General features: G+C 71.4%; 94 protein-coding genes and 10 pseudogenes (2 of these 104 cut by a window edge). 50 read left to right on the top strand and 54 right to left on the bottom strand.

Features of this window, described 5'->3' with window-relative positions:
- The 3 genes and pseudogenes from AC6F7H_RS32800 to AC6F7H_RS32790 form a co-directional block, all read left to right on the top strand.
- Positions 1-868 carry the end of an ABC transporter ATP-binding protein gene (locus AC6F7H_RS32800; protein ID WP_500761566.1) on the top strand. 980 nt of this gene lie to the left of the window's left edge, so only the last 868 of its 1,848 coding nucleotides appear in the window; the start codon falls outside the window, past its left edge; its stop codon occupies positions 866-868.
- The gene (locus AC6F7H_RS32795) at positions 865-1,782 is read left to right on the top strand and encodes a serine/threonine-protein kinase (protein ID WP_500761564.1); all 918 of its coding nucleotides are present in this window, start codon (positions 865-867) and stop codon (positions 1,780-1,782) included. The genes AC6F7H_RS32800 and AC6F7H_RS32795 overlap by 4 nt, the downstream gene beginning before the upstream one ends.
- Before the next feature lie 1,353 nt (positions 1,783-3,135).
- Positions 3,136-3,267: pseudogene (locus AC6F7H_RS32790) on the top strand (hypothetical protein); the annotation flags it as partial.
- A gap of 159 nt (positions 3,268-3,426) precedes the next feature.
- Here the strand turns inward: AC6F7H_RS32790 and AC6F7H_RS32785 are convergent.
- The 7 genes from AC6F7H_RS32785 to AC6F7H_RS32755 form a co-directional block, all read right to left on the bottom strand.
- The gene (locus tag AC6F7H_RS32785; protein WP_500762181.1) at positions 3,427-3,867 is read right to left on the bottom strand and encodes a DDE-type integrase/transposase/recombinase; all 441 of its coding nucleotides are present in this window, start codon (positions 3,865-3,867) and stop codon (positions 3,427-3,429) included.
- An 841-nt stretch (positions 3,868-4,708) separates the two neighbouring features.
- Complete coding sequence (locus tag AC6F7H_RS32780) at positions 4,709-5,362, bottom strand: hypothetical protein (protein ID WP_500761562.1); 654 nt, start codon at positions 5,360-5,362, stop codon at positions 4,709-4,711.
- 3,564 nt (positions 5,363-8,926) lie between these two features.
- On the bottom strand, positions 8,927-9,499 hold the full coding sequence (locus AC6F7H_RS32775) for a hypothetical protein (protein WP_500761560.1): 573 nt from the start codon (positions 9,497-9,499) through the stop codon (positions 8,927-8,929).
- Between the two features lie 494 nt (positions 9,500-9,993).
- Positions 9,994-10,494: a hypothetical protein gene (locus AC6F7H_RS32770; RefSeq protein ID WP_500761558.1), complete on the bottom strand. Its 501-nt coding sequence runs from the start codon at positions 10,492-10,494 to the stop codon at positions 9,994-9,996.
- 1,329 nt (positions 10,495-11,823) lie between these two features.
- The gene (locus AC6F7H_RS32765; RefSeq protein WP_500761556.1) at positions 11,824-12,171 is read right to left on the bottom strand and encodes a zf-HC2 domain-containing protein; all 348 of its coding nucleotides are present in this window, start codon (positions 12,169-12,171) and stop codon (positions 11,824-11,826) included.
- A gap of 217 nt (positions 12,172-12,388) precedes the next feature.
- Complete coding sequence (locus tag AC6F7H_RS32760) at positions 12,389-13,084, bottom strand: response regulator transcription factor (protein ID WP_500761554.1); 696 nt, start codon at positions 13,082-13,084, stop codon at positions 12,389-12,391.
- Positions 13,081-14,304, bottom strand: a complete 1,224-nt coding sequence (locus AC6F7H_RS32755; protein ID WP_500761552.1) for a sensor histidine kinase — start codon at positions 14,302-14,304, stop codon at positions 13,081-13,083. The genes AC6F7H_RS32760 and AC6F7H_RS32755 overlap by 4 nt, the downstream gene beginning before the upstream one ends.
- Positions 14,305-14,659: 355 nt before the next feature.
- Between AC6F7H_RS32755 and proP the strand changes: the two genes are divergently transcribed.
- The 3 genes and pseudogenes from proP to AC6F7H_RS32740 all read left to right on the top strand — a co-directional run.
- A complete protein-coding gene (gene proP, locus AC6F7H_RS32750; protein WP_500761550.1) occupies positions 14,660-16,099 on the top strand; it encodes a glycine betaine/L-proline transporter ProP in 1,440 nt (479 codons plus the stop codon).
- A gap of 24 nt (positions 16,100-16,123) precedes the next feature.
- Positions 16,124-16,549, top strand: a pseudogene (locus AC6F7H_RS32745) (hypothetical protein); the annotation flags it as partial.
- Between the two features lie 17 nt (positions 16,550-16,566).
- A pseudogene (locus AC6F7H_RS32740) lies at positions 16,567-16,766 on the top strand (IS5/IS1182 family transposase); the annotation flags it as partial.
- Between the two features lie 53 nt (positions 16,767-16,819).
- Here AC6F7H_RS32740 and AC6F7H_RS32735 read toward each other — a convergent pair.
- The 6 genes and pseudogenes from AC6F7H_RS32735 to tpg (AC6F7H_RS32710) all read right to left on the bottom strand — a co-directional run bounded on the left by AC6F7H_RS32735 (position 16,820) and on the right by tpg (AC6F7H_RS32710) (position 23,510).
- Positions 16,820-16,993, bottom strand: a complete 174-nt coding sequence (locus AC6F7H_RS32735) for a hypothetical protein (RefSeq protein WP_500761548.1) — start codon at positions 16,991-16,993, stop codon at positions 16,820-16,822.
- Between the two features lie 22 nt (positions 16,994-17,015).
- Positions 17,016-17,573 (bottom strand): telomere-protecting terminal protein Tpg, encoded by a 558-nt coding sequence (tpg, locus tag AC6F7H_RS32730; protein WP_500761547.1) that lies wholly within the window; start codon positions 17,571-17,573, stop codon positions 17,016-17,018.
- Between the two features lie 6 nt (positions 17,574-17,579).
- On the bottom strand, positions 17,580-19,817 hold the full coding sequence (gene tap, locus AC6F7H_RS32725; protein WP_500761545.1) for a telomere-associated protein Tap: 2,238 nt from the start codon (positions 19,815-19,817) through the stop codon (positions 17,580-17,582).
- A gap of 335 nt (positions 19,818-20,152) precedes the next feature.
- Positions 20,153-21,529, bottom strand: coding sequence for an IS1380 family transposase (locus tag AC6F7H_RS32720; protein ID WP_500761543.1), 1,377 nt, complete (start codon positions 21,527-21,529; stop codon positions 20,153-20,155).
- Between the two features lie 150 nt (positions 21,530-21,679).
- The gene (locus tag AC6F7H_RS32715; RefSeq protein WP_500761541.1) at positions 21,680-22,684 is read right to left on the bottom strand and encodes an AraC-like ligand-binding domain-containing protein; all 1,005 of its coding nucleotides are present in this window, start codon (positions 22,682-22,684) and stop codon (positions 21,680-21,682) included.
- Between the two features lie 282 nt (positions 22,685-22,966).
- Positions 22,967-23,510 (bottom strand): annotated as a pseudogene (gene tpg / locus AC6F7H_RS32710) (telomere-protecting terminal protein Tpg).
- Between the two features lie 365 nt (positions 23,511-23,875).
- Here tpg (AC6F7H_RS32710) and AC6F7H_RS32705 point away from each other — a divergent pair.
- A complete protein-coding gene (locus AC6F7H_RS32705) occupies positions 23,876-24,439 on the top strand; it encodes a dihydrofolate reductase family protein (RefSeq protein WP_189317091.1) in 564 nt (187 codons plus the stop codon).
- 24 nt (positions 24,440-24,463) lie between these two features.
- On the opposite strand, the pseudogene AC6F7H_RS32700 reads toward AC6F7H_RS32705, so the two are convergent.
- The 3 genes and pseudogenes from AC6F7H_RS32700 to AC6F7H_RS32690 form a co-directional block, all read right to left on the bottom strand.
- Positions 24,464-24,883: pseudogene (locus AC6F7H_RS32700) on the bottom strand (TnsA-like heteromeric transposase endonuclease subunit); the annotation flags it as partial.
- Between the two features lie 187 nt (positions 24,884-25,070).
- Entirely contained in the window at positions 25,071-25,211 is a 141-nt protein-coding gene (locus AC6F7H_RS32695; protein ID WP_500762212.1) for a hypothetical protein, read from the bottom strand.
- A 143-nt stretch (positions 25,212-25,354) separates the two neighbouring features.
- Positions 25,355-25,966 (bottom strand): hypothetical protein, encoded by a 612-nt coding sequence (locus tag AC6F7H_RS32690; RefSeq protein ID WP_500761539.1) that lies wholly within the window; start codon positions 25,964-25,966, stop codon positions 25,355-25,357.
- A 406-nt stretch (positions 25,967-26,372) separates the two neighbouring features.
- On the opposite strand from AC6F7H_RS32690, the gene AC6F7H_RS32685 reads away from it, so the two are divergent.
- Positions 26,373-27,782: a VCBS repeat-containing protein gene (locus AC6F7H_RS32685; protein WP_500761537.1), complete on the top strand. Its 1,410-nt coding sequence runs from the start codon at positions 26,373-26,375 to the stop codon at positions 27,780-27,782.
- Positions 27,783-27,830: 48 nt separating this feature from the next.
- A pseudogene (locus AC6F7H_RS32680) lies at positions 27,831-27,977 on the top strand (IS21-like element helper ATPase IstB); the annotation flags it as partial.
- A 688-nt stretch (positions 27,978-28,665) separates the two neighbouring features.
- Here the strand turns inward: AC6F7H_RS32680 and AC6F7H_RS32675 are convergent.
- Positions 28,666-29,379 carry an IS6 family transposase gene (locus AC6F7H_RS32675; protein WP_500761535.1) on the bottom strand — a complete coding sequence of 238 codons (714 nt, stop codon included), beginning with the start codon at positions 29,377-29,379 and terminating at the stop codon, positions 28,666-28,668.
- A 508-nt stretch (positions 29,380-29,887) separates the two neighbouring features.
- On the bottom strand, positions 29,888-30,694 hold the full coding sequence (locus tag AC6F7H_RS32670) for a ribonuclease BN (protein ID WP_500761533.1): 807 nt from the start codon (positions 30,692-30,694) through the stop codon (positions 29,888-29,890).
- A gap of 262 nt (positions 30,695-30,956) precedes the next feature.
- Here AC6F7H_RS32670 and AC6F7H_RS32665 point away from each other — a divergent pair, with 262 nt between their 5' ends.
- Both AC6F7H_RS32665 and AC6F7H_RS32660 read left to right on the top strand, forming a co-directional pair.
- The gene (locus AC6F7H_RS32665; RefSeq protein ID WP_500761531.1) at positions 30,957-31,946 is read left to right on the top strand and encodes an aldo/keto reductase; all 990 of its coding nucleotides are present in this window, start codon (positions 30,957-30,959) and stop codon (positions 31,944-31,946) included.
- A gap of 69 nt (positions 31,947-32,015) precedes the next feature.
- Positions 32,016-33,320 (top strand): IS630 family transposase, encoded by a 1,305-nt coding sequence (locus AC6F7H_RS32660; protein ID WP_500755205.1) that lies wholly within the window; start codon positions 32,016-32,018, stop codon positions 33,318-33,320.
- Between the two features lie 619 nt (positions 33,321-33,939).
- On the opposite strand, the pseudogene AC6F7H_RS32655 reads toward AC6F7H_RS32660, so the two are convergent.
- Positions 33,940-34,283 (bottom strand): annotated as a pseudogene (locus AC6F7H_RS32655) (DDE-type integrase/transposase/recombinase); the annotation flags it as partial.
- A gap of 177 nt (positions 34,284-34,460) precedes the next feature.
- Between AC6F7H_RS32655 and AC6F7H_RS32650 the strand changes: the two are divergent.
- The 5 genes and pseudogenes from AC6F7H_RS32650 (at position 34,461) to AC6F7H_RS32630 (ending at position 38,742) form a co-directional block, all read left to right on the top strand.
- A complete protein-coding gene (locus AC6F7H_RS32650; RefSeq protein ID WP_500761529.1) occupies positions 34,461-35,513 on the top strand; it encodes a hypothetical protein in 1,053 nt (350 codons plus the stop codon).
- Between the two features lie 866 nt (positions 35,514-36,379).
- Entirely contained in the window at positions 36,380-37,231 is an 852-nt protein-coding gene (locus tag AC6F7H_RS32645) for an AfsR/SARP family transcriptional regulator (RefSeq protein ID WP_500761527.1), read from the top strand.
- 5 nt (positions 37,232-37,236) lie between these two features.
- Positions 37,237-37,440, top strand: a complete 204-nt coding sequence (locus AC6F7H_RS32640; protein ID WP_500761525.1) for a hypothetical protein — start codon at positions 37,237-37,239, stop codon at positions 37,438-37,440.
- A gap of 160 nt (positions 37,441-37,600) precedes the next feature.
- A pseudogene (locus AC6F7H_RS32635) lies at positions 37,601-38,218 on the top strand (N-acetylmuramoyl-L-alanine amidase); the annotation flags it as partial.
- Between the two features lie 248 nt (positions 38,219-38,466).
- Entirely contained in the window at positions 38,467-38,742 is a 276-nt protein-coding gene (locus AC6F7H_RS32630; RefSeq protein ID WP_500761523.1) for a PIN domain-containing protein, read from the top strand.
- Positions 38,743-39,077: 335 nt separating this feature from the next.
- Here AC6F7H_RS32630 and AC6F7H_RS32625 read toward each other — a convergent pair whose 3' ends face one another.
- Positions 39,078-40,496, bottom strand: coding sequence for an MFS transporter (locus tag AC6F7H_RS32625; protein ID WP_500761521.1), 1,419 nt, complete (start codon positions 40,494-40,496; stop codon positions 39,078-39,080).
- A gap of 208 nt (positions 40,497-40,704) precedes the next feature.
- Positions 40,705-41,436 (bottom strand): FAD-binding oxidoreductase, encoded by a 732-nt coding sequence (locus AC6F7H_RS32620; RefSeq protein WP_500761519.1) that lies wholly within the window; start codon positions 41,434-41,436, stop codon positions 40,705-40,707.
- 366 nt (positions 41,437-41,802) lie between these two features.
- Here AC6F7H_RS32620 and AC6F7H_RS32615 point away from each other — a divergent pair, with 366 nt between their 5' ends.
- The 4 genes from AC6F7H_RS32615 to AC6F7H_RS32600 are packed head-to-tail and all read left to right on the top strand — an operon-like array spanning position 41,803 to position 46,504.
- Complete coding sequence (locus AC6F7H_RS32615; RefSeq protein ID WP_500761517.1) at positions 41,803-42,945, top strand: polyprenyl synthetase family protein; 1,143 nt, start codon at positions 41,803-41,805, stop codon at positions 42,943-42,945.
- Positions 42,942-44,522, top strand: coding sequence for a phytoene desaturase family protein (gene crtI / locus AC6F7H_RS32610; RefSeq protein WP_500761515.1), 1,581 nt, complete (start codon positions 42,942-42,944; stop codon positions 44,520-44,522). The genes AC6F7H_RS32615 and crtI overlap by 4 nt, the downstream gene beginning before the upstream one ends.
- Positions 44,509-45,507: a phytoene/squalene synthase family protein gene (locus tag AC6F7H_RS32605; protein ID WP_500761513.1), complete on the top strand. Its 999-nt coding sequence runs from the start codon at positions 44,509-44,511 to the stop codon at positions 45,505-45,507. The genes crtI and AC6F7H_RS32605 overlap by 14 nt, the downstream gene beginning before the upstream one ends.
- On the top strand, positions 45,500-46,504 hold the full coding sequence (locus AC6F7H_RS32600; RefSeq protein ID WP_500761511.1) for a DUF5914 domain-containing protein: 1,005 nt from the start codon (positions 45,500-45,502) through the stop codon (positions 46,502-46,504). The genes AC6F7H_RS32605 and AC6F7H_RS32600 overlap by 8 nt, the downstream gene beginning before the upstream one ends.
- A 9-nt stretch (positions 46,505-46,513) precedes the next feature.
- Here the strand turns inward: AC6F7H_RS32600 and AC6F7H_RS32595 are convergent, their stop codons facing one another.
- The 6 genes from AC6F7H_RS32595 to AC6F7H_RS32570 all read right to left on the bottom strand — a co-directional run bounded on the left by AC6F7H_RS32595 (position 46,514) and on the right by AC6F7H_RS32570 (position 53,491).
- Positions 46,514-48,022: an FAD-dependent oxidoreductase gene (locus tag AC6F7H_RS32595; RefSeq protein WP_500762179.1), complete on the bottom strand. Its 1,509-nt coding sequence runs from the start codon at positions 48,020-48,022 to the stop codon at positions 46,514-46,516.
- A gap of 56 nt (positions 48,023-48,078) precedes the next feature.
- The gene (locus AC6F7H_RS32590; protein WP_500761509.1) at positions 48,079-48,810 is read right to left on the bottom strand and encodes a methyltransferase domain-containing protein; all 732 of its coding nucleotides are present in this window, start codon (positions 48,808-48,810) and stop codon (positions 48,079-48,081) included.
- Positions 48,807-50,033, bottom strand: a complete 1,227-nt coding sequence (locus AC6F7H_RS32585; protein WP_500761507.1) for a lycopene cyclase family protein — start codon at positions 50,031-50,033, stop codon at positions 48,807-48,809. Before AC6F7H_RS32585 ends, AC6F7H_RS32590 begins: the two co-directional genes overlap by 4 nt.
- Positions 50,030-50,740, bottom strand: a complete 711-nt coding sequence (locus AC6F7H_RS32580; protein WP_500761505.1) for an SDR family NAD(P)-dependent oxidoreductase — start codon at positions 50,738-50,740, stop codon at positions 50,030-50,032. Before AC6F7H_RS32580 ends, AC6F7H_RS32585 begins: the two co-directional genes overlap by 4 nt.
- 97 nt (positions 50,741-50,837) lie before the next feature.
- Positions 50,838-52,085 (bottom strand): NAD(P)/FAD-dependent oxidoreductase, encoded by a 1,248-nt coding sequence (locus AC6F7H_RS32575; protein ID WP_500761503.1) that lies wholly within the window; start codon positions 52,083-52,085, stop codon positions 50,838-50,840.
- 311 nt (positions 52,086-52,396) lie between these two features.
- A complete protein-coding gene (locus AC6F7H_RS32570) occupies positions 52,397-53,491 on the bottom strand; it encodes a carboxylate-amine ligase (RefSeq protein ID WP_500762177.1) in 1,095 nt (364 codons plus the stop codon).
- 282 nt (positions 53,492-53,773) lie between these two features.
- Here AC6F7H_RS32570 and AC6F7H_RS32565 point away from each other — a divergent pair, with 282 nt between their 5' ends.
- Positions 53,774-54,250, top strand: a complete 477-nt coding sequence (locus AC6F7H_RS32565) for an Asp23/Gls24 family envelope stress response protein (RefSeq protein WP_500761501.1) — start codon at positions 53,774-53,776, stop codon at positions 54,248-54,250.
- 349 nt (positions 54,251-54,599) lie between these two features.
- Here AC6F7H_RS32565 and AC6F7H_RS32560 read toward each other — a convergent pair whose 3' ends face one another.
- Positions 54,600-54,848 (bottom strand): STAS domain-containing protein, encoded by a 249-nt coding sequence (locus AC6F7H_RS32560; RefSeq protein ID WP_500761499.1) that lies wholly within the window; start codon positions 54,846-54,848, stop codon positions 54,600-54,602.
- 276 nt (positions 54,849-55,124) lie between these two features.
- Between AC6F7H_RS32560 and AC6F7H_RS32555 the strand changes: the two genes are divergently transcribed.
- Positions 55,125-56,996: a SpoIIE family protein phosphatase gene (locus AC6F7H_RS32555; RefSeq protein WP_500761497.1), complete on the top strand. Its 1,872-nt coding sequence runs from the start codon at positions 55,125-55,127 to the stop codon at positions 56,994-56,996.
- Between the two features lie 53 nt (positions 56,997-57,049).
- Here the strand turns inward: AC6F7H_RS32555 and AC6F7H_RS32550 are convergent, their stop codons facing one another.
- Positions 57,050-58,174: an ISAs1 family transposase gene (locus tag AC6F7H_RS32550; protein ID WP_500754596.1), complete on the bottom strand. Its 1,125-nt coding sequence runs from the start codon at positions 58,172-58,174 to the stop codon at positions 57,050-57,052.
- A 164-nt stretch (positions 58,175-58,338) separates the two neighbouring features.
- Between AC6F7H_RS32550 and AC6F7H_RS32545 the strand changes: the two genes are divergently transcribed.
- From AC6F7H_RS32545 to AC6F7H_RS32535, 3 genes are all read left to right on the top strand, one after another.
- The gene (locus AC6F7H_RS32545; protein WP_500761495.1) at positions 58,339-58,548 is read left to right on the top strand and encodes a hypervirulence associated TUDOR domain-containing protein; all 210 of its coding nucleotides are present in this window, start codon (positions 58,339-58,341) and stop codon (positions 58,546-58,548) included.
- Between the two features lie 80 nt (positions 58,549-58,628).
- On the top strand, positions 58,629-59,159 hold the full coding sequence (locus AC6F7H_RS32540; protein WP_500761493.1) for a DUF488 domain-containing protein: 531 nt from the start codon (positions 58,629-58,631) through the stop codon (positions 59,157-59,159).
- Positions 59,160-59,166: 7 nt separating this feature from the next.
- The gene (locus tag AC6F7H_RS32535; protein WP_500761491.1) at positions 59,167-59,451 is read left to right on the top strand and encodes an MGMT family protein; all 285 of its coding nucleotides are present in this window, start codon (positions 59,167-59,169) and stop codon (positions 59,449-59,451) included.
- A 73-nt stretch (positions 59,452-59,524) separates the two neighbouring features.
- Here AC6F7H_RS32535 and AC6F7H_RS32530 read toward each other — a convergent pair whose 3' ends face one another.
- The 10 genes and pseudogenes from AC6F7H_RS32530 to AC6F7H_RS32485 form a co-directional block, all read right to left on the bottom strand.
- Positions 59,525-60,601, bottom strand: coding sequence for a P1 family peptidase (locus tag AC6F7H_RS32530; protein ID WP_500761489.1), 1,077 nt, complete (start codon positions 60,599-60,601; stop codon positions 59,525-59,527).
- Between the two features lie 11 nt (positions 60,602-60,612).
- Entirely contained in the window at positions 60,613-62,100 is a 1,488-nt protein-coding gene (locus AC6F7H_RS32525) for an MFS transporter (protein ID WP_500761487.1), read from the bottom strand.
- Positions 62,101-62,232: 132 nt separating this feature from the next.
- Entirely contained in the window at positions 62,233-63,309 is a 1,077-nt protein-coding gene (locus AC6F7H_RS32520) for a branched-chain amino acid ABC transporter permease (protein ID WP_500761485.1), read from the bottom strand.
- The gene (locus AC6F7H_RS32515; RefSeq protein ID WP_500761483.1) at positions 63,306-64,172 is read right to left on the bottom strand and encodes a branched-chain amino acid ABC transporter permease; all 867 of its coding nucleotides are present in this window, start codon (positions 64,170-64,172) and stop codon (positions 63,306-63,308) included. Before AC6F7H_RS32515 ends, AC6F7H_RS32520 begins: the two co-directional genes overlap by 4 nt.
- Positions 64,173-64,249: 77 nt before the next feature.
- A complete protein-coding gene (locus tag AC6F7H_RS32510) occupies positions 64,250-65,497 on the bottom strand; it encodes an ABC transporter substrate-binding protein (RefSeq protein ID WP_500761481.1) in 1,248 nt (415 codons plus the stop codon).
- A 113-nt stretch (positions 65,498-65,610) separates the two neighbouring features.
- On the bottom strand, positions 65,611-66,294 hold the full coding sequence (locus AC6F7H_RS32505; RefSeq protein ID WP_500761479.1) for an ABC transporter ATP-binding protein: 684 nt from the start codon (positions 66,292-66,294) through the stop codon (positions 65,611-65,613).
- A 1-nt stretch (position 66,295) separates the two neighbouring features.
- Positions 66,296-67,054, bottom strand: coding sequence for an ABC transporter ATP-binding protein (locus AC6F7H_RS32500; RefSeq protein WP_500761477.1), 759 nt, complete (start codon positions 67,052-67,054; stop codon positions 66,296-66,298).
- A gap of 345 nt (positions 67,055-67,399) precedes the next feature.
- A complete protein-coding gene (locus AC6F7H_RS32495; RefSeq protein WP_500761475.1) occupies positions 67,400-68,401 on the bottom strand; it encodes a zinc-binding dehydrogenase in 1,002 nt (333 codons plus the stop codon).
- Between the two features lie 139 nt (positions 68,402-68,540).
- Positions 68,541-69,101 carry a DUF6939 family protein gene (locus AC6F7H_RS32490; protein ID WP_500761473.1) on the bottom strand — a complete coding sequence of 187 codons (561 nt, stop codon included), beginning with the start codon at positions 69,099-69,101 and terminating at the stop codon, positions 68,541-68,543.
- Between the two features lie 122 nt (positions 69,102-69,223).
- Positions 69,224-69,496, bottom strand: a pseudogene (locus AC6F7H_RS32485) (MBL fold metallo-hydrolase); the annotation flags it as partial.
- A gap of 106 nt (positions 69,497-69,602) precedes the next feature.
- Here AC6F7H_RS32485 and AC6F7H_RS32480 point away from each other — a divergent pair.
- Positions 69,603-70,849 (top strand): annotated as a pseudogene (locus AC6F7H_RS32480) (RNA-guided endonuclease InsQ/TnpB family protein).
- Here AC6F7H_RS32480 and AC6F7H_RS32475 read toward each other — a convergent pair.
- Together AC6F7H_RS32475 and AC6F7H_RS32470 are read right to left on the bottom strand one after the other, a co-directional pair.
- On the bottom strand, positions 70,777-71,997 hold the full coding sequence (locus tag AC6F7H_RS32475) for a cysteine desulfurase-like protein (RefSeq protein ID WP_500761472.1): 1,221 nt from the start codon (positions 71,995-71,997) through the stop codon (positions 70,777-70,779). The pseudogene AC6F7H_RS32480 and the gene AC6F7H_RS32475 overlap by 73 nt on opposite strands.
- Positions 71,998-72,131: 134 nt before the next feature.
- Entirely contained in the window at positions 72,132-73,091 is a 960-nt protein-coding gene (locus AC6F7H_RS32470; protein ID WP_500761470.1) for a nitrilase-related carbon-nitrogen hydrolase, read from the bottom strand.
- Positions 73,092-73,140: 49 nt separating this feature from the next.
- Between AC6F7H_RS32470 and AC6F7H_RS32465 the strand changes: the two genes are divergently transcribed.
- A complete protein-coding gene (locus AC6F7H_RS32465) occupies positions 73,141-74,067 on the top strand; it encodes a LysR family transcriptional regulator (protein WP_500761468.1) in 927 nt (308 codons plus the stop codon).
- 60 nt (positions 74,068-74,127) lie between these two features.
- On the opposite strand, the gene AC6F7H_RS32460 is transcribed toward AC6F7H_RS32465, so the two are convergent.
- The gene (locus AC6F7H_RS32460; protein ID WP_500761466.1) at positions 74,128-75,252 is read right to left on the bottom strand and encodes an NADH:flavin oxidoreductase; all 1,125 of its coding nucleotides are present in this window, start codon (positions 75,250-75,252) and stop codon (positions 74,128-74,130) included.
- 187 nt (positions 75,253-75,439) lie between these two features.
- Here AC6F7H_RS32460 and AC6F7H_RS32455 point away from each other — a divergent pair, with 187 nt between their 5' ends.
- A complete protein-coding gene (locus tag AC6F7H_RS32455) occupies positions 75,440-75,835 on the top strand; it encodes an ArsR/SmtB family transcription factor (RefSeq protein WP_500761464.1) in 396 nt (131 codons plus the stop codon).
- Positions 75,836-75,876: 41 nt separating this feature from the next.
- Here AC6F7H_RS32455 and AC6F7H_RS32450 read toward each other — a convergent pair whose 3' ends face one another.
- The 5 genes from AC6F7H_RS32450 to AC6F7H_RS32430 form a co-directional block, all read right to left on the bottom strand.
- Entirely contained in the window at positions 75,877-77,259 is a 1,383-nt protein-coding gene (locus tag AC6F7H_RS32450; protein WP_500761462.1) for an MFS transporter, read from the bottom strand.
- A gap of 53 nt (positions 77,260-77,312) precedes the next feature.
- Positions 77,313-78,236 carry an amidohydrolase family protein gene (locus AC6F7H_RS32445; protein ID WP_500761460.1) on the bottom strand — a complete coding sequence of 308 codons (924 nt, stop codon included), beginning with the start codon at positions 78,234-78,236 and terminating at the stop codon, positions 77,313-77,315.
- A 20-nt stretch (positions 78,237-78,256) separates the two neighbouring features.
- On the bottom strand, positions 78,257-78,940 hold the full coding sequence (gene ligK, locus AC6F7H_RS32440; protein ID WP_500761458.1) for a 4-carboxy-4-hydroxy-2-oxoadipate aldolase/oxaloacetate decarboxylase: 684 nt from the start codon (positions 78,938-78,940) through the stop codon (positions 78,257-78,259).
- A gap of 71 nt (positions 78,941-79,011) precedes the next feature.
- Positions 79,012-80,037 (bottom strand): amidohydrolase family protein, encoded by a 1,026-nt coding sequence (locus AC6F7H_RS32435; RefSeq protein WP_500761456.1) that lies wholly within the window; start codon positions 80,035-80,037, stop codon positions 79,012-79,014.
- On the bottom strand, positions 80,034-81,221 hold the full coding sequence (locus tag AC6F7H_RS32430; protein ID WP_500761454.1) for a 4-oxalomesaconate tautomerase: 1,188 nt from the start codon (positions 81,219-81,221) through the stop codon (positions 80,034-80,036). The genes AC6F7H_RS32435 and AC6F7H_RS32430 overlap by 4 nt, the downstream gene beginning before the upstream one ends.
- Positions 81,222-81,390: 169 nt before the next feature.
- On the opposite strand from AC6F7H_RS32430, the gene AC6F7H_RS32425 reads away from it, so the two are divergent.
- The 9 genes from AC6F7H_RS32425 (at position 81,391) to AC6F7H_RS32385 (ending at position 88,988) form a co-directional block, all read left to right on the top strand.
- Positions 81,391-82,071 carry a GntR family transcriptional regulator gene (locus AC6F7H_RS32425; RefSeq protein WP_500761452.1) on the top strand — a complete coding sequence of 227 codons (681 nt, stop codon included), beginning with the start codon at positions 81,391-81,393 and terminating at the stop codon, positions 82,069-82,071.
- A gap of 137 nt (positions 82,072-82,208) precedes the next feature.
- Positions 82,209-82,955 (top strand): DUF1684 domain-containing protein, encoded by a 747-nt coding sequence (locus AC6F7H_RS32420; RefSeq protein ID WP_500761450.1) that lies wholly within the window; start codon positions 82,209-82,211, stop codon positions 82,953-82,955.
- Between the two features lie 52 nt (positions 82,956-83,007).
- Positions 83,008-84,528, top strand: a complete 1,521-nt coding sequence (locus AC6F7H_RS32415) for an ABC transporter substrate-binding protein (RefSeq protein ID WP_500761448.1) — start codon at positions 83,008-83,010, stop codon at positions 84,526-84,528.
- Positions 84,528-85,493 carry an ABC transporter permease gene (locus AC6F7H_RS32410; RefSeq protein WP_500761446.1) on the top strand — a complete coding sequence of 322 codons (966 nt, stop codon included), beginning with the start codon at positions 84,528-84,530 and terminating at the stop codon, positions 85,491-85,493. Before AC6F7H_RS32415 ends, AC6F7H_RS32410 begins: the two co-directional genes overlap by 1 nt.
- On the top strand, positions 85,490-86,335 hold the full coding sequence (locus tag AC6F7H_RS32405) for an ABC transporter permease (RefSeq protein ID WP_500761444.1): 846 nt from the start codon (positions 85,490-85,492) through the stop codon (positions 86,333-86,335). Before AC6F7H_RS32410 ends, AC6F7H_RS32405 begins: the two co-directional genes overlap by 4 nt.
- Positions 86,332-87,132 (top strand): ABC transporter ATP-binding protein, encoded by an 801-nt coding sequence (locus tag AC6F7H_RS32400; protein WP_500761442.1) that lies wholly within the window; start codon positions 86,332-86,334, stop codon positions 87,130-87,132. Before AC6F7H_RS32405 ends, AC6F7H_RS32400 begins: the two co-directional genes overlap by 4 nt.
- Positions 87,129-87,920 carry an ABC transporter ATP-binding protein gene (locus AC6F7H_RS32395; protein ID WP_500761440.1) on the top strand — a complete coding sequence of 264 codons (792 nt, stop codon included), beginning with the start codon at positions 87,129-87,131 and terminating at the stop codon, positions 87,918-87,920. The genes AC6F7H_RS32400 and AC6F7H_RS32395 overlap by 4 nt, the downstream gene beginning before the upstream one ends.
- A 179-nt stretch (positions 87,921-88,099) precedes the next feature.
- A complete protein-coding gene (locus tag AC6F7H_RS32390; protein ID WP_384200763.1) occupies positions 88,100-88,465 on the top strand; it encodes a hypothetical protein in 366 nt (121 codons plus the stop codon).
- 115 nt (positions 88,466-88,580) lie between these two features.
- Positions 88,581-88,988 (top strand): ASCH domain-containing protein, encoded by a 408-nt coding sequence (locus AC6F7H_RS32385; RefSeq protein WP_500761438.1) that lies wholly within the window; start codon positions 88,581-88,583, stop codon positions 88,986-88,988.
- Between the two features lie 114 nt (positions 88,989-89,102).
- On the opposite strand, the gene AC6F7H_RS32380 is transcribed toward AC6F7H_RS32385, so the two are convergent.
- The 7 genes from AC6F7H_RS32380 to AC6F7H_RS32350 form a co-directional block, all read right to left on the bottom strand.
- Positions 89,103-89,687 (bottom strand): TerD family protein, encoded by a 585-nt coding sequence (locus AC6F7H_RS32380; protein ID WP_202280112.1) that lies wholly within the window; start codon positions 89,685-89,687, stop codon positions 89,103-89,105.
- A 145-nt stretch (positions 89,688-89,832) separates the two neighbouring features.
- Entirely contained in the window at positions 89,833-90,405 is a 573-nt protein-coding gene (locus AC6F7H_RS32375; RefSeq protein WP_500761436.1) for a hypothetical protein, read from the bottom strand.
- A gap of 80 nt (positions 90,406-90,485) precedes the next feature.
- Entirely contained in the window at positions 90,486-91,235 is a 750-nt protein-coding gene (locus tag AC6F7H_RS32370; RefSeq protein ID WP_500761434.1) for an SDR family NAD(P)-dependent oxidoreductase, read from the bottom strand.
- A gap of 89 nt (positions 91,236-91,324) precedes the next feature.
- A complete protein-coding gene (locus AC6F7H_RS32365; protein WP_500761432.1) occupies positions 91,325-92,128 on the bottom strand; it encodes an SDR family NAD(P)-dependent oxidoreductase in 804 nt (267 codons plus the stop codon).
- Positions 92,129-92,207: 79 nt separating this feature from the next.
- Complete coding sequence (locus tag AC6F7H_RS32360) at positions 92,208-93,599, bottom strand: MFS transporter (RefSeq protein WP_500761430.1); 1,392 nt, start codon at positions 93,597-93,599, stop codon at positions 92,208-92,210.
- Positions 93,596-94,489 carry a polysaccharide deacetylase family protein gene (locus AC6F7H_RS32355; RefSeq protein WP_500761428.1) on the bottom strand — a complete coding sequence of 298 codons (894 nt, stop codon included), beginning with the start codon at positions 94,487-94,489 and terminating at the stop codon, positions 93,596-93,598. Before AC6F7H_RS32355 ends, AC6F7H_RS32360 begins: the two co-directional genes overlap by 4 nt.
- A gap of 101 nt (positions 94,490-94,590) precedes the next feature.
- Positions 94,591-95,586, bottom strand: coding sequence for an asparaginase (locus AC6F7H_RS32350; RefSeq protein ID WP_500761426.1), 996 nt, complete (start codon positions 95,584-95,586; stop codon positions 94,591-94,593).
- Positions 95,587-95,831: 245 nt separating this feature from the next.
- Here AC6F7H_RS32350 and AC6F7H_RS32345 point away from each other — a divergent pair, with 245 nt between their 5' ends.
- The 13 genes from AC6F7H_RS32345 to AC6F7H_RS32285 all read left to right on the top strand — a co-directional run.
- On the top strand, positions 95,832-96,893 hold the full coding sequence (locus AC6F7H_RS32345; protein ID WP_500761424.1) for a LacI family DNA-binding transcriptional regulator: 1,062 nt from the start codon (positions 95,832-95,834) through the stop codon (positions 96,891-96,893).
- Positions 96,894-97,073: 180 nt separating this feature from the next.
- Complete coding sequence (locus tag AC6F7H_RS32340) at positions 97,074-97,244, top strand: thiazolylpeptide-type bacteriocin (RefSeq protein ID WP_031128743.1); 171 nt, start codon at positions 97,074-97,076, stop codon at positions 97,242-97,244.
- Between the two features lie 509 nt (positions 97,245-97,753).
- On the top strand, positions 97,754-99,667 hold the full coding sequence (locus AC6F7H_RS32335) for an AfsR/SARP family transcriptional regulator (protein ID WP_500762175.1): 1,914 nt from the start codon (positions 97,754-97,756) through the stop codon (positions 99,665-99,667).
- A 121-nt stretch (positions 99,668-99,788) separates the two neighbouring features.
- On the top strand, positions 99,789-102,050 hold the full coding sequence (locus tag AC6F7H_RS32330; protein WP_500761421.1) for a TOMM precursor leader peptide-binding protein: 2,262 nt from the start codon (positions 99,789-99,791) through the stop codon (positions 102,048-102,050).
- Positions 102,040-103,995 carry a TOMM precursor leader peptide-binding protein gene (locus AC6F7H_RS32325; protein WP_500761419.1) on the top strand — a complete coding sequence of 652 codons (1,956 nt, stop codon included), beginning with the start codon at positions 102,040-102,042 and terminating at the stop codon, positions 103,993-103,995. Before AC6F7H_RS32330 ends, AC6F7H_RS32325 begins: the two co-directional genes overlap by 11 nt.
- Positions 103,996-104,085: 90 nt before the next feature.
- Positions 104,086-105,738, top strand: coding sequence for a nitroreductase family protein (locus tag AC6F7H_RS32320; RefSeq protein WP_500761417.1), 1,653 nt, complete (start codon positions 104,086-104,088; stop codon positions 105,736-105,738).
- A gap of 19 nt (positions 105,739-105,757) precedes the next feature.
- On the top strand, positions 105,758-108,640 hold the full coding sequence (locus AC6F7H_RS32315) for a lantibiotic dehydratase (protein WP_500761415.1): 2,883 nt from the start codon (positions 105,758-105,760) through the stop codon (positions 108,638-108,640).
- Positions 108,628-109,761, top strand: a complete 1,134-nt coding sequence (locus tag AC6F7H_RS32310; RefSeq protein WP_500761413.1) for a lantibiotic dehydratase C-terminal domain-containing protein — start codon at positions 108,628-108,630, stop codon at positions 109,759-109,761. The genes AC6F7H_RS32315 and AC6F7H_RS32310 overlap by 13 nt, the downstream gene beginning before the upstream one ends.
- A complete protein-coding gene (locus AC6F7H_RS32305; protein WP_500761411.1) occupies positions 109,758-110,981 on the top strand; it encodes a peptidase M50 in 1,224 nt (407 codons plus the stop codon). The genes AC6F7H_RS32310 and AC6F7H_RS32305 overlap by 4 nt, the downstream gene beginning before the upstream one ends.
- 46 nt (positions 110,982-111,027) lie before the next feature.
- On the top strand, positions 111,028-111,999 hold the full coding sequence (locus AC6F7H_RS32300) for an ABC transporter ATP-binding protein (protein WP_500761409.1): 972 nt from the start codon (positions 111,028-111,030) through the stop codon (positions 111,997-111,999).
- Entirely contained in the window at positions 111,996-112,751 is a 756-nt protein-coding gene (locus tag AC6F7H_RS32295; protein WP_500761407.1) for an ABC transporter permease, read from the top strand. Before AC6F7H_RS32300 ends, AC6F7H_RS32295 begins: the two co-directional genes overlap by 4 nt.
- Positions 112,748-114,706 (top strand): TOMM precursor leader peptide-binding protein, encoded by a 1,959-nt coding sequence (locus tag AC6F7H_RS32290; protein WP_500761405.1) that lies wholly within the window; start codon positions 112,748-112,750, stop codon positions 114,704-114,706. Before AC6F7H_RS32295 ends, AC6F7H_RS32290 begins: the two co-directional genes overlap by 4 nt.
- Positions 114,707-114,767: 61 nt before the next feature.
- Positions 114,768-115,343, top strand: the 5' portion of a protein-coding gene (locus AC6F7H_RS32285; RefSeq protein WP_500761403.1) for an amidohydrolase. Its footprint extends 765 nt past the window's final position; the window shows 576 of its 1,341 coding nt (coding positions 1-576); the start codon lies at positions 114,768-114,770; its stop codon lies off the right edge, out of view.

Below are 115,343 nucleotides of genomic sequence, written 5' to 3'. Positions count from 1 at the left end.
GGCGTCCGCCTCGGCCGAACGGATCATCGAGTTGCTGGAGCAGCGGCCGCAGGTCGTCGAGGCCGCCGGCGCCCGCCGGACCGGCCGTGCGCGGGGTGACGTGGAGTTCGACGGCGTCTCCTTCCGCTATCCCGGTACGCCGTCCTGGGCGCTGTCGGACGTGTCGTTCCACGTGGCAGCCGGAGAGACGCTGGCGCTGGTCGGGGCCAGCGGGGCCGGCAAGTCGACGGTCGCGAAGCTGCAGCTGCGCTTCTACGACCCCGACCGGGGCGCGGTCCGCCTCGACGGGACGGACCTGCGGGACCTGCGCCTGTCCGACCTGCGGGAGAGCGTCGCGGTGGTCCTGCAGGAGACGCTCGTCTTCCACGGCACCGTGCGGGACAACATCGCCTACGGCCGGCCGGAGGCGACGGAGGCGGACATCCTCGCGGCGGCGCGCGCCGCGGACGCGCACGAGTTCATCGAGCTGCTCCCGGAGGGCTACGACACGATGGTCGGCCAGCGCGGCCAGACGCTCTCCGGCGGGCAGCGCCAGCGCCTGGCGATCGCCCGCGCGATGATCAGGGACGCGTCCGTGCTCCTCCTCGACGAACCGACCACCGGCCTCGATGCGCGGTCCGGTCGGCGGATCATGGACCCGCTGCGCCGGCTCATGGCCGGGCGGACGACCGTCGTCATCTCCCACAACCTGCTGACCGTCCAAGACGCCACGCGCATCGTGGTTCTCGACCGGGGCAGGATCGTCGAGTGCGGCGCCCACGACGACCTGCTCGAGCGCGGCGGGACGTATGCCCGGCTGCACCGGCTGAACGCCCTGGCCGGTGCCGCCCCGGCCGGGTCCCCGGCCCCCGGGACGGTGCTGTTGTGAGTGTCCCGGCGGTGCGGGCCGCCCCGCCCCTGGCACCCGGCACGCGACCGGTCCCGGGCTACGAGGTCCTGGCGCATCTGGCGCGCACCGGCTGGCTCGACGTCTACGACGTCTGGAGCAAGGAACGGGACTGCCGCTGTGTGCTCAAGGCCGTGCGCCCCGACCGCCGGGACCAGGAGCAGCTGCGCGACCGGCTGCTGCGTGAGGGGCGGTGGCTGGCGGCCTTCACCCATCCGCACCTGGTCCGTGCGTACGAGACGTTCGAGTCGCCGGTGCCGCTCGTCGTGCTGGAGACGCTGACCGGCGAAACGCTGTCCCACCTCGTCCACCGGTTGCGGCGCCGGCCGTCCGCCGCCGACGTGGCGCTTCTCGGGGTACAGCTGTGTTCCGCGATCCACTACCTCCACGGTCAGGGTCTGCTGCACCTGGACCTCAAGCCGTCGAACGTGGTGGTGGACTGCGGTCACGCCAAGGTGCTGGACCTGAGCATCGCGCGGCCGCCCGGGCCCGCGCCCGCGGGGGTGGGCACGTTCTGCTACCTCGCGCCCGAGCAGGCCCGCGGCGGGCCGCTGTCGGCAGCCGCGGACGTGTGGGGCATCGGCATCACGTTGTACGAGACCGCCGCCGGGGACGTGCCGTTCGGCCGCGGGGATTTCCGCGAGGTTTCTTTCCGCGGGGGGAAAGGGGACGAGCCCTGCGACGGCAGCGTCACCGGCGGCCGGGACGAGTGGTCTCCGCAGCTGGAGAAGACCGCCCCGCCGATCGGCTCGCGGCGGCGTCTGCCCGGGGGGCTCGCGGCGGCCATCGACGGCTGCCTGCGGACCGATCCGCCGTCCCGGCCCTCGGTCGCCGAACTGGCCGCCGCACTCGAGGCGACGCTGCCCGGCCCGGGGCGCCGCACCGTCCTTTCCTGAGGCCGTGACGGGGCGCACAGACCACGCGCGACGGCGAGAGGGAGCCGGTGGCCGTCAAGCCGGGTGTACGGGGATCGGACACGGCACCGAGGCGGAGCGAACTCGCCCAGGAGCAGCGCGTCGCGCTGCGGAAGCCGGGCGTGCAGTGGGCGTGGAGCCGGACGTGGAGGGGCCGGCCAGGACAGCACGCGGTTGGTCTCTTCGTCGCGTCCGGATCGGCACGACCGGTTGCCGGCCGCGCTGCAGCGGCCACGCGTAGGTGGCGGGGTTGTCCTTTCGGCCCGCCGTGGCGAGCAAACGCCCCGGGCTTTCACCGGGTCCGTGCGGCCGGTTCGGGTCCCGGCCTGTGCCAAGCGTCAGGACGGCTTGTTGACCGCCGTGCTCGTCGTCTCCTTGGAGTCGCCGCCGACCGGGGGCGTCGTCGAAGGCGCCCGGCTGCCCCCGGCTCACGATGGTCACCGTCCGGCCGTCCCGTCCCACGGACAGCAGGCAAACGTCCCGGCGCCGGAGGGCGCCTTGGTGCAGACCGTGCACCAAGGCGCCCTCCCCGACCGGCAGCGAGCCGTGGCCTCGGCCCTTTGCCCCGGTCTGCGGATGCTCCTGCCCGATCCGGTCCGCACAAAAACGGATCTCCTCGTTCGGCAGGGCGGCCGGCGCCCCGCCCCTGGCATCACAGCCCGCGACGAGGGTGGCCTGCACGGCGCCGGCGTCCGGGCCGGTGCAAAACACCCGGTGCCGGTAGTCGCAGGCCGGCACGTCCTCGCCCGGGCGGCAGGCGAGCTCCGCCGAAAAGCCGCCGGTGACCGGCCCGGCCCTCCAGCCGGACGACGCCTGCGGCGGCGGCTCGGACGCCGCGGGGAACACGGGCGGGGCGGCCTTCGCCGGGGCGCCGGCCTCGTCCGGCGCCCCGGCCTTGTGCGATGCCACAGCCTTGTGCGATGCCACAGCCTTGTGCGATGCGACGGCCTCCTCCGTCTCGAGCGGTGCCGCGCAGACGGCAGGAGCGGCGGCGAAGAGCGCGGCGGCCCGGGTGGGCCTGGGCGTGGATGTCCCTCGTGAGGAGTGCGGGGTGGGGTGCAGCGGTTGCGACGCGACGTACTCCGGCCGGCCGGCCGTCGCACGCCGAGGCCGCTGCACCGGTCGCCGCGACGGTCCAGACGGGTCCCTCCGGCGGCGACCGGGGCGGCACCAAGCGCATCAGCGGCCGCGGCAGGCCGGCGCAAGCCGCGCCGCCAAATCGGCCGGGGTGGAACCCGTCCAGCCCCCTGGCCTGCAGATACACGGGTGCCTGGGACACGGCCCCGGGGCGCCTGCTGTCGACCGGGGCGGGCCTGACGACTACGGGGGGCGACGGTGCCGGCACAGGACTGCGTGGCACAACGCGCGGCGCTGCTGCGGGAACTGAGGGAGCGTACGGGCCGCAGTCACGACTCGCCGGGCCGCCGTCTCAACAGGAACACGTCCCCGCTGCACCGCTGCTGCACCGGTGAGGCGGTCCCTGTCGGCTTCGCGCCCGTGGAGCGCTTCGCCGCGGGCGCACAGGCCGAGAGCGACGGGATGCCCGCTCCGGCCCCCGGTCGAGGAGCCAGGGACCACGGCGCACTCGCGGGATGTCGCGCCCTTCTCAAAACGCCGTCTTGCCAGTCACCGGCGGGCGGGGCCTCGTTCCTCTCCCGGCGCCCTGCCTTCGCCCGGTCCGGCACTCTGTTCTCCATCCACTGGCCAAAGGGGGGCATGTGGCGCCCGCAGTCCCGGCAGGAGGCCGGTGCCGCAGAGAGCGCCGTGCCGCCGCGGCAGGGCGCGTCCCGGCGCCGTGGGGCAATCGTCGGCGGGGCGGGAAGGTACGCAAAGTCGTCCTCGGGCTCGTGATCGCCCTTGCCGGTGGCCGGCCGAGGGCGTCATCCCCCGGTGGGCGACGCCGCAGGAGCACAGCCTGCCGGTGACCGGCGCCCGGGGCGCCCGGCACCGCTTCTTCACCGGCTTGGCCAGGAACCGCCTCGCGGCCGCCGCGTCGCGCCGGGACCGCACCAGGACGTCCAGCACGTTGCCGTCCTGGCCGGCAGCGCGCCACGGGCCGTACCGCACCCCGGCCGGCCTTCACGAAGACCTCGTCCGGGTGCCACGTGCCGCCGGCCCGCGGCCGGCGGCGCAGCCCGGCGGCGTACGGGGCCCGAACCGGGCGCGCCACTGCCGGACCGTCCCGTGGGAGACGAGCACGCCGCGGATGAGCAGCGGCTGCCCGGCCTTCCAAAAGGAGAGCGGGAAGCGGCGGTACCGCCCCACCGCGTGCGCGATGCTCTCCGCCGGGTGCTGAAAAGCCCTGGTACGGCGGTGTCGCGGCCTGCCTGCCGCCCCTCCCCCGACCCGGCAGGCCGCCGGCCCGAAGACCACCGTAGCGGCAGGCCCGCAGCCGGCCTGGCCATGCCCGCAGGGCCGCCCGTCGCCCCTGCGGGTGGCCGCCGGCCCTCCCCGGTCTCAGCCGGCCTGCACCGATTCATGCTCAGGGGACTTTGCCATCACCCTGCCGGCGCACCGCCACCCATGCCGGAACAGCGCTGCACCACGATTCCGCCTGCGCAGCCGCACGGACCACCCAGCAGCAAAAGCCAGCCACGCGGGGGCGCACAAAGCACTTGAAGGCATCGTGGACCGCGGGCGCCGGTCGGCAGGGGCACTGCGCACCACCGGGGAGACGCGGCCTTCACCAAGGACGGCCCCGGCGAACGTCCGGCGTCATGCCGGCAACCGGTCGACGCCGCCCGCCGGCGTGGTGGGGCTGGGCTGGCAGGGCGTCGTTGTCCGGTTTTATGATGGGGTGCCCGGTGGGTGTGTGAAAGCGGGTGTTCGGGGTGGGATGCTGCAGGGGGGACCCCGGCCCGATTCCAGCGGGCCGGGGTCTGTGTGCTGCGCCGGGGCGGCGGTCCGGTCAGCGTCCGCCGTTCCCGCCGTGTCCGCCGAATCCACCGCGTCCGCCGTTGCCGCCGAATCCGCCGTTGCCGCCGTATCCGCCGAAGTGGTGGACGACCCGGAAGCTGCCCACCACTCCGTTCTTGACGAAGACGCCGTCCTCGACGGGGCAGGGGAGCACGCCGTCGCTGGAGCTGTGCGGTCCGACGGTGGCGATGGGGGCGCCGTTGTCGCAGGTGACCCCGCGGAAGACCTCGACGGTCCGCCAGCTGTCGTTGCGGATGTTCAGGCTGCGGGAGCCCAGACCGCTCACGACGGTGATGCAGTCGCCCGGGGCGGCCGAGTAGGAACGCTCGTTGATGTGGATCCGGCCCTCGAAGTCCCGGTCTTCGAAACCCCGGCCCTCAAAGCCCCGGTCTTCAAAACCCCGGCCCTCAAAGCCCCGGTCTTCAAAACCCCGGCCCTCAAAACCCCGGCCCTCGAAGCCCCGGCCTTCGTTGCCCTTGCCGGATTCGCCGCCCAGGGGGGCCGCGGCCGGGGCGGCCGCCTGCTGGATTGCGGGGACGGCCTGCGCCGGCCCGTAGGCGGACGCCGAGGCATAGGTGATACCGGTGACGGCCAGGGACGCGGCGGCCGCGACGGCCGCGGTAACAACGTTGGGACGGGTCTTCATCACGCGCTTCTCCTGTCTCGGGAAATCGGCCGGCAGCCGACTCGTGATGAACGTACTGACCGATTCCCATATCTGCCATATCGAGAGATAAGGGGAAGTCAGCAGATTGACTCCAATCAGGTCATAGCGGGAGCCTTCATGGCGTGTCATAGTGCGCTGACGGGGAATCAGGTGGCTTTTCCTGTAGTGGATTTGATGCCCCGATACGCCGTCCGGGGGACTTTTCGCGTGTCTGCTCACCCGCGGCCGCGGCGTGTCGCTCGTTGACACATCGGGTGAAACCGTTCTTCGCGTGGTGCTGCCGGGCGGCGGGCGGGGCGCCCGGGCGCGCGGGCAGGCCGGTGACGTGCCGCCGTTCGCACCGAAACGTTCCCCTGGTCATGGGCACCGGGTGGTTACGGTGCCGGGGCGAGGTCCCGCGTCGTCAGTGCCCCGGCCCGAGCGGGGTGGCGTACCCGTGGACGGGGTGCCTGCGCAGACGGGGCGGCTGTACTCGGCCCCGGTGAAGCGGAAGACGCCGGCTCGGGCAGCCTCATGGGAATTCCGGACGATGGTCCCGATTTCCGCTTTCGGCTGCGGCGTTATCGTAACAGGAGCCTGTTCTGCCCATGCTCGCCGCGTTTTCGGCTTCCCCGGCCGGCTGCGGTATTCGCGTGGGGTGTACTCGGACCCGCGGTCCGGGTGCGCAATGCAGCCCTCCTTGAACAGCCCGCGGCCGGCGGCCGTCTTCAGCTCGTCGGCGACCGGGGCGGCGCGGTGGCGGCCGGCCGTCGCACAGCCGATCACCTCCCGGGCCGTCAGGTCGATGACGACCAGCGGGGTACCACCAGCGGGCACGGGCGGGCGGACAGGTGCTCTCCGGGACCGGCTCGGTGCCGGGACCGACGGAGGTGACGTCACGTCCGGCCGGGTCAGGCGCGTTCGCCGCCCGCGGCGGGCTGTGTTCACGGTGATGCGGACGGCTCGCCGGGCGCACCGGAACCCGGGGCGTCGTGTGCCGTTCGACAACGCGTCGCTGCAGCTCGCAGAGGATCTGGCGGTGCCGAAGGGCTCGCTGGGAGCGTGCCTTGGGTGATTGCCTCGCCGGTGTACCGGGTGCCCCGGAAGCTGCTGTCGGTTCCGGCGGTGCTGCCGCGCCGGCAGGCGGCCGAGAACGCCGGGCTCCCTGTCCTGCGGCACGCGAACGCGGTGCTGCGCAGACGGCTCGCGCGCCCGGTGCGCCACGCACCGGTGGACCGCTGGTGGTTCACCGGTGCTGTCCTTGCCGACACCCCGGCAGCGGTGGGCGGACATGTTCCCGGTGACACCGGGGACTTCACTCGCGTGGCACCGAAGGCCCGGGGCGCGCAGGGGGACTCCAGCAGGCGCCCGAGCAGGCCCGGCCGGGGCACCCCCCGGCCGGGGACCGGCGCAGGATCCACCGCGAGCTCGCGCGGCTCGGGCACCGGGCCGGCGCCTTTCCGGCAGGAAAGACCGTGACCGCGCCGGCGCAGGCCCCGCACCCCGCGGAGGCGGGCCCCCCGTGGCAAGAGTCCCTCACGGCGCAGGCCGACGGCGTCATCGCCTGCGATGTCCCGCTCATCGCCCTGGCGGGTCTTTGCCGGGTCTGCGGCCGGTCCTCCTCGAGCACGGCACACGCCGCCTGCACATCGCCGGCCTCCCCGCTCCCCCACCGCGCAGTGGACGGTGCAGCAGGCCCGCGGCCTCGCCGTCGAGCCGGGCGTGCGCCTTTGAGTTTTTGCGCTTGTCGGTCCGGGACCGGGACGGGGCGGTACGCCGGCTTTTTCGCGGCAGTCCTCGAGTCCCGAACCATCGAGGCCGTGGGGAGCGCGCCGCAATCCCCACGGAGGAACGCGCACGGTGAACGGGTCGTCAAGCCCCTGCGGCGCGAGGCCCGCGACCAGGTGCTGATCCGGCAGGAGACCCGGGCCCGGCGAGTGCTCGGGGAGTACGCCCGGCACCACCGCGGGCATCGCCCGCATCGGTGCCGCGGACAGCCGCCACCGCTCGCCGAACGGCAGCTGCCACCGGCCGGCGACCCGCGGCCACCACGCGGCTGTTGTGCAGCCGCGTTCCCGGCGGCCCGGTCAGCGCATACCGAGACATGGCCCGACCGGCGGAGACGAGTATCCGAACGGCACAGGACCAGTGACCGCTCGCAGGCGCGCCGGGCGGTCTCGCGCAGTCCTCTGGCCGCGGTGCCGGTGCGGCCGGCGGTGCGGAGCCGATCACTGGCGAAGCCGCGCAGGGTGGCCGTCTTCTTCGGGCCGTGGCCGGTGCGGCACCTGGAGGCGTCCTCGCACAGGGCGGTGTCCCGGCCGAGGCGGAGCCGGTTTTCGATCCCCCGGTGCGCCCTCACCGTGTTCGCGATCCGCTCGGGGGATGCCTGGCGGCTGGTCAGGCCGGTGCGGGCGCGGACCGTCTCGCGCCTGCGCCTGCCCACCGTGGCCGAGGCGCGGTACCGCACGGCCTGGGCGGCCCGGACAGCGTGGGGGAAGCCGGCGCGCGCAACCGGTGACGGCCAGGGCCCGCACCGCCCGCGTTCCAGTGGGCCGCGGCCGGCAAAACGGCCGCACAACTCTGCCGTCGCCTCGCCCCGGGGGCAGGGTCCGCGGCTGCTCGTAGAGGTCCTTCTGGTTCCGCTTCACCGTGAACACGCCGTGCGCCCCCTTCCCGCCGGCGAAAAGGCGGGCGTGGTCGCGCCGGGTGTGCAGGGCCTCGCCGGTCACGGTGATCCGGTGCGGGCCGCAGGGGTAAGGCGGGGCGGCGCAGCAGGTGATCTCGTCCGTCTTGCCCGGGACCCGCAGCCGGGTGACCACCGGCCCGGTGCCGGTCAGCGCGGCCGGCAGGCGTGCGGCGGGGCGGCGCCGCGGCACGAGCCGCAAGCACTCCTGCCGTCCGGCGCGCGGGTACCGGTCCCGGCCGGGCCGTATCCGAAAAGGCCGGCCAAGGCGCCGGCGCAGGCGTCCTTGACGACCCGGCAAAAAACCGCGCTGCCGGGCGCGATACACACCGGCCGGGGCCGCCGTGGTGCGGGCGCCGAGTCGGGCCAGGACGTCCCGCGGGGCCTTTGCCGCCCCTGCACCGACCGCCGTGAACGTCTTCGCTCCGGTGACGACAGCGGAGCACGCGATCAGCAGTACTGCCACGACCGGGTGACGCTTTTCGCGCCGGCGCCGCAAACCGGTCGCGCGGTGCCGATGAGCGGGCGACTCGACCAGGCAGACGGCACAAGACCGACGGCGCACCGAAGCGAAGCTCCGTTGCGCGAAGGGGACCGGGGAAGGCCGCCTCCGCAACGGAGCTTCGGTGCCTGCGGCCGCGTCCCCACCCGCCCTCGTCACACCGCCGTGACCTGCACACCTGCCTGACCGCTGCGACGTTGAAGCCGCCCTGAGCGCGCCGGCGCGGCGGGGCCGGACCGACAGGGCACCGTGGTCAAGATTCGTGACGGGGTGCCCGGCGGGTGCGTGAAAGCGGGTGTTCGGGGTGGGATGCTGCAGGGGACCCCGGCCCGATTCCAGCGGGCCGGGGTCTGTGTGCTGCGCCGGGGCGGCGGTCCGGTCAGCGTCCGCCGCGTCCGCCGAATCCTTCGTTCCCGCCGTGCTTGCCGAAGTGGTGGACGACCCGGAAGCTGCCCACCACTCCGTTCTTGACGAAGACGCCGCCCTTGACGTGTCCGGGGTGCACGCCGTCGCTGGAGCTGTGCGGTCCGACGGTGGCGATGGGGGCGCCGTTGTCGCAGGTGGCCCCGCGGAAGACCTCGACGGTCCGCCAGCTGTCGTTGCGGATGTTCAGGCTGCGGGAGCCCAGACCGCTCACGATGGTGACGCAGCCGCCCGGGGCGGCCGAGTAGGAACGCTCGTTGATGTGGATCCGGCCTTCGAACTCCCGGTCTTCGAAGCCCCGGCCTTCGAACTCCCGCTCTTCGTGGTCCTTTCCTTCGAAGCCTCGGCCTTCGTTCTCCTTGCCGGATTCGCCGCCCAGGGGGGCCGCGGCCGGGGCGGCCGCCTGCTGGACCGCGGGGGCGGCCTGCGCCGGCTCGTAGGCGGACGCCGAGGCATAGGTGATACCGGTGGCGGCCAGGGCCGCGGCGGCCGCGACGGCCGCGGTAACAACGGTGGGACGGGTCTTCATCACGCGTTTCTCCTGTCTCGGGAAATCGGCCGGCAGCCGACTCGTGATGAACGTACTGACCGATTCCCATATCTGTCATATCGAGAGATAAGGGGAAGTCAGCAGATTGACTCCAATCAGGTCATAGCGGAAGCCTTCATGGCGTGTCATGGCGTGCTGACGGAGAATCAGGTAGCCTTTCCTGTAGTGGATTTGATGCCCCGATACGCCGTCCGGGGGACTTTTCGCGTGTCTGCTCACCCGCGGCCGCGGCGTGTCGCTCGTTGACACATCGGGTGAAACCGTTCTTCCCGCGGTGCTGCCGGGCGGCGGGCGGGGCGCGCGGGCAGGCCGGTGACGTGCCGCCGTTCGCACCGGGGCGTTCCTGCAGAACGTCCCCGTGCAGGCGACGACCTGACGCCGGCCCCAGGTCCCCGGCACCGGGCACCCGCGGCCGGCCGGCGGGCCCACGCGAGCACCCCGGGGGCGCGTTCACCGCCCGCGGCGGGCTGTGTTCACGGTGATGCGGGCGGCTCGCCGGGCAAGCCGGAACCCGGCTCACCGGGCCGCAGGCCGGGTGTCACCGACCTCGCCTCCTGGACGAGGTGGCCCGGCCGCAGCGGGGCGGGCCCGCTCAGCGCCACGGCGGCCATGACGACGACGATGCCCTGGATGACCAACGAGCAGACGCCCAGGGGTTCCAGCCAGTTGCCGTAGTCGTCCTCGTCGGTGGGAACGGGCGTGGCACGGGTGACGATGCAGCCGATGGTGGTCAGCAACGCGGTGAGCCCTCCCACGACCCAGCCCAGCCGCGGTGCGCGGGTCAAAAGAAGAAGGGCGCCCGCAGCGGCACCGACCGCGGTGGCGGTGAAACCGCCGATGAGGAAGGGCACGTGTGCGCCGGTGACCTCGTAGGCGTGGATCCCGGCATCGGCCAGGAGAAGAACCCCGGCCACCACGCGCGCCCCGCCGTGCTCCGCACGGCCTCGCGGGGTGGAGGCGGGGCTGTCCAGCATGATCCATCCCGTGCTCGAGTCCTGGGCCGACAAGTCCCCGCGCGCCACCGCGCGCGCAGGCCAGGGACATGATGCCCCCGCCGCCGGCCCGGCACCGGACACCCAAGGCGGCGTGTCCGGTGCCGGGCCCCCTTCACGCCTGCCCGCTCACCCATCCGCCCCCCCCTTCGCCGTCCACGCACCGGCCGGCGCGCGGACGGCGCGGGCAGGCTGCCGGCGGCGGGCAGCATGCTGCCGCAGACCCGGGCGGGCACAGAAGCCGCCCGCCGGCCCCCGCGCCCAGGCCCGGAGCACCCGCCCCGGCCCGAGCCGGAACCGGCCCCGGACGCCGGCACCGGCGAGTGCCCTGCCGACGCCCGAAGCCTCACCGCGCCCCCGCCCCGACCGCCGATCCGGCCGGCACCACCACCGCGGCGACAGCACCGGCGCACACGCCCCCGGCCGACGACCGGGCGGCAGGGCCGCGCGAGGCCCACGCACACCACCGGCCGCCTGCCGTCACCTTTCGCCGGGATCCACCAGGCGAGTGACCACCGACCGCCCCCACCACCCACCGGCCCTCGCTGTGCCCGGAGAGGAACAAAGCCACCCGGCCACCCCGCCACCGGACGACAGCCCCCACCACCGCACCGAGACGACCATCCGCCCCGCCCTTCCGACACCAGGCCACCGGCGCCGCCGGCCGGCCCGCCACGGCCTGAGCACCGGCCCGAAACCCAACCCCCACCCCGACGCGCCGGCAAAGACCCACGCACCCCACCACACGACAGCGCCGCCGCACACCCCCGGCACGTTCGCCCCGACCGCGCATCCGCACCCGGGCCGCCTCTGCGCGGGGCCCGGGTGCGGCGGCGCAGGCCACGTTCACCGCCCGGTGCAGGATCCACCGGTGGCAGGAGAGGAGCCACAACGCCCGCTTTCCAAGACCGCCGAACTCCTCGTCGACGGACAGCCGGCTCAGACGCACGCCGCGCCTGCCGCAGACAAAGACCGGTTCCCCGCCGCTCTGTGTCACCGCGCGGCCGCCGGCCCCGGCCGGGCTGCCACGGCCTCGTCCACCATCACCGGCACCACCCCCTCGGCCACCCGCGCGACAGGCCGGCCACGGCCCGCCGCAGCAGCCCCCAAGAGGCGGCGGTGCCCGGTGAGAAATGCCCGGCAGCGGGCACACCCACGACTCCCCCTGGCCTGCACACCACCAGAAACCGTCAGCGGCGTCCGCCGCGGTCCGCGGCGGACCCCCCACCGGCGCGCCCGGCGCGCACTTCCAGCACCCCGCCCGGGCGGACCAGCACACCACCCGGGCGGACCAGCACACCCCCCGGTCGCTCACCTGTCGCAGGCAAGCCGGCTCACCCACTGGGACAGCGTGAGCGAGGTGGCCAGGGCCCCCCGGGCCCCACGGTGCCGGCGGCGCCGGTGCCGCGAGCCATGACGGCACCCGGCCGCCCCGGACAGGTACGCCGACTGCTGCCGGCCGACGTCGCACGCCAGGGCCTTGCGCAGCAAGGACAGGTGCGCGGCCACGGCCGCCAGGCAGTGATGCTCGTCCCGGCAGTCAGCGCAGGTCACCAGGTGGGCGCGGACCACGCTCGCCTCACCGGGGTCCAGGACGTTGAGCGCGTGTCCTTCGAGCAGGTCACCGATGGTGCGGCAATCCTGGGAGGCAGTGAACATGACAGGTCCCTTCGTGCAGGGGTGAGAATCACGCCGTCAACGGGGCCGGCAGACGGCCGGTGCACCGCTCCACAGCTCCGTTCCATGCCCTCACCATCGCCCAAAAACAGCCCCTCGCGCGTCGTCCCCGTGCAGCAATTCCCCGCTACCACGACCGCGGTATCCGGCAGGCCGGCCTACGACAGGGCCACCCCACCCCACGCGGCCACACCGGCCCTCACCCGGCCGCCGAGGAACCACCCGCCGCCGTCGCCGGGCTGACCACACCGCACTGGTAGGCGATGACCACCAGCTGGGCCCGGTCACGGGCGGCCAGCTTGGTCATGGCCCGGTTGACATGGGTCTTGGCCGTCAGCGGACTGACGAACAGACGCCCGGCGATCTCCTCGTTCGACAGTCCCAGCGCGACCAGCCCCAGCACATCGCGTTCCCGCCGCGTCAGGCACTCCAGCCGCTCGTGCACAGCCCCCGTGCACGGTTCCGGCTGCGCCAAAAACCGCCTGATCAGCCCCCGGGTCGCCGCAGGAGACAACAACGCGTCCCCCGCCGCGACCGTGCGGACGGCCTCCAGCAGCTCCTCGGGCCGGGCACCCTTGCCGAGAAAGCCGCTCGCCCCCGCCCGCAGAGCCTCCGCGACGTACTCGTCGTCCTCGAAAGTGGTCAGGATCAAAACCTTCACCGCCGAGAAGTCCTCGGCCCCGCCGATCAGCCGCGTGGCGACCAGACCGTCCATCTCCGGCATCCGGATGTCCATCAGGACCACATCCGGCTGCCGCGCCCTCGCCAGCTCCACCGCCTCGCGGCCGTTGGACGCCTCCCCCACCACCTCCATGTCCTCGGCCGAATCGAACAGCATCCGAAAGGTGCCCCGCAGCAGAGCCTGGTCATCGGCGAGCAGCACACGCACCGTCACACCCATCCCTCCTCGGCCTCCCGCCCGACCGGCGCCACCACGGCCGCACCCGGCCGCAACGGCAGCTCAGCAGTCACGGTGAAACCCCCGCCGGAGCGCGCCGCAGCCTCCAGCCTCCCCCCGACACTGGCCGCACGCTCACGCATCCCGATCAGCCCGTGACCAATCCCGGGACGCAACCCCGGCAACCGGGCACGCCCGTCGTCCTCCACCGTGATCGTCAGCCACCGGAGCCGGTAGTGCAAAAAGAGACGGGCACGATCGACCCCGGCATGCTTGCGCACATTCGTCAGGGCCTCCTGCACGATGCGGTACGCGGCCAGGTCCACCGCCGGCGCCAGCGGCACGACCACCCCCTGCCGCACCTGCCGGACCACCAGACCGACCCGCCCGAAAGACGCCAAAAGCTCCGGCACCTGCGCCAGACCCGGCATCGGATCCCGCGGCGCCTTCGGATCATCGGACTGCCGCAGAAGCCCCACCGTCACCCGCAGTTCCTCCAACGCAGACCGACTGGCCTCCCGGATCCCCTCCAACGCGGTCACCAACTGCTCCGGCCGCCGCTCCACCAGATGAACAGCAACACCCGCCTGCGCATTGATCAAAGCAATATGATGCGCCACCACATCATGCAACTCACGCGCGATCCGGATCCGCTCGGCCGCCACCCGCTGCCGCGCCTCCTGCTCCCGGGTCCGCTCCGCGTACTCCGCCCGCTCCTCCACCGCCGCCACATACGCACGACGCGAACGCACCCCGTCCCCCACCGCAGCCGGCAGAGCCGTCCAGGCCAGCGTCGCCACATTGTCCCCGAACCACGAACCGGAACCGAACACCACAGCCGCCCCCACCAGCAAAGCAGCCGAAGCCGACGCCGCCATCCAGGTCGTCCGCCGATCGGTGCGCACCGCCACGGTATAAACCGACACAATCACCGGACTCGTCACCAACGGACTCTCCCGCACCCCGAGCACCTGGAAAACCACCCCACAGACCAACGCGGTCACCAGGACACCGAACGGGTGACGCCGACGCCACACCAACGCACCACAGCAGACCGCCGCCACCACCACAGCAGACGGACGAACCAAAATCCGGTGCTCCTGCGGAACCACCGAGGCCGCCGCGACCGACAGCACGAACAGCACCACCGGCCCCAGCACATCCAGCACACCGACCCGGGCACCCGCCCCCCGCCGCCCACCACCGACCACCACCATCCCCCCACCGTAGGGCCGACACCCCAACACCACCCACCCACCACCACCAGCCACACCCCCGTCTCACCTGACGTCCGTCCTGCTTTTGGCCACTCTTTGGTGCGGCAGACGACGTGCGGCGAGGGGTCGGGGTTGCAGCGGGTGGACGCGAGATGGCTCACAGAGGACATCTGGCCGGGCGACTGTGGGGAGAGGCTGCGTGCCTGCCCACCCGGCATTTGGATGCATTCTGCAACTGAACGCATACCGCCCGTATAGGTGCCAAGTGCACCTATCGTCGCTTCTCCGGACCGCCCGACAGCGCCGCCGCGCGGATCCCGTCCCTGTCCCCGTCGAAAGGTAGGCGAGCGACGTTTTGTCGACTGCCCCAGTCGCCGCTCCCACAGCCGGCACTTCCACAGCCGCCATGTCCAAGTCCTCTCCCATGCCGCAGGAGACCGGAACCGCACAGGCGCCAACCGTCACCGACCCCACGCTCGTCCGGCGTGCCGTGAAGGCTGCCGCCCTGGGCAACGCGATGGAATGGTTCGACTTCGGTGTCTACAGCTACCTCGCGGTCACGTTGGGCAAGGTCTTCTTCCCCTCGGGCAACCCCACCGCCCAGCTGCTCGCCACGTTCGGTGCCTTCGCCGCGGCCTTCCTGATCCGCCCGCTGGGTGGCATGGTCTTCGGTCCGCTCGGTGACCGCGTGGGGCGGCAGAAGGTCCTCGCCTTCACCATGATCATGATGGCGGTGGGCACCTTCGCGATCGGCCTGATCCCCTCCTACGCCACGATCGGCGTCGGCGCCCCGATCCTGCTGCTGGCGGCGCGTCTGGTGCAGGGCTTCTCCACCGGCGGCGAGTACGCCGGCGCCTCGACCTTCATCGCCGAGTACGCACCGGACCGACGCCGGGGCTTCCTGGGCAGCTGGCTGGAGTTCGGCACGCTGGCCGGGTACATCGGCGGTGCCGGCCTGGTCACGCTGATGACCGCGCTGCTCTCCTCCGAGGACCTGCTCTCCTGGGGCTGGCGCCTGCCGTTCCTCATCGCGGGCCCGATGGGCATCATCGGCCTCTACCTGCGCATGCGCCTGGAGGAGACCCCGGCGTTCGCGGCCGAGGTCGAGAAGGCGGAGACCGACCGCCCGAAGGTGCCGCTGCGCGAGATGGTCACCGGCCAGTGGCGGGCGCTGCTGCTGTGCGTGGGCCTGGTGCTGGTCTTCAACGTCACCGACTACATGCTGCTGTCGTACATGCCGACCTACCTCACCGGTGAACTCGGTTACGACGCGACGCACGGTCTGCTCGTCGTGCTCGGCGTGATGGTGCTGATGATGATCGTCCAGCCCTTCGCCGGTGCGCTGACCGACCGGATCGGCCGCCGCCCGGTGATCGCAGCCGGCTGTGCGGGTTTCCTGCTGCTGTCCATACCGGCCCTGCTGCTGATCCGCGAGGGCAGCCTGCTCGCGGTGGCGGTCGGGATGGGCGCCCTGGGGCTGCTGCTGGTCTGCTTCACCGCCACGATGCCCGCCGCCCTCCCGGCGCTGTTCCCGACGCGGGTGCGCTACGGCTCCCTGTCCATCGGCTTCAACGTCTCGGTGTCGGTGTTCGGCGGGACCACCCCGCTGGTGGTCACGGCGCTGATCGGCGCGACCGGCAATGTGATGATGCCCGCCTACTACATGATGGCGGCGGCCGTGATCGGCGGGTTCGCAGTGTGGCGCATGGCCGAGTCGGCGGGGCGCCCGCTGCCGGGTTCGCCGCCTTCCCTGGAGGCCGGGGAGCAGCAGTCCCCACAGGCCTCGGCGCGTTGAGGAGCGCCCTGAGCGGGGAGCCGAGTGGTCCTGTTGTGGTCAGCGGTACTGGTCCACCAGGAAAACGGGTCAACCAGTACCGCTGACGAAAGGCAGGGGCGCAAGAGCGAGTCCCAGCTCTGGCGCACGGTGGACGACTACTTCGTCGCCCGTCTGCTGCCCGATGCCCTGGGCGACGATGTGCTGGCGGCCGCCCTGCGGGACAGCGAGGCCGCCGGCCTTCCGTCCATCACCGTGTCCCCCGCCCAGGACAAGCTGCTCCGGCTCCTCGCCCAGGTGCAAGGCACTCGCCACATCCTTGAGATCGGCACGCTCGGCGGCTACAGCACCACCTGGCTGGGCCGCTCCCCCCCGGCCGACGGGGCGGCTGGTCTCCCCTCGAGGACGACCCCAAACACGCCGAGATCGCCGTTCGCAACCTCGCCCGCGGGCCTCGGCCAGCAGGTCGAGGTGCGGGCTGGCCCGGGTGGGCCAGCCCGCACCGGCTGGTCCTGGACAAGCTCGGGTCCCGCGGCGAGCTGGACTGGTCTCGGTGCGCGATCGACTAGGTGAACATGCGAGCCCTGAAAAGGGGGCCCGGACCGGCCCGGCTCCTGTCGACCGGGGCAAGTACGGCTCGCGTTCCGCTCGGTCGGCGCCCCGTTCCGCGGTCGGCCTCGCATCCGCCGGTAACGCGCGCCGGCCCGCCCAGCACTCCACCGTCACGCGTTTCATTCGACGTCACTCGCTTCGCGGGTTCGAGACCTCACCGCAGCGCAGGCCGATGGTGCGGGGGCAAGTGGGCACTTCGATCGAAGCAACCGCCTCGGTGACGACAAGCGTGCCTTCATGCCAGCTATTGCGCTTCGGCTCAGCATCGCTGTGGTCGGGTTGCCGGATCACCATCACGAGCACCGGCGATGTTCCGGTGCGGCCTCTACAGGTCGAACTCCAGGTGCTCGATGTCCGTGAAGCGGACCTCCTCCAGCCGGCCGGCGCGGCGCCCGCCGTCCTGGAAGTAGACCTCCTTGAGGGCTTCGGCGGCGATCTCCTTGAGCTGCTGGTCGCCGACGCCGGCCTGCTGGGCATCGAAGAGGCGGGCGGCGTACTGCGGCGGCAGGGCCACGGTCAGGTGCCGGATGCGGTCCTGGTCCGTCGACCCGATCGGCGCGGTGTAACCGAGCCGGGCGCGGGTGTCGATGACGATGCCTCCGGTGGTCGCCGCCTTCTCGCGGGCCTTCGCACGGATCTGCGGCTGCCACCGCTTCTTGACCTCGCGCTCCATCCGGGCGGCGAGAGCGGCACGGGGCTTTTTGATCTGGTCCTTCACGTACCGCTCCACGGTGCGCTGGGAGATCCGCAGCATCTGGGCGACCGGCTTGGTGCCCTTGAGCTGCTTGACCAGGTACCGCATCTGCGCGCCCGCGCTCTTGGGTGCCGGGCGGGTGAAGGTTTTCTGTACCGCGGCGTCCAGGCCGTCCCCGAACATGCTCATCGCCTGCTACTCCCCGTGGTCCTGGCCGGTGACGGTGCCGTCCTTGATGTACCGGGCGAGGTTGAGCTCCGGGGCCGTGAACTGCTCCCGCACGCCCTCGCCCCACAGCACGCTCTGGGTGCCCTCGTGCTTCACCAGGCCGGGGTTCACCCCGAGCTTGAAGCCGCCCGGCAACGGCTTGCCCTCCCGGTAGGGCAGGAAGTCCAGCGGGGTCGTGCCATCCGCCGCGTACACGACGCAGTCGGACAGGATCGCGACCGGGTAGTCGCCGGTGAACGCCCCATGCTTGACGATCTTGCGGTGCAGGTTGATGCGCGTGCGGGAGATGACCGCCGCGCGGATGTCCGGCCGCCACGTCGGGCGGGACAGCGCGCGCCACGGCTCGCCGGGCCGCCAGCCCTCCCCGCGCGGGCGTTCGCGCAGCTTGCCCAGGCCGCCCTTCACCGTCGCCTTGATCGCCGAGACGACGATCGCCAGCTGAGGGTCGCGCTCCTTGTAGCCGTCCATGGCCGCCAGGAAGTCGGCCGGCGGCAGGTCCGCATCCACGCCGAGGTCGGCCATGGTGGCGAGGTAGGCGTCACGCAGCCGGTTGTACCAGCCGTCCAGGTAGCGGCCGTTCTCGTAGCGCACCCAGGCCTCGATCGGGCGCACTTCGTAGCCCAGCTCCACTGCGTAGGCGACAGTGGGTGTCGCGTACCAGGCCGGGCCCTCGGGACGCGTGCCCGTCGGCGTGAACGGGCTGGGCAGCAGAGAGGCGTCCAGCTCCGCCCACCTGCCCTTGCCGACCTTCACGCGGGACAGGTCGACGTGGGACAGGTCCACCAGCCACGAGCCGGGCAGCTTCGGATCGAACACCGGCGCCTTGACCTGCGTGGGTGCACCGAGGCCGACGACCAGGCCGTTGGCGCCGGCGGCGAAGGCCATGTTCACGTCGATGCCGACCAGGTTGCGGCGCATGCATTCGGCGTCGGTCATCGGGCGTGCCCAGTCGTACGCCTCCTCGAACAACTTCTCCGCCGGGCCGCGGACGTGGAAGCGCGGCAGGTTCGCCAGGAGCGGGTGCCCGTCCGGGGCCTCGCACGGTGCACAGTCCACCGGGTCCTTGCCCAGGCTGCCGGGGTTGTGCTCGGAGTGCCTCTTGCCGTCGGTGTCGGGCTCGGAGGCCCGGGTCGGCGGGTGCAGCGCGGTCATCAGCTCCAGGCCGGTGACGGCGGTGGAGCCGCGCGGCGTCATCACCCGGGACGCATAAACGCCCAGCACCCGGGCGAGGTCCGCCGGCGGCAGCTGGGCGGCCCCGCCCCAGTGGCGGGAGTCGAGCGCGTGCCAGGACGGGATGCACAACTGGACGCAGGCCCGTTCCGAACCGGTGGCGGGGCGGTAGATCCGCGCCCACGGGCCGAACCCACGCTTGGTCAGCTTCCAGTCGGCGCGGACCAGTTGCTTGATGACCTTGTGGCCCTCGGGGATCCGCCCGGCGAGCCGCTCCTCATCGGTGAGGGTGACCGGCAGGCCGTAGCGCTCCAGCGCGGCCTCGGTGAGCACGAGCAGCGGGTCGGCGTTTTTGCCCGGCCCGGACAGCTTCGGCTGCCCGAGCTTCGCCTCCGTGAGCGTCCAGTCGACCAGGGACGGGAGGGACTTGGCGGGCACGTCCAGGACCAGGCCGCCAACGCAGTACGCCAGTGCCTGACCGTCTTCGACGTCGACAACGGCGAGCGGCCCGTTCTCGAAGCGCGCGTCGGTGCCGCCCGCGGGAGCGCCGGCCGGGGCCGCCTGCTTCGCACCCGGACGCCGCGACATCGACGTCGGCCTGGCGGTGCGCGCCGGTCGCGGCGCGGCCTGCGGAGCTGTGGCGGCGGAAGTGGGGGTGGTCCGGGTGTTCTCGTGTGCGGTCATGGCCGCAGCCTCGGACGCCTTGTCTGCGGGCAGGATCTCCGCGTCGGCCAAGGCGGGCGAGCCGGTGAACGTGGTCGGCACCACCGGGGCCGTCATCTCCGCCACCGGTGCAGCGGGGTAAAGCTCCGCGAGCTGCTTGAGCAGCCGCGCGTACGCCTCACGCTCCGGCGGGCGGGGCTCGGTCTTGCCGGACTCCCAGGCGCTCACCGTGGCACGGCGCACCTTCAGCGCGGCGGCCACCTCGTCCAGTGTCAAGCCGTGCGCGGTACGCAGTCGCTTGCGCTCCTCCGCCGACGGCAGCGGAGAGCGGGAAGCGACCAGCGCGTCGACCGCGTCGAACAACTCGGACATGGAACACCTCCTGACCGACACCCTATCCCGTGAACCGCACGAATCACGCACCTTCTCCGTACGAATTGCGTACGAAATGCGGTCGAACGGTGAATGGGCGTTTCAAGTGGTGCGTCCTGGGCTGACCTCTCGCAGCGAGGACAAGCGTTGCCACCGAGGGTTGAGTGATCGTTTAGCCTCGATGTTTCGTGACGGGTCGTCGGTTGTCCGGCGGCCCGTTTCTGCTTGTCGGGTCGCTCGTGGCCATGGTGAGGGCCCGGCTGTCGCGTCGGGTGGGCGCCGGTTCCACGGTTCCGGCAGGTTGATCAGGTCGTCGGGACGGGTGAGTCGGCGGGTCAGCCGGGGTTCGGCAGGATGTCGAGCCGGCGAATCGCGCCTGTGATCATGTCCGTCCAGGGCCAGCTGTCGTTGAAGCGGAGCCAGTGGCGGCGGCCGGTTGTGACGAGCCGGGCGGCGGCGGAGAACAGTCTGAGGCGAAGTTTCTTGGGTTCCCAGCGGCGGGCCTCACCTCGCAGGGCGAGCATCGGCATCCAGGCCAGCAGGGCGAGTGCGAGTGAGATGATCTTCAGCCAGAGCTGGTTCTGGCTGGTGTCGTGCAGGGGCAGGTTGCGCAGGCCGGTGTCACGGGCATTGCGGATGCGGTCCTCGGCCCGTGCCCGGCGGCGGTGCCGCAGTTCAGGTTCGGCGATCGGGACGTTTCTGGTGTTGGTGGCGAAGCAGGTGATCCTGTTGCCGTCGACGTCGGTGATCCGCAACTGGGCTCCGGGGTGCGGCCGTTCCTTGCGGACGATCAGCCGCAGACCGGTCGGCCAGCCGGTCAGCGGACGCCCGCCGATCTCCGCGACCCAGGCGCCGTCACGTATCTGGCCGTCGCCGTCGACGGCCGGCGTCCACGCGGAGGCGGGAATCCTCAGCACGGCCTGGTGGATATCGGCGGTGATGGTCATCCCGACCGAGTAGGACAGCCACCGCCCCCGCTTGGTCAGCCAGTTGACGAACTCGTGGGTGCCGCCGCCGGAATCGGTACGGATCAGTGTCCGGCGCCCCCGCCGCAGTGGCTTCGGCAGCTGTGCCAGGGCGATCCGGGCTGCCTCGATGTGATCGCTTGCGGTGTTGGAGCCCGCGTTCCCGGGTCGCAGCAGCGCGGCCACCGGCTCCCCGGATCCGCCCGGGCCGTGGTCGACGAACGCCATCAACGGGTGGTGCCCGGAGGACTTCTTCCAGGTCGGCGCCGCGTCCTGTTTCTCCGAGTGCGCGATGACGAGCACGCCGTCGATGTCCACGACCACGTGTCCGTCGGCGTCCGGGCGGTTCTCCGCGGCCAGTGCCCAGACACGCTCACGCACTCGCGAACGGACGGACCGGATCGCGGTCAGAGCCTTCGGCCCGGATGCGGCAAGCGTGGTGATCAGACGGGAGACTGTCGGGTCGGAGGCCACCGGCCCGAACACATCCGGCTCGGCCCGCAGCATGGCGACATCGGACAGGCAGTCCCCGCCCATGGCGGCCGCCAGCGCGACATCCAGCAGGACCTTGCCCGGGTCGTGCACCGCCCGGTCCTTGCGCCACGGCGCCAGCGCCGCCGACATCGCCATATCCAGACCGGACTTGCGGACCGTCTCGGCCAGCAGCACCGCACCGGCCTGGGACACTACCCCGCGACCGCCACCCTCGACGCGGACGGATGGGTACGACCCGATACGCTTCTTCACCTGAGGAGTGCAGCTTTCATGACGACGACCAGGACCCTAGACAAGTCCCATCGTCCCAGGTCAGCGACACTCCTCACTCATTTGATCAAGCCTCGGACAGGTTACCTCGTGCAAGCGCGAGGCTAATAGTTGTGGGTGAGGGCGGGCCGGTCATTGACGAGGAGTGCCAGGTGCTTGACGATGCGTGCCACGTGGGGCCCGGTCGGCTTGGTGCTGCCGGCGGTAGTCCTGGGGGCCGAGTCCGTAGGCGGCGCGGAAGGCGCGGGAGAAGTGCGCGGGGTCCGCGAAGCCCCAGCGCGCTGCGAGGGCGTGGATCGGCTGGTTACTCAGGAGGGGGTCGGCCAGGTCGCGGCGGCAGCGTTCCAGCCGGCGGGCGCGGATCCATCCGGCGACGGTGGTGTCCTGGGCTTGGAAGAGCCGGTGCAGGGAGATGTGGTGGGCCGCGGCGACCGCGCCCGGGGACAGGTCCGGATCGCCCAGGTGCTGCTGGATGAAGGCGTGGATCTTCATCAGCAGGGCCCGGTGGCGGATCTGGGGCGGCATCGACGCGGTGGCGTCGAGGTGGTGGGCGAGGAACGCGGTGAACAGGTCGAGGGTGCAGGTGGCCAGGCGGGCGCCGTCCGCCGCGGTGCAGGCGGTGGCGCCGGCGGTCAGCTGGGTGAGGTAGCCGGACAGCACAGCGCCCATCCCCTCGCGTCCGGGCAACCGCACGGCGGTGAGCCGGTCGACCTTGTTCGCCGGGAGCGGCAGCAGCGCCCGGGGGACTCGCACCATCACCCCCTTCACCGTGTCCTGGTCAGCGGATGCCCAGCCCTGCCAGGGGCGTGAGGTGTCGAAGAACATCACCTCCCCGGGGCCGCTGGTGGTGTCCCGGCCGCCTTGGAGGATCCGGTGGCTACCGCGCAGGTTCAGCATCAACTGGTAGGACTCGGGATCGGAGCTCCGGATCAGCTTCGTCGTCCGGCGGGTCTCCAGCGACGGGTAGGCCAGCGCGGACACCTCCACCGGGCCCAGGTCCAGCACGCGCGCGCTCGCCCGGAAGTCCGCCTCGTGATCGCTGCGGACCACGCTGGGTATCAACGTGCTGGCCGTCATGTCGTGCCAGGAGCCGAACCGCTCGGCCACCGGCAGATCCTTCGTCCTGAACTCCGTCACCAGCACCATTCATCCCCCAGTACGTTGCCGCATCCAAGACGGTCTTGTCAGCGGTGAACTCAACCCGAACGACCATGCTCTGCCCCTGGATCTGACGCTGTCACGTTGTTGAGTGCCTGACCGCGCGTCGGGTGTGGTGGAGCCGGGTTCCGGCTTTCATGCTCACGCCGCGGCGGGCAGGCCGGTGACCTGATCCCGGATCGCAAAGCACGTGGTCATCTCGGCGCGGTAGCCGAACGTTCAGTCACAGCCGGACGCCAGCGCCAGCCCCGCCCTGGCCGGCTACAGGTCGAATGCGAGGCGTTCGACGTCGGTGAACTGCACCGCCAGGCCGTGGGCGCGGCGGCCATCGTCGCGGAAGTAGACCTCGCCGAGCGCCTGGGCGGCGAGGTCGCGCAGCTGCTGTTCGCCGGCGCCGGCGTCCTGGGCGTCGAAGACACGGACCGCGTGCTGCGGGGGCAGGGCGAGGGTGAAGTGGCGGAGGCGGGCGTCGTCGGTGGTGCCGGGCGCGGCGGTGAAGCCGAACCGGGCGCGGGTGTCGACGACCAGGCCGGTACTGGTGGCGGCCCGGCGCCGGGCACGCTCGCGGACGCGGGGCTGCCAGCGGGCGCGGACCGCGTCCTCCAGACGCCGCGCGGGGCCGGCGGATCCGGTCCTTCACGTACCGCTCCACGGTGCGCTGCGAGACGCCGAGCACGTCGGCCACCGCGCGGGTGCCCTTGAGCTGCCTGACCAGGTACCGTACCTGCGCACCGGCCGACTTCGGTAGGGGGCGGGTGAACGCCCGCTACACGGCCCGCTCGAGGCCGTCTCCCACGATGCCCATGCGGGCTCTTCATTCATGATCGGCTGTGTGGGTCGCTGTGCGGCGTTCCCAGCCGGGCCGGGGGGAGAGTTTGCCCGGCGGCGGGCGGAACGGGCCGCACAGCGGCGTCCAGGGCTCTCAGGGGGCGGTGTAGGGTCTCGTCGCCTATGACATGTCGTTCTTCTGTGACCTGCTGGTTCTCTGTTGTCTCACGCGATGTCACCCAAGATCAGTCTCAGATCGATGCCATTTCCTCGGCGGAACGATGAGTCTGCGGCTGAGCCACCAAGCACGAGGACTACATGCGAGCTCAGATCGCGCACCGATGAGTTTCCCGCGCCGCGCCGGTCTGTACGCGTGAGACCGACTCACGGAAGGCTGGCGCCATGCGGAAACTGATCTACGGCATGAACCTGACCCTGGACGGCTACATCGCCGCGCCCGGCGACGACATCGGCTGGAGCGTGCCGAGCGACGAGCTGTTCCAGTTCTGGTCCGACCAGTTGCAGGCGACCGACCTGTCGCTGTACGGGTGCAAGCTGTGGCAGACGATGAGCTCCTACTGGCCGACCGCCGACCAGCAGCCCAACGCCACCCCGGCGGAGATCGAGTTCGCGCGCCGCTGGCGGGACATGTCGAAGGTGGTGTTCTCGTCGACGATCGACAAGGTCGACTGGAACACCCGCCTGGTCACCGGCGACGCGGTCGCCGAGATCACCCGGCTCAAGGCCGAGGACGGCGGCCCGATGGACATCGGCGGCGCGACGCTCGCCGGGGCGGCCATGCGGGCCGGGCTGATTGACGAGTACGTGCTGGCCACCGCGCCGGTCCTGGTGGGCGGCGGCACGCCGTTCTTCACCGCGCTGGACAGCTGGGTGAACCTGAACCTGGTGGAGACGCGGACGCTTCCCTGCGGCGTGATCCTGACCAGGTACGAGACGAGGCGCTGAGCGCCCGTCACGCGACTCGGCCGCCTGCCGGGTCCACGCGAACGTGAACGCCACCACTGGGGTGGACAGCCGGCAGTGCGGCTTCACATCCACCGCTACCGGACCCTGCTCAGTGGTCAAGATGTAATCCGGGATGTGCCGCCGCATCTTGCCCTCCAGCACTGTCTTCAGCAGGAAAGGCTGGGCCACGATGCCGCGTACGGACGGATCGAAGTCGGCAAAGAGCAACCGCGACAGTTCCAAGCGCGACTCGTAGATCACGTGGTCGCGCATCGTCGCTGACCAGTAGATATCCGAGTAGTGCTTCTGGCCCTTGTACCAACGGAACGTCCGCCACGGACAAGCCGACTGCAGAAGGTCGACAGGTGCCGTGCCCCAGTCCCGGTCCTCCACAAGAGCACCACGCTGCTGACGGTTACTCACCGTCGCCGTGACACTGTCCATCGCGTACCCCCGACCCACGGGCAACGACCCGTACAGCCAAGGGTGTCAGCCAGACACTGACGGGCGGAGCGGGCCGGAACCCCGCCACCCGAAGGGGTGAGAACCCCGACCAGCGAGTCTCACGAAGACGGCATAAGTGCCGCCAATGTGCCATCGGAGATGAGACTGTGCCACGAAATTTGAGGCCCTACAGGAAGGGTTCTTCGGCGGCGGACATGTCGCGCAGGCGGCTGTAGTGGAACTGGCGGGCCACCGTGACCGTACCCGTGGCCCCGTTGCGGTGCTTGGCCACGATCAGGTCGGTCCCCCGAAAAGCTCGGACTCGCATCTACGGGCCGTGGCCGGCCGAACTCGGACTCGCGGAGGCGATCGAGCGGGACATCCTCGCCGGATTCGAGACGAGCAGCGCTACAGGGTTTTGAGGCCGAGCAGGCCCGGCCGAACGACGCCTCGCCGGGGCCTGCTGGACTGTCAGCGGATGCAGGACTGACGCGCCGCCTCGTGCAGTCGGTCACGCGCGGCCCTCAGCACGCCCTGCGACCACTCCGCACGGGTAACTCCCCCGGGCAGTCGCGTCAACTCGGCGTGGCCGACGCCCAGCCCGCGGGCGATCGCCTCCACCGCAAGACCCTGCATGAGATCGTCGTTGTACTCACCGCGGCCCTCCTCGGCGAGCTTCAGCAGGGCGCGGAGGATGTCGGCGTCGAACCCGTCGTGCAGGATCGCCCCCGCCCCCGAGACCGCGGCCATGAACGCATCATCGCTTGTATCCCACTCGGGGGAGCCCAGCAACTCGAGGATCTGCTCCCGGTACTTCATCCCCACTCTCCAGTGCGCCGTGAGCACCTGCACGGCGAGCGCCGAGACCTCGGGATCCTCGGGACAGATCAGATACGTGGCGATCAGCGGCTCGTATGCCGGGCCGCCCGCACGGGCCACCGCGTACAGCCGCCGGTAGAGGTCCCGGCCGGCCCGGCCCTCGGTGACGGCTTGGGCGATCTGCCTCACCTCCTGCGGCGGGATGGTGCCGTCCTTCGCCCGCGCGATCAGCTGCCGCAGGTACTGGTCATGCGCCACTGTCATGCTCCACTCATCGCCTGGGGACGAACTGCTCGGAGAAGTCCAGCATCCTGCTGACCCGCCCCAGGTCGGCGACGAGAAGGTCCCGCTCGGCACCACTCGGCCTGGGATGCCCCGGCTTCCTGTTGATGCTCCCGATAATTGCGATCTCTCACCGCCGTGTCAGTACGCCACCTGCGCGTAGACCGCCCGGCGACCGTACCGACACCCCTGATCTCTCCTCTCCTGACAGGGGCAACACCCGCGGCAAGCCCGCCCCTGGGCGGCATCGGCGGCGAACCGCCTGCGCGCCGGCTCCGGCACCGTCGCCCCATGTCCGGGCGGACGTGCCTCTACACTTCCCGTGTGATGTCGGCGTACAGGGGGTGCGCCTGGGGTGAAGGGGACACGCATGAGCTTGAGATCACGCATGAGCTCGAGATGGGGTGCGGCCGCGATCGTCACCGTCGGCCTCGTGGGAGGCCTGCTGCCGGCCGGCCCCGCAGCCGCCGTACACGGTGCCGTACCGGGCGACTTCAACGGCGACGGATACCGCGACGCGGTCCTGCCCGCACCCGGCGCCAACGTGTCGGGCAAGCAGGCGGCCGGAGCCGTCGTCGTGCTGTACGGATCCTCCTCGGGACTGTCGGCCTCCCGGCGTAAAACGATCACGCAGAACACGTCCGGGGTGCCCGGCACGGCCGAGGCATACGACCGCTTCGGCGCGTCCACCGCGACGGCCGACCTGAACCGGGACGGGTACGCCGACCTGGTGGTCTCCTCACCGTACGAGGACACCACCAAGGGCACCGACTCCGGTACGGTCACGATCCTTTGGGGCAGCCGAAGCGGACTGACCAGCGGTACGAACCTGCCGACGCCGTCCGGCCGCCCCGGCTTCTACGGCCTCGACGTCGCCGCGCTCAGCACCGGCGCGGGCACCAAGACCCGGGTCGCCGTCGCGGGTTGGGACGCGTCTGTGCACTTCACCGGGCCCTTCAGCCGCAACGGCACCTTCGGCTCGGCCACCCTCAACGAGAACACCCCCTCCCTGGAGTCCGTCGCCCTCGGCGACTTCGACAAGGACGCGGTGCCCGACCCGGTCGTCGTCACCAGCCCCCTGGCCGGCCTCAGCGGCGGCCAGATCCACATCAAGCCCGCCCACGGCAGCGAACTGAAGCACGGCAATGGACTCATCGCCGCCACCGGCGACCTCAACGGCGACGGCTACACCGACCTCGTGGCCGGTGACCCCGACGATCCGGAAGTCGCGGGCGTGGACGGCGCAACGGGCGGCCGTGTCCTGGTCTGGTACGGCTCGGCACACGGCATCACGAACGACACCAGGCCCGTGCAGATCACCCAGAACACCACCGGAGTCCCCGGCGCGAGCGAAAAGGGAGACGCCTTCGGCGGCTCCCTCGCCGTGGCCGACCTCAACCGGGACGGCCTCGCGGACATCGTGATCGGCTCCCCGTACGAGGATCTCGCCAAATCCCGCGCCGGCCAGGTGACCATCGTCCCGGGCCGCCGCACGGGCGCCCTTGGCACCGGCGCCTACTCCTTCTCCCAGGACACCGCCGGCGTCCCCGGCGCCTCCGAAACGGACGACTTCTTCGGCACCACGGTCTCCGTCGGCGACATCGACAAGGACGGCAGACCCGAACTGTTCGTCGGCGCCGCAAACGAGAACAACTCCACCGGAGCGGTATGGGTGTTCCCCGGCGGCACCTCCCGCCCGACCGCCACCGGCAGCCGTCTGTTCACGGCATCCTCCGTCGGACTCACCCAGGACCACAGCACCCTCCTGGGCGGCAACGGACTGCTCTGGGTCATCTGAAACACCACACCCCAGGACACCACGGGCTCTGTGAAGGTCCCCAGGGGCGGCTGGACCAAGACGTTCACCGACCCGCGTCTCTGCGCGACCATCGTCGACCGCCTCACCTCCAACGGCACCATCATCGAGACCGGCACCGACTCCGACCGCCTTGCCGGCATTTGGGCACGAGCCGAACAGCAAGCAGCCAGCTGACAAACGCGCTGAGCAACACCGCACCAGGACGGTCAGCCCGCAAACGTCCGCCGCACCTCTGCAAGACGCGCACGCTGATCAGAGACCTGCGCGCACTCGGCGAGCGGACCACCGCCGAATTGAGGAAACGCCGGCGCGCGCTCAAGCACGTCACGCTCGGCCCGAGCCGGATCGGCGCCGTCGCCCGCGCCGCCCTCGTCCTCGACGGCCAGCGGAAGCCGCGTGCGCCGAACGTCGCCGTCATTGCCTGTGCGGCGGCCTGGACAGCAAGTGGCTTGGCACTGATGCCGGGAAAGTGGCCTTGCGAGGCGTCCGTCGCCGTGCGCAGGCCGAACAGGTCGGGGTGGTTGAGCAGGTCGTGGTGAGCTTTGACGGTGAACGGCACGGTGGATACGTGGAGCGCGGGTTCGCCGTCGGCACTGGGGACGCGAGTCACGGACAGCCCGGGGCCTGGAGTGCCGTAAGGGAGGTGATCGCCGGGGACCATTGCCCGGCGGTTGTGGAGTGCGCCCACGGCGGCAGTCAGTACCTGGCCTGCGGTTGCTTCAGGTGTTCCGAGGTACAGGTGGACGTCGATGCCATGGGTGGCGATGATTTGAAGTTCGGTGAGGGTGGTGTCAAGTTGCTTTTGTGGTAGGCGAGTTGAGGTGTGCTGGAGGCGCGTTTGGCGGGGTCGGGGGCATCCTGGTCAGGCGGTCGTGAGGGCTCCGGTGACGGTCTTCCAGATGCGGAACCGTTCGGTCATCTCGGTGCGGTAGTCACTCACTGTGATCAAAAGGCGTCGGGGGCGGAAGTGGGGTGAGATGCCGCTGAACGCGGACAGGAACCGCTGCGCCCCACCGGTGCTTCGAAAGCCCTTCATCGCACGTTCACGCTGCCTCGTGGGCTGATGACTGTTCTCGGCTCTGTTGTTCAAGTACTTCGAACTGCGGTGCTCGACCGACGGCATGACCTCGCGGTGGGCGGCACCGTAGCTGCGGAGCTTGTCCGTGACGATCACGCGGGGTACGTACTCGAGGCCCTTGAGAAGCTTGCGGAAGAAGCGCCTGACTGCGGCCGTATCGCGGCGGTCCTGGACGAGAATTTCGAGGACGTTGCCGTCCTGGTCGACCGCGCGCCACAGGTACCGCATCTTCCCGTTGACCTTGATGAACACCTCATCCAGATGCCATTTGTCGTCGGGGCGCGGCTGCCGGCGGCGCAACTGCGTGGCGTAGGCGGGGCCGAACGCGGCGCACCAGGCCCGGACCGTCTCGTAGGAGACCATGATGCCGCGTTCCAGGAGGAGCTCCTCGACCTCCCGGCAGGAGAGCGGGAAACGGTGGTACAGCCACACAGCGTGACCGATTACCTCGGGCGGAAACCGGTAACCCCGGTGCGACGGTGCCGTCCCGTTCTCCACCCGCAGCCTCTCCTCGCGACGATCTACACCAAGATCACCCCACGGCCCGAGCCGAACCTGACAACGCCCCGGGACGGAGAGGAAGGGATCACGCAGATGTACCTCGCGTACGACTGCCCCCTGCTGAACGCCTTCTGGACCAGGCTGTGGTTCTTCCTGCTCTCCAAGAGCGTCTTCGACATTCTCCGGGACGACTCAATGTCGGTTTCTGGTGGCACCAAGGCTCCGCGACGCCAGCCGGACGGCCGTAACCCGATTTCCTCCCCCTGGGGGCGCCGTCAGGAGATTCGGATCACTCAATGGGCGAGTCGACGCCGTCGAGCGCGATCAGTGGCCGAAGAGGTGAAGGACCGGGTCTTTGACCTGGGGCCGTGCCCTCGATCAACGCTGCGACCGGCGACTCAGCTGCCGTTGGTCGTCGTTAAGCGCCCTCCTACGGCCCCAGGACGGCCCGGATGGGCGTCTCGTGATGCCGCTCCGTGTGAGAGGGCAAATCGTGCGGTGGGGCTCAACGCAGCATGCGGCCCACGACGGCCCCCAGGTGGATGACCACGCCGACGGCCACCAGCCATGACAGGAGGACCATGACGACGCCGACAGGGCCGAACTTTTGTTCGTTCGCCACGATCGTCGCCGAGAAGTAGCGGGCGGAGAACACCCCGAGGCCGGTCCAGCAGACGCTGGTGACCAGGGCTGGGAGGAACAGGGCGCGCCATGCCACCGTACCGGCGAGCAAGATGTACAAGCTTCCCCACCAGAAGACGACCGCCCAGAGGAAGCCGGTCAGACTGGTCAAGAGCCACCCGTCGAACGCCCTGCCGAGCGCGGCCTGCGCGGCGGAGTAGGCGAGGAGCCCTGCAAGCCAGGCGAGCTGGGCCGCGGTGTTCCGCCACCCGCCTCCAAGGACGTTGAACAGCATCCGGTACCAGCTCTGGAGGGTGCCGGCCACGGCCACGGCTCCGAGCAGCAGCAGGACGGCGCTCGTCACGGTGAGGGGGTACGACGTCGTTGCAGGGACAAACAGGGATGCCACGGCCTGTGCCGCCTGCTGATTCAGCCCCAGCCAGCTGACGACGACCATGGCGGCCTCGCGGCCTGCCGCCGCGGTGATGATGATCAGGAACGGAAAGAAGCACAAGAACGCGAGCGAGGCCAGTTGGAAGGAGTGCCCGAAGAAGTCGACCGCCGAGAGCCGGCCCCACAGCCGGCCCGCCCCGCTCTCCTCGAAACGGTGGCCGGCGGCCCGCCACCGCCGATCTGCGCGCCACCATTGGGTGTGCCTTCGCCGGTGGGGTGCGCTACTGCCGTCGCCCATGCAATGAAGTGAACCTCGGCCGCCCGGCCGTGTCGCGGCAGAGAAGGGGCGAACGCACGTACCAAGGCAAGCGGAAGTGAACCGCCGACTTGTGCTGAAGTGCGCTCCAGGTCGTAGCGTCGCAGATACCACGGCGCATGAAGCCCATGTCGCCCGGTGCCTCTCACGGGATGCCGGGTGGTGGAATCCGTCGCTAAATGGATGAAGGGCTTCGTGCCGTCCGACCGATGAACGAGTGTGCAGGGAAAGGCTGGAACACGGCATGCAGAAGCGCAGTCTGCGGGACCTTCAGGTATCGGCCATCGGCCTGGGGTGCATGGGCATGTCCGCCTTCTACGGATCCACCGATCAGGAGGAGGCGATCGCGACCATCCGGCGCGCCCTCGACCTCGGGGTGAACTTTCTCGACACCGCGCAGATGTACGGGCCGCTCACCAATGAGTCACTCGTCGGCGAGGCGATCGGGGGACATCGCGACGAGTACGTGATCGCAACGAAGTTCAACTACCGGATGGACAAAGCCGTACCCGGAGACATGAGCACGGTCGGCCCTCAGGACGGCTCGGCCGAGCACGTCCGGAGCTCGGTCCACGGCTCCCTGCAGCGTCTGGGGACCGACCACATCGACCTGTACTACCAGCACCGGGTCGACCCGAACGTGCCCATCGAGGAGACGGTCGGCGCGCTGGGCGAGCTGGTCGCCGAGGGCAAGGTGCGGCACATCGGCCTGAGCGAGGCGAGCGCGGAGACCATCCGGCGTGCCCACGCCGTGCACCCGGTCACCGCGGTGCAGAGCGAGTACTCGTTGTGGTCACGGGACGTGGAGGCCGAGGTGCTGCCCGCCTGCCGGGAGCTGGGCATCGGCTTCGTGCCGTACTCGCCGCTCGGCCGCGGTTTCCTCGCCGGGCGGTTCACCTCGCCGGACGAGCTGGACGCGAACGACTGGCGCCGCGAGAACCCGCGCTTCAAGGACACCAACCTGGAGACGAACCTGCGGCTGGCGGCAAAGGTGAAGGAGATCGCCGCCGAGAAGGACGTGACCCCGGCCCAGCTGGCCATCACCTGGGTACTGGCCCAGGGCGAGCACCTGGTGCCGATCCCGGGCACCAAGCGCCGCACCTACCTGGAACAGAACGCCGCTGCGGTCGACATCGCACTGACCGAGGACGACCTGGCCCGCATCCACGCGGAGCTGCCCGAGGCGGCGGGTGAACGCTATGACGAGGCAGGGATGCGGTCCGTCAATCGCTAGTGTGCTGCGCCGCAAATCACGCGGGTAAGTTGCTACCCTTTTCGCGTGTCGCATCCGGGTCCTTCTGCAGTGTCGATCACGTTGTCCGAGGACGAGCGTGCCGAGTTGGTGCGCCGCGCCGGGGCGCGGGACCGGAGAGCCGCCGAGCGGGCCCGGATCATTCTGGCGTGCGCCGACGGGATGTCGAATGCTGCCGTGGGGCGGCTCGTTGACGTTCAGGCCAAAACGGTGGGCAAGTGGCGCCGGAAGTTCGCGGCCGAGGGGCTGGCCGGGCTGCAGGACGCGGGCCGGATCGGCCGGCCGAAGGCGGAGCTGGTCCTGAGCGAGGCCGAGCGGGACCAGCTGGTGCGCTGGGCGAGGCGGGCGAAGACCGTGCAGTACCTGGCACTGCGCGCGAAGATCGTGCTGCGGTGCGCCGAGGGCGGGACGAACCGGCAGGCCGCGGCCGATCTCGGTATCGACGCGTCGACCGTGGACCGCTGGCGGGCGAGGTTCATCGCCGAACGCCTCGACGGCCTGCACGACGAACCCCGGCCGGGCCGGCCGCCGTCGATCCTGCTCGACCAGGTCGAAGAAGTGATCGTGGCGACCCTGGAGTCCACCCCGGGCCAGGACACGCACTGGTCGCGGGCGGCGATGGCGAAGCGCACCGGCCTGTCGAAGTCGACCATCGGGCGGATCTGGAAGAGGTTCGACCTCAAGCCGCATCTGCAGGACTCCTTCAAGCTGTCCACCGACCCGCAGTTCGTCGACAAGGTCGTGGACGTGGTCGGGCTCTACCACAACCCGCCCGAACGGGCGGTGGTCCTCTGCGTCGATGAGAAGAGCCAGATCCAGGCGCTGGACCGCTCGCAGCCGGTGCTGCCGATGATGCCGGGCATGCCCGAACGCCGCACCCACGACTACCTGCGGCACGGCATCACCAGCCTGTTCGCCGCGTTCAACATCGCCGACGGCACCGTCATCGGCGAGCTCCACCGCCGTCACCGGGCCGTCGAGTTCAAGAAGTTCCTGGCCACGATAGACAAGGCGGTACCGCGTGAACTCGATGTGCACCTGGTGTGCGACAACTACGCCACCCACAACACCTCCGAGATCAAGGCGTGGCTGGGCAAGCACCCGCGCTTCCACGTCCACTTCACCCCGACCGGCTCCTCCTGGATCAACCAGGTCGAGCGCTGGTTCGGTCTGCTGACCGACAAGCTCATCCGGCGCGGCGTACACACCTCCGTCAAAGCCCTCGAGGACGACATCAAGGCGTGGATCGACACCTGGAACGAGAACCCGCGACCCTTCACCTGGGTCAAGACCGCCGACGAGATCCTGAAATCTCTCGCCGACTACCTCACCAAAATCAACCCGCCAAACAGGTAGCAACTTACCCGCGTGATTTGCGGCGCAGCACACTAGCCGGGGCGCGGCAGCAGTTGCCAGGTTCTGCCGTCGGCGTCTGCGGGCGCATCAGGCGCTGGGGATCTTCCAGCGGGCGACCGCCGATCAGCTGTGACGGATGCCGTGTCACGGCGACAAGCACGAGCGAGGCCCCCTCGGCACGTTCAACGTCCTCAAGAACTGCGGCCTGGCTCGCGGCGAGACGAAGCCGGCAGGCTCCCGCACCCCGTGGGTACGCACCGCTCGCGGCCGTCAGGAGGCCCGGCTGCTGCCGAGGGAGGTGCAGCTGTCCGCGCTGCGCAAGCCGGAGCCATCGGTGTGTCGCGGATTTGGTGATCCGGTCAAGGGTGGCTCGTCCGCGGGCCACTTTGTCGAGGATCTCGTCGGCGGGTTTGGTCCAGACGAAGGGTTCGGGGTTGTCGTTCCCGTGGGAGGCCCAGCAGTCGATCCGGGTTTCGAGTTCGCGACGGAGATGAAGCCGGGGTTGGTCAAGGCTTTGCGGCTGAGTACGGAGGACCAGCGTTCGAGGAGGTCGAGCCATGACGAGCTGGTCGGGGTGAAGTGCAGGTGCCAGCGGCGTTTCTTGTGGGCCGACAGGTTGTCCAAAATGACGTGGCTTGTCGGTGACCACCACACGCGGCACGTACTCCAGGCCTTTCAGAAGCCGGCGGAAGAACCGCACGGCGGCGCAGGTGTCGCGCTTGGGCTGGACGAGGATGTCCAGCACGTCCCGTGCCGGCCCCCCCGCCCGCCACAGGTGCTGCCGCTGTCCGTCGAGCGGGATGAAAACGCCGTCCAGGTGCCCCGTGTCACCCGGCAGCGGCGCAGCTCATTCGCACAGATCTGGCCGAACTTCAAGCACCACCGCCGGACGCTCTCGTAGGACACGATCGCATCGCACTCGAGCATGAACTCCTCGACTTCCCGGAACAACAGCGGGAACCGGCCACGACGCCTGTCACCCGTTCGGCCCCGTTCGCGCGCGGGCGACCTCCCGGCACCTTCCGTGCGTTCCCCGGCCGACCTCCGGCTCCACCGGGGCCGACAGCACCGCGCCGTACACCTGTGCGCCATACTGTCCAAAAAGTGCGAAATGCCCGGTGAGTTCACGGAGGCGGACCCATGCACGACAACGCCGAGCACGACGAGGGCCCCCTCGAGGAGCGCGACCTGGACGACGAACCCGACGCCGAGGACGTCGACAGGTCCGCCGAGCCGGAGCCGTACGAGGACGAGGACGAGGAGCCGGGACCCTACAGCGAGGACGAGGCGGCCACAGTCCACGAAGACACCGACGCTCTTGGCGGTGAGTCGGCCGACAGGCGCGCGCCGGCCGACGCGGTTCCTGACGTCTTCCTCGACGTTCCTGCGCTGAAGGTCGACCAGATCGACTTGGACGTGGAGGATCTGCGGGCGCATGTCTCACTGCAGGCCGAGGTGCTGGACCTGTTGAAGTTGAACGTGGGTGCCGACGTCGCGCTCGGCCGGGTGCACCTGGGTATCTCGGGTGTGGAGGCGCAAGCCCAGCTCAAGGTCCGTCTCGACAACGTCGTGACGATTGTCAACCGGGTGCTGACCACGCTCGATCGCAACCCGGAGATCGTCCAGGAGTTGGCACGCGGGGTCGGTTCCGCCGTACAGGACATCGGTGGCGGCGCCCGCCAAGCCGTCGGTGAGCTGGGCGCGGGTGCGGGAAGGGCCGTCGAGGACGTCGGCCAGGGCGCCGGATCCGCCGTACAGGACGTGGGACGCGGCGCCGGCAGTGCGGTCGACGACGTGGGACGCGGCGCCGGGAGGGCCGTGCAGGACATCGGTGGCGGCGCCGGGCGAGCGGTGGAGGACGTCGGTTCCGGGGCGCGCCAGGCCGTCGGCGATGTCGGCGAAACCGCCGGAGACGTGGCCGAGGCTGCGGGCGGCACCGCGCAGAAGGCCGTCGAGGACGTCACCGAGACGGCAGGCGACACCGCACGCCGGACGAGGCCGGCCGGATCGAGCACGTCACACAGGCCCGCCGACAAAGACCGGGGCACGTCACACAGGCCCGCCGACAAAGACCGGGGCCGGATCGCCGGGAGCGAGAGCGGAACCCGCCCGCGCCGGGCCCGCGGCGAGGACGGGAAGGAACCACCTCGGCCCACCCGCCGCACCGCCCAGAAGCGGGACGAGCCACCCTGAACGGCTGATACCCCCAAGCCACAAGACGCCGGTCGGCTCACCACCGTCGGAGGTCAGGACCCGGAACCGGACATCTCATTCCAGGCGACGGTCCGATCCAAACGTCTCTGCTTCACGGAAGAACCACGAACAACCGTCAGCTTCCCCGGCGCGGGCGAACGCGAGTCAACGTCCCACAGCGACCGGATCAACCTCCCCGACAGAATCGTCCCCGGCCGACAGTACGACGACGTCACCGTCACCTACCGCCTCGCAACCCGATTCGCCTGCCAGCCGGACCGCGGGCAGAACGGCCTGGACCACAAGAACACCCGTTGAAGGGACCATGCCGAACAGGCAGCAGCCGAAACGCCGACCACGAGAAAGCGGGAAGTGCACATCAAGACCTTCAGTCGCTCGGCATTCACTGCCCTCGTCAGCTCGCGGGCGGGCTCCGCGTCCCTTGCCGTTGTCACGTCCATCCGTGTTGACAGCTGCCCACCGCTCGAGGAGTCCGAGCGGGTGATAGCGCGCATCACTCGTTCCGATGCACCCCGCAACGCGCTGAGGCCTTCGCCGCAGCAGCACAGAAGCTCGGGGTGAAGGTCCTGAACCTCTGGATGAGCACCGTGGAGCCCGCCCCGGCGGACAGTGCTCGTTTTCCACGTCGGACAACCGCCGACCGCGCCGGCGGAACCGGTGCGGGCGTGCCCTCAGGTCGAGGTCCTGGAAACGCTCTGCGAGCGCCTCGCCGTCTCTGAGCGGCTCGGCACCGTCCCGGACGCGGAGGCGGCTCGACAGCGTGTGGTGGGGGGCGGAGCATGGTGGGTGGGGGCCACGGGGCACCTGTGACCGGATTTGCGTCTCTGCAGGGATGGGCAGGGGGCATGGAGAACGGACATCGGGGTGGTCACGGCGCGGTCGGCCGGCGGGCGCCGCGGGAGGCCGTCCCGGTCCCGACCACCTCCGTTCCCGCTTCGGCGGTCTCCGGGCGGGGCGGGATCGGGGTGCGCATCGGTGTCCTTGGAGGCTTCGGCCTGTGGGTGGGCGGGGAACCGATGGCCGTTCCCGGAGGGTCGGAGCGGGTGCTGGCGTTCGTCGCCCTGCGCTGCCGGGCCGCGGTGCCCCGGCCCCTGATCGCGGGAACCCTGTGGCCAAAAGCCCCCGAGGACCGCGCGTACGCCAACCTCCGCTCCGCTCTCGCGCGCCTGCACCACGCCGGTCGACGGGCCCTGGAGATCGGCCCGGCCGAGGTGTGCCTGGCCCGCGGCACCACCGTCGACCTCCACCACGCCCGCCGGACCGCCCACCGCGTCCTCGACCCCGCCGAGGTTGCCCGGCTCCCCGATTCCGTCCCGGACGCGGTCGACGCCCTCTCCGCCGACCTGCTGCCCGGCTGGTACGACGACTGGGCGCTGCTGGAGGCGGAGGGCTGGCGGCAGCTGCGACTGCACGCCCTGGAGACGCTGGCCAGGCGGCTGATCACGGCACAGCGGTACGCCGAGGCCGTCACCGCGGCGCAGACGGCCGTGCACGCCGACCCGCTGCGCGAGACCGGCCAGGTGTGCCTGGTCCGGGCCCACCTGGCGGAGGGCAACCCCTCCGAAGCCCTGCACGTCTTCGCCCGCTACGCCCGGCGCCTGCACGACGAGCTGGGGCTGGAACCGACAGAGCGGCTGCACCGGCTGGTCGCGAGCCTTGCCCCGTCACGCCGCGGTGACGGCCGTCCCGGACGGTGAGGGGCATGGCAGCATCGGACACCGGCGTGATGATCATCCGGGTCTGGGTCGAAGAGGGTTCCGCCCAACCTCTGCGGGCCCATATCCGCCTGACCGATGACGTCGCCTCCGGTGTCGAGCGCAGCATGACGCTCACCCGGGTCAATTCCGTGTGCCGGGTGGTCCAGGAGTGGCTGAAGGAGATGCTCACCGACCCCGACGGAGGGTGAGTGCGGGTGCCACACGGCCGTCACGCGGCGGTGACGCACCGGCCGGAACACTGGTATTCACCGGGCCGACAAAGCCGGTTCGGGACTCCTCGGGGACCTTCTCACGGAATGCTGTCCGTCGAGGGTCCTCTCGTGCAGTCGTATCCCAACGAGGAGAGTCATGGCTACCCCACTGTCAGCAGACCGGTTCCTCGATGCGCTGCGTGCCGAAGGGCTCACCGTCGTCGAGCACCGTTCGTGGCGCACCCACAACCGCAACCACAAGGGCCCCTGGGGTCCCGTGCACGGTGTGATGATCCATCACACCGTCACCTCCGGAACCATGAGCAGTGTCCAGCTGTGCTACGACGGCCACTCCGCCCTGCCCGGCCCGCTGTGCCACGGCGTCGTCGCCAAGGACGGCACCGTGCACCTGGTGGGCAACGGCCGGGCCAACCACGCGGGGCTCGGTGACGACGACGTCCTGCGCGCGGTGATCGACGAGGCCGCCCTGCCGCCCGACAACGAGGCCAACACCGACGGCAACCGGCACTTCTACGGCTTCGAGGCGATCAACCTCGGCGACGGCATCGACCTCTGGCCCGAGGCGCAGCTGGAGGCGATCGAGAAAGCGGCCACCGCCGTCTGCCGGGCTCACGGCTGGACCGAGTGCAGCGTGATCGGCCACCTGGAGTGGCAGCCCGGCAAGATCGACCCCAAGGGCTTCACCATGGCCTCGATGCGCCGCCGGATCAAGGACCGCCTGAGCGCCGCCCTGGCAGGAACCTCTGTTTCTCCATAGGGTTTCGACTGCTCCGACGGCACCGCCCCCTGCTGTTCCGCAGCGGCAGTTCTGCAGGAGGAACTCGTCACCCGCGAGCTCACAGCGGCTGAGCGGGAGCGTCGGACAGTGGAGGCTGCCCAAGAGCTCGGCATCGAGTACACCAGGCAGGTCGAGCAGGTCGGCCAGGCTGCCTGGGCGAAAGTCCTCGCTCAGCAGGACGACGCCGCCGCATGAATCTGACGGCCGTACTGGACCACCCCGCTTTGACCGCCCTGTACCGGGTGGACCTGTTCCTCACCGGCCGGTACATCGAAGTCTCACGTGGCACCGGCCGCGTCCTGATCCCGTCGCTGTCCGTTTTCGCTGCCGAGCGTCGGGGTGCCGGTGCAGGCAAGCACGCCGCTTCGCTGCGGTTCGCGGAGAACGTTTCGTTCAGCACCGCGCACGCCGTGGATGCGACGGGCCGTCCGAGCGTGGACCGGCCGGTGGCTCACGCAGCGGCGATCGCCTGGCAGGCAGTAAGGAGGGCGAGTTCATGAGGGTGTTGTCGCTTGAGCCCGAGCTGTACGCCGGAACCGGCATCAGGCCGCTGAACCCCACCTGAACGCCGCCCGCGTCACGGGCCCGGTGAGAACGAGAAAAACGGCGCCGAGGGTTGACGCCGCGCGCTCGCCGCCCGGGAGACTGCGCACGCGCGGCGCGGTGTCCCGACCATCGCGGAGGAAGTCGAGCGACAGAACCGCGCGATGGGTGAATTCAACGCGGGCGTCTCCCCTTCGTCGGCCGTGAGGTTTCAGCGGGGTTTGGTCGCGTCCGCCTCGACGGTGTCCTGGCAGCACGTGTCGGTGGCGGGGCGGCAGCGACCCAAGGTTCCCTATGTCCTTCGGGACTTCGTCGGCACGCACAGCCAAGCGAGGCCCGCGGCGGTCAGGTAGGCGAGCGCGCCGACGACCATGCTGGTGCGCAGCCCGGTGTCGTAGTCGGTGGCTGTGGCGAGCAGGCTGCCGCCGAGCGCCACGCCGGTGGCGCTGCCGATCTGGCGGGTGGTGTTGAACAGGGCGGAGGCGGCCCCCGAGTACGCCGGGGGTGCGGCACCCATCACGGTGGCGGTCGAGCCGGTGAGGGCGAAGGAGGTACCGAACCCCGCAGCCATCATCGGGACCACCAGCAGCGGGTAGGCGGGGTCGGCTCCCGCCGAGGCCCAGCCGGCCAGGCCCAAGGCAGCCAGGAGCATGCCGGAGATCACCAGCGGACGATCGCCGGTGCGGCGGGTCAGCCGCCCGGACAGGACGGAGGCGAACATGGTCATCGCCACCGCCGGGAAAAGCGCCAGCCCGGTTTCCAAGGCGCTGAAGCCGCGCTGGTGCTGGAATTCCAGGCTGGCGGTGAACACCATGCCGTAGAAACCGAAGTTGAACAGAAGGCCGATGACGGCTCCGCCGCTCATCGTACGAGACCGCAGCAGGCTCAGCGGAAGGGCAGGAGACCGGGCCAGCCGTTCGCGCACCGCGAATGCCGCGGCGGCCAGCACGGCCAGGCCCACCCCGGCGAGAACAGCCGGATCGGACCAGCCCCGCCGTCCGGCCTCGTTGAGCGCCGCGATCAGCAGCGCCACCGCCGCCACGACCGCGCACTGCGCCGGCCAGTCCAGGGACCGAGCGGCACGTCGGGGCGAGCGTGCCACGTGCCGCAGCGTCAGCATCAGGCAGGCCGCACCGACGGGCAGGTTGATGAGGAACACCCAGCGCCAACCCGCCGTGGAGACGAGGAGCCCGCCCAGCAGTGGCCCGGCGGAGGCCGCGATGCCCGCCATCGAACCCCACAGCCCGAAGGCCCGCGAGCGTGCGGCCTGCGCCGGGTAGGCCTGCTGGAGCAGGGCCAGGGAACCGGGCACGATCAGCGCCGCGCCGAGCCCCTCCACCAGCCGGGCCACAACCAGGAAGGGGGCGTTCGGCGCGGCCGCGCACGCGGCCGAGGACACGGTGAACACCGCTACGCCCGAGCAGAAGATCAGACGGTTGCCCAGCCGGTCGCCCAGCGCGCCACCGGTCAGCAGGAACCCGGCGAAGACCAGGGTGTACCCATCGGTGATCCACTGGATGCCGGTGAGCGAGGCCGACAGTTCCCGGCCGATCACCGGCACGGCGACGTTGATGACCGTCACATCCAGGATCACCATGAAATACCCGGCGCACACCGCCAGCAGCGGTGCCCAGGACCGTCGCCCGGGCCCCGGGGTCGACTCGGGAGAGGGCACGGACTCACCGCCACCGGCCGGCTCCGCGAACGCCACGGCCCCAACTCCATCCCGTTCGCGGGCGATCTACGCAAAGGTCCACGATAAGGGGCACGTCTTCCATATCGAAGGACCGTGCCGCTCACATGTTCACGGCCTTGCCGCGGCCGGTTCGAAGAGGCCCTCCGGGTCGTACGCGGCGCGGGTGCGGGCGAGCCGCTCCTCGTGTGAGCTGAAGACCGCGCCCCGCAGCCGGCTCGCGTCCTCACCCGGCCCGGCGAAGTTGACGTACGTCCCGCCGCTCGAGAACGGCTTCGTCGCGTCCCACGCCGAGCGTGCCCACTCGATCGCGGTCTCGTCGAGCGCCGGGTCCCCCGGCCCCCGCCGCGCGCCGCGCGCCGCGCGCCGCCCAGAACAGCTCGGTTTCTTCCTCCCGGCTCGCTGTGCGCACCGCGCCGTCCGCCGTGACGATCTCGAGCGAGCGGACGCCGTCGCAGCTCAGGCCGAACGTCCGCGTCACAAAACCGAAGCCGCTGCCGAGCGTGAGACCGGCGATCCCGGTGGCCGAGATCTCCCCGCCCGGTGTGGCCAGAGCGTGCAACTGGGTCTCGCGGTCGAGCTCACCCCAGGTCACGCCCGCCTGGGCCCGCGCGGTGCGGGCGGCGGGGTCGACGTGCACGCCCTTCATGTGCGACAGGTCGATCACCAGCCCGTCGTCGCACACCCCGCTGCCCGCCACCTGGTGGCCGCCACCGAAGATGCCGACGAGGGGACGGTGCCTGCGGGCGGCCCGTACCGTCTCGACCACGTCCGCCGTACCGGAGCACCGGGCGATGAGCGCGGGGCGGCGGTCGATCAGCCCGTTCCACACGGTCCGGGCCTCGTCGTAACCACGATGCCCGCGATCGATCACCTCACCTCGGAGCGAGAAGCGAAGCTCGTCCGTCAGCATCTGCTCCGCAGCGGCTGTCAGGACGGCCCCCTGGCAGTCCGGCATCTGCGTCACCTTCCTCGGGGTGCGCTGCTTGCTGTCACTGTGGCTTCTCACGCCAGTCCGGAGTGGCCCGGCCCGCATACCGGCCCGACGACTCCACGGCGAGCACCGGCAACAGCGGGCTCAGTCCGGTGGACCGGTTGCACCGCTGCTTCGTGGGCGGCTACGGCTGGGTGACGGTCTCCGACGAGATCGGGCGCCGGGGACGGGCACCCGGGGAAACGGCCATGAGCCATACGCCGATGGGCCGGTGGAGTGAGCGGTTCCACGGGTGGGCCCCGCGCCGGGCATGGATCACACGCATCCACACCGGGGCACTCGGCGCAAACACTGGTGTGCAGGTGACCGAGAGTGAGAAAGGGGTGGAACATGTCTGGACCACGACCGACGGCGGCCGAACCGGCGGGGCGCGCCGACGACCCGCTCACCGCCGCGGAGGCCACCAGGGCCGTCGAGACGGTCCTCGGAGCCGTCCTCGACGCGCGACTGCGCCGGGCCGGTGACGTGGACGCGGTGTTCGCCCGTGACGTGGCCGGTCCTGTCACCGCGTTCGTCCGACGTGGCGGTAAGCGGCTGCGCACGGCGTTCGCGTGGTGCGGCTGGCGGGCCGCGGGCGGCGCGGGCGACGCCACGGCGCTCCTGCGGACGGGAGCCGCGCTTGAACTGTTGCAGGCGTGCGCTCTCATTCACGACGATGTGATGGACGGATCGCCGCTGCGCCGGGGCGGGCCGGCGATGCACGTGGACCTGGTCCGTATGCACCGCACGGCACGGATGACCGGCTCGCCGGAGTCCTTCGCGACGTCCGCCGCGGTGCTCGCCGGTGATCTGGCGCTGGCATGGGCCGACGATCTGCTGACGGAGACGGCACTCGGCTCACCGCACGGCCCACGGCTGTACCGCGAGTGGCAGGCGATGCGCAGTGAGATGGTCGCCGGTCAGTACCGCGACATCCACGCGCAGGCGACCGGCGCGTCCGGCGTCGACGACGCGTTGACCATCGCCACGCTCAAGAGCGCTCTGTACACGGTCGAGCGGCCCCTGACGCTGGGCGCCTCGCTGGCCGCCGCCGACGAGTGGACCGTCGAATCGCTGCGCTCCGCCGGCCGGTGCGCGGGGCTGGCCTTCCAGCTCCGCGACGACCTCCTCGGTGCCTTCGGCGACCCCGAGCTGACCGGCAAACCGACCGGTGACGATCTGCGTTCGCGCAAGCTCACCTATCTCCTCGCCGTGGCCCTCAGGCTTGCCGACGCCGACGGGGACGAGGAGGCCGCGGCCGTGCTCGCCCCCGGCGCCGCAGCCCGGTCCGACGACACCGTGGAGCGGATGCGGACGGCACTGGAGCGGACCGGAGCCCGGGCCGTGGTGGAGTCGAAGATCGAGGACCTGGCGGCCGCCGGCCTGCGGCACTTCGCGAGGACCGGTGCGGGACTCGCAGTACGAGGGGAGTTCGCCTCGCTGGTCGAACGGGCATCGGGCATCGTCCCGGACCGCAGGAAGGAGGGCATGTGAGGACGGTAACCGGACGGACCGACCATGTCGTCGTGGTGGGCGCAGGCCTCTCCGGCCTCGCCTGCGCCCTCCACCTGCTGGGCGCGGGCAGGCGGGTCACCGTCGTCGAACGGGATGCCGTCCCCGGTGGCCGGGCCGGCCGGATGCGACTCGGCGCATACCGGTTGGACACCGGCCCCACGGTATTGACCATGCCCCAGCTGGCCGACGAGGCCTTCGCAGCCGTCGGCGACAGCCTCCACCAGCGCGTCGAGCTCGTGGCCCTGCACCCCGCCTACCGGGCGTGCTTCGCGGACGGCACCTCTCTCGACGTGCACACCGACGGTGAGGCGATGGAGGCGGAGGTGCGGCGCTTCGCCGGACCGGTGGAGGCGGCGGGCTACCGCAGGCTGCGGACCTGGCTGGAACAGCTGTACCGGGCGCAGATGCGCCGCTTCATCGACACCAACTTCGACTCGCCCTTCCAGCTCCTGCATCCGGACCTGGCGCGTCTGGCGGCACTCGGCGGCTTCGGACGGCTGGACGCCAGGATCGGCCGCTTCCTCTCTGATTCCCGCCTGCGCCGTGTCTTCTCCTTCCAGTCCCTGTACGCCGGAGTCGCCCCCGCCCGGGCCCTCGCGGCCTACGCGGTGATCGCCTACATGGACACCGTGGCCGGCGTCTGGTTCCCCAAGGGCGGTATGTACGCGCTGCCCCGCGCCATGGCCGAGGCGGCGGCCGGCGCCGGTGCCGACCTCCGTTGGTCGGCCGAGGTGAGCACCCTGGACCGGTCGGCAGGCCGGGTCACGGCGGTACGCCTGACGTCGGGTGAGCGAATCACCTGTGACGCGGTGGTGCTGACCTGCGAACTGTCCACCGCTCACCGACTCCTGGGGCGCGTGCCCCGGCGCCCGGTACGGCTGCGCCACTCACCGTCCGCGGTGGTCCTGCACGCCGGGACCGACCGCACCTGGCCCGGTCTCGCCCATCACACGCTCTCCTTCGGCACGGCATGGGAACGCACGTTCGACGAAATCACCCGCTCGGGGAGGCTGATGAGCGACCCGTCCCTGTTGATCAGCCGCCCGACCGCACACGATGCCACCCTGGCGCCGCCGGGCCGGCACCTCCACTACGTCCTGGCCCCCTGTCCGAACACCACCGTCGGGCCTTCTGCCGCCGCCTGGCGGGACCTGGGCCCGCGCTACCGCGACAGCCTGGTCGCCGAGCTGGAGCGCCGGGGTCTGGAGGATTTCGCGGACAGCGTCGACGAGGAGACGCTGGTGACCCCTCTGGACTGGACGGCACGAGGTCATGCGGCGGGCAGCCCTTTCTCGGTCTCCCACACATTCGCCCAGACCGGCCCCTTCCGTCCGCGCAACCTTGTACGCGGGCTGGACAACGTCGTGCTCGCCGGCTGCGGGACCACCCCCGGCGTCGGCGTCCCGACGGTGCTCCTCAGCGGCAAGCTCGCCGCCGCTCGCGTCACCGGTGGCGCCGCGGACACCAGCCGCCGCGCCTCCCGGTGCCGGCCGGCCTCGGCTGTGGCCGCTGTCCCCTCCGTGCCGTCCGCGGCAGGCGCCGATGACCCGTCGTGAACTGGACGCCGCCGGGATCACCGATCCCACGCTCCGCGCGGCCTACGACCGGTGCCGGCGGCTCAACGCCCGCCACGGCAGAACCTATTTCCTGGCCACTCGGCTGTTGCCGCTGGAACGCCGCTCGGCCGTACACGCGCTGTACGGGTTCGCCCGCTGGGCGGACGACATCGTGGACGACCTGGACCGGAGCCGTACCCACGACGAGCGCGACCGGTTGCTGAAGCGCCTGGAGAGCGACCTCGCGCACGGGCTGCGCACCGGCGGCGGGCGGGAGCCCGTGGTGCGGGCCCTGGCCGACACCGTCGACCGGTTCCGCATCGAGCCCGCGCTGTTCGCCGACTTCCTGGCCTCGATGCGTGCCGACCTGACCGTCACCGACTATCCGAGCTACGCCGACCTGCGGGCCTACATGCACGGCTCGGCCGCGGTGATCGGGCTGCAGATGCTCCCGGTGCTGGGCACGGTCGTACCCCGCGAGGAGGCGGCGCCGCACGCGGCGGCCCTCGGGGTGGCGTTCCAGCTCACCAACTTCCTGCGGGACGTGGGCGAGGACCTGGACCGGGGCCGCGTCTACCTGCCGGCGGACCTGCTCGCCGCTCACGGTGTGGACAGGCCGCTGCTGGAGTGGAGCCGGCGCACGGGGCGGCGCGACCCGAGGATCCGAGCGGCGCTCGTCGCCGCCGAGGCGATGACCCGGGACGTGTACCGGTCGGCGGAACCGGGCATCGCCATGCTCGACCCGCGGGTGCGCCCCTGCATCCGCACCGCCTTCACGTTGTACGGCGGCATTCTCGACGCGATCGCGGACCACGATTACGGCGTGCTGCATCACCGTGCGGTGGTGTCCCGTGCTCGGCGCGCGGCCACCGCCGCAGCAGGTGCCGTCCAGGTGGCCGGCGCCCGGTGGCGCGGCCGCGCGCCGCATCCGCCCCGGGTGGCGGGCGGCACGTCACACGAGCGGAAGGGGCAGGGCAGTGAGTGACCGAGCGGGAGAGCGCTGGACATCGCCGTTGCGGCGGCGCCGTGGCCCGGGCTGGGCGGCGCAGACGCCGACGTGGCGGCAGGCGCGGCCGGCCGTGATCGCCGAAGCGCTCAAGCGGGCGTCCGCACGGCCCTCCGGCAACTGGTTCGTGGTCGGCGCCTCACGGGACGTGCGCGTCGGTGGGCGCCCGTGCGGCCGGACGGTGGGTGGCGTCGAGGTCGTGCTGTGGCGCTCGGAGGCGGGAGCACTGCACGCGGGTCCGGGCGCCTGCCCGCACCTCGGGGCGCCTCTGCGGGACAGCCGGGTGGTCTGCGGCACGCTGGTGTGCCACTGGCACGGACTGGCCCTGGACGGTGGTGCGTTCGCCGGCTGGAGTCCCTACCCCGCGCACGATGACGGGGTGTTGGTCTGGGTACGTCTGGACGCGGTGGGCGGTGAGGCGCCTTCGGACCGTCCTGTGGTGCCGGTGCGTCCCGCCGTGGGCAGCGCGGTGGACGCGGTCTTCACGGCGGTCGGGCGGTGTGAAGCGCAGGACGTCGTCGCCAACCGGCTCGACCCGTGGCACGGCTCGTGGTTCCATCCGTACTCGTTCGTCGACTTGACGGTGGTGCGGGAGCCGCAGGGTGACGAGGACGACGCCTTCGTCGTCGATGTCTCCTTCCGGGTGGCGGGGCGCCTGGTGGTGCCCGTGCGGGCCGAGTTCACCGCGCCCGGTCCGCGCACGGTCGTCATGCGCGTCACCGACGGCGAGGGGGCGACGTCCGTGGTGGAGACCCATGCCACGCCGCTCACCGGCGAGGCCGGCCGACAGCCGCGGACCGCCGTGGTCGAGGCGGTCGTCGCCACCTCCGGGCGGCGCGGCTTCGAGCTGGCCCGGGTGGCTGCCCCGGTGCTGCGCCCGCTGATGCGTCGTACGGCCGGGCGCCTGTGGCGCGATGACATGGCGTACGCCGAGCGTCGCTGGGCGCTGCGCAGTACCGGACGGTTCCCGGGGTGAGCTCGTCGGTCACGGGTGCGCGCGACGCCCCGCGAGTGCGCCGAGGGCCCGTAGCGCGGGGGAACGGCCCGCCCGGGGAACCGTCCACAGCACCTGGCCGCGGACACCCCAGCCGGCGAGCAGCGCGCCTGCCGCGAGGAAGCCGGTGGTGGCGGCGCGTTCCATGAGCGCGACCGGGAGGCCGCAGCGGATCGCGTCGCCGGCCAGCGTCACCCGTGGATGGGGGGTCCGCACGGTGGGGCGTCGGTGGTGGGAGCCGACGGGGAAGAGCGGGCAGTCCGAGCGCCACTCGTGCCGGGTGTCGACGATGCGCGCCTCGCGGGTCTCCGGGTACACCTCGTGGAGACGGTCGACGAGCATGCTCCGCACTTTCTCCGGTTCGGCGTCGGCAGCGAGGGCGTAGGCGTGCAGCTCCACCACCGAGCCCCGGTTCCGGGCGGCCCAGCGCGCCGCCTCGTCCTCGTAGCGTTCCAGGACGCTGATGTTGTCCAGGCCGCCGTATCCGCTGGTGCCGAGGAAGCCGGGGCGGTCGGCGCGGACCGGCCGGTCGAGCCAGAGCCGGGAGACCAGGAACGGCGGTGCCGTACGCAGGGCGGCGACGCCGTCGCGCCAGGGGGCGGTGCCCAGGCCGGGTGACGCCGCGACGAGCCGGCGCAGAGCGCCGGGGTCGAGGGCGAGCACCACTGCCTCGTGGGGGTGTACGCCGGTGTCGGTCTGCACTTTCACTCCCCCGGTCTCGTGGGGTTGGACGCCGTGCACGGGTGTGCCGGTGCGAAGGGTGGCCCCGAGGCGCTGGAGATAGTCACCCAGCGGCTCCCAGAGTGCCTGTGGGAAGGGGGCGTTCGGCACGTCGAAGAGCAGTCCCTCCGCCGAGCCGAGGAAGTAGATGTGGAACATCAGCAGCAGTTCCGCGGCGGACAGTTCGCGTGGGTCGGCGAAGAAACTGCGCGAGAACACCTCGAACGCGAGGTGGTGCGCCGCCTCGGGGAAGCGGACGCCCTTCAGGAACGTCGTCGCGCTGGTGCCGTCGAAACGTTCGTAGACGTCGGGCACCCGGACGTCGAGGAGGGGCAGCGCCGCCCGTGCGTCCATGGCGGCAAGGTCCCGCCAGCCGAAGGCGGGGCTCAGGACGACGAATCCGAGTGCGCTGAACGGCGGGGTTCTCGGAACCCGGGCGAAACTGTCGCTCAGGCCGCCGCTGTGCCGCAGGGGGTAGTCGGGCAGTGGGGTGAGCCGTGCGAGATCGGGGTCGGTCCGCCGGAGCAGACCGCGCAGGTTGTAGTACTGGCGGAAGAAGGCGTGGAAGCCACGGCTCATGGTCACCGCGGAGCCGTCGGCCAGGCGGGTCCGGTGTCCGGTGAGTCGGCCGCCGAGTGCTTCCTCCCGTTCGTAGACGGTGACCCGGGCGCCGCGCTCGGCCAGCAGAACAGCTGCGGCGAGACCGGCGATTCCGCCCCCGATCACGGCGACCGACGGCGCGTCCTCCCGCTCGAACCGGCCCCGGCCGGGTGCGGGCATCAGTACCTCGGCCTTGCGGTCGCGGCCCCGCCGGGCCCCACCGTGCGAACGGGCGCTCACCGGGTCTGCTCCCCTGCCGTGGTGGAGCCGTTGCGCGCGAGGAAGGTGTGCACGATGCCGGTCTGCCAGCCGGCGACGGGCGCGGCGCGCACGCCTGTGAAGCCGGCCCGTGTCAGACGGTCGGCGAAGGCGGGGGCGGTGTCGAAGGCGAGGACGCTGTGCCACAGGTGGCGGTACAGGGCACGGTCGCGGGTGAGCGTGCCCGCCGGGACGATCACGCCCCGGCACACGGCCGTCCACAGGGCGCGGTGCGCCGGTGAGCCGGTGAGGCTGTACTCGTGGACGGCGAGGCGCCCACCCGGTCGCAGCAGACTCCGGACCGCGGTGAGCACCCGGTCCGGGTCGGTGACGTTGCGGAACAGGTAGGCGGCGAACACCGCGTCGAGCGGGCCTTCCCCGGCCTTCGCCATTTCCTCGGCGGTCAGGTGCAGGAAGCGCACGCGAGCGGGCCAGGGTTTGGCCCGTGCGCGCCGCAGCATGCCCGAAGAGGCGTCGACGGCCGTGATCCGGGCCCGGGGCGCGGCCCGCAGCAGGGCCCGGGTGGACGTACCGGTGCCGCAACCGAGGTCGAGGACGTGCAGTCCCGCTCCGCCGCCCGGCAGCCGGAGCCGCCGGGCCGAGCGGAGCAGATCGGTTCGGTAGCCGGGGTTGAGAATCGTGAGGCGGTCGTAGGTGTGCGACGCGTGGTCGAAGGCGCGTGCCAGGTCGTGGTCGCGCAGCAGTGTCATCGGTGGCTCTCTTCGGATCGTGGGGCGGGGCGGGCACGGCGCGGCAGGAAGGGCAGTTCGACGGCGGTTCGGAGCATCGGGCCGACCGGGGTCCGCAGTCCGATGCCCCACTCCTCCAGGGGTGAGGTGGCACCGTCGAGGAAGCGCAGCAGTCGTTCCGGGGGCGTACGGCGGAACAGGGTGGTGAAGAAGTCGGGGCCGTCGATCCGTCCGGTGTCCAGGGCACGCAGCAGGACCGCGTCCATGGCCAGCGCACGGCGTCCATGAGGTGCGGGCACTGCTGCCGTGCGCCCGTCACGCAGGGCCGCGGCGATGGCCCTGCTCTGCCGCTGCACCGCGGCGAAGGTGTAGCCCGTGGCGGGGCGGGTGGCGCCGCCCGCCGCCCCGATACGGAAGACGGCGGATCCGACGCGCCGGGGGAAGCGCGCGTCGGTCATGGGGATCGTTCCCTGCTCCGCCGCGTCCACCGTGAACGCGCCGAGCTTCAGGATCTCGCGGCCGTAGTGGCCGAGCGCCGCCTCGTACTCCGCGGTGGACAGCGGCGCCCGGGAGAACTCGGTGTACTCGACGAGCGCCTGGTCCGGCGCCAGCGGGAGGACGTAGCCGAAGGCGAGGCCGTGACGCGGTTGCGGCAACCGGAAGTCCATCAGGTCGGCGACCTCGGGATCGAACCGGTTGTCGTCGGTGCGTACGAACCAACCGCGGAAGTGCTGCAGCAGGTGCGTCCGGGCCGGTGGCAGAGCGCGCAACGGGCGGGAGTCGAACACCTGGCGGGCGCGCAGCGTCAGTGTCCGTCCGTCGGTTGCCGTGCACCGGACTTCCGCACCGCCTGACACGTCGCGCACCGTGTCCGCCGTCGCGCGCAGCAGGTGCACACCGGGAGAGCGAGCCAGTCGGGAGTGCACCCACCGCTCGAACGGTGCGGACCGCAGCATGCGATAGCGCAGTGGGGCCGGGTCGACGGTGACCTCGCTGCCGTCGGCACCGCGGACGCGCAGCTGGGACCAGGAAGCGGTGATCACTTCATCGAAGTCGCCGGTGTCCTGGCCCCAGTAGCACCAGGTTCGCTCGGGCGGGCGCGTCGGTCCGTCCGGCGGTTCGATGACGGTCACGGTGGTGGTGCCGGCCTCGGTCAGCCGGTACGCGAGGCTGAGGCCGGCCGCGCCGCCGCCGACGATGAGCACATCGGATGTGCCGGCGGGAAGTACGGGGTGCCGGCTCACCGGGCCCGCCGTTCGACGACGGCGGTGCCGTCCGGTGCCGTACGCAGGAGCTCGGCCTCTGTCTCCAGTGCTTCCGCGACGGCTACGGCGACCTGGCGCGGGTCCCCTCCTGCAGGCATCGGCGGCGCATCACCTGCCACGGGCCGGTCGGTGAAACCGGTGTCCAGGTGCCCCGGCCGGATGTCCAGCACCTTGATGCCTGCGCCCCGTGCCTCGCGGCGTACGGCGTCGAGCCAGGCACTCAGCGCGGCCTTGGAGGCGCTGTAGTCGGCCATTCCCGCCTGCGGGCGCTCCGCAACGACTCCGGTGACGGCGGCGAGCACCGAACCGGGCTGCATGATGCCGAGCGCGGCCCGGCAGAACGCGACGGGTGCAAGGAAGTTGACCGCCATCAGGTACTCCGCGACCTCGTCACCGACCTCGTACGCCCGGCCGAAGGCCACCGAGCCGAACGCCGTCACCACGGCGTCCAGGCCGCCGAGGGCAGCCGAGGCATCCAGCACGGCGCGGGCGCAGGAATCGGTGTCGTAGGCGTCGAACAGGACGGTCGGAGCACTGGGGTACGCCTGGGCGACGCGGGCCAGCCGGGCCGGGGCGCGCCCGGCGAGGGCCGGACGTGCGCCTCGGCCGGCCAGTTCGGCGGTGATCGCACCACCGAGAACACCGGTGGCCCCGGCCACCAGAACACGCGCACCGTTGACGTTCATGTTCACCCCGAGCACCAGGTCGACGAGTCTCTTCCGGTCGGCATCTCTTCAGGGCTCCGACTGCCCATGGACGCGGTCGCCATCGGCCGGTGTGGCATCAACCGGGCGCCGAGTCGGCCAGTACCTCCCGGGCGGCTCGCGTACCCGATGCCAGGGCCCCCTGGACCGAGCCGGTCGCGCGGTGGTCACCGCACACGTACCTCCCCGGTCCGAAGCGGGTCGTGAGACTGAGCGGCCAGGGCGGCGGCATCGCGGGCAGCGCCCCCTCGACGGTGTACGCGGTGATCTGCTGCCAGCCGCTCGTGTCGGTGCCGTACAGATCGGCCAGGCGTCGCAGCACGACATCGCTCGTACCGGGCTCGTCCCTGCCCAGCACGGAGCTGGAGACCAGCGCGGTCCCGGGCGGTGCGTAGGTGGCTGCGACTTCGGTCAGTACACAGGTGTTCAGGACTGTTCCGGTGCTGTCCACCATCAGCGTCGGTTCCGCCATCGGCGTGCTGTCGACCGCGTGGTAGTACGTGGTGACCGTACGTCCGTCCGGCACGGCCAGGCCCGGCAGCAGTCGGGCCGCCGTGACGGCGTCGGTCGCGACCACGACGGTCGCGGCCGGCACCTCGCTGCCGTCCGTCAGCAGCACTCCCGAAGCGGTGACCTCGGCAACCGGCGTCTCCAGCCGTAGGACGTCGTCGGGCAGGCCGCCGGCCAGTTGCGCGGGTACCGCGCCGATGCCGTCGGCGGGCAGGCAGAGGGTTCCCCGGACCATGCTCCGCCAGACCAGGTGGAAGAAGCGGGCGGAGGTCTCCAAACCGTCCTCCAGGAACACGCCGGACAGGAACGGCCGCAGAATGTGGTTCACCGCCGCGTCCGACAGCCCCGCGCGGGACAGGGCGGCCGAGGTGGCGCGGTCCGGACGTCTTTTGAGCAGGGCCACGGGCAGCAGAGCGTCCCGCGCGGTGAGCGCCGCCGACGCGGCCAGGTCGCGAGCCGCGAGGGCCCGCCCGGGCAGCAGGGCTCCCGCCGCGCTCGGCCTCCGGGTCGGATCGGCGAGGCGAACCGGCCCGGTCGGGGTGTGTGCCACGAATCCGGGGGTGAACGGCCGCAGCCGAAGACTCCGAAGGTCCAGGCGCCGCTTCACCTGAGGGTAGGAAGTGTTGAACACCTGGAAGCCGCGGTCCAGGAGGAAGCCGTCCCGCCGGTCTGTTCGCATTCGGCCGCCCGGCCCGTCGGAAGCCTCCAGCAGAGCCACGCGGCGTCCGACACGGCACAGGTCCGATGCGCAGGCGAGGCCGGCGAGACCGGCACCGACCACGACGGTGTCCGGTGCTCCGCGGTGACGGTCGCTCATGGTTCTCCTTTGTCGATGCCGACACCGGTCGGGCGGGGGTCTGGACTCGTCCTCCGGCTCGCTCGCGTGCGCCGGTACCCGGAGCACGGCTTCGTGGAGCAGCACACAGGTGCCTCACGCAGTCCGCCACGCACCGGTTGCCGGTCCCGGCGAAGGGGTTGTGCGTCCAGCGGATCACGTCGCGTCGGCGGATGCCAGGCGCCACCACGGCCGAGTGCGCCAACGACAACGGCACGTCACTCCGACACCACCGCCGCGACGAGCGGCTCGACGGGCAGAGCGGCACCGGACATGCGCGCCGGAAGTGCCCGTCAAGGCGTGCCGCCGACTTCGACGATCATCTCGACGACGGCGTCGAGACCGCCTTCGGCGAAGGCCTGGCGCTGTCTGTCCGCGCCTGTGCCCTGTTGCAGCAGACGGTGGACGAGTGAGGTCACCTCGCGAGTGTCACCGGCCGCGTCCAGCGCAGGACCCACATGGTCCAGCAGTCCGTACACCACATCGCCCGCGCGCCGCCGCCGGCCGGTCGGGTCGATCAGGTCTCCGTTCAGCCCATGCCGTGCTGCTTGCCACATCGCCACCCGCATCATCTCCGGAGCGGGCTCCGCCGGCGGACGGCCCGACTCCACTTCGCGCAGCGCGGTATCGGCCAGCGCCCGTGTCAGACCGGCGAGCATGACCGCGTCCTCCGTGCGCAGCTGCACGTCCAGGCAACGAACCTCGACTGTGGGATAGCTCTCGGACAGCCGGATCTGCCAGTACAACTGACCGGTGTCGTTGATCACCCCGGTCGACAGCAGTCGACGCACTCGTGCGTCGTAGTCCGCCGCGTCGGCGAAGCGCGGCGGGATGCCGCTGACCGGCCATCGGTCGAGGACGACGGTGCGCCAGCTGGCGAAACCGGTGTCCTGCCCCTCCCACAGCGGTGAGTTCGCCGCCATGGCGGTCAGGGACGGCAACCACACCCGGATCCGGTTCAAGACCTCCGTCCCCACCCCTCGGCTGGGGACGCCCACGTGCACATGCATGCCATTGACCATCTGCTCCGCCACCAGCTGCGGAGCCTGCCGCTGCATCGCTTTGTAACGGGTCTGGTCGGTGATCGGCACCGGTGTGTCCTCGCGAAACGGCGGCGTTCCGCTGGCCATGACCCGGGAGCCGCTCTTCTCCGCCGCACCGGCCACGGCATGCCGCAGCCGCAGCAGGTGGCCACCGACCTCCTCCAGCGTGGCGCACACGGGCGTCGCCACCTCGATCTGCGCCTGCGAGATCTCCAACTGAATCTCTTCCCCGGCGACGAAGGGCTGCAACCCCGCAGCGGCCCTGACCCTTTCCGCGTGCGGAGCCAGCCGACCGGTGATCGGGTCGACCAGCAGATACTCCTCTTCGATGCCGACGGTCGCCATCGCCGATCCTTCCGTTCCCACCACCAACCGCTTCGGCAGGGGAGGCCCATGCTGCAGCCCCTGCCCACCTCGCCCGACGACGTCCCGATCCACCGGAGGATGCCCGTACCAAGTGCCACGAAAGCCGCACGCCAAACACGACTGTGCCGCTGGGAGCGATCTTGTCGGCCGATCCGATCGCAGCCCCTCATCCCATTCATCACATTTCACCCCATTGACCTCATTGCTCTACGTTGGATGTGAGGCAGCTCGCCGAGTCCCGCACTGATCGAGGTGACGGTCATGTCAGTCAGCGCACAGCACAGCAGCACCGCTGCCACACCGGACGAGCAGGAGAGGACAACACGGCAAGGCCGCAGGGGCACCGGCGTCCCCGCGGAGGACCGCGGCAGCACCACCATCGCGGACACCGTCGTGGCGAAGATCGCGAGCATGGCCGCCCGGGAGGTGCCCGAGGTCCACAAGCTCGGCGCGGGTATGGCCCGAGCGTTCGGAGCGATGCGTGAACGCGTGCCCGGCGGGAGCAGCAGCATCACCCAAGGCGTGAAGGTGGAGGTCGGTGAGCGCCAGGCCGCCGTGGACCTGGCCCTCGTCGTCCATTACGGCGCAGCCATCGCGGACACCGCCGCAGACGTGCGTACCAACGTCATCACCGCGATCGAACGCATGACCGGTCTGGAGGTCGTGGAAGTCAACATCGCCGTCGACGACGTACGGCTGCCGGACGAGGAGGAGGAACCCGAGCGGCGCGTTGCGTGACACGGTCTGCGGAAGGGAAGGACGCAGAGGCCGTGTCGCCGCCCGTTTCGCGCGCCGTGGACCAGGTCAGGTCGAGCACACGGTCACGACTGCGGCCACCACCGCGACCACCGCCGCCACCGGCACCATCACCACGCGAATTTGGTCGAACCAGGACTCCGTCCGGCACCATCGGCATGAGGAATCGATTTTGCTCGGCGCTGGGGTGTGCGTGTCGTGCGCGGCACGGTCAGGGGCCGCCACGAGGAGTTGCCGGCACCACGGGCAGTCGGTGTCAGAACTGTTCAGCCAGGGGGCGGTCAGGGGCGGCGGGAAGGGTTCCGGGCGTCTGTGCTGGTCACCTCTCATGTCACTCCGTCATCGCGGATTCCGCTGAGCCCCGGATCCGTTTCCGGATTCCGACGAGTGCCCCCGGGCCCGTCGAGTCCATGAGCGTCACCCCGGCCAGGTCGACGATGAGGCGTCGGCGGCCTGCCTCAAGACGGTGGACCCCGTAGTCCCCGATGCGCGGCACCGTGAGGATGTCGATCCCGCCGTGGATCTCCACGACGGTCCAGTCGTCCTCTTCACGGTGGCTGATGTGGAATTCGGGCTGCATGGCTCACCTAACGGCCATGCCCTGGGGAGAGGTTTCGGGCGGTGTCTGCCGCACGCGCGTTCTGCACACGCGCGAACGGCTGGCCACGGCATCACCGTATGGATCATGCCGGTGGGGAGTCGGCGCGGAGCTGCGACGGCGCGTGCTCCCCGTCATCCGGAACCGCTCAGAACGCACGGTTCCGGATGACGGGGTACCCAGGTATGGGACGGCTTGGGGAATGGTGATCGCCGTGGACGCACACCGGACGCCTGTCCGAACGACGAGGGAGAGCTCATGAGCGCGCCCGATGAGGCTCTGGAGCCGAGCTTCCCCCACGCGGTCCTGCACGCCCTCGGCACCGGCGTCTTCACCGTGGACGCCTCGGGACGCATCACGTTCGTCAACCCGTGGGCCGAGCGACTGCTGGGCCGGCCTGCGACCCGGATGATCGGCCAGGACGCGCACGATCTGCTGCACCGCCGTCCCGACGGTGGCCCGGTGCCGCGTGACCAGTGCTCGATCATGGCCCTTCTTCGCGGTGGCCGGTCCTCCGAGGAGGGCAGCGACGAGTACTTCCTGCGGGACGACGGCACGACCGTGCCGATCACCTGGGCGACCACTCCCCTGCTGCTGGCGGGCCGCCGAGCCGGGCTGGTGGTCGTCTTCAACGACTTCAGCCCGCATCGCGACGCGGAGGAGCGGGCGGCGGCGCACACCTCGGCTCTGGAGGCCCTGACCACCCGGCTGAACCTGGTGGCGGACGTCTCGTCGGTGTTGATGTCCACCATGGCGGCTTCCAACCGGATCGCCCAGTTGCTGCGGTTGCTGGTTCCCGCGTTCGGTGACTGGGCCGCGGTGGATCTGCGCTCCGAGCGGGACAGAGCCGCCGGGGCGCTGGAGCGGGTCGCCGTGCGCAGTCACACCCACCCTCGGCGGGCACGGCGTTTGGAGGGTCCTCTGCCGCCGCTGCCGCCCGGTTCCCGTCCGGCAGGCGCGCGTGCCACGGGTGGTGACGACACCATGCTGCTGAGCGCCGCCGAGCTGCTCGGCGACCCGGGCGCCCCGCTCGCCGCCACCCACCGACCGCTGTTCGACCGGCTCGGGGGCCACTCGGCCCTCGTGGTACCGCTCCGTGCCCGGCGGCGCTACTACGGAATGCTGACCGTGGCCCGTGCCGGGGACTCCCCCGACCTCACGGACAACGAGATCCTGCTGCTCACCGACATCGGTCGGCGCCTGGCCCTGGTGCTGGACAACGCCCGCCTCTACCACGAGCAGCGGAACGTCGCCGAGACCATGCAGCGCCAACTGCTCGCCCCACTGCCCCAGGTCGACCACCTGCGCATGGCCGCCCGCTATCTGCCGGCGCAGCGCGCCATGGAGGTCGGCGGCGACTGGTACGACGCCTTCCTGCTCTCCGACGGCGTCGTGGCGCTGGTCATCGGGGATGTGGTCGGCCACGACCTCGAGGCGGCCTCCCACATGGCCGAGGTCCGCAACATGCTGCGCGCCCTGGCCTGGAACCACCAGGAGCCACCCAGCGCGATCGTCCAGGGTCTGGACGAGGCAGTGACGAACACCAGCGACGCGCCCATGGCCACGCTCGTCTTCGCCCGTGTCGAAGGACCGGAGGGCGGTCCCTGGCGACTGCACTGGGCCAACGCGGGGCATCCACCTCCGCTGCTGGTCACCAGTGAGGGAGACACTCGCTTTCTGACCAGCCACGGACCGCTGATCGGCATGAGCGCCGCCCTGCGCCTGGGGCTGGAGTGGCCGGACGCGTATGCGGGTCTTCCCCCCGGCTCCACACTGCTGCTCTATACCGACGGCCTCGTGGAGAGCAGGGGCCGCCCGATCGATCTCGGCATGGCCAAGCTCCGCCACCACGCCTCCATGCTGACCGGGCGCACCGTGGACGGCTTCTGCGACGGGCTGCTGGCCCGCATCGACCCGAGCGGCGACGACGTCGCCCTGCTCGCCCTGCGGCTGCCTCCGGCCGGTGCGGGCGCGCCCGGCACCAGCCGACCGTCACCGCCACCGCAGTCCCCGTACAGCCCCGCCGCCCCGAACCGGGCCGCCCCCGGATCCGTCCAGTTGGACGCCTCGGTGGAGGACCCCACGCGCGGCGCCCGGGAGGAGTTCCCGGACGACTTCCCCACGGAATGAGGGGGTCGGCGCCGACGGCAGGGAGAGGAACAGGGCTCCGGCAAAGTCGTCGGTCATGCGGTCAGAAGAAGGCTGACGGGGCGGTCGGTGTCGCGGGCGTGGTGTCGTAGGGCGGCGGCGATGTTCTGGTGGCCGTGGAGGCGGAGGAGGGTGATCGCGGTGTTGCGGATGCCTGCCATGACGCGGGGTGCGTTGCCGGTGCGGACCTGGGAGCGGTCCTCGTCGAAGGTGACGTCGCGGACCCAGTGCAGGCGGTTCTCGATCTCCCAGTGCGACTGCACCCATGTGGCCAGCAGCTCCGGGGGCGCGGTGCGGGCGTCCGCGCTGGTGATCAGGTAGACGATCTCGACCGTCCGTGTGCCCTTCCTGGTGACGGTGCGCCGCAGCTGGGCGACCTGCGCGGCCCCGGTGAAGTCGATCCAGGCGGGGACGGCGACGGCCTTGATCGTTCGGGTGGCGCGGCGCCCGTGTCCGCGGTCCGTTCTGGTGACAGCAGGTATCCGGGCCCAGGGCAGAGCCTTGAGCCGTGCGTACAACGACTTCTGATTGGCCTTCACGGTCAGGACGTAGTCGGCGCCGGCCTCGGTCACGAGTGCCGCGGTGGCGTGCTGGGTGTGCAGCGCGTCCATCGTGACCACCGCCCCGTCCAGGTCGAGGGCATCCAGCAGTTCTCTGGCCGCGGGGATCTCGTTGCTCTTCTCGCGCACGGCGACTTGGCCCAGTACCGCTCCCGAACCGTGCGCGAGCGCGGCGACCAGATGTGGGGCCGGGGCGTCACCGCCGCGTGCGCCCCGGACGGTCTTGCCGTCGATCGCGATGACCCGCCGGCCCGCGACCAGCGAGGCCCTCGTCGCCGCCCATGTCCCCAGGAGCGCGTCGAGGCGGTCCGCGTCCAGCCTCGCGAACAGGCGCCGCAGCGTCGACTCGTCCACCGAGCCTCGCACCAGGCCCAGCTGTTTCACGGCTACCGCTCCGGCGTCCCGGGCCCACTCCCCGATCGCCGTGAAACCCCGCGCTCCGGCCATCACCGCGCACACCGCGACCGCGATCAGAGCACTCACCGGGTGACGGACCCCGCGCCGGCGGCGCGGATCGGGCATCCGGCCGAGCAGGTCGACGAGGAGCTCGCGCTCCGGGACGGGCGTGCGAACAGGCACGCAGATGCGAGACGATGGCATGGCGCGGGCGTTGTTCCCTGGTCGGACGGAAGGCGTAGGAACCTCCATCCAACCGGACCGGAACACGCCCGCGCACCTCACCCACCCGCAAAACCACACGTCACAGGGCTACCAAACGACTTTGCCGGAGCCCTGGGGAGAGGAACGAAGCGAAGGGAACCGGAATGGCCGAGCAGTTCGACGTCGGAGACCATGTGCGGTGGAACTCGGAAGCCGGGCACGTGGAAGGCGTCATCGTCAAGAAACACACGCACGACGTGGAGTACAAGGGGCATAAGCGCCACTGCTCGGAAGACGATCCGCAATACGAGATCAAGAGCGACAAAACCGGCCACATCGCCATGCACAAGGGGGGAGCACTGACGAAGCGGTAGGGAATGGTGTGCGCGCCTTCGAGGCGCACTCCAGTCAGCAAAGCGATCGGAGAATTGTACGATCCGGGTGAGATTTCGAGATGACGAACCGCATCCACACGGTCGGGCACTCGACACGCGACTTCGACGAAGTGCTGAATATGCTGCGCGACAACGGCGTCACCTGTTTGGTCGATGTTCGCTCGTACCCGTCCTCGAGGAAGTATCCGCAGTGGAATCAGGCGGCGATCGTCGACGCTCTGCCGTCCGACATCGCATACCGCTGGATCGCCGGGCTCGGCGGCCGACGGCACACACCCAAGGGCGTACCGAGCGAGAACGGTGCATGGCAGGTGAAAGCATTCCGTGATTACGCCGACCATATGGCCGGTGATGAATTCGCGGAAGGCGTGAGCGAACTGCTCGAGCTGGCTGAACACGAACGGCCGGCCATCATGTGCAGCGAGGCGGTGCCGTGGCGGTGCCACCGCAGGCTGGTATCCGACGCGCTGATCGTCGCCGGCGCGGAGGTGGTGCACATCCTGTCGGGCACGACGTCGAGGCCGGCCGTCCTGAACGAGCATGCGCGGGTCCGCGACGGGCACCTGGTCTACCCCCCCCCGACGGACTGAGGCCGCCATGAACTTCGTCGACGACGTCCGGGAGGCGGTCCTTGCCATCCCGGCCGGCTCCGTCGCCTCCTACGGGGACATCGGCAGGAGCATCGGGGTCGGCCCACGGCAGGTGGGGCGCGCCATGAGCCTGCTCGACGAGAATGTGCCGTGGTGGCGCGTCGTCCACGCGGACGGGACACCCGCCTCCTGCCATGACGGGGCGGCACCGGAACTGCTCGGCGACGAGGGCACGCCGATGCGGGGGAGGCGCGTGGACATGCGGCGGGCACGGTACCGCCGGCCCGCGTGACGCCTTCATGCGCGTACCCGGCAGATCCCGGGCCGCCGTCCCGCGCCGCGTCCCGACCGGCCGCTGTCCCTCGTCAGCGCGCCCGCGGTGGCGCAGGGGCCGTGAGGGCGGCGAGCAGGCGGTCCGCCGGGAGCGCCGGTACCGTCCGGCCGTTGAAGCCGGTGGTCGTCATCGCGGCGAGCAGGGAGTTGAGCACCGCCTCCTCGACCCCGTCGAGGACCGCTTCGAACAGCGGCCCCAGTTCGGCGTCCGCCACTGGGGCGCCGGTGCCGGGTCGCGTACCGAACGCCACGGCGTAGTCGCCACTGCCATGGCTGTAGGCCGCGCCCGTACGGGCCAGGGCGAACACCGCACGTCGTGCGACACGGGTGAGCTGCCGGGCGTCGAGGGGGGCGTCGGTGGCCACCACGATCATGCAGGAGCCGGTCTCCTCGGCCGGCGTCGGGCCGCCGGCGTCGATGCCCGTGGACCGCGGGGTGACGATGCGGTCGAGCACCCGCAGGGTGCCGCCGAAGTTCGCCTGCACCAGGACGCCCGCCGTGCAGCGCCGGCCTCCCAGGACCACAGTGCGCGAGGAGGTTCCGATGCCGGCTTTGAAACCCAGCGCGACCGTACCGGTTCCCGCACCGACACAGCCCTCGGCCACCGGCCCGCCGGACGCTTCGTCGAGGGCGGCCCGGACGTGCTCCTCGTGGACGGGCCGGGCACGGATGTCGGACAGGAGGCCGTCGTTGCACTCCCCCACGACGGGATTGAGGCTCTGCGCCTCTTCGCATCCGGGCCGCCGCAGCATCCAGCCGACGAGGGCGTCGGCGACGCGGAAGGCCGACAGGGTGGAGGTGAGCAGCACCGGGGTCTCCAGCGTGCCGAGTTCGGTGAGCTGGGTCGTACCGATGAGTTTGCCGTAGCCGTTGCCGGTGAACACCCCCGCCGGCAGCGGTGTGCGGGGGCCGACGGTGTCGGGGACGACGGCGGTGACTCCGCTGTGCACGTCGGGCTGCCGGCGGACGGTGGTGTGACCGACGCGGACGCCCGGCACATCGGTGATCGCGTTGAAGGGCCCGGTGGCGGCGCGTCCGATGACGATGCCGAGGTCACGGGCCCGACTCCGGGCGCCGGGCGCGGGCTGTGGGTGAGCCGATGGTTCCATACGGCCGGACGCTACGCGTCCCGCCCGCCGAGGGGCACGCGAGAAGCCGCGGCGGAGAGCGGGACGGCGATGTCCTCCAGGGAGCGGCGTTCCGCGTTCACCGCGAGGAAGACTGCCACGATGCCCGCCGCGCACATCAGGCCGGCGCCGATCTGGAAGGCGAGGACCGCGTCGCCGACCTTGCCGCTGCTCGTGAGGCCGGCGAAGATCAGGGGGCCGGTGATGCCTCCGGCGGCGGTGCCGATGGCGTAGAAGAAGGCGATGGCCATCGCACGGGTCTCCATCGGGAAGACCTCGGAGACCGTGAGGTAGGCACTGGATGCGCCGGCCGAGGCGAAGAACAGGACCGCGGACCAGCAGGCCGTGAGGGTGGTCGCGCTGAGCGGGCCCTGGTCGAACAGCCGGGCCGTGCCGAACAGCAGCAGACCGGAGAGCAGATACGTCCCGGAGATCATGATCCGGCGGCCGACGGTGTCGAAGAGTTTGCCGAGCAGCAGCGGGCCCAGGAAGTTGCCGACGGCGATGACGGCGAAGTAGTAGCCGGTGCTGCCGGACGGGACGTCGAAGAACCGGGTGAGGATCGCGCCGTAGCCGAAGGTGATGGCGTTGTAGAGGAACGCCTGGCCGATGAAGAGGGAGAAGCCGAGGGCCGACCGCTTGCGGTACTCGGCGAAGACCGTTCGGGCGATCTCGGTGAAGGTGGTCCGCCTGCGCTGACGGATGGTCATCCCGTCCCCCGCGCGGCGCAGCGGCTTGCCGGTCTCGGCCTCGACTCGTTGCTCGATGCCGCGCACGAGCCGCTCGGCCTCCGCGTCACGGCCATGGATCAGCAGCCAGCGGGGGCTTTCGGGGACATGACGGCGTACGAGGAGGATCACCAGGGCGAGGACGGCGCCCAGCGCGAAGGTCAGCCGCCAGCCGACGTTCGCCGGGAAGACCGACGTGTCCAGCGCCACGATCGACAGCAGCGCGCCGCCGACGGCACCCAGCCAGTAGCTGCCGTTGATCACCAGGTTGACGCGTCCGCGGTAGTGCGCCGGGATCAGCTCGTCGATCGCGGAGTTGATGGCCGCGTACTCGCCGCCGATACCGAAACCGGTGAGGAAGCGGAAGAGAAAGAACCACCAGGTGTCGAAGGCGAGCGAGGTCAGGGCGGTGGCGCCGAGATAGACCGCGAGGGTGATCAGGAAGAGCTTCTTGCGGCCGTGGATGTCGGTCAGACGGCCCCAGAACAGAGCGCCCGAGCAGGCACCGGCCACATAGAGGGCGGCGGCGACGCCGGTGACCTCACCGGAGGTGATGGGCAGACCGCTGCCGGCCTCCGACAGGCGGCCGGCGATGTTGCCGACGATCGTGACTTCCATGCCGTCGAGGATCCAGACCGTGCCCAGGCCGATGACGACGCTCCAGTGCCAGCGCGACCACGGGAGGCGGTCCAGGCGCGCCGGGACGTCGGTGGTGATCGTACGTCCGACGGTCTCGGCATGGGCGATGGTCATGGGCGTCTCCTCGGCGAAGCGGATCAGCCTCCGCCGAATACCCTGGAAGGGTTGCGGCATGCTCCGGCGCCCGTGACAGTGTGCAGTTCCCCGGGCCGGCCCGGGGGCCGCCTCGGTGGATGGGCGTCTCCCTCACTGTCCCGTGTCCCCGTGGGAGGAGACGCCTGCGGCTCGGGGTTCGGCGGACGCGGTCCCGGGCGCGCCCGGTGTGCCGGTCTTCCCGGACGGCGCGGGGTCCGGGGAAGGTCGGGGTTCACGGCTGTTCAGGGCGTGTGCGATCGTGCCCCAGACACCGCGGCGGAAGAGCAGCACGACGAGGATGAACACCGTTCCGGTGACCAGTCCGACCTCCTCGAAGCCCGATGTGGCCAGCCAGTCCTCCAGGCGCACGATGGCCGTGGCCCCGATGAGGCTGCCCCACAGGGTGCCGATGCCTCCGAGGACGGTCATCACGACGACCTTGCCCGATGTCGTCCAGTAGACCTCCTGGAGCGAGGCGAATCCGTGGTTGACGGCGTAGAGCCCGCCCGCGATCCCGGCCAGGAACGCGGAGATGACGAAGACGGTGAGGTTGTAGCGGTGGGTGGGGTAACCGAGTGCGCGGGCGCGGGCCGGGTTGTCCCGGACGGCGCCGACGACGCGGCCGAACGGTGAGTGGACGATCCGCCAGGCGACGGCGAGACCGAGCAGCACGACGGGCAGTGCCGCGTAGTAGAAGACGAACGAGTCCGACAGGTCGATGCCCGGCATACTGCGCGGAATGCCCTGCAGACCGTTCTCACCGCCCGTCACATCGCCCCACTGGTTGGCGATGAAGTACACCATCTGCGCGAACGCCAGGGTGACCATGGCGAAGTAGATTCCGCTGCACCGCACGGAGAGATAGCCGATGGGCAGGGCGATCAGGGCCGCGGCCAGTCCTCCGCCGAGTACCGCGACGTGGAAGGGCAGCCCGCTGTGGATGGCGATCAGGCCGGTGGCGTAGGCGGAGGTGCCCCAGAACGCGGCATGGCCGAACGAGAGCAGTCCGGCGTGACCGAGCAGCAGGTCGAACGCCACGGCGAACAGCCCCCAGCACAGGATGTCCGCGGCCACCGGCGGGTACAGGATCCAGGGCAGGGCGAAGGCCGCGGTCAGTCCCACGGCGAGCAGGGACCGGCGGAGCCAGGCGGGCCGGCCGCTCAGCCGGTCGAGAACGGTGAGGATCACGCTTGCTCCTCTGTGCCGAACAGGCCGGCGGGGCGTACCAGCAGGACGACGGCCATGAGCAGGTAGACCGAGGTCTGCGAGAGGACGGGGACGTACAGGTTGCCGAGCGCCTGGAGCATGCCGATGGTGAATCCGGCGGCGACGGCGCCGGTGATGGACCCCAGGCCGCCGATGACGACGACGGCGAACACGGTGACGATGAGGTCGCCGCCCATGCCGGGGTTGACCGCCCGCATGGGAGCGGCCAGCACACCGGCGAGCCCGGCCAGGCCGACGCCGAAACCGAAGACGGGAGTGACCCACCGTCCGGTGTCGATGCCGAAGGCCCGGGTCAGTTCGGGGCGTTCGGTCGCGGCCCGGACCACGGTGCCGATGCGGGTGCGGGTGAGCAGCAGCCAGACGGCGAGACACAGGACGACGGACGCGGCGAGGACGAAGACCTGGTAGGCGGGGAAGGTGAACAGGCCCAGGTCGAGCGAGCCGGTGAACGGAGCGCCCTCGTACTCCAGGGAGTGCGAACCGTACCGCGCTCGCAGCAGGTCCTGGCAGACCAGGGCGATGCCGAAGGTCAGCAGGAAGTTGTACAGCGGGTCGAGGGCCATGAGCCGGTGTACGAGCAGCCGCTCGACGACGACGCCGAGGGCCGCGAGGACGATCGGCACCAGCAGTAGCGCCCACCAGAAGCCGAGGCCCGAGGTGTCGGCGAGGATGACCGCGCCGAACGCTCCGAGGGTGTAGATCGCGCCGTGGGCGAAGTTCACGACCCGCAGCATGCCGAAGATCACCGCGAGGCCGAGGGCGAGGAGCGCGTAGAAGCTGCCGCCGACCAGGCCGTTGAACGCTTGTTGGAGGAACGAGGTCATGAGGGTCCCGTCTGTCTGTGCCGTGCGGTGCGGTGCGGTGCGGCGGCCCACCGGTGTGGGGCCGCCGCACCGCCTGGTCAGCGCATCCGGCAGTCGGCGGAGGGCTTTCCGAATGCCTCCGCGGCGGGGATGGTCTCGACCGGTTCGGTGAAGTCCTCGGCCTCCGTGGCCCTGGCCGGGTCCTTGACCTTCACGAGGTAGGCGTCATGGGTGACCCTGTGGTCGGCCGCCCGGACCTCGGCGTTGCGGGCGAAGGGGTCGTCGAACCTCATCCCGTCGAGTTCCTCGGACACGGCTTCGGCCTTGTCCGTGCCGGCCCGCTGGGCGGCTTCCAGGTACTGCGTGGCCGCCGAGTAGTTGGCCGCGTGGTCGAAGGTCGGCCGGACTCCGGTGCGTTCCTTGAAGCGGTCGGCCCAGGCACGGGACGTGTCGTCGAGGTTCCAGAACCAGGCCGAGGTGAACAGGGTCCCGGCGAGGTTCTTCGCGCCGATGGACTTGATGTCGGTGTCGAACATCAAGCCGATGGCCAGCGTGATGTCCTTGTCCCTGAGCTTGAACTGCTGGTACTGCTTCGCGACGTTCACCAGGTCTCCGCCCGCCTGGAGGGCTCCGAGCACCTGCGGCTTGGGCTTGAGCGTGGGCGCCTTGAGCAGGAAGGTGGAGAAGTTGTCGCTGGGGAAAGGGGTGGGGTCCTTGGCGACCACGGTGCCGCCCGCGCCGGTGATGGCCGTCTCGAACTTCGCCTGCATGTCCTGGCCGAACGCGTAGTCGGGGTAGAGGAGGTACCAGTTCTTGCCGCCCTGGGCGGTCACGTTCCGGCCGGTGCCGTTGGCCAGCATGTGGCTGTCGTAGGCCCACGCGTAGGTGTACTTGTTGCAGTTCTTGCCCGACAGTTCGGTCGTGGCGGCACCGATGTTGAAGTAGAGCCGCTTGGACTGCTGCGCGACGGTGGCCACGGCGAGCGCGGCCGAGGACGTGGGCACATCGAAGATCGCGTCCACTTTCTTGCGGTCGTACATCTCCCGGGCCTGGGTGTTGGCGATCTCCGGCTTGTTCTGGTGGTCCGCCGACACCACCTCGATGTTCTCGGTGACCGCCTTGTCCCCGTGCTTCTTCTCGAAGTCGTCGACGGCCATCTTCACGGCCTCCACGGCGTTCTTGCCCGCGAGGTCCGCGTAGACACCGGACAGGTCGGTGAGCACTCCGAGGGTGATCCTGTCGTCGCTGATCTTCCCTCCGCCGGCGGAGGGGCCGCCGCCGCATCCGGCGAGCAGTGCGCTGATCGCTATTCCGGTGGTGACGGTGGGCCAGATACGTCGTCTCATCGGGAGTCCTCGGTTCGGTGCCGTGGGAAGGAGGAGGCGGTGCTTGTCGTGCGAGCGGCGGGCGCGGGATGTGCGTCGTCCGCGGTCCGCGGAATGTCCGGCGGACCGGACGGTCACAGGCCGAGGTACTGAAGGAGTTCGTGTTCACGCCTGCGTACGTCGGCGTTGGCCAGCGTCTCGACGATGCGGCCCTGGGCCAGGAGGTAGTGCCGGTCGGCGACCTGGGTGGCGAAGCGCAGGTTCTGCTCCACCAGCAGCACCCCGACGCCGTGTTTCTTGGCCTCCAGCAGGATCTCGCCGATCTGCTGGACGATGAGGGGCGCGAGCCCTTCCGTCGGCTCGTCGCAGAGCAGCACCCGTGCGCCGGTACGCAGGACACGGGCCAACGCGAGCATCTGCTGTTCGCCGCCGGAGAGCTTGGCCCCGGGAGCCCGGCGGCGGTCCGCCAGCACCGGGAACGTGTCGTAGATCCGGCTGAGCGGCCATGCGGAGGAGCTTTTGACCGGGGGGAGCGTCAGATTCTCCTCGACGTTCAGGCTCGCGTAGATCCCGCGGTCGTCGGGGACGAACCCGAGCCCCAGCCGTGCCCGGTGGTGCGGGGCCGCAGCGGACACATCACGTCCCGCGACGGTGACGGTGCCGGCCATCCGGCGGTGCAGTCCCATCACGCAGCGCAGCAGCGTCGTCTTTCCCGCTCCGTTGCGCCCCACCAGGGTGACCACCTCTCCCTCGCCGACTCGCAGGGACACGTCGGTCAGTACCCTGGCCTCGTCGTAGTGGGCGCTGACGCCCTTCACCTCAAGCAACGTCGGCCCCCAGATAGGCCTCGACGACCCTCGGGTCGCTGCGGACGCTGTCGTAGGGCCCCTCGACCAGTACCCGGCCGCGCTGGAGCACGGTCACGGCGTCGGCGAGGGAACCGACGACGCTCATGTTGTGCTCGACCATCACCACGGTGCGCCCGGCGCGAATCCGGTCGACGAGTGCGACCGTGCGGTCCACGTCCTCCAGACCCATTCCGGCGGTCGGTTCGTCGAGCAGCAGGATCCGCGGGTCGAGCGCGAGCGCCAGGGCCAGTTCCAGGGCACGCTTCTGGCCGTAGGGGAGGCTTCCGGCGGGGCGGTTCGCGAGCGGTCCGAGTCCCACTTCGTCCAGGAGTTCCTCCGCGCGGGTGGAGAACCTCCGCATCAGCTTCTCGGATCGCCAGAAGCGGCGGCCGAGGCCGGTGCCCGCCTGGAGCGCCAACTCCACGTGCTCGCGGGCGGAGACCCCGGCGAACAGGCTGGTGACCTGGAAGGAGCGGGCGACTCCGCGCCCGGCGATCCACTCCGGCGGCCGGCCCGTGACGTCGTTCCCGTTCACGACGATCCGCCCGGCGGTCGGGGCGAGGAACCCGGTGAGCAGGTTGAACAGGGTGGTTTTCCCAGCCCCGTTGGGGCCGACCAGGGCGTGTACTGTACCCTCGGTCACGCTCAACGCGACCTCGTCCACGGCGCGGAACCCCTGGAACTCCTTGGTCAGGTCCTGCGTGGACAATATGACCTGTGGTTGACTCATGCCGACCTCCGATGTGGTGGAGGGGCCGACGAGTGTCGGTGTGGGCAGACCGTAGGGTCGACGCGACAGAGCGGACTACGTAGGGGCGCCCCATAAGGGGGCCTCGCCGAGTGTGGGCGAACCACACTTGCGCTACCGCGTTTCAGCCAATCGACCGCTCGGCGGCCACTCCCTGCGTCACCGATGTCGCCGAGACCCTGCGGATCCGCAGATCGACCGTGTTCCGGCTGCCCGCCGGAACGGTCGACATGCGGCACAACGGGGGCATCCGCCCCGGGAGATCGCCGACACCAGGATTCCGCTGTGCTACCCCACACCGCCGGCCCATCTCATCATCGAGGAAAGTCAAGGAGGCGAAAGGATCAGCCGGCCGCGCACCTCACCGGCCTCCAGCTTCCGGTGGGCCTCCGCCGTCATCGACAGCGGCAGGCGGTCGGCGATGCGTGGGCGCCATGGCGTTCCGCGCAAGAGGCCCACGACTCCCTCTGCCGCCTCCGCGAGGTCGCTCACCGTGGCATTGCTGATGGCGAAGCCCACGATGCTCGCGTCCTTGGTGTACAACCGGCCCAGCGGCAGCGTGCCGGGCCCGCCGCCGAGTCCGACCATCGTGACCAGGCGCCCGCCCCGGGCCAGCAGGTCCACGGCGTCGGCGAGCACTCCGTGTCCGGACGTGTCCAGATGCACGTCGTAGCCGTCGGGCGCCGCCCGGCGCAGGTGCTCGCCGAGGTCGGGCGCCCGGTAGTCGAGAACCTCGACGGCACCCAGAGCGCGCGCCGTCGCGGCGTCCTCGGCGCGCACCGTGCAGACCACACGCGTCCCGGCCGCGGCGGCCAGGGCCACGGCGGCCCCGCCCACGTTGCCGGCTCCGCCGCCGATGTACACGGTCTCCCCGGGCCGCAGCCGCCCGTGCCGGAAGAGCGCCAGCCAGGCCGACGCCGCGGGGTGGGCGGCAGCAACGAGGTGTTCCGTGGTGATGTCGGAGGGTGCCGGGTAGAGCCGTTCGGCGGCGACCGTCGCGTACTGCGCGGCGGCTCCCTGCCGGCCGGCGTGGCCCAGGCTGTTGCACCACACCCGTTGCCCCGGGGTGAAACCCACCGCGCCGGTCCCGGCCGAGGCGACCTCGCCCACCAGGTCACGGCCGAGGACGAACGGGAACGGGAGCGGCGTGGCGTAGGCGCCGGACCGCACGAAGGTGTCGACCGGGTTGACGGCCACGGCCCGGACGCGGACGAGCACGTCCGTGGGGCCCAGCGGCGGGACGGGGATGTCGCCGTAGTGGATGGCGTCGGCCGGGCCGACGGAGTCGATGTACGCGGCCTGCATCACGTCGGGGACTGTGCCGATCACGACCCACATGCTAAGGACCGGAGGCCGCGGGCCGGTCCGGGCCACGCCGCCTGCCGGATTTCCGGAGACAGGAGGCAGGGGCGAGTTGCCGGTGGGCATGCCTCGCCGATGTCGGGTGCCCCGCCTCGACCCCCTTGCCTCAGTGTCCGGGTGTGGTCTCCCGGGGCCAGCGGCCCTCTATGTGCAGTTGGATGAGCGCGGCGTGGGAGAGCGGGGTGGCGGGATCGGCGACGTCGCCGTTGGTGGTGTAGTCCAGCAGTACGACATCCTGCTTGTCGCGGAGCCGCTCGACCAGATCCGCCACGCGGTGCTCGAGGACCCACCGGTAGGCCGGCAGGTAGATCCGGCGCCGGGCCGTCTCATAGGGCAGCAGCCGGTCGCCGTGCAGACCGGTGCGGTGCCCCTGGACGGGGCCGTACCGACGCACCGTCCGCTTCAGTCCCTTCATCGCCGTGATCTCGAGCTTCGCCGGGTCGACGTCGGACTGCCGGAAAACCTTGAGGGCCTGCCAGATCCCCTCCACCGACTGGCCGGTCACACCGTCGCTGAAGGGGACCGGGATGCCGCCGTGCGGGTAGAAGGGGCTCAGCCGCACCCACGGCTGCGGCGCCCTGGAGGTCACATCGATGATCTCCGCACCGGGGAACGCGGCGGTCAGCGACGCCATCGCACGGCGACGGCCGGCAACACGGATCGGCATCTGGCGGCTCCTGTCTGGAGGACATGAGCGCCAATCGTCCCCCACACCACTGACATCGCCCCGGCACAGGAGAACACCGGGGAGCCGTTACGTTTCGCTCGTGCACCGCGGCGGTGTCGCCGGGTGAGTTGGACACGGCCCGTCAGTCCGGCGGTGGTGAAGGCGTCCACCAGCTGCTCGCGACCCTCAGCGAAATGGGCCCGGCTGTCGAAGTGGACGGGGACGACGCGGCGGGCGCCGAGGATGCGGGTGGCCTCGGCCGCCTGGGGACTGTCGAGGGTGAGCAGTTGCTGGTCCAGGAGAGTGGTGCGGACCGCACCGACGAAGAGGACGGCGATGTCCACGGGGCCGAAGCGGTCGGCGATCTCCTGAACCAAACCGAGCTGGGCGTTGTCTCTGGCGGAGCCGGGGGTGTTGGTGAACGGTGGCAAGTTCACCCGGTCGGGTGATGGAAGGAGAACGCGCGGCGAGTGGTCGTACGTGTGTATACGTTGGATGATCGTGAAGCTGACGGTGCAGGTGAGATTGTTGCCGACGCCGGTACAGGCAGCGGCACTGGAGGCGACTCTGCGCGCCTGCAACGCGGCCGCCACCTGGGCCAGCGGGGTCGCGTTCGAGAAGAACGTGAAGCGCAGCTTTGCGCTGCGCGAGCATACCTACGGTGAGATCAGGGCACGGTGGAACCTGAGGGCGCAGGCCGCCCAGCACGTCGTAAAGAAGACCTGCGACGCGTACGCCACACTGAAGCCGAACCTGAGGGCCGGAAACCTTGGCAGGCCGGGCTCGAAGCGTCACCTCTTCATCTGGACCGTAACCAGGCGGGTCAAGGACGTGGCCGTTCACCGCGTCGTCGGAGCAGTTGGCCACGCTGGCGCTGTATCGCAAGGGCGAATCGGATCTGGTAGTGCGGGACGGCAGGTGGTTCCTGAACGCCACCTGCGAGGTCCCCGAGCAGCCACCGAACACCGATCCGGTGGACTTCCTCGGTATCGACCTGGACATCGTGAACATCGCCACCACCTCGGACGGCGAGATCATGGCCGGGCGGGAACTCAACCGCATCCGGGCCCGGGAACGCACGCTGCGGACCAAACTGCAGAAGAAGAACACCCCGTCCGCCCGGCGCCGGCTGAAGAGGCGCCGCGGCAAGGAGGCCCGGCGGGCGAAGGACATCAACCACAAGATCGCGAAACATGTGGTGGCCGAGGCAGAACGCACCGGTCGCGGAATCGCCCTGGAAGACCTGACGGGCATCCGTGAGCGGGTACGGCTTCGCAAGCCCTGGGGGTACCTCCCACGCCTTTAAGGCAGTGGGGGAGGGCCACCCTGCACTCCTGGGCCTTCCATCAGCTCGGGCAGTTCATCGCGTACAAGGCCCGCCGGGCGGGGGTACCGGTGGTGTACGTCGATCCGGCGTACACCACCCGTACCTGCGCCGAGTGCGGGCACCTCGACCAGGCGAACCGGGTCTCACAGGCCCGGTTCGCCTGCCGGTCCTGCGGATTCGTTGATCATGCGGACCGGAACAGCTCCCGCAACATCCGCGCGAGAGCGTGGGAGTTGTGGCGGTGCGGGGTCCCGTCAACGTCCCCTGCCCCGCCCCGCGTCCGCGGGACGGGGCTGGATGCAAACGCAGTGTCACATCCAGTGACGCCCGTTGTGCAAGCCCGTCGCTTCAGCGACGGGTAGTTGACGAGCGCAGGAAGTCCGCCAGGCCCTCCACCAGCCTGTCGACGTCCCCGGCGTAGGTGTAGGGCGCGAGGCCGACGCGAAGGCCGCCGGTGTCGCCCAGGCCCAGCCGCCGGGAGGCCTCGAGGGCGTAGAAGGAGCCGGACGGTGCGTGGACGCCGCGGTCCGCCAGGAACGCGTAGGCGTCCGTCGTGCTGCGGCCGTCGAAGGTCAGCAGCAGGGTGGGGGTGCGGTCGGCGGCGTTGGAGTGGACCGTGATGCCGTCGAGGGTGTTCAGCTCCTTGTCCATCCGGGCTCGCAGTGTTTCCTCGTGCTCCTCGAGCGCCGCGAACCCCGCGGCCAGCCGCTCGCGCCGGGTTCCCTCGGCGTCCGTGTCGAATCCGGCGAGGAAGTCGACGGCGGCGCGGGTGCCGGCGAGGAACTCATAGGGAAGCGTGCCGAGTTCGAAGCGTTCCGGAACCGCGTCCGTGGAGGGCAGGAGCTTGTCGGGGCGCAGGGTCTCCAGCAGTTCGGGGCGGGCGGCGAGAACGCCGTGGTGCGGGCCCAGGAACTTGTAGGGCGAGCAGGTGAAGAAGTCCGCGCCCAACTGCGCGACGTCGACCAGGCAATGGGCGGTGTAGTGCACGCCGTCGACGTACGTCAGCGCACCGACGGCGTGCGCCAGACGGGAGATCTCCGCGATCCGGGGACGTGTACCGATCAGGTTGGAGGCCGCGGTCACGGCGACCAGCCGCGTACGCTCCGACAGGACGGCCTCGATGTCGGCGGGGGTCAGTTCCCCGGTGGCCGGATCGAAGTCGGCCCGGCGAACGGTGACACCCGCCCGGGCTGCCGCCTGGACCCAGGGCCGGATGTTCGAGTCGTGGTCCAGCCGGGTCACGACCACCTCGTCCCCCGGTGACCAGGTCCTGGCGAGGACGCGGGAGAAGTCGTAGGCGAGCTGTGTGGCGCTGCGCCCGAAGACGATCCCCGCCGGGTCGGCGGCCAGCAGGTCGGCCATGGCCCGGCGGCTTTCGGTGACGATGGTCTCGGCGTTGCGCTCCCCCGCCACGCGGTGGCCGCGGTTCGACAGCGGGAGGGACAGGGCGTCGGTGATGGCCCGGATGACGGGCCGGGGGGTCTGTGAACCACCGGGGCCGTCGAAGTGGGCGATCCCGGCGGCCAGCGCGGGGAACTGCGCGCGGATGGCGTCGATGTCGTACGTCACGAGGACTCCCGTTCGGTCACTTGCGCGAAGGTGGTGCGGCCGTCGGTGGTCGGCGGATCGACGAACCGACGAATCGATGGATCACAGCTTCTTGGACGCTGACGAGGGTCTCATCCGGCGGCCGCCGGACGCGATCAGCCTCCGGTCACGGTCGGGCGGGGCGACTCGTCGACGTGGAGTGTGAAGACGTCGGGGCGGGCGTAGTGGCCGACGGGGTCGAAGTCGAAGCGCGCCCGGGCGAGGTCGTCGAGGTCGAGTTCGGCCGTCAGGATGCCCTCGCCGTCGCGGAGCGGCCCGGCCAGGACGTCGCCGAGCGGGGAGACGATGACCGAGCCGCCACCGATCAGGACCGTGTCCGGTGCGTCGCCCTGGACGGGGTGGAGGTCGGTCGGCAGGGCGTCGCGACGCAGGTACTGACAGGCACTGAGGACGAAGCAGCGGCCCTCCAGGGCGACATGCCGCATGGTGGACTGCCATGCCTCGCGGTCGTCCACCGTCGGCGCGCACCACAGGTCGACACCCTTGGCGTACATCGCGGTGCGCAGGAGCGGCATGTAGTTCTCCCAACAGATGGCCGCACCGAGGCGGGCCGTGCCGGTGTCGACGACGGGGAGGGTGGAGCCGTCTCCCTGCCCCCACAAGTAGCGTTCGCCCGCCGTGGGCATCAGCTTGCGGTGCAGGCCCAGGTAGCCGTCGGGACCGAAGAAGAGCGCGACGCAGTAGAGGGTGCCGCCGCTGCGCTCGACGGCGCCGACCACGGCGTGGCAGTCGAGTTCCCGGGTGACGGCGGCCAGTGTCTCGACCTCCGGGCCGGGGACGTCGATGGCCGCGGCGTGGTAGCGGCGGAAGAGGTCGCGGCCCGCCGGGGTGCGGCTGCCGACCGTGATGCCGAAGTCCAGCCCCTTGGGGTAGCCGCCGAGGTACGCCTCGGGCAGCACGACCACCCGGGCGCCCCGGTCGGCGGCCTCACGGATGAGTTCCTCCGCCCGGGTCAGCGCGGTCGGCGTGTCGAACAGCGGGGCCGCCGCCTGGACGACGGCGACGGTCACGGTGCGACGGGGCCGATCAGGCGCGACGGGGGCGGCAGCAGTCATGCGTCGACCGTAGGAACCCTCGCCCTCGTCCGGCAAACTCATCTTTGCGATGATCGACATTTATGAGACCGAATTCCGGAAGGCCGACCTGAACCTGCTGGTCGTCTTCTCCGCTCTGATGCGGGAGCGCAGCGTCACCCGGGCCGCCGCCGCCCTGCATCTGAGCCAGAGTGCCACCAGCGCCGCCCTGGGCCGGCTCCGCGGGCTGTTCGACGACGAGTTGTTCACCCGCACCGGTGGCGGTGTCGAGCCCACACCGCGCGCCGTCGAACTGGCCCGCCGTATCGAGCCGGCCCTCGGGCTGATCCACGGCGTGGTCACCGACCGGGACCGCTTCGACCCCCGCACGGCCCGGCGCGTCTTCACCCTGGGCATGTCCGACGATCTGGAGGCGGCGCTCATGCCCCGGCTGCTGGCCGCCACCGCCGAACTGCCGGGCGTCCGGCTCGCCGTACGGCAGGCCAACCGGAACACCGTCACCGGCATGATCGACCGGGGCGAGATCGACCTCGGGGTGTCCGCCGCCCCCGCCCACGGGGCCGATCACCGCAGCCACGGCCTGTTCGACTCCGGCTACACCTGCCTGTTCGACCACCGCCTGCTGCCCCTTGGGACCCCGATCACCCTGGACGACTATCTGACCCACCCGCACCTGCTGATCTCCTACGACGGCCGGCGCGGCATCGTCGACGACATCCTGGAGGCCCGGGGACTGGAGCGCCGGGTGATCGCCTCCACCACCCACTTCGCCGGAGCCGCTCTCCACCTCCCCGCCCTGCCCGCCCTGGTCACGCTCCCCACCCATGCGGCCACCGTCTACGCCGAGGCCCTGGGCCTGACCACCTCCCCGCCGCCCCTGCCGATGCCCACCTACACGGTCAGCTCGATCTGGCACGGCACCCTCACCGACGACCCCGCCCACCTGTGGCTCCGCCGCCTCGTCGGGGACGCGGCCCACGGGAAACGGCGGTCCTGAGCCGGGCGCCGTCATGACGGGCGAGCCGCGACGACCCCGTCGCCGGTCAGGCCGGCGTGTTCACGGGGCCAGTTCCCAGTCCTTAACGTCGGCGAGCGGCCCGAGGGTGTCGGGGCGCATCTCGGTCGCGAACTCGAGGCCGTCACGCACCCGGTGGGGCCAGTCCCGCTGCGCGAGGGCACCCTTGCCGAGCGCGACGACGTCGGCGGCCCCGGAACCCAGTACGGCACGGGCGGACTCCGGGTCCCCCAGACCGCCGTTGGCGATCACCGGCAGCCCGCTGAACTTCTTCGCGAGCTCGGCCAGGGTCTCCGTACCGGTGGGGAAGGCGGGCTCGAGCGCCTTGTGTTCGGTGGTGTGCAGGAAGTGCGCGCCGGTACGGGCCAGGGTGGCGAAGATGGTCTCGGCCTCCTCGGCGCCGCCGGCCCAGCGGTGGTGGAAGTCGCTGACCTTGGACTGGGAGATGCGGATGCCGACCGCGATCTCGGAGCCCACGGCCTGGAGCACCTCGTCCACGACCTCGGCCGCCAGGCGCACGCGGTTCTCGACGCTGCCGCCGTATTCGTCCTCGCGCCGGTTGAGGTAGTCGGTGAGGAACTGGTCGAGCAGATAGCCGTTCGCGCCGTGCACCTCCACACCGTCGAAGCCCGCTGCGGCCGCGCGGCGGGCCGCGTCCGCGAAGCCCCGGCGGATGTCCGCGAGTTCACGGGCGTCCAGGGCCTTCGGCGTGGCGTAGGGACCGCTGCCCCGGTAGAAGGCGAGCTGCTCGCCGCGTGGGGCCACGGCGGAGGGGCCGACCGTCCCCTGGCGGAGGCTGTTCCCCTGGGACTGTGCGCCTGCGTGCATGAGCTGGGCGAACACGGCGCTGCCCGCCGCGTGCACGGCCTCGACCACCGGCCGCCACGCCTCGCCCTGGGCCTCTGTCGCGAGCCCCGGCTGGTACAGATAGCCCTGGCTGTGCTCCGTGTCGGGGTAGATGCCCTCGGTGATGAGCAGCGCGAAACCGCCGCGGGCGAATCCGGCGTAGTAGCGCGCGTTGCGCTCGGTGACCATGCCGTCCTCGGTGGCGCTGATCCGCGTCATGGGGGCCAGGGCGGTGCGGTTGCCCAGGCGGACTCCGCCGAGGTCGAGGGGCGTGTACAGCAGGTCGTCGGTCGCGCCGTGCTGCGGGGTGGGGTCGGTCAAGGATCTCTCCGTTACGCCTGGGGTCCTGTGCGGAAGTTCCCGACTCGGCCCGGCTCGTACGGCACATGGGCGCGCGGGCCGCACGACCACAGACCGCCGACGGATCACTGGCGGACCGCCGGCAGACCTTTGTCGGAACTTTTTCATACTACGAGATTCAACGTACCACGGGACGTAGACTCCTCATGTGTCCACTCATGTCAGGCGTGCGCCCGCCAAGAAGGCCCTCCCCCACCCCGATCTGCGCGAGGTCCCGGTGGACCTGGTGCTGCGCGCCCTCGGCGAGCCGCTGCGGCTGGGCATCGCACGCTCCCTCGCGCGGGCCGGCCACCCCATGAACTGCAGCGCGTTCGGGCTGTCGGTGTCCAAGTCGACCTCGACGTACCACTTCAAGGTCCTGCGGGAGAGCGGCGTCATCTCCCAGTTCGAGGAAGGCACCTCGCGCTACAGCGAACTGCGCGAAACGGAGCTGGAGCAGCGCTTTCCCGGGCTGCTGACCGCCATCCTGACCGCGGAGGAGCCCGCCACCACGGAACCTCCTGGGCCGGAACGGTCACAGCCGGGGGTGCGGCCCGCTCGGTGAGCGGGCCGCACCCCCGGCTGTGACCGTGGTGAATTCGGCGGTCAGGGCGTCGCCGGTACGGCCTCCTGCTCCTCCCGGGCTTCGGCCTCCGCCGCCAGCCGGCGGCGGCGCGTGGCCGGTCCGAAGAGGGCCAGCACGATGGCTCCGACGGTCCAGGTTCCGGCGATGAACATGAAGACCGCCTCGTAGCCGATGCCGTTGTAGATACCGGCGATCATCAGCGGGCCGACCGCGTTCGACAGCCGTCCCAGGCCGTAGGCGATGCTGGTGCCGAGCGAGCGGCCCCGGGTGTCGTAGAGCTCCGGCGAGTAGGCGTAGGCCAGGGCGGTGTAGCCGCGCTCGAAGAGGTTGACCAGGAACCCGAAGACGACGATCAGCACCGGCGTGAACGTCAGCCCGTACATCAGACCGGACGCGGCGATGACCAGCCCGAAGACCACCAGGCACCACTTGCGCTCGAACCGGTCGGTGACCATCGCCGCGAGGAAGGAGCCGAGCGGCGCGCCGACCGTGGTCAGGGCGACGTAGAAGATCGAGTCCTCCACGCTGACGCCCTCGGCGGCCAGCAGTGTCGGTGCCCAGCTGGAGTAGCCGAAGAAGCCGATGGTCTGGGTGATCCACAGGACCGACAACAGGATCGTCGGGTACAGGAACTTCTTGTCCTTGAGCATGCCCAGACCCGGCTTGGCGACCGGGCCCTGCGGCTTGGGGTCCTGCGCGGCGGGAAGCTCGCCGTGCTCGGCTGCCGCGCTCGCCTCGATGCGCGTCAGGAGGGCCTCCGCCTCCTCGTGGCGGCCGCGGGACTCGAGCCACTGCGGGGACTCCTCGAGCTTGCGCACGAAGAACAGGAACAGCACACCGAGCGACCCCCACAGGTAGACCAGGCGCCAGGACCAGTCGGCCATCGGCACCACCGCGGAGGCGATGAGGTTGGTGGCGGGGGTGCCGCAGATGCCGATGACGATGGCGTACGCCTGGAACTTCCCTCGCTTGGCGCTGGGGAACAGTTCGCTGATGTAGACGACGGCGACGACGGTCATCGCGGACAGACCCGCTGAGGTCAGCACGCGGAAGACCCCGAGGGACCAGATGTCCCAGGCGAAGATGCAGGCGAAGGACCACAGAGTGAACCACAGCGTGGTCACGGTGAGGGTGCGCTTGCGTCCCATCCGGTCGGCCAGTCCGCCGGCCACGATGGCTCCGATGAACATGCCGACGAAGGACAACGAGGTCACATAGGCGATGTGGTTGACCTCGGCACCCCACTGTTCGCGCACCACGGGGGCCGTGATGGCGAAGGTGTTGATGTCCGCGAACTCGAAGAAGTAGGCGAACGCGACCGCGTAGAGGGTGGTCTTGTGGAATTTCGAGATGGGCAACCGGTCGAGCCGGTTGGCCGCGTTGGTGGTGGGGATGTGCTGCACTGCACGCTCCAGGGATGGGGACGCGGCACCGTTGCGGGGCCGGCGGTTTGCGGTCAGCCGGCCTCTTCGGGCCAGTACAGACGCCGGGGGTTGTCGACCAGGAGGGCCTGCTGCCGGGCAGGGGTCGTGGCGACGTGCGGGATGTGGTCGACGAGCAGACCGTCGTCGGGCATGTGGTTCTTGAGGTTGGGGTGGGGCCAGTCGGTGCCCCACAGGACCCGGTCGGTGAACTCGTCGACGACCTTGCGGGCGAACGGCACCACGTCCCGGTAGGCGTGGCGCTCGCCGTCCAGGGCAGGCGGTCCGGTGACGGTCAGACGCTCGGGGCAGGAGACCTTGACCCAGACGTCGTTGGTCTCGACGAAGCGCAGGAAGCGGGCGAACTCGGGCCCGTCCGGGCTCCGGGTGACGTCGGGGCGGCCCATGTGGTCGATGACGAGCGGGACCGGGAGGGAGGCGAAGAACGCCTCCAGGCCGGCCAGGTCGGGGGCCTCGAAGTAGAGGACGACGTGCCATCCCAGCGGTGCGATCCTGCGGGCGATGGTCGCCAGTGCCTCGGTGGGCGCGGCGTCCACCAGGCGCCGGACGAAGTTGAAGCGCACCCCTCGCACTCCGGCGTCGTGCAGGCGCCGCAGTTCGTCGTCGCCGATGTCGGGGCGTACGGTCGCCACCCCGCGGGCCCGGTCGCCCGCGGTGTGCAGGGCGTCCACCAGGGCACTGTTGTCGGCACCGTGGCAGGTGGCCTGCACGATGACGTTGCGCGCGATGCCGAGGTGGTCGCGGAGGGCGAACAGGTCGTGTTTGGAGGCGTCGACGGGCGTGTACTTGCGTTCGGCCGCGAAGGGGAACTCGGCTGCGGGGCCGAACACGTGGCAGTGGGCGTCCACGGCCCCCGCCGGCAGGGCGAAGGCGGGCTTGGCGGGGCCGCGGTACCAGTCGAGCCAGCCGGGGGTGACGGCGAAGGCCTGGTCGGTCATCGGGAGTGCTCCTCGTGCCGTCAGTCGACGTAGGTCAGGCCGAGTCCGGCCAGGGGTCCGCGCATGGCGTACATGTCGAGGCCGAGTTCCCCGGCCCTGAACCGTTCCCGCTTGCTCTCCTCGGCGGCCTCGCGCCGGGCGGCCGTCTCGGCCACCTCGGCGGCCCGGGCTGCGGGGACCACGACGACACCATCGGCGTCAGCGACGATCACGTCACCCGGATCGACCAGCGCGTTGGCGACGACGACGGGGACGTTGACGGAACCGAGCGTGGCCTTGACGGTGCCCTTGGCGTTGATCGCGCGGGAGAAGACGGGGAAGTCCATCTGCCGCAGCTCGTCGACGTCGCGGCAGCCGCCGTCGATGACCAGGCCCTTGGCCCCGCGGGCACGGAGGGAGGTGGCGAGCAGCTCGCCGAAGAAGCCGTCCTCGCTCTCGGTGGTGCAGCCTGCGACGACGACGTCGCCCTCCCGCACCTGCTCTGCGGCCACATGCAGCATCCAGTTGTCGCCGGGCTGCAGCAGCACGGTGACGGCGGTGCCGCAGAGCTTCGCGCCCTCGTAGACGGGCCGGATGTACGGCCGCATCAGGCCGAGCCGGCCCATGGCCTCGTGGACCGTGGCGACCCCGAACCGTGACAGGGCCTCGACCGCCGCGCGGTCGGCGCGTTCTACGGTGCGGTGGACAACTCCGAGTTCATGCATGGTGTGGTTGGCTCCTTGCGCTGTCGTGGATGATCGAGGGGCCCGGCCGTGTGGGGCGGGGCCTGGAGGGCTCAGCGGCCCTGGGCGGTCAGGCGGGCGTCCAGACGGGGATAGACACGCCGGGCGTTCCGTTCCTCGATCGCGGTCAGTTGTTCGTCGGACAGGCCCGCGTTCTCCACGTAGCGGCGGGTGTCGTCGAAGTGGTGGCCGGTGTGCGGATCGATGCCGCGCACGGCCCCGATCATCTCGGAGGCGAAGAGGATGTTGGCGTGCGGGACCACGTCCAGCAGCAGGTCGATGCCGGGCTGGTGGTAGACGCAGGTGTCGAAGAAGACGTTGCGCAGCAGCTCCTCCACCGCCTCCGGCTTGCCCAGCGACTGTGCCAGGCCCCGGAAGCGTCCCCAGTGGTACGGCACGGCGCCGCCGCCGTGCGGGACGATCAGGCGCAGCTCGGGGAAATCGGCGAACAGGTCCCCGGTCAGCAGCTGCATGAACGCGGTGGTGTCGGCGTTGAGGTAGTGCGCCCCGGTGGTGTGGAAGGCCGGGTTGCAGCTGGTGGAGACGTGCACCATGGCCGGCACGTCCAGCTCGGAGAGCTTCTCCCACACCGGGTACCAGGCCCGGTCGGTCAGCGGCGGTGCGGTCCAGTGGCCGCCGGAGGGGTCCGGGTTGATGTTGACGGTGACGGCGCCCAGCTCCAGCACGGCGCGTTCGAGTTCGGGGATGACGGTGGCCGGATCGGTTCCCGGTGACTGCGGCAGCATCGCGCCGGGGGCGAATCGCCCGGGGTACAGCTCGGCGACGCGGTGGCACAGGTCGTTGCAGATGCGGGCCCAGGCGGAGGAGGTGGCGAAGTCGCCGATGTGGTGGGCCATGAACGAGGCGCGGGGGGAGAAGACGGTGACGTCGATGCCGCGCTCGTCCATCAGACGCAGCTGGTTGGTCTCGATGGACTCTCGGATCTGGTCGTCGCTGATGACGGGCCCGGCGGGGTCGGGTGCCTGTGCCGGGTCGGTGAGCGCGGCGGTCTGGGACTCACGCCACTCCCCCAGCGGGGCCGGCGCCGTCGTGTAGTGGCCGTGGACGTCGATGATCACGCGGTGTTCTCCTGAGCGGTGGGGGCGGGGTCCCAGACGGAACGGGGTACGAACAGGTCGCCGGCCATGATGAGCCGGGCGGTGCGCAGCAGCGCGGAGCGGGTGACCCGCTGGGGGTCGTCCGGGTCGAGGCCGAGGGTGACGCTGAACTCTCCGGACGGGTGCTCGACGGAGACGGTGGGCTCCGTGCCGGACACCGCGGCGGCGACGTCGCGGGCGACGCTGCCCTCGAGTACGCAGGCGGTGGCGGCCGTGACGGCGGCCAGCACGCCGATGGACTGGTGGCACACCCGTGGGATGAGGCTGCGCGTGGAGAGGGTGCCCCCGTGCCGCGGCGGCGCCACCAGCGTCATCTTCGGATAGTTCTTCTCCGTGACGTCGCCCAGGCCCATGGCTTCGCCGCAGACCAAGCGCAGGGCCTCGACCCGGGCCTTGAGCCGGTCGTCGGCGTCGATCTGTGCGGGTGTCTCGTAGCCGGTGGCACCCAGGCGCTCGGCTGCCACGATCACCAGGGGCTGGCCGTTGTCGATCAGGGTGACGTCTACGGCGCCGGTCCCGGGAACCTCGACTGTGTCGCGCGTACGCCCGGTGGGGAGCAGGGAGCCGGCGACGGAGCCGGCCGTGTCCAGGAAGCCGATCTCGACGGGGGCGGCGGTGCCGGGGACCCCGTCGATGCGGGCCCGACCCCGGTAGTCGACGTACCGCTTCCCGTCGGACCCCTTCGGGGTGGCGACGGTGATCTCGGCGACCATGCCGGTGTTGCGGGTGCGCACGCGGGCGGTGGTGCGGTCGGCGCCGGGGACCACCATGCCGGTCTCGACGGCGAACGGAAGCACGGCGGCCAGCATGTTGCCGCAGTTGGAGGAGGTGTCGGCGGTGTCCCCACCGGGTTGCACCTGGACGAAGGTCCACTCCACGTCGACGCCGGGTTCCGTTCCCGGCCGCACGATACCGATCTTGCTGGTCAGCGGGTGCCCGCCGCCGACACCGTCGATCTGGCGCGGGTCGGGCGACCCCATCGCGGCCAGCAGCACGGCGTCCCGGAGCCCGGTGTCCTCGGGCAGCAGTCGCGCGTCGAAGAACGGCCCCCGTGACGTACCGCCTCGCATGAACAGGCATGGAATCGCGGTCTGGGAGCCGTGGCGGCGCGCCCCGCGGGTCCGGGCGACTGCTTCGGCAGGCATCGGCCACTCCTTCGTGAACTGGGGGTACGCAGAGGAAGTTAAATCATCGACCAGATTGTTGACAAGATGTTTGAAGAAATCACAAAAGAAGTTCTCCGGGGCACGGCCGAAGCCGCCGCGGCTCTAGGCTTCACCTGCACAGACCTGCCGACGAAAGAGGTCGAACGAGTTGACCGACAAGCTGACGGGCGCCGCCGGACGCCAGTACGTGACCGACGCCATCAGGGAGTCCTTGCGCGCCGGGGACCTGGTGCCCGGGCAGCGGCTCGTGGAGAACGACCTCGCCGAGTCCTACGGGACGACCCGCAGCGCCGTCCGCGAGGCCCTGCAGGACCTCGCCGCCGAGGAGATCGTCGAGATCGTCCCCCGCCGCGGCGCCCGCATCCGAGCGGTCTCCGTCGACGAGGCCATCCAGATCACCGAGTGCCGCTCCGCTTTGGAGCAGCTGTGTGCCGGGAAGGCGGCCACGCGGGCGAACGAGGCCCAGCGTGCGGAGCTGCGCCGGATCGGCACGGAGATGCGGCAGGCCGTCACGGACGGAGCGGTGCACACCTACTCCGCCCTCAACCAGCGCCTGCACGAACTGGTGGTCGAGGCCAGCGGCCAGGAGGTGGCCAGGCGCCAACTCGAACGGCTCAACGGACCGATGGTGCGCTTCCAGTTCCGACTGGCCCTGCGCCCCGGCCGTCCCGCCCAATCCCTGCGGCAGCACCTGGACATCATCGACGGCATCGTCAGCGGTGACGCCGCGGCAGCGGCACGGGCCGCCGCCGCACACCTGGACGACGTGATCGAACAACTCCGGTCGTCGGCCGCCGCACCGCCAGCACCGACACCGCCCCGCGCATGAACCGCCGTCGAGCAGTCCGCACACCCCTGGCCAGAATTTGACATTAGGTCGACTTATGGATCATATAGTCCATGCTTTGGGCATCTATTCACACAGCGTGCTGCACGCGGTGTGATCGCCCCTCGACCCCGACGTGAATGAGCCAGACCGTGTCCCACCCCGCCGTCCCCATCCCGCCCGCCGCCGATTCCGCGGCGGAGTGGGACACCTGGCGTGCCGAGCGTCGTCGCGCGCTCACCTCTCCGACGGGAAACCTCGCCCTCGTCGAGACCCGCTGGCTGCCGGCCGGTGAGCGTCCCGACGCCGAGGCGGCCCGGGCGGGACAGCCGGACACGGTGACCGTCACCACACTGGAGCGCACCGACCGCGTCACCGGCGCGCCCGAGTACGGGCTCCGATTCTGGGACTCCGCGGCGCCGGCCCTCCGTCACTTCGAGGGCACCGACGCCTTCCCCCACGACCCGGCATGGGTCCTGGAGGCCTCCTACACACCGGCGCCGGATGCCCGGCGTGTCCCCTTCGAACACATCCGCGACAACGGCGGCACCCGTGACCTGGTGGTCCCGGGGGACATCGCGCTCACGCTGGACGGACACACGTACACCCTCAGCGCCTTCGACGACGACGGCGCCCTGCTGCTGGTCTTCGGCGACCCCACCAACGGCGCCACCACCTACGGAGCGGGGCGTTTCCTGTTCGTGCGGCGGGTGGCGGACGACGACCGCCGGGTCGTGCTCGACTTCAACCGCGCCTTCGTCCCGCCCTGCGGCTTCTCCGACCAGTACAACTGTCCGATGCCGCCGCGGCAGAACCGCTTCCACCTGCCCGTCGAGGCCGGCGAGAAGCTTCCCGTCTTCCGCGACGGCTTCCCGGCGCAGCGCTGATCGCCTCCGCCGTCCTTCCTCCCCTCCTCGCAGCACGAAGGCATACCCTGTCATGAGCATCAAGAAGTCCTCCCTGTACGGCACCGCCACCGCGGTCACGCTCGCCCTGGCCCTCTCCGCGTGCGGCGGCGGTTCGGGGGGCGGCGGCACGGCGGGCGGCACGTACGACAAGGACGCCACCGTCAACATCGGCTCCCTCTACGAGCCGCAGAACCTGGACAACACCGCGGGCGGCGGCCAGGGCGTCACCGAGGCCCTCAACGGCAACGTCTACGAGGGGCTGTTCAAGCTCGCCGACGACGGCGAGGTCGAGCCGCTGCTCGCCGAGGACCACGAGGTCAGCGAGGACGGCCTCACCTACACCTTCACCCTCCAGGAGGGTGTGACGTTCCACAGCGGCAAGCAGCTCAGCAGCCAGGACGTCAAGTACAGCCTGGAGCGGGTGCTCGCCGAGGACTCGCAGTCCGCCCGCAAGAGCAACCTCGAAGTGATCGAGGACATCGCCACCCCCGACGCCCGGACGGTGAAGGTCACGCTGTCGAAGCGGTCGATCTCCTTCGTCTACAACCTCTCCTACGTCTGGATCATCAACTCCGAGGCGAAGGACCTGAAGACGAGCGAGGACGGCACGGGGCCGTACCGGCTGAAGAAGTGGACGCGCGGATCGGCCCTGAGCCTGGACCGGTTCGCCGACTACTGGGGGGAGGCGGCGGCCAACAAGCAGGTCGTCTTCCACTACTACAAGGACGCGACCGCGCTGAACAACGCGCTGTTGACGAACGCCGTCGACATCGTCACCAGCGAGCAGTCGCCCGACGCCCTCGACCAGTTCACGTCGAACCCGAACTACAAGGTCAACGACGGCAACTCCACCACCAAGCTGCTGCTCGCCTTCAACGACAAGGCCGAGCCCTTCACCGACGTCAAGGTGCGGCAGGCCGTCTCCGCCGCGATCGACGACAAGAAGCTGCTGGAATCCGTCTGGGGTGGCTACGGCAAGCTCATCGGCTCGATGGTTCCGCCCACCGACCCGTGGTACGAGGACCTCACCGACGTCGACACCCACGACCCCGCACGGGCCAAGAAGCTGCTGAAGGAGGCCGGTCACGCGGACGGCTTCAGCTTCACCCTCGACACCCCCAACTACGACCCGCACCCGACCGCCGCGACGTTCATCAAGTCGGAGCTGGCCAAGGTCGGCATCACCGTCAAGATCAACACGATCACGTCGGACGAGTGGTACACGAAGATCTACCAGAACCGCGACTTCACGGCCACGCTCCAGGAGCACGTCAACGACCGCGACCTGGTCTGGTACGGCAACCCCGACTTCTACTGGGGCTACGACGACAAGCAGGTCACCCGCTGGGTCGAGGAGGCCGAGGCGGCCGCCACCGAGGCGGAGCAGACCGAGCTGCTGAAGAAGGTCAACCGCAAGACCGCCGAGGACGCGGCCAGCGACTGGCTCTACCTCTACCCGCAGATCGTCGTGGCGAACACCAAGCTGTCCGGCTACCCGCTCAACGGTCTCAACTCGCAGTTCTTCGCCTACGACATCAAGAAGAAGAGCTGATGACGCGGTACCTCCTGCGTCGCTTCGGCTTCCTGCTGGTGTCGCTGGCGCTCGCGAGCGTGGTGCTGTTCGCGCTGCTGCGTCTGCTGCCCGGCGACCCCGCCAACGCGCTCACCACGGTGGGCGCGACCCCCGAGCAGATCGCGGCGGCCCGGCAGTCCATCGGGTCCGACAAGCCGCTGCCCGAACAGTTCACGCACTGGCTCGGGCAGCTGGCGAGCGGGGATCTGGGAACCTCGTTCGTCAGCACGCTGCCGGTCGGGCCCGAGGTGGCCGCCCGGCTCGACGTGACGGTCCCGCTGACACTGGCCGCGTTCGTCCTCGCGGTCCTGATCGCACTGCCGGCCGGGTTCACGGCCGCGTACAAGCGGCACACCTGGTACGGCGGCCTGCTCAGCGGTGTCTCGCAACTGGGCATCGCCGTACCGGTGTTCTGGCTCGGCATGATCCTCATCGCCGTGTTCGCGCTGAACGCGGGCTGGCTGCCGGCCGGCGGATTCCCGCCGGACGGCTGGTCGCTGCCCGGCGAGGCGATCCGGTCGCTGGTGCTGCCCGTGGTGACCATCGCGCTGGTGATGAGCGCGTCGCTGATCCGGTACGTCCGCTCGGCGACGCTGGACGTCCTGGGCAGTGACTACCTGCGCACGGCACGGGCGCTGGGCTCCTCGTTCGGACAGGCCATGTGGCGGCACGGGCTGCGCAACGCCTCCGTGCCGGTGGTCTCCGTCCTCGGTATCGAGCTGGCGTCCACGCTGCTCGGCGCGGTGGTCGTGGAGTCGGTGTTCGCCCTGCCGGGCCTCGGCTCCCTGCTCGTCACCGGCATCGCCCAGCACGACTATCCGGTCGTCCAGGGCGTGCTGTTCGTCTCCACCCTGGCCGTCCTGCTCATCGGCTTCGCCGCCGACCTCGTCCAGCGGACCATCGACCCGAGGCTGCGCGGCAGCCTCGCGGGAGGTGCCCGATGACCGGGGTCGCCGTCGAACGACGCCGTCCGGTGCGCTCGTACACCCTGCTCACCGGGTGCGTGCTCGCGGGCCTGATCGCGCTGCTCGCGCTCGTCTCGCTGGTGTGGACCCCGTACGACGCCGACGACACCTCCGGCGGCCGGCTCACCGCTCCCGGGGACGGCCATCTGCTGGGTACCGACAAACTCGGACGCGATCTGTTCTCCCAGGTGATGATCGGATCGCGGATCGCCGTCGAGGCCGGGCTGGGTTCGCTCCTGATCGCGGCGCCCCTCGGAGTCCTGCTGGGGCTGCTCGCGGCCTTCGCGCAGGGCTGGCTGGACGACACCCTCTCCGCGTTCCTCGACATCCTGATCGCCTTCCCGACCCTGCTGCTGGCGATGCTCATCGTCGCCGCGCGCTCGGCGACGCTCGGTTCGGCCGTGCTGGCGATCGGACTCGCGCAGAGCGCGGTCGTGGCCCGGCTGACCCGCATCCTGGTCAAACGGGTCCTGAACCAGGACTACATCACCGCGGCCCGCATCTCCGGCACGTCCTGGCCGCGTACCGTGGCCCGGCACGTCCTGCCCAACATCTGGCCGACCCTCGCGGTCAACCTGGCCCTCCAGTTCGGACTCGCCGTGCTGGCCGAGGCGGGCCTGTCCTACCTGGGTCTGGGCGCACCGCCGCCCAACGCCTCGTGGGGCCGCATGCTCCAGGAGGCGCAGGCCACCTTCACCACCGCACCGGCCGGCGCGCTCGCTCCCGGCGTTCTGCTCGTCCTGCTGGTCGTGGGCGTGAACCTCGTCGCGGACGGCCTGCGCGACACCCTCGACCCGACGACCCGGCGGAGGCGCGCATGACCCTCCTCGACATCCGCGGTCTCACCCTGCGCACCGCGGACGGAACCACACTCGTCGACGATCTGTCGCTGTCCGTCGCACGCGGCGAACGGCTCGGTCTCATCGGCGAGTCGGGCTCCGGCAAGTCGCTGACCGCGCTGGCGGTCCTCGGCCTCCTGCCGGAGGGCATCACCGCCACCGGCAGCGTCGAGCTCGCCGGAACCCAGATCGTCGGCGCGCGTGAGGAGCACCTCACGCGCGTGCGGGGGCGGGACGCCGCCGTCGTCTTCCAGGAGCCGCTCACCGCCCTGGACCCGCTGATGCGGGCGGGCAGGCAGGTCGCCGAGCCTCTGCGCAGGCGGCGGGGGCTCAAGGGCGCCGCCCTGAAGAAGGCCGTCGTCGACGCCCTGGAACAGGTGCGGCTGGCCGAACCCGACCGTATCGCCCGGTCCTTCCCGCACGAGATGTCCGGCGGCCAACGCCAGCGGGTCGCGCTCGCCATGGCACTGGCCTGCGACCCGAAGCTGCTCATCGCGGACGAGCCGACCACCGCACTCGACGTGTCCGTGCAGGCCGAGATGCTCGACCTGATCGACACACTCGTCCGGGAACGCGGCATGGCCGTCGTCTTCGTCAGCCACGACCTCGCCGTCGTCGCCAGGATCACCGACCGTGCCCTGGTCATGCGCAGGGGCCGCGCCGTCGAGGAGGGCGCCCTCCTCGACCTCGTCCGCTCACCGAACCACCCCTACACCAAGGCGCTGGTGGGCAGTGCCCGGCGGCTGGAGTCCGCCCTGAACCTGGGGGAGACCCGATGACACCACCGCCACCGCCGACACCACCGCCGCCGGTCCTGGAGCTGAAGGACGTCTCGCTGCACCACCGGGGAAGCGCCACGCCCGCCGTGCGGGACGTCTCCCTCACCGTCGAGGCCGGCCGCAGCCTCGCGCTCGTCGGCGAGTCCGGCGCGGGCAAGACGACTCTGCTGCGGCTGCTCCTGGGCCTGGCCCGGCCGACCCGGGGCACGGTCGGTTTCGACGGCGCCGGGCTGAACGTGCGTGACCGTCGGCAGATGCGGCACTTCCGGCGCAGCGTGCAGTGCGTCTTCCAGGACCCGTACTCCTCGCTCGACCCCCGCAGTCGCGTCGGCGGCATCGTCGCCGAGCCGTTGCGCTCCCTGGGCCTCGACTCGAAGGCCACGGCGGTCCCCAAGGTGGCCGAGGCGCTGGAGCGGGTGGGGCTTCCGGCGGACGCGGCCGAGCGCTATCCGCACGAGTTCTCCGGCGGCCAGCGCCAGCGCATCGCGATCGCCCGGGCGACGGTGTGCCATCCGCGGGTGCTGCTGGCCGACGAGCCCGTCAGCGCGCTGGACGTCACGACGCGCGTCGCCGTGGTCGATCTGCTCGCCGAACTGCAGCGGGAACAGGGTCTGACCGTGGTCATGGTCTCCCACGACCTGTCGGTCGTGGCGTCCCTGTGCGAACGCACCGCCGTCCTGGAACGCGGACGGGTCGTCGAACAGGGAGACACCGCGCAGGTGCTGGGCTCCCCCGCGCACCCGTACACCCGCCGGCTCCTCGAGAGCGTGCCGCGGCTTCCCGTGTGAGGCGCCGGGAACCCGCCCGGTCCGGCGCTGCGGGGCGGATCGCCACGGTCGGCGTGGCGGAAGACGTTCTGCCGGGCGCGCTGTTCGACGTCACCCCCTATTCTGGCCTCGGTGCTATGTGGAGACCCGGCACTGAGGCAGCGGGATGGCTGCACGCCGGACTGGGGGGAAGTCGGCTGATGAACTGGATCTGGTGGGTACTCATTCTCTTCTGGACGGGCGGTTTCGCGTGGGCCGCCGACAACGTCCGCACCGCGCTGCGCAACCGGCACGAGCGCAAGCTCGAACTGCTGGAGGCGGCGAAGCAGGAACGACTGGCCGTCGAAGCGGCGCACAAGCCCCCGGAACCGGTGTGCGGGTGCACCCACCACCTCGCCAAGCACGACAAACAGGGGCGGTGTCACGAACGCGTCGAGGTGCCGACGGCCTGGGACGAGAACAAGAAACCGTTGCGTTACGAGGCCGGGGAGTGCAACTGCCAGCAGTACGTCGGGCCCCAGCCGCTGTCCCAGGTCTACGCGGAGGAGCTGACGGACCGGGCGTGAGGTGGTCGTCCCCGCCTCCAGGCCATAATGATCGCCCCGGAGCGGACCGCGACCGGCGCGGATGATCAAGTGAGGCGATGCGGCAGTGTGGCCACGTGTCAACGGTATGCGCGCGATGGAACTCGGTACCCCCGATGACCTGCGGACCGAGCTGAACTCCCTTGTCCTGGACGGACGGAAGACCGCCACGACCGGCCTGCTGGCCGAGTACGTCGAGGAGACCGAGGGTCTGGAGTTCGTCGGTGAGCGGTTGGCCCTCGTGGACAACGACGGCCACGCCGTCGCCACCATCGAGATGACCGGGGTGGAGCTGACCTCCTTCAGCGAGGTCAGCTGGGAACACGCCGCCGCCGAGGGCGAGGGGGACGCCTCCCTGGAGGAGTGGCGCGCCGGGCACCGCCGTTTCTGGGAGCGCGAGGGCACGCCGGTTCAGGACGACACACCCGTCGTGTGCCTGGCCTTCCGCGTCGTCCCCGCCGCCGGCCCGGCCACACCCGCATGCACGAAGCCCCCGCACCAATAAGTCCCCGGGGGCTCCTCGACGCCCCCTCACCGAGCACGTCCGGCACCGACGTGCGTCGCAGCCCGGGCGACCTGCCGGGCCGTGGGTGACGACGAGGCCGCCCCCGGGAACGGGCTACTTGCTGACGGCGAAGCGCATCAGGGCGTGCTCGTCGCCCTGCTTGATCTTGCCCGTCTCATTGATCACTTCGAGCTTCCATGTGCCGCCGACCCGGATCGCCTTGGCGACCGCGCAGCCGTTGTCCTGGGTGAGCATGCTCGGCCAGATGTCGGCGACCTGCTGGGAGCTGCCTCCGGTGGCGTCGTAGACCTTGAAGCTGATGTTGCGCGCCTTCTGGAAGGAGCTGCCCTTCTTGTACGCGGCGGCGACGAACACGATCGACGTGATGTGGGGCGGGATCCGGGCGAATTCGACCGTGACGGTCTCGTCGTCGCCGTCCCCGTGCCCGGTCTGGTTGTCCCCGCTGTGCACCAGCGAGCCGTTGCCCATGGGGTCCAGCGAGTCCAGGCCGGCCAGGCGCACCGGGTCCCCGCCGTGCATGGCGATGGCGATCAGGTCGAGGTCGGTGCCGGTCTTGTGGCGCAGCTTGCCCAGCAACCCGCCGCTGCTGCCCGCGGTGGGGTCCCAGGAGACCCCGATGGACAGATGGGTCACTCCGTCCAGGTCCGCCGGGCCGTCTTCCTTCGTGAGCGTGATCATGCCTGGGTCATCCTTTACGAAGAGGGATTACAACCACAGAGTGTGCCTGGTGCCTCGGCGGTTCCCCGCGAGGGGTCCCTACAGGCACATATGACCTCTCTTGACCGCTCTCCGGCGTCCGGCCCGGCCCTGATGCCCGCTTCGGTCAACCCCGGTCGGCCGGGACACGCGTCATGTCGTGGTGGCCGCGCAGGTGACGGGCCGCGTCGGCCGCACCGGTCCCACTGATCAGCACCGCGGCCCCGAACATCCGGCCGTCCGGCCCGCTGTCGCCGGGAGGGCTCCCGGGGCCGTGCAGCACCGTCGCCCGTACGGCGCCGGACGCGACGGTGATCCCGAGGACGCGGTCCCCCGCACGGTCGGGCAGGGTGACGCGCAGGGAGGCGTCCGGTGCCGCCCTGGCCGCGGCGGCGCACCAGACCGCCGCCGCGGCCAGGTCCCAGCCGCCGGGCAGCTCGACGGACACGGTGGTGTCCGCACCGCTCAGTGGCCGCCAGCCCTTGGGCCGCGCACCGCGCTCCGCCGCCGCCCGCCACAGCGTGTCCAGGTCGGCCGCGTGCACGGTGCGGCCGACCCGGTCGCTGAGCAGGTATCCCGCGGACAGCCAGGACCTGACCCGCAGTCCGGACCCGGGGTCGAGGAGCTGCCCGGTCCGTGCCGCCCGGTCGGCGAGGACCGACCGGGCGGGCGGGGCCAGGACGTCCTCCCAGCGCGGCACGGAACGGCCACCGCCACAGGCTCCGCACATCGGAACTCACCCGCCTCTCACGGACTCGGAACGCAGGGCACCCACCCCACTCACGGCATGACGTCGCCGCTGTTGGGGCCGAGGGTCTGCCCCACGTAGAGGTTGCCGCCCGGATCACTGGCCAGCAGTACGGCGGTGGGGGCGACCTCCGCCGGGACCCCGAAGCGGCCGAGGGGCAGTTCGGCCTGCTTGGCCTTCTTCCAGTCCTCGCTGATGCCGTCCACCAGCGGGGTGAACACCGGGCCGGGTGCGATCGCGTTGACCAGCACCCCCTTCGGGCCGACCTCCCTGGCCAGCGCCTTGGTCAGGCCGATGACGCCGGCCTTGGCCGCCGAGTAGTGCACCAGGCCCTCGCCGCCCTTGATGCCGAGCTGGCTGGCGATGTTGATGACCCGGCCGCTGCCGCGGGCGACCATGTGCGGCACCGCCCAGCGGCAGCACAGGAAGACGCTGCGCAGGTCGATGGCTATCATCTCGTCCCAGGTCTCGACGTCCATCTCGACCAGCGGTACCTCGGTGAGGATGCCCGCGGAGTTGACCAGGACGTCGGGCGCGCTCAGGCCGGACACACAGTTCTCCACCATCTGCCGGGTCTGCTCCGCGTCGGTCACGTCGACGACCGCGGTGGCCACCTCCGTGCCCTGCGCCGTGAGGCGCTCGGCGAGTGCGGAGAGCCGGTCGGCGTCGCGGTCGGCCAGGAAGAGCCGAGCACCCTCGGCCGCGTAGGCCTCGGCGATCGCCGACCCGATGCCGCTCGCCGCACCCGTCACCAGCGCGACCTGTTGTTCGAGGACTCCCATGCCGTTCACCTTTCTCGCCGCGGCTCTGTCCGCTGCCGCTTTCGTTCACTGCTGCCTTGTGTACTGCCGCTCGGCCCGCCGTCAGTCGGTCACTCCGGCCAGCGGACCGTGAGACCGCCGTCCACGATCAGCTCCTGGCCGGTGATGTACGCGGCGTCGTCGCTGGTGAGGAAGCGGATCGCGCGGGCGACCTCGTCGGCCTCGCCCACCCGGCCCGCGGGGATGCTCCGGCCGGCCTTTTCGAGCCCGGCGGGTCCCAGGGAGTTCTTCTCGTCCAGCGACTGCGGGGTCTCGATCAGTCCGGGAATGACGGTGTTGACCCGGATGCCGCGCGGGGCGAGTTCGGTCGCCAGCGACCGGCACAGTCCCAGCACACCGCTCTTGGCGGCGGCGTAGTGGGCGTGGTCGTCCCAGCCGTACACCCCGCCGGCGATGGAGGAGACCGCGACCATGGAGCCGGGGCCGGTCATCACGGCGGCGGCGGAGCGGAAGGTGCGCAGCACACCGGTCAGGTCGACCGAGAGCATGTCGTTCCAGGCCTCGTCGTCGAGGTCCGCCAGGGCGGCCCGGCGCAGTACGCCGGCCCCGGCCACCGCGATGTCCAGCCGCCCGTACGTCTCGACGGCGGCCCGGGCGAGGGCGTCGACCTGCCCGCTGTCCCGGACGTCGACCGCGACGGCGGTGCAGCGGCCGCCGGCGGCCTCGACCTGCCGAATCGTTTCTTCGGCGCTGTGCGGGTCCTGGGGGTAGAAGCCGACGACGCTGTGGGCCCCGGCACGGGCGTACGCCACGGCCAGGGCGCGGCCGATGCCGCTCGCACCGCCGGTGATGACGGCGACCTTGCCGGCCAGCCCGTCGTCGCGGGCCGGTGCGGTGAGCTCGGTGGAGGACATGTCCTGCCTTTCGTGGAGTCCCCGGTGCGTGGCGGGTGCGGGCCGCCACGCACCGGGAAGGGAGGGGGAAACGGTCGGCTCAGTGCGCCGCGGCCTGGAGCGCGGGCTCGTCGTCCGTGTCCTGGCTGACCTTGTTGGCGCCGAGCATCAGCACGCCGGAGAGGAACATCCCCAGGGCGCCCGCGACGAACGCGGCCGTGGTGGCGCTCGCTCCGAAGCCGATGATCGCGCTGAGCAGTGCCGAGCCGGCGACCGCGCCCGCGGGGCCCATCACGTGGGCGGTGTTGGAGCCGATGCCGCGGACTCGGGCCGGGAACGACTCGCCCATGTAGAACACCATGGCGGAGTACGGGCCGAGGAGGAAGAACAGCCCCAGGGCGTACATCGGGATGACGTACGCGGCGCTGTCCGGTCCGAAGAGCATCGCCGTCATGACGATGCCGCCGATGGTCCAGCCGACGATGATGGTCGTCCGCCGGCCGATCCGGTCACCGAGGTACCCGTGGGCGAGGTAGCCGAGGAAGCCGGCCATGTTGGCCAGGATGAGCACGACCAGGGCGCTGGAGAACGAGACGCCCTTGCCGTCCGTGAGGATGGTGGTGCCCAGCACCGAGAAGACCTGGATGCCCATCCAGTTGAACAGCCACGCTCCGGACAGGCACAGGGTGTGCCGGCGCAGGTCCGGGGCGAAGAGCTGACGCAGACCGGACTCGTTGTCCCGGCTGATGTCGAGGTCGTACAGCTTCGCCAGCTTGGTCGCGTCGGCGTCGCGTCCCTCCTTGCGCAGTTCCCGCGTCCGCTTGAGGGCGACGAAGGAGGGCGACTCACGGAGCTTGGACCCGGCGACGAGGATGACGACGACCGGGAAGGTGGCGAGGAGGAAGATCCAGCGCCAGCTCATGACCGGCAGCAGCACGGCCGCGAACGCCGCGGCCAGCAGGGCGCCGACCGGCCAGCCGCTCTGCACCAGGCTGAACATGAAGCCGCGGCGCCGGCTCTTGCCGTACATCTCGTTGAGGTAGACGCCGTTGACGACCTCCTCGGAGTAGCCGAGGCCGGAGACGGCCCGCACTCCGATCAGCGAGGCGGCGCCGCCGACCAGTGCCGTGAGGCCGGAGGAGAGCGCGGCGCCCGCCGTGGTGACGATCAGACTCGGCTTGCGGCCCCAGCGGTCCAGCATCGGCCCGACCAGCAGGGAGACGACGAAGGTGCCGATGGTCACGCCGGTGGCGATCGCCGTGGCCTGTCCGGTGCTCCAGCCGAACGTCTCGGAGATCTTCGGCAGCAGGGTGCCGAAGAGCACGAAGTCGTAGACGGAGAAGACCCAGGCCAGGAAACAGACCACGGTGGTGGTCGTGATGGTGCGCCGGCTCAGCGTCGGGGGGCCCTTGAAGAGGACCTCGTCCGAGGGCGCCCCGCTGCGCGGCCACTCGTTCTCGTGGGCTATGTCGGCCTGCTGCGCGGTGGTCATCTGCTGTCACCCTTCTGGCGCGGGTTGCGGGCGGCGAAGTCGTCCGCGATCTGGTCGAAGGTCACCCAGCGGACGCCTTCGTGGGAGTTGATGTGGTCGATCAGCCGCTCCAGCATCAGCAGCACCTGGGGGCGGCCGGCCACGTCGGGGTGGATGGTCATGGTGAAGGCCGCGTGGTCCATCTCCCGGTACACCCAGTCGAACTGGTCGCGCCACATCTCTTCGATGTCACGGGGGTTGACGAAGCCGTGGCTGTTCGGGCTGGCCTTGATGAACATCATCGGCGGCAGGTCGTCGAGGTACCAGTTGGCCGGGATCTCGATGAGGTCGGTCTCCTGGCCGCGCACCAGCGGCTTCATCCAGGTCTCGGCGGGCGCGCTGTAGTCGATCTTCGTCCAGGTGTCGCCGACCCGCACGTAGTACGGCTCGAAGTCGCGGTGCATCAGGGAGTGGTCGTACTTGATGCCCCGCTCGAGCAGCAGCTCGTTGGTGACCGGGCTGAACTCCCACCAGGGCGCCACATATCCGGTCGGACGGCGGCCGGACCGGGCCTCGATCAGCTCGATGCAGCGGTCCAGGACCGCGGCCTCCTGCTCGCGGTTCATGGCGATCGGGTTCTCGTGGCTGTAGCCGTGGACGCCGATCTCGTGTCCGGCGGCGACACAGGCGTCGAACTCCTCCGGGAAGGTCTCGACGGAGTGGCCGGGCCAGAAGAACGTCTGGGTCAGGCCGCGGCGTCGGAACAGTTCCAGCAGGCGCGGTACGCCGACCTCGCCCGCGAACAGACCGCGGGAGATGTCGTCGGGCGAGTCCTCGCCTCCGTAGGAGCCGAGCCAGCCGCCGACTGCGTCGACGTCCACTCCGAAGCCGACAAGGATTTCCTTGGTCATCGACATCTCCTTTGATGACGTTCTGGGGATGGGGTGATTGGGTGAGGGTGTGTCAGTGAGTCGAATTGATAAGGGGGTTGGGTGGTTCGGGTCGCTCGGGCTCAGGAGCCGGGCGGTGTGTCCTCTCCGGCGAGCCAGGCGCGGACCAGGGCTTCGGGCGAACGGCCGGGTACGGCGCTCGCGGCGGCCAGCAGCAGCCGGGCCTGCCAGGGGCTGAGGTCGTCGGCGAACACGGCGCCGACCCGCTGGAGTTCGGTGCCGCCGCCCGCGTAGAGGGGCGCGACGGGGCCGGAGTGCACCCGTGAACAGATCAGCACCGGGTGGCCCGAGGCCACCGCCTCGGCGACCGCCTCGACCAGTTCCGGCCCGGCGTTGCCCGCGCCGACCGCCGCCACCACGACCCCCGCGGCGCCGGCGTCCAGGCTGGCCCGGACGAACAGTCCGTCCGCACCGGGATAGACCGGCACCACGTCCACCCGGGGCAGGTCGGGGAGGTCGAGATCGAGGGGGAGCCGCGGGCGGGACCTCGGCTGTGACAGCGGCACCACACGCCCGTCCACGACGCGGAGCGCCGGTCCGCGTCCGGGCGCGGTGAAGGCGTGCGCCGACATGGTGTCGCTCTTGCGCACCCCGCGGGCGGGGAAGGCGAAGCCGTCGAAGACCAGCAGCGGGCCCTGCCCCCGGGCCACGTCGTCGGCGGCCACGGCCAGGGCGTCACCCAGGTTGGCCGGGCCGTCCGCGGCACGGTCGTCGAAGGGGCGCTGGGCACCGGTCAGCACGATCGGCCGCGGGTCGTCGAACGCCAGGTCCAGCAGGAAGGCGGTCTCCTCCATGGTGTCGGTGCCGTGCGTCATCACCACCCCGTCGGCCCCGTCGCGCAGCGCGTCACGCACCTCACGGGCCAGCGCCAGAAGGTCCGCGGTGCCGAAGGCGTAGCTGCCCCGGGTGACCACGTCCCGCGTGCTCACCTCCGCGCCAACCGGCAGCGGACCGGCCGACGCGACCAGCTCCTTCGCGAGCACGGTCGCCCGGCGGCCCTCCGCCCCGCCCCGGCTCGCGATGGTGCCGCCGGTGGCCACGACCTGGATTCGACGCATGAACCCTCTCTTCGCCGCGTTGCAAACGATTGCGGTGAGGCTACGCAAACGATTGCTCTTTGGTCAATGGTTGTCGGACACTTGTCTGGCCGGAGCGTTCGGGGATGTGCGAGGCTCAGGGGCGCCAGGACGGCGAACAGCCGTCCGAACCGAGCCGATTCGGACAAGGGTCCAACAGAACCCGAGGACGTCCGGGCGGAATTCGAGCAGGCTTCAAACAGGATTCGAGAAGAGGGGCAGCGGGAGTGGAGCGACATGGAGCACGGGCGGGGGCCGGCCCGCAGACCGGTCGTGCCCCGGTCACCCTTGCCCAGATAGCCCGGCAGGCGGGCGTCCACGTCTCCACGGTGTCACGGGCGCTGAGCCAGGACGACAGCGTGCGGGGCGGGGTGGCCAGCGGGACCGCCACGCAGATCCGGGCGCTCGCCGAGGAACTCGGCTACCAGCGGGACCCCGCCGGTACCGCGCTGCGCACCGGCCGCTCCCGGATGCTGGGGGTGCTCGTGCCCCGGTTGACCGACATCGTACTGGCCACCGTCTACGAGGGAATCGACGCGGCCGCGGCGACCGCCGGCTACCACACCGTGGTCGCCAACACCGGCGACGACTGCGAGATGCAACGGCGCCGGGTCGACGCGCTGCTCGCCCGGCGCGTCGACGGCTTGGTGCTCGGGGACGCCCGCTCCGACTCCGACCTCGTGGCCGAGCTGGCCGGCCGGCGCATTCCCCTGGTGCTGGTGTCCCGCCGACTGCCGGGCAGGGTGTCGGTGACCACCGACGACGTCCGCGGCGGACGGCTGGCCGGCGAGCACCTGCTCGACCTCGGTCACCGGCGGGCCGCGGTGGTGGCCGGAGAGCCCTACGCCAGCACCGGGGTCGAACGCACCCGGGGCTTCCTCGACGCCTTCGCCGAGGCGGGCCTGCCGATACCGGAGAACCACGTCGTGCACTCCCGCTTCGACGTGCCCGGTGGCCGGGCCGCCGCCGAGCACCTGCTGAGCCTGCGGCCGATGCCCACCGCGGTCTTCGCGGTCAACGACTTCGCGGCGATCGGCGTGATGGCGGCGGTCCGGGACGCCGGCCTGACGGTCGGCAGGGACGTCGCGGTCGTGGGCTACAACGACGTCGCGCTGGCGGCGGCCCTCCCGGTTCCCCTGACCTCCGTGCGCTCCCCGATGTACCGGATGGGCGAACTGGCGGCGACGACGCTGGTGAACATGCTCGAGGACAGGCCCGGCCGCTCCCGGCGCCTGCGCCCCACCCTCGTGGCCCGCGCCTCGACCCTCGGCGTCACACCCCAGGAGTAGGGCCTGTACCGAGGGAGGGGACCGCCCATGTCGTCCGCCGGCGGCGCGTGACAGCGGGATGCCAGCGGGATGCCAGCGCAAGACATGCCGAACGGTGAGCGGGGGCCGCTGGAATGGTTCCGTACCCACACGGCGGAGGCAGCCGGCCACGGCGGTCCCCCTGACCCATCGGGAGTCACCATGAACAAGGACCTGAGCACCCTCGCGGACGAGATCCTCGAGCTCGAGGCCGAGACCTTCGAGATCTCCGACTACTCGGACGCCAGCGAGGTCGTGCTGGCCGGCTGCACCAGCACCAGCTCCACCTCGACCTCCAGCTCCACCTGCAGCACCACCTCCTGCTCCGCCTGACGCACGTCCGGTGAAGCAGACGCCCGGTCGGCGTCCCTCCCCTCAAGGGGCGGGCTCCGGCCGGGCTTTCGTCATGCCCGTCCGGCCGCGCGGCCAGGACGGTGGGGCCGCCGCAAACCTCGTGTAGGTAAACCCCTACAGCCACATGCTTGCTTTGCCGGGCGTGTCCGTCCCGGGCCGGCACCGACAGGGTCATTCACCAGCAACAAGAATGTTTTTAAAGGCATTTGACTGCTTCTCAGCGACAGCAGTCCGCCTCTGAAGCCCTTCACGACCTCCTCTTGACCGTCGGTCTACGCCAGTAGACACTCACGACTGCCACAAGGCCGATTGATGTCGTGCACACCGACTTCACATGTGCTCTACCTGCCCTCGTCAGAGTGCGGGCAGAGGTCCTGTACCAGCCACCCTCCCGACCATGGGCGGACACGGCGTCAGGACACCGCTTCTCGAAGCGGACCATGACGAGCCGGTTCGGCGGATCTTCGAAGGTCAACGGGGGAATGTTCGTGCGTTTTCAGTTGCTCGGCCCACTCAGCATCACCGACGGTCGCGATGTGGCCGTCCTCCCGCCGGCCAAACCGACGTCGCTGCTGGCGGCGCTGCTGATCCGCCCCGGCGAGGTGGTCCCGACGCAGCGTCTCCGGCAGGCCGTCTGGGGCGACGAGCAGCCAGCGACGGCGAAGGCGGCCCTGCAGAGTTGCGTCCTGCGGTTGCGTCGCCTCTTCGCGAAGTACGACATAGAGGAACAGTCGGTGGTCGCGGTCGCCGGGGGCTACCGCCTCCCGGCCGACGGCGACACCCTGGACCTGCTGCACTTCCGTGGCCTGGTGGCCGACGCGGCCGGGGCGGGCGAGTCCGAACTCCCCTTGCTGCGCACGGCACTCGATTTGTGGCAAGGACCGCTTCTCGCCAATGTCCCCTCCGAACTGCTGCACCGCGACGAGGTTCCCCGGCTGGTCGAGGAGCGCCTGCGCGTTCTGGAACGCGTCTGCGAGATCCAGCTGACCCGGGGTCAGTACCGCGAGGTCCTCGTGGACCTCTGGGAGGCCACCCGCACCCACCCCCAGCACGAAGGTCTCGCCGCCCAGTTGATGCGGGCGCTGTACCGGGCGGGACGGCAGATCGAGGCGCTGGCCGAGTACCGGAGGATCAGGACACACCTCCGGGAGGAACTCGGCGTCGATCCCGGCGCGGAACTGCAGGGTCTGGAACTGGCCATCCTGCGGGGCGACGAACCCCGTGGCCCGGCCCTGGAGGCCGCACCACTCACCCTCACCCCGCACGTGGCGCCCGCGGTGGCCGACACCCTGCCCGACGCCCTTGCGACCCGAGGGAAGAGCGTCCCCTCCGGCGGGTCCGTCGTCCCCGGCGACGGCCGTCCGCCCTCAGGGCCGGCGCATCCGCCGGGACCCAGGCTGCCCCATGTCCCCGGCTTCACCGGCCGCACCCGTGAGACCGCCGATCTGGTGGGCCACCTGAGCGGCGAGGGCCGGAGGGACGGGCGGACGAACGCCGGCCCGGCGATCGCGGTGGTCTCCGGAGGCCCGGGAATGGGCAAGACCGCGCTGGCCCTGCACACCGCGCAGTTGGTGGCGGACCGGTACCCCGCGGGCGGCGTACTGCTGCCGCTGACCAGGCCCGACGGCACGCCACGGTCCGCCGACGAGGCGGCCGCCGAACTGCGCTCCGCACTCCCCTCCGGCGCTTCCCCCGGATCGTGCCTGGTGATACTCGACGATGTCGTGCACCCCGACCAGGTCCGCGGGCTGCTCGGCATGACGGGCTGCGGCGCCTTCGTCGTCACCAGCCGTATGCGACTGGCCGCCCTGGTCGCCACGCACGGCCCGGCGGTGCTGCAACTGGGCGCCCTGCCGCCGCAGGAGTCCCACGCGCTCCTCGTCGCCGTCCTCGGTCATGAGCGGGTGGCGGCCGAGGTCACGGCCGCACACGCCCTCACGGAGACGTGCGGGCATGTCCCGCTGGCCCTGCGGATCGTCGCGGCCCGGCTGCTGACCAGGCCGAAGCTGCGTCTGGCGGACCACGCCGCATGGCTGCGGCGGGACCTGCCCGCCCGGCTGGCGCTGCCCGACGACGCCCGGATGTCCGTGCCCCTGACCCTCGACGGTGCCCTCGACCGGCTGCCCGCCCCGGTGTCCGACGCGCACCTGTGCCTGGCACGGCTGGACGGGCAGATCACCGCACCGGCCGCGGCCCGTGCCCTCTCCGTCCCCGAGACACACGCCGAGGAGCTGCTCGAACGGCTCCTCGACACCGGGCTCCTCGACGAGGAACAACCCGGGACGCTCCGCATGAACACCCTGTTCCGCGCCCACGCACTGCACAGGGCCGCCCGGACCGGCGACATCCCGCAGGCCGTCACCGCCACGGCCCGGCGCGCCCTTCCGTCCGGGGCCACCTGACGGACCGGGACTGCGGCCCGGCCCGGCGGGCCGGACACCTGAACATCCTGCCCTTCCCCGCCTTTCCCCATCTTTCAGACCCGAGGGGCCGTCAGGCCCGACCCGGAGGTGCGACCCCCGTATGCCCACGACCCCGTACGAGGAGACCTCGGACACCCGCCCCAGGGTGCGCCGCGACGTGCTGTTCACCGAGACGCCCACCGGCGTGATCTTCCACAACGCCGACGGTGGTTTCCAGCTCAGCTCCCCGTCCGCCTACCGGTTCGCCACCCTCCTCGTCCCGCACCTGGACGGGAGCCGGACCGTGGCGGAGATCTGCGCGGGCTTCAAGGACCAGCAGAAGGCGATGGTGGGCGGACTGGTCAAGGCGCTCTACGCCCGCGGGTTCGCCCGGCCCGTGCCGGCCCCCGGTGAACCGGGACCGGGCGCACCCGTGCAGCCGGCGGTCGCCGCGCGCTTCGCGCCGCAGATCGCCTACATCGACCACTACGCCGACGACGCCGAGAGCAGGTTCGCCGCGTTCCGCGGCACCCGCGTCGCCGTGCTCGGCGACGGTCCGGTCGCCCGCTGGTGCGCGCTCTCCCTGATCCGCAACGGCTGCGCCTCCGTCGCCGTGGAGGCCGCACTGGCCGAAGGCCCCGCCACCGCCGCCGAGTTCGGCGAGCTGCGGGCCGAGGCGGCGGAGTTCACCACGCAGGGCAGCTTGGCCGAGGTGACGGTACTGCCCGACGCCGGGGCCGGCTCGGCGGGCGACTGGAAGGCGTACGAGGGGTACGACGTGGTCGTCGCCGCCTGCGGCCGCGACGCGTTCCGGACCGCGATCACCCTGCTGGGCCGCGGCGTTCCGGACGGCCGCTTCCTGCTCCCCGCCTGGACCTTCGGCGACCGGGCGGTGGTCGGACCGGTCAGCGGCCCGGACTCCGACGGCTGCCTGGCCTGCGCGGCGCTGCGCCTCGGCGCGACGGGGGACGCGGCGGTCGCGGCCGACCTCTGGAGCGGTCTGGCCCTGGGTGGTGCCCCCGGCCCCGGGCCGCGCGGCCCGCTCGCCGCGATGCTCGGCAATCTGCTCGGCTACGAGGTGTTCCGGCTGGTCACCAAGGCACTGCCGGCCGAGACCCGGGGCCAGGTGCTGCTCCAGGACATGGCCTCGTTCGATGTCCTGGCGGAGCGGCTGCTGCCCCATCCGCGGTGCCCGTTCTGCCGGACCCGGCCCGGCGCTCCCGAGCCCGTCGACCTGACCGCGGCCCCCGAACGGCCCGCCTTCGAGCCGGTCGTCGCCGCCGCGCCGGACGACGACGCGACCGAGGGGCCGCTCGCCGAGCTCGACCGCCGCTCGCTCGCGCTCCGGCCGTCCGTCGGGGTCTTCACCCGGTACGCGGACGAGCCGGTCACCCAGACCCCGCTGAAGGTCGGCGCCGTGGAGGTCGGTCTGGGCGCTGCCGGGACCCGGACCGTCGTCGCGTTCGACGTCCAGCACACCGCGGGCGCCCGTCTGCGGGCCCTCAACACCGCCGCCGAGGTCTACGCCGAGCACGTGGTGCCCGGCTCCCCCGCCCCGGACGACGCCTCCGGCGCCGACGCGCTGCCGAAGGTGGACCCGGACGCGCTGACCACGGCCACCGGCGCCGGGGGTGATCCGGTCGCCTCCTGGGCCCCGGCCATGTCGCTGCTGACCAAGGAACGGAAGCTGGTGCCGGCCGGCGCGGTGCGGCCCTTCGGGCCGGACAACCAGGACCGCCGGTTCGAGCCGTCCCGCGCCGGGGCCGGCGCGGGCGACGGCCTGCCGGAGGCCGCGGCGGCCGGCCTGCTGTCCGCGCTCGCCCACGACGCGCTGCGGCGCTCCGTGCGCGGGGCCGGGCGGACCGCGGTGATCCCCCGGGCCGTGTTCGCCGACGACGTGGAGGCGACCTTCCTGCTGCGTTCCGCCGGGCATCTGGGGCTGGACGTCGAACTCCTCGACCTCGGGGAGGCGGACCGCACCGGGGTGTCCGTCGTGCTGGCCAGAAGCCGGCCGACGGAGGAGGGCGGGCCGGGCCGCTGGGCCACCGGCGCCGCCCTGGACCGGACGGCCGCGGCCACCGACGCGCTGCGCGACCTGCTCGGTACCGTCCAGCTCGCCGCGGAGGGAGTGCTGGGCGCGCCCGACACCGGCGACCCGCTGCTGGCCGACCTCGACGCGGCCCTGATACCGGTCACGGCCGATGACGGCGCGGCCGGGCCGGACGCCGGTCCGGCCCCGGTGACCTGGACGGAGGTCCTGGAGCGGCTGGACGCCGCCGGGCGTGACGCCCTCGTCGTGCCCACGCACGCGGCCGACCTGCCCGCCGCCGGGATCCACACCGTCCGGGTCCTGCTCACCGAGGCGGCCGACGATGACCGCTGATCTCGCCCGGGCCACCGTCGGCGGGACCGAGGAGCCGCGGCACCGGGCGTGCCGTCTCTTCGCGGAGGAACTCCGCCGCGCCCTGGCGGAGTTGCCGTTCGAGCCGGGCCGCCCGGTACCCGATGTCACGGTCCTCGCCCTCGGAGTGCGGGACGCCTTCGCCGCCCCCGTCCCCACCGACGGCGCACCGCACTCCGCGCTTCCCGTGCACCTGTACGGCCGGCATGTGCTGGTCGGTCCCTGGCCCGTCGAGGGAAGGGCCGGCTGCGGAGTGTGTCTGCGGCGCCGTTGGCAGGGAGTGCGCTCGGTCGGTCTGCGGGAGGGCCTCGAACTGCGCGGCGGCACCCGGGAGGTGGGGCCGTGGCCCTACTCGGTGCCGTTCGCCGCGCAGACCGTCGCCGCACTGATCGCCCGGCTCGGCGCCGCTCCCCTCGACGACGGGCGGCCGTTCCCCGACGTATGGCTGGTGGACCTGGAGCACCTGACGGTCCGTCACCACCCGCTGGTGCCCGAGCCGGACTGCCCCGGCTGCGGCACACCGGAACCGGTGACCGCCGAGTCCGCCGCCCTCACCCTGCGGTCCGCGCCCAAGTACCGGCCGGGCGTCAGCCGGGTCCGGCCGGTGGACGCGTACGGCCTCCAGGTGGACGCGTTCGCCAACCCCCACTGGGGCGCCGTCGGACCGTCGGTGGTGTGCGACGTCACCTCGCCGACCACCTCCGCCACCGTGGGCTGCTTCTCCAGCCGCTCCGGCGACTATCTGCGGGAGACGTTCTGGGGCGGTCACGCCGACACCTACCACGCCAGCACCCGCATCGGCGTGCTGGAGGGGCTGGAGCGCTACGCCGGGATGCGCGCCCGGGGCCGCGCCCTCACCCTGACCGCCGCCCTGGACGATCTCGGGCCGGCCGCCGTCGACCCGCGCGAGACCGGCCTGTACACGGACGACTTCCACCGGGCGAACCCCTGGGTGCCGCCCTTCACCCCGGACCGTCCGATCCCCTGGGTGTGGGGCTGGTCGCTGCGGGACGCGCGCCCCCGCCCCGTCCCGGAGATCCTCGCCTATTACCACAAGCCCGGGATCGAGCACCGGTTCGTCCAGGAGAGCTCCAACGGCTGCGCCTCCGGGGGCAGTCTGGAGGAGGCCGTGCTCAGCGGCCTGATGGAGGTCCTGGAACGGGACGCCTTCCTGCTCGCCTGGCACGGCATGCAGCCGCTCCCCGAGATCGACCCGGCGACCAGCGCCGACCCGCACACCCGGGTCATGGTGGACCGCATGGCCATGTACGGGTACCGGGCCAGGTTCTTCGACACCCGGATCACCTTCCCGGTCCCCGTGGTCACCGGGGTCGCCGAGCGGTTCGACGGCGGCCCCGCCCGGATGTGCTTCGGGGCCGGAGCCGCCCTCGACCCCGAGGCCGCACTCGCCGCGGCCCTGTGCGAGATCGCCACCGACTCGGTGCAGCTCCTCCAGCGGTTCCAGCGCGACGAGGCCGGGTACCGCGCCATGGCCGAGGACCACGAGAAGATCACCAGTCTGCACGACCATCCGCTGGTCTACGCGGTACCGGAGATGGGCCGCCACGCCGACTTCCTTCTCCGCCGTTCCTCGCCCCCCGAGCCGTCGAGCGTGGCCGACCTGCGCTGGGGCCGCGCGGACGGCTCGGGTCCGGACGTACGCGACGATCTGCTCGCCGCGGTGGACGCCGTGACGTCCGCCGGATTCGACGTGGTCGTCGTCGACCAGACCGCGCCCGAGCAGCGCGCTCTCGGTCTGCACACCGTGAAGGTGCTGGTGCCCGGCCTGCTCCCGCTCGACTTCGGCTGGACCCGGCAGCGCGCCCGGCACATGACCCGGATGCGCACCGCGCTGCGCGAGGCGGGCCTGCGGCCCGACGACCTGACCGAGGCCGAGCTCAATCCCGGCCCGCACCCGTTCCCATGACCGGCCGTCCGTCCCCGGCGCGCGTGCGCCGGAGAAGCAAGCACACAGAGCACACCGAGAGCACCACGGAACCGAGGAAAGGGGGATCCCATGGGGTACGCCCATGAGTACGCGCACGCCATCCTGCATCGCGGCCGCGTCCCGATGGAGCCCACCGACCATGTCGTGAACTGGGACGACGGCCCGCGCAAGGGCAAGTACTACCCGAGCGCCGAGGCGTTCGCCCTGCCCGGCACCGAGGACCTCGCCGACGTCCCGGTCGCGCCGGGTCTGCTGCCCGGCACCGCCCTGGTCCAGGGCAGCGACGGCTCGCCCGGGTTCGGCCTCCCGCTGCTGTCGGCGATGCTCCAGGACTCCTACGGGCTGACCGGGCGCCGCCTCGGCATCCAGGCCAACACCGACCTGCCCGGACTGCCGTACTACACCCACGCGAACTGGTCGCGCGGCACCGCGGGCGGCGGCGGGCTCTACCCGGTGAGCATCCACTGGGCGTCCGGTCCCTCCGGCCCCCTCACCCCGGGCCTGCACTACTACGACATCCACCGGCACGCCCTGCAGCGGCTGCTGGCCGGCGACGTCACGGACAGGGTCCGGGGCGCGCTCGGCGCGGACGCGCCCGCCGAGGCCCTCGAGACCGACCAGTACCTGCTGCTCGGCGTCAAGTACTGGCAGAACTCATTCAAATACAACAGCTTCTCGTTCCACGTGGTCAGCACCGACATCGGCACCCTCGTGCAGACCTGGCGGATCTGGGCCGCCGCCCGGGGCCTGCGGATCGCCCCCGTGCTGTGGTTCGACGAGCCCCGGCTGAACGAACTCCTCGGGACGGCGGGCGAGGAGGAGACGGTGTTCGCCGTCGTGCCGCTGCACTGGGACGGGCCGGCACCCCGCCCGGACGCCGCCGCCCGCACGGCCGTCCCCCGCACGGACCCGCGCCACCGGCCGGCCGTCCGGCACCGGGACGTCGAACGCTCGCGCACCCTGCTGGACTTCACCGCGCTGAGCGAGATGCACACGGCCACCCTGGAGGGTGCCGCCGACCGGCCCGCCCCCGGGGCGCTGGCCGCCGCCGCGGCCCTTCCCACCGCCGGTACGGACGCCGACGCCGTAGGCATCCCTGTGGCTCTGCCCGAGCCTGCCTTCCCGGACACCGGCGTCCGCCGCGCCCTGCGCGACCGCCGCTCCAGCTTCGGCAGGTTCGACGCCCGTCGTCCGGTCGGCACCGGGGACCTGTCGGCGGTGCTCGCCGCCTGTGCCGGGACCCGGCTGGCCGGCGACACCGATCCGTCCGGCGAGATCCGGCTCGCCAAGCTGTACGCCTTCGTCAACCACGTGGAAGGCGTGGAGCAGGGGGCGTACGCGTACGACCCAGACCGTGACGAGCTGCGCCCGGTCGCCCCGGGCCCCCAGGGCTCCTTCCTCCAGGAGAACTACTTCCTGGCCAACTACAACCTGGAGCAGGCCGGTGCGGTCCTGGTGCCCACCGTGCGCACCACCGCGGTCCTGGACGCCCTCGGCGACCGCGGCTACCGGCTCGCCGTCGGCACCGCCGGAGCCGTCGCGCAGAGCTTCTACGTCGCGGCCTCCGCCCTGGGCCTGGGCGCCGGCGTGGCGCTGGGCTTCGACAACGTCTCGTTCGTCGAGCGGCTCGGGCTGGCGGACGGCGACGAGGCCCCGCTGCTCATCATGGCCCTCGGTCACGAACGGCCCGGGCCCGCCGACTTCCGCCACGAGATCGCCTGACGGCCGCAGAGGATTCCCCATGACACCCACAGAGTCCGGCGCCACGGCCACAGCGACAGGCGCCCCCACGGACACCGACGCGGCCGCCCCCACGGACACCGGGCCGGGCGCCGCCACGGAGCCAGGCACCCGCTGGGAGCTCGGCCGGCGCTTCATGCTCCGCGCGGCCGGCCTGCCCATCGAGACGGTGCACGGCCTGCGTTGCCCCGGCACCCGCCGCTGGGCCGACGCCGTACTGGCCGAGGAGGAACGCCTGACCGCCGCCGGGGCGGCCCTCAGCGACCTGCTGCACACCCTGGTCAAGTCGACCACCGGTCCCGACGAGGACCCGGGCGACGCCGCCGTGCGCCGCGGGCTGATCAACCTGCGCCGGCAGGTCTTCAACAACCGGCTGCCCGCCGACACCGAGGCCGCCGTCCACCTGGTGACGGAGCAGGACCCCCAGACCGGCCGGCTCACCGCCCAGTGGCTGCACGACCGTGCCCGCCTCGAGGAGTTGCGGGCCACCGGAGCGGACCTGCTCGCCGGTGAACTCCAGGAGAACCGGCGGGTGCTGCGCGAGGTACTGACCGACGACCGGCTGCGTCTCGGTCTGCTGCTCGCCTCGCCCGCCCTCGACGGCCGGCTGGACGCCTACCTGCGCGACACCAGCCCGCGGCCCGGCAACCGGCTGCGCAAGATCGAGCGTTCCGCGCTGACCTACCTGTACCGCACGGCCTGCAAGACCAGCCCCTTCAGCACCTTCACCGGTATCGGCCCCGGCACCTTCGCGGGCGACCCGTCGGACGACGGGGCCGCACTGCACACCGGCGAGGACTGGGTGAGCCACGTACGGCTCAACGTGGTGGCGCTGGCCCGGCTGACCGAACTGATCACGGCCGACCCCGGCCGCCGTCAGGACCTGCCGGTGGTCCTCTCCCCGGGCTGGGGACGCGACGCCGACCGCATCCGCTACGTACGCCACGTGATGACCGCGGGCGACGACAGCGCCGCCGTCACCTTCGACGCGGTCCGCGACCGGCTGTTCTACCTGCGCAGCAGCGGCACCCTGGAACGGCTCCTGGAATGGCTCGGCGCCCAGGACGCGCCGGTGCGCCACCGGGACCTGGTGGCCTGGCTGGAGACCGAGCACGACGCCGGACGCGAGGAGTGCGAACGGTACGCGTCGGCCCTCCTGGACCTCGGCATGGTGCAGGTGCCGGTGCTCCGCGCGGACGTGCACGGTCAGGACCCGCTCCGCTCCTACCAGGACGCCCTGCGTTCCCTCGGGGCGCCCTGGGCCGACCGGCTGGCCCGCCTGCTGGACGGCCCGGCCGACTGCCTCGCCCGCTACCCCGGGGCCGACGTCGGGGAACGCCGCACGCTGCTGAGCACCCTGCGCGGTCGACTGCTCGACGCACAGCGGGAACTGGGGGCGGCCGAACCGGCCCTTCCGCAGACCCTGGTGTACGAGGACGTCGACACCGGCGACGACCTGACCTGCGGGCCCGCCGTACTGGGCGGGGAGACCGGCCGGGCCCTGCGGGCCGTCGAGGGCATCCTGCCCCTCTTCGACCTGACCCTGCCCCAACGCATCACGCTGCTGGGCTTCTTCACCGCCCGCTACGGCCGCGGCGGCCGCTGCGACGACCTGCTCGGCCTGGTCCACGACTTCCACGAGGACTTCTTCGACCAGTACGTCTCCTTCACCTCCAAACGCGCCTCCTACGACGAGAACGGCACCTACCTGCCCGAGGAGAACTGGCTCGGGCAGAGCGAGATGAAGGCCCTCGACCGGGCCCGCCGCCACTTCCACGAGGGCATGAAGGACCTGTGGCGGCGGCACGGCACGGTGGCCGACGCCGACGTCGAGGAGATCGAACTGCCGGACCGGCTGCTCTCCGAGACCGCCGGTGAACTCGCCCCGATCACCGGTGACTTCACACCTCAGAGCCATCACATCCAGTTGTCCCGTCCGCCCGGCGGCCGTCCGCTGGTCGTCCTCAACAAGTCCTACGGCGGACTGGCCTTCCCCTTCAGCCGGTTCACCCACCTCTACGACGGCGCCGGAGCGGACACGGGCCCGGCGGCACCCGGCTTCTCCGACGCCCTGCGCGAGGAGATGGCGGCCCGCCGGCCGGAGGGCGCCGTGTTCGCGGAGGTCACCGGAGGACCGGTCAGCAGCAACCTGAACCTGCACGGCCGGCTGACCGACCACCAGATCGTCTGCCCGGGCGAGACCAGCACGGTGCCCGAGGACGCCCGGATCCATCTCGACGACCTCTACATCGAGCACGACGAGCAGGCCGGCCGCCTGGTCCTGCGCTCCCGCCGCCTCGGCCGCGAGGTCGTGCCGGTCTATCTCGGCTACCTCGTGCCGATCGCGCTCCCCGAGATCCCGCGCACCCTGCTGCTCCTCTCCCCCAGCACCATGGCCCCCTTCGACGTGTGGGCGGGGGTGCCCGAGGGCGAAGCCGAGAACGGGGTCACCCGCAGGCCCCGGGTCCGGTACGGGAACGTGGTGGTCAGCCGGCGCAGCTGGACCGCGGACGCTCAGGGCCTGCCGGCCCGCCGCCCCGGGGCCGGGGAAGAGGAGTACTACCTGGAGTACCGGCGCTGGCAGCGCGTCCACGGCCTGCCCGACCGCTGCTTCGCCACGGTCTCCCACGCCGATCAGGGACCGATCGGGGCCAAGCCCGTCCACGTCGATTTCGACAGCCCGCTCTCCCTGTCCGCGTTCGACGCCCTGGTGGAGCGCAAGCCGGGCACCCGGGTGGCCTTCCGGGAGATGCTCCCCGCCGAGGACGGGCTCCACCTCACCTCCCACCGCGGCCGGCACGTGGCCGAGCTCGCCGTGGAGACCTTCACCACCCGCCGACTGCCGCAGTCCGAACCGGAGGCCGCCCCGTCATGCCCGAACTGACCGAACCCGCGGCCTTCCGGCCGGACCCCGAGGGCACCGGCCCCTCGCCCTGGCTGGCCCTGCACGTCTTCTACGCCGCCAACCCCCAGCCGCTGCTGGTGAACTGCGTCCGCCCGCTGGTCGACCGGCTCACCGAGGACGGGCTGCTGTCCGGCTACTTCTTCATCAACTACTGGCTGGAGGGACCGCACATCAGGCTGCGCCTGCGCCCGAGCGGCCCCGACGCCGAGGCCGAGGTGCGCCGCCGCACCGAGGAGGCGATCAACGACTTCCTGAAGGCCCGCCCCGCCCTCTACGAGGTCGACTCCGGCTTCCTCAAGGACTTCTACAACTCCCTCTTCGACATCGAGTTCCCCGGCGAGGACCGGGCCAAGTACATGGGCCCGGACGGCCTGATGAACCTCAGGCCGAACAACTCCTTCTCCTACGAGGTCTACGCCCCCGAGTACGCCAAGTACGGCGGACCGGCCGGGGTGGACCTCGCCGAATGGCACTTCCGCCACTCCAGTGACCTGGTCCTGGAGGCGTACCGGAGCATGAACCTGCACCTGCGGACGGTGCTGCTCGGTACCTCCGCCCAGCTGATGATGGTGATGGCGAGCTGCTTCCTGCCCGAGGAGGAACGGCTCGCGGACTATCTCGACTCCTACTACGCCTTCTGGCACCGGCTGTTCCCCGGTACCAACTTCATCGGGTCCACCGAGTACGAGCGCACCTACGAGCGCATGGCGCCGTCCCTCGGCGCCCGGTTCGCGCAGATCAGGCAGGCCGTGGCGAGCGGCGACCTGTCCCGGCTGCCGGCGTTCCTGCGGCGCTGGGCCGAACACTGCCTGGAGCTGCGCGAGCGCGTGGTGGACCTCACCGAGCGCGGCGAACTCGCCTTCCCGGCCTGGGACGGCCCGGCCCGCGAGGACACCGGCCAGGAGCGCTCCGAGGACCCCGACGCGGCTCCTCTGGTGACCGTCACCCACGCGCCCGCGGTGCTGCCCCGCCTGCTGTCCCCGTACATGCACATGACCAACAACCGGCTGCACGTGACGATCCGGGACGAGGCGTACCTGGCCTTCATCCTGGGCCGGGTGCTGCGCGAGCCGGCCGACGGACGGCAGGCGGTCTCATGAGCGCCACCGACCAGTCGCCCACCGGCCAGTCGCCCACCGATCAGTCGTCCACCGGCCACTCCTCCGTCGGCGACCACTCCGCCGTGGGCAACCGTGCCGCCGCCGGCCACGGAGCCGCGGACCGCGCCTCCGCCGCCCGCGCGTACCGCCCCGCGCTGCGTCCGGGCGTGCTGATCGGTCCGCCCCTGCTGCGCGGTCCGCGTACCGTCCACCTCATCAAGCACCCGGTCAGCGGTGCCGCGTTCGAGGTGGGTCCCAAGGAGCACTTCGTCATCAGCCGGCTCGACGGGACCCGCAACGTCGACGACGTCGTGTCCGAGTACGCGGACCGGTTCCGTCTCAGGCTCCCCGAGGAGCAGTGGACCCGGCTGCTCGGCCTGCTCGGCACCCGCGGACTGCTCGCCGGGTCCCCGGACCCCGCGCCGCCCGAGCCGCCACCGGCCCGCACCGGGACCTTCTGGAAGGGCAGCCGGCGGACCGTCGCCGACGCGCACGGGACCACCGGACGCCTCCACCGGCTGCTGCGTCCGCTGCTCCGCCCCTGGGTGCAACTGCCGCTGGTGGCGGCCGTACTGGTGCTGATCGTCGCCGTGCTCGCGGATCCGGTGGCCACCCTCGACGGGACGTGGGAGCTGCTGACCCGCCCGCTCGTGCTGATCCCGTTCGCGGTCTTCCTCTGGTTCAGCATCTGCCTGCACGAACTCGCCCACGGGATCGCCGCCCGGCACTACGGCGGTGTGGTCACCGAGATCGGGCTGCGCTGGCGGTTTCCGGCCATGATGATGTACTGCACGGTCGACAACTACCTGTTCCTGCCGGGTCTGCGGGCGAAGCTGGTGGTCGCCGCCGCGGGCGCGTACGTCAACCTGGTGCTCCTGCTGCCCTTCGCGCTGTGGTGGGCGCTGCTGGACCCGGCCGACCCGGGCCGCCCGGTGCTCACCGGGATGCTCTTCGTCGGCGTCGTGCAGGCCCTGAGCAACCTGGTCCCGCTGCCGCCGCTGGACGGGTACCGCATGCTCGGCCACACCGTGGGCGCCGCCAACCTCGCCCCGGAGACGGGGACCTACCTGACCCTGCGCAGGCAGGGACGGGACGCCGTCGCCGCCTACCCGCGGCGCGCCCGCCGTCTCTACACCTCCTACGCCGTCACGGCGGCCACTCTCGTCCTGCTCGCGGTGACCGGAACCGGCACCGCCGCCGTCCTCCTGCTGCTCCGATGACGTCCCCACCCCGAAAGATCACGCAACTCATGAATGAGGTACCCCTATGACCTCCCCCTCCCCCACCGCAGACCGCGGAGCCGGGCCGGCCGTCTCGGTCGGTGACGTGACCAAGAGTTACGGCGACCGGCGGGCCGTCGACGGGGTCTCCCTGGACGTCCGGCGCGGCGAGTTCTTCGGGTTGCTCGGTCCCAACGGCGCCGGGAAGTCCACCCTGGTGGAGATCATGGAAGGGCTGCGCAAGGCCGACTCCGGCTCGGTCACGGTGTTCGGCGAGTCGCCCTGGCCGCGCAACACCGCTCTGCTGCCGCGCATGGGCGTGCAGACCCAGTCGTCGGCGTTCTTCGTACGGCAGACCGTCCACGAGCACCTGCGTACGGTGGCGGCCCTGTTCGGCGCGGAGCGCGCCGCCGTCGACGCCACTCTGGACGCCGTGGGCCTCGGCGGGCGGCACGGCGTCCGGGTCGACGACCTCTCCGGCGGCCAGCGGCAGCGGCTCGCCATCGCCTCCGCGCTGGTCCACGGACCCGAGCTGATCTTCCTGGACGAGCCGACCGCCGCGCTCGACCCGGAGGGCCGGCGCGCTCTGTGGGAGGTCCTGCGGGGCCTCAAGGCGGAGGGCCGGACCATCGTGTACACCACCCACCACCTGGACGAGGCGGAGGCGCTCTGCGACCGCGTCGGCATCCTGGTGGCCGGCCGGCTCGTCGTCACCGACGAACCGCAGCACCTGATCGGAACCTTCGGCGCCACCAGCCGGATGCTGGTTCCGCTCGGCCGGATCGACGAGCAGAAGGCCGCGTCCCTCCCCGGCGTGGACGCCGTCACCGTGCAGGGCGGGCACCTCGTCCTGGAGACCCGCGCCACCGGCAAGGTCCTCGCCGCCCTCGACACCGTCACCGGTCTGGACGGTGTGCAGACCCGCACCCCCAGCCTCGAGGACGTCTACCTCGACATCACCGCCCGGCAGAACCCGCAGACCCCCCTCACCACGAACGACCAGGAGCACCAGGTATGAGCGCCTACACCGCGCTGACCGCGGCGGGCTACCGCGCCCAGGTACGGGACAAGACGACCGTCTTCTTCACCTTCGCCTTCCCGCTGATCTTCCTCATCGTCTTCGGACTCATCTTCCGGGGCCAGGACGTCGAGGAGAGCGGCTTCTCCTACCTCTCCTACACCGCCGCCGGAGTGCTCTCCTGGGGCGTCGCCAACGCCGCCGTCTTCGGCATCGGGTTCACGCTGATGCAGTGGCGCGCGGACGACATCCTGCGGATGATCCGCATGTCGCCGGCCCCGCTGTCCTCCGTCATCGGGTCCCGCTACGTCCTGGCCCTGGGTGTGGGACTCGTCCAGTCGGTTCTGTTCGTCGGGGTGGCGATGCTCCCCGGTTTCGACCTGGTGCCCGCGTCCCGGTGGCCCCTGCTGATCCCCGTCATGGCCCTCGGCATCACCACCTTCCTGCTGCTCGGCGTGATCGTCGGCAGCATCGCCGACACCCCGGAGTCGGTGGCCGGCATCGCCAACTTCCTGATGCTGCCGATGGCCTTCCTGTCCGGGTCGTTCTTCCCGCTGGACGCCATGCCGGACTGGCTGCAGAAGGTCTCGCTGGTCATGCCGCTGCGCTATCTCAACGACGCGGTGTCGGCCGCCCTGATCGGCCGCGGCGGCCTCTCCGACATCGGCACGGGGTCTCTCGGGCTCGTCGCGTTCGCCGTCGTCTTCGGGGCGATCGCGGCGCGCACCTTCCGCTGGACGAAGACCTCATGACCACCGCGACCCGCCCGCTCCCGCATCCGATGGAGGAGGCCCGCGGCACCCTCCAGACCTTCCTGGACGGCCGCTTCGGCGCCGACGCCCCACGGGTCGTACCGGTCGGTGCCGTCGGCGCGGGTGGCGGGGACGCCGGGGCCCGGGACCCGTGGGCCGCACAGCGTCCGACGGCGCTGGTCCACGTCAGCGCCTCGGCGATCCTGCTCGGCCCCTGGGGAGGCGACGGCGAGGCTCCCGCCTGTGGCCGCTGCCTCGCCCTGCGGTGGCAGCGGCTGCGCAGCCGAAGTGAGCGCAACGCCCTGGAGACCGGCGGCGCCGACGGGCCCCGCCCGGCCGGTGCCTGGCCGCTGCTCACCGGTCACGTCCACGACACCGTGGCCGCGCTGTGCGAGGCCCTGCTGCGCGGTCCTCGCCCGGTGCCGCCCGCCGAGCACCCGGCGGACCGCGCCCTGCCCCAGGTGACCCGGCTGGATCTGACGAACCTGACGGTCAGGACGTATCCGCTGCTCGCCGACCCGCTGTGTCCGGACTGCGGCCCCCGCGCCCGGCCCCAGGCTGCGGACGAGGTCCAGCCGCTCGCTCCCGCTCAGCGTCCCAAACCGGACCCCGGGACCTACCGGCTGCGCTCGGCCTTCGCGTACCCGCTGCCCACGGACGCCCTGGCCAATCCGGTGTGCGGCGCCCTGGGCGCCGGGACCTGGACGGACGTCACCTCGTCCACCACGGCCCCGGTGGCCGGCAGCGCGTTCGTACGGGGGTACGCGGGGCTCCACGACGTCACCTGGAGCGGGCAGGAGAACTCCTTCGCCACCAGCCGCCGGCTCGCGTTCCTCGAGGGTCTGGAACGGTACGCGGGAACCCACCGGCGCGGCGGTTCGGCACCGGTGGTCGGCTCGTACGACGAGCTGAAATCCGACGCGATCGACCCGGCGGTGTGCGGCCTGTACAGCCCGGAGACCTACCGGGACGATCCCTCGGTCGAGCCCTTCGACCCGGGCCGGCCCATCCCCTGGGAGTGGGGCTGGTCGCTGCGGGACGAGCGCGCCGTCCTGGTGCCGTCGCGGCTGGTCTACTACAGCATCCCGCTGGCCGACGACAACTTCGTCTTCGAGTGCTCCAACGGCTGCGCCATCGGCGGGTGCCTGGAGGAGGCCGTCCTGGGCGGCCTGCTCGAACTCGTCGAGCGGGACTCCTTCCTGAACGGCTGGTACGGCGCGGCCCGGCTGCCCCGCATCGACCTGGAGACGGTCGGCAGTCCCACGGCGGTCGCCATGGCCGAGCGGGCCGCCCTGCAGGGTTACGACGTCCACGCCTTCGACAACCGGATCGACCTGGCGATCCCGGCCGTCACCGTGGTCGGCGTCCGCCGGGACGGAGGTCCGGGCACGCTGTCCTTCGCGGCCGCGGCCTCACTGGACCCGAGGTCCGCGGTCGAGGGGGCCCTGTCCGAAGTGCTGAGCTACATCCCGCACCTGGCCCGGCAGACCGCCGAACGCCGCGGCGAACTGGAGGCCATGGCCGACGACTTCTTCCTGGTGCGCCATCTGAAGGACCACCCCCAGCTCTACGGGCTGCCCCGCATGGCCGCGTACGCGCGCGACTACCTGGAGCCGTCCGAGGTCCGCCCCTTCGACGAGGTGTACCGGGACTGGGAGAGCCACGGCCGCCCCCGCACCGGCGACCTGCGCGACGACGTCGCCGTGGTCCGGGACGAACTGGTCCGGGCGGGCCACGACGTCATCGTCGTCGACCAGACCTCGCCCGAGCAGGAACGGATGGGGCTGCGAACGGTGAGCACGGTGGTACCGGGGCTGCTGCCGATCGACTTCGGCTGGAACCGGCAGCGGGCCCTGCTGATGCCCCGGCTGCGCACCGCGCTGCGCCGCGGCGGGCACCGGGACCGCGACCTCACCGACGCGGAGATCCGCCGGGCCCCGCACCCCTTCCCGTGAGCCCGTCTCCCGGGCCTCCCCGCGCCGCGGCGGAGGCCCGGCCGTTTTCCGGAGCACGTCCATGACTCCACCGTCCCACCCCGCCCCGGGCCCGGCACCGGCCGTTCCCGGGCCCCCGCCCGCACCCGGTCACGGCTCGCTGCCGCCGGGCACCGAGCAGCTCCTCACCCGCGTGGGGGAGGTGCTGAAGCCCGCCCTCACGCACTACCTGGACCTGCACGCGCACCCGGAGGTGTCCGGAGAGGAGGCCCGCACCGCGGACCGCTTCGGCCGGCGCCTCGCGGCGGCCGGCTGCGACCTCACCCACCAGGTGGGCGGCCACGGCGTCGTCGGGGTGCTCCGCAACGGGGACGGCCCCCGCGTCTGGCTGCGGGCCGAGCTGGACGCGCTCCCGATGCGCGAGCGGTCCGGGCTGCCGTACGCCAGCCGCAACGACGCCATGCACGCGTGCGGCCACGACCTGCACCTGGCCGCGGCGGCCGGTGCGGCGGACCTGCTCGCCCGGCTGTCCGACCGGTGGCGGGGCACCCTGCTGGTGGTGGGACAGCCGGCCGAGGAGACGCTGGCCGGGGCCGAGGCCATGCTCCGCGACGGCCTGTACGAACGGTTCGGCAGACCTGATGTCGTCCTCGCCCAG

This window comes from Streptomyces sp. MMS24-W38, assembly GCF_059889265.1.
This window is presented reverse-complemented; position numbering and strand designations above follow the sequence as displayed.

Bases quoted from the DNA above. Each gene is read 5' to 3' on its own strand.
- AC6F7H_RS32780 (WP_500761562.1), bottom strand. From the start codon at position 5,362: ATGAAGACCCGTCCCAACGTTGTTACCGCGGCCGTCGCGGCCGCCGCG.
- AC6F7H_RS32775 (WP_500761560.1), bottom strand. From the start codon at position 9,499: ATGAAGACCCGTCCCACCGTTGTTACCGCGGCCGTCGCGGCCGCCGCG.
- AC6F7H_RS32770 (WP_500761558.1), bottom strand. From the start codon at position 10,494: ATGCTGGACAGCCCCGCCTCCACCCCGCGAGGCCGTGCGGAGCACGGC.
- AC6F7H_RS32765 (WP_500761556.1), bottom strand. From the start codon at position 12,171: ATGTTCACTGCCTCCCAGGATTGCCGCACCATCGGTGACCTGCTCGAA.
- AC6F7H_RS32755 (WP_500761552.1), bottom strand. From the start codon at position 14,304: ATGGTGGTGGTCGGTGGTGGGCGGCGGGGGGCGGGTGCCCGGGTCGGT.
- tpg (WP_500761547.1), bottom strand. From the start codon at position 17,573: ATGAGCATGTTCGGGGACGGCCTGGACGCCGCGGTACAGAAAACCTTC.
- tap (WP_500761545.1), bottom strand. From the start codon at position 19,817: ATGTCCGAGTTGTTCGACGCGGTCGACGCGCTGGTCGCTTCCCGCTCT.
- AC6F7H_RS32705 (WP_189317091.1), top strand. From the start codon at position 23,876: ATGCGGAAACTGATCTACGGCATGAACCTGACCCTGGACGGCTACATC.
- AC6F7H_RS32695 (WP_500762212.1), bottom strand. From the start codon at position 25,211: ATGCGAGTCCGAGCTTTTCGGGGGACCGACCTGATCGTGGCCAAGCAC.
- AC6F7H_RS32690 (WP_500761539.1), bottom strand. From the start codon at position 25,966: ATGACAGTGGCGCATGACCAGTACCTGCGGCAGCTGATCGCGCGGGCG.
- AC6F7H_RS32685 (WP_500761537.1), top strand. From the start codon at position 26,373: ATGAGCTCGAGATGGGGTGCGGCCGCGATCGTCACCGTCGGCCTCGTG.
- AC6F7H_RS32670 (WP_500761533.1), bottom strand. From the start codon at position 30,694: ATGGGCGACGGCAGTAGCGCACCCCACCGGCGAAGGCACACCCAATGG.
- AC6F7H_RS32665 (WP_500761531.1), top strand. From the start codon at position 30,957: ATGCAGAAGCGCAGTCTGCGGGACCTTCAGGTATCGGCCATCGGCCTG.
- AC6F7H_RS32650 (WP_500761529.1), top strand. From the start codon at position 34,461: ATGCACGACAACGCCGAGCACGACGAGGGCCCCCTCGAGGAGCGCGAC.
- AC6F7H_RS32645 (WP_500761527.1), top strand. From the start codon at position 36,380: ATGGAGAACGGACATCGGGGTGGTCACGGCGCGGTCGGCCGGCGGGCG.
- AC6F7H_RS32640 (WP_500761525.1), top strand. From the start codon at position 37,237: ATGGCAGCATCGGACACCGGCGTGATGATCATCCGGGTCTGGGTCGAA.
- AC6F7H_RS32620 (WP_500761519.1), bottom strand. From the start codon at position 41,436: ATGCCGGACTGCCAGGGGGCCGTCCTGACAGCCGCTGCGGAGCAGATG.
- AC6F7H_RS32615 (WP_500761517.1), top strand. From the start codon at position 41,803: ATGTCTGGACCACGACCGACGGCGGCCGAACCGGCGGGGCGCGCCGAC.
- AC6F7H_RS32605 (WP_500761513.1), top strand. From the start codon at position 44,509: ATGACCCGTCGTGAACTGGACGCCGCCGGGATCACCGATCCCACGCTC.
- AC6F7H_RS32595 (WP_500762179.1), bottom strand. From the start codon at position 48,022: ATGCCCGCACCCGGCCGGGGCCGGTTCGAGCGGGAGGACGCGCCGTCG.
- AC6F7H_RS32590 (WP_500761509.1), bottom strand. From the start codon at position 48,810: ATGACACTGCTGCGCGACCACGACCTGGCACGCGCCTTCGACCACGCG.
- AC6F7H_RS32580 (WP_500761505.1), bottom strand. From the start codon at position 50,740: ATGAACGTCAACGGTGCGCGTGTTCTGGTGGCCGGGGCCACCGGTGTT.
- AC6F7H_RS32575 (WP_500761503.1), bottom strand. From the start codon at position 52,085: ATGAGCGACCGTCACCGCGGAGCACCGGACACCGTCGTGGTCGGTGCC.
- AC6F7H_RS32570 (WP_500762177.1), bottom strand. From the start codon at position 53,491: ATGGCGACCGTCGGCATCGAAGAGGAGTATCTGCTGGTCGACCCGATC.
- AC6F7H_RS32565 (WP_500761501.1), top strand. From the start codon at position 53,774: ATGTCAGTCAGCGCACAGCACAGCAGCACCGCTGCCACACCGGACGAG.
- AC6F7H_RS32560 (WP_500761499.1), bottom strand. From the start codon at position 54,848: ATGCAGCCCGAATTCCACATCAGCCACCGTGAAGAGGACGACTGGACC.
- AC6F7H_RS32555 (WP_500761497.1), top strand. From the start codon at position 55,125: ATGAGCGCGCCCGATGAGGCTCTGGAGCCGAGCTTCCCCCACGCGGTC.
- AC6F7H_RS32550 (WP_500754596.1), bottom strand. From the start codon at position 58,174: ATGCCATCGTCTCGCATCTGCGTGCCTGTTCGCACGCCCGTCCCGGAG.
- AC6F7H_RS32545 (WP_500761495.1), top strand. From the start codon at position 58,339: ATGGCCGAGCAGTTCGACGTCGGAGACCATGTGCGGTGGAACTCGGAA.
- AC6F7H_RS32540 (WP_500761493.1), top strand. From the start codon at position 58,629: ATGACGAACCGCATCCACACGGTCGGGCACTCGACACGCGACTTCGAC.
- AC6F7H_RS32535 (WP_500761491.1), top strand. From the start codon at position 59,167: ATGAACTTCGTCGACGACGTCCGGGAGGCGGTCCTTGCCATCCCGGCC.
- AC6F7H_RS32530 (WP_500761489.1), bottom strand. From the start codon at position 60,601: ATGGAACCATCGGCTCACCCACAGCCCGCGCCCGGCGCCCGGAGTCGG.
- AC6F7H_RS32525 (WP_500761487.1), bottom strand. From the start codon at position 62,100: ATGACCATCGCCCATGCCGAGACCGTCGGACGTACGATCACCACCGAC.
- AC6F7H_RS32515 (WP_500761483.1), bottom strand. From the start codon at position 64,172: ATGACCTCGTTCCTCCAACAAGCGTTCAACGGCCTGGTCGGCGGCAGC.
- AC6F7H_RS32510 (WP_500761481.1), bottom strand. From the start codon at position 65,497: ATGAGACGACGTATCTGGCCCACCGTCACCACCGGAATAGCGATCAGC.
- AC6F7H_RS32500 (WP_500761477.1), bottom strand. From the start codon at position 67,054: ATGAGTCAACCACAGGTCATATTGTCCACGCAGGACCTGACCAAGGAG.
- AC6F7H_RS32490 (WP_500761473.1), bottom strand. From the start codon at position 69,101: ATGCCGATCCGTGTTGCCGGCCGTCGCCGTGCGATGGCGTCGCTGACC.
- AC6F7H_RS32470 (WP_500761470.1), bottom strand. From the start codon at position 73,091: ATGACTGCTGCCGCCCCCGTCGCGCCTGATCGGCCCCGTCGCACCGTG.
- AC6F7H_RS32465 (WP_500761468.1), top strand. From the start codon at position 73,141: ATGATCGACATTTATGAGACCGAATTCCGGAAGGCCGACCTGAACCTG.
- AC6F7H_RS32445 (WP_500761460.1), bottom strand. From the start codon at position 78,236: ATGACCGACCAGGCCTTCGCCGTCACCCCCGGCTGGCTCGACTGGTAC.
- ligK (WP_500761458.1), bottom strand. From the start codon at position 78,940: ATGCATGAACTCGGAGTTGTCCACCGCACCGTAGAACGCGCCGACCGC.
- AC6F7H_RS32430 (WP_500761454.1), bottom strand. From the start codon at position 81,221: ATGCCTGCCGAAGCAGTCGCCCGGACCCGCGGGGCGCGCCGCCACGGC.
- AC6F7H_RS32420 (WP_500761450.1), top strand. From the start codon at position 82,209: ATGAGCCAGACCGTGTCCCACCCCGCCGTCCCCATCCCGCCCGCCGCC.
- AC6F7H_RS32415 (WP_500761448.1), top strand. From the start codon at position 83,008: ATGAGCATCAAGAAGTCCTCCCTGTACGGCACCGCCACCGCGGTCACG.
- AC6F7H_RS32410 (WP_500761446.1), top strand. From the start codon at position 84,528: ATGACGCGGTACCTCCTGCGTCGCTTCGGCTTCCTGCTGGTGTCGCTG.
- AC6F7H_RS32405 (WP_500761444.1), top strand. From the start codon at position 85,490: ATGACCGGGGTCGCCGTCGAACGACGCCGTCCGGTGCGCTCGTACACC.
- AC6F7H_RS32400 (WP_500761442.1), top strand. From the start codon at position 86,332: ATGACCCTCCTCGACATCCGCGGTCTCACCCTGCGCACCGCGGACGGA.
- AC6F7H_RS32395 (WP_500761440.1), top strand. From the start codon at position 87,129: ATGACACCACCGCCACCGCCGACACCACCGCCGCCGGTCCTGGAGCTG.
- AC6F7H_RS32390 (WP_384200763.1), top strand. From the start codon at position 88,100: ATGAACTGGATCTGGTGGGTACTCATTCTCTTCTGGACGGGCGGTTTC.
- AC6F7H_RS32385 (WP_500761438.1), top strand. From the start codon at position 88,581: ATGGAACTCGGTACCCCCGATGACCTGCGGACCGAGCTGAACTCCCTT.
- AC6F7H_RS32380 (WP_202280112.1), bottom strand. From the start codon at position 89,687: ATGATCACGCTCACGAAGGAAGACGGCCCGGCGGACCTGGACGGAGTG.
- AC6F7H_RS32370 (WP_500761434.1), bottom strand. From the start codon at position 91,235: ATGGGAGTCCTCGAACAACAGGTCGCGCTGGTGACGGGTGCGGCGAGC.
- AC6F7H_RS32365 (WP_500761432.1), bottom strand. From the start codon at position 92,128: ATGTCCTCCACCGAGCTCACCGCACCGGCCCGCGACGACGGGCTGGCC.
- AC6F7H_RS32360 (WP_500761430.1), bottom strand. From the start codon at position 93,599: ATGACCACCGCGCAGCAGGCCGACATAGCCCACGAGAACGAGTGGCCG.
- AC6F7H_RS32355 (WP_500761428.1), bottom strand. From the start codon at position 94,489: ATGACCAAGGAAATCCTTGTCGGCTTCGGAGTGGACGTCGACGCAGTC.
- AC6F7H_RS32350 (WP_500761426.1), bottom strand. From the start codon at position 95,586: ATGCGTCGAATCCAGGTCGTGGCCACCGGCGGCACCATCGCGAGCCGG.
- AC6F7H_RS32340 (WP_031128743.1), top strand. From the start codon at position 97,074: ATGAACAAGGACCTGAGCACCCTCGCGGACGAGATCCTCGAGCTCGAG.
- AC6F7H_RS32330 (WP_500761421.1), top strand. From the start codon at position 99,789: ATGCCCACGACCCCGTACGAGGAGACCTCGGACACCCGCCCCAGGGTG.
- AC6F7H_RS32325 (WP_500761419.1), top strand. From the start codon at position 102,040: ATGACCGCTGATCTCGCCCGGGCCACCGTCGGCGGGACCGAGGAGCCG.
- AC6F7H_RS32320 (WP_500761417.1), top strand. From the start codon at position 104,086: ATGGGGTACGCCCATGAGTACGCGCACGCCATCCTGCATCGCGGCCGC.
- AC6F7H_RS32315 (WP_500761415.1), top strand. From the start codon at position 105,758: ATGACACCCACAGAGTCCGGCGCCACGGCCACAGCGACAGGCGCCCCC.
- AC6F7H_RS32310 (WP_500761413.1), top strand. From the start codon at position 108,628: ATGCCCGAACTGACCGAACCCGCGGCCTTCCGGCCGGACCCCGAGGGC.
- AC6F7H_RS32305 (WP_500761411.1), top strand. From the start codon at position 109,758: ATGAGCGCCACCGACCAGTCGCCCACCGGCCAGTCGCCCACCGATCAG.
- AC6F7H_RS32300 (WP_500761409.1), top strand. From the start codon at position 111,028: ATGACCTCCCCCTCCCCCACCGCAGACCGCGGAGCCGGGCCGGCCGTC.
- AC6F7H_RS32295 (WP_500761407.1), top strand. From the start codon at position 111,996: ATGAGCGCCTACACCGCGCTGACCGCGGCGGGCTACCGCGCCCAGGTA.
- AC6F7H_RS32290 (WP_500761405.1), top strand. From the start codon at position 112,748: ATGACCACCGCGACCCGCCCGCTCCCGCATCCGATGGAGGAGGCCCGC.